Origin of the sequence: Paenibacillus sp. 37 (genome assembly GCF_008386395.1) — a bacterium.
GTDB classification, from domain to species: Bacteria; Bacillota; Bacilli; order Paenibacillales; family Paenibacillaceae; genus Paenibacillus; species Paenibacillus amylolyticus_B.
The window spans coordinates 5,590,494-5,705,836 of sequence record NZ_CP043761.1; the positions used below are offsets into that span (position 1 = coordinate 5,590,494).

97 protein-coding genes, 2 tRNA genes, 1 pseudogene and 1 other annotated feature (2 of these 101 cut by a window edge) are annotated in these 115,343 nt (G+C 47.5%); of the genes and pseudogenes, 16 read left to right on the forward strand and 84 right to left on the reverse strand.

What is annotated here, in order from left to right:
* The 23 genes from F0220_RS23960 to F0220_RS24075 form a co-directional block, all read right to left on the reverse strand.
* Window positions 1–1,078: the 5' portion of an SPOR domain-containing protein gene (locus F0220_RS23960; RefSeq protein WP_181155546.1), read on the reverse strand. Its footprint begins 152 nt before the window's first position; the window shows 1,078 of its 1,230 coding nt (coding positions 1–1,078); its start codon is at window positions 1,076–1,078; its stop codon lies beyond the left edge, outside the window.
* A 117-nt stretch (window positions 1,079–1,195) separates the two neighbouring features.
* On the reverse strand, window positions 1,196–2,515 hold the full coding sequence (murC, locus tag F0220_RS23965) for a UDP-N-acetylmuramate--L-alanine ligase (RefSeq protein ID WP_244661167.1): 1,320 nt from the start codon (window positions 2,513–2,515) through the stop codon (window positions 1,196–1,198).
* A gap of 56 nt (window positions 2,516–2,571) precedes the next feature.
* Window positions 2,572–3,948, reverse strand: coding sequence for a bifunctional folylpolyglutamate synthase/dihydrofolate synthase (locus F0220_RS23970; protein ID WP_091011917.1), 1,377 nt, complete (start codon window positions 3,946–3,948; stop codon window positions 2,572–2,574).
* Window positions 3,949–4,026: 78 nt separating this feature from the next.
* On the reverse strand, window positions 4,027–6,693 hold the full coding sequence (locus F0220_RS23975) for a valine--tRNA ligase (RefSeq protein WP_105601129.1): 2,667 nt from the start codon (window positions 6,691–6,693) through the stop codon (window positions 4,027–4,029).
* A 67-nt stretch (window positions 6,694–6,760) separates the two neighbouring features.
* Window positions 6,761–7,042: a binding site (T-box leader), on the reverse strand.
* Between the two features lie 155 nt (window positions 7,043–7,197).
* Window positions 7,198–8,730 (reverse strand): LysM peptidoglycan-binding domain-containing protein, encoded by a 1,533-nt coding sequence (locus tag F0220_RS33020; protein WP_223199766.1) that lies wholly within the window; start codon window positions 8,728–8,730, stop codon window positions 7,198–7,200.
* A gap of 305 nt (window positions 8,731–9,035) precedes the next feature.
* A complete protein-coding gene (locus F0220_RS23990; RefSeq protein WP_091011890.1) occupies window positions 9,036–9,944 on the reverse strand; it encodes an RluA family pseudouridine synthase in 909 nt (302 codons plus the stop codon).
* Window positions 9,941–11,245, reverse strand: a complete 1,305-nt coding sequence (hemL, locus tag F0220_RS23995) for a glutamate-1-semialdehyde 2,1-aminomutase (RefSeq protein ID WP_091011888.1) — start codon at window positions 11,243–11,245, stop codon at window positions 9,941–9,943. Before hemL ends, F0220_RS23990 begins: the two co-directional genes overlap by 4 nt.
* Before the next feature lie 26 nt (window positions 11,246–11,271).
* The gene (gene hemB / locus F0220_RS24000; RefSeq protein WP_105601130.1) at window positions 11,272–12,273 is read right to left on the reverse strand and encodes a porphobilinogen synthase; all 1,002 of its coding nucleotides are present in this window, start codon (window positions 12,271–12,273) and stop codon (window positions 11,272–11,274) included.
* Between the two features lie 102 nt (window positions 12,274–12,375).
* Window positions 12,376–13,938 carry a uroporphyrinogen-III C-methyltransferase gene (gene cobA / locus F0220_RS24005; RefSeq protein ID WP_091011884.1) on the reverse strand — a complete coding sequence of 521 codons (1,563 nt, stop codon included), beginning with the start codon at window positions 13,936–13,938 and terminating at the stop codon, window positions 12,376–12,378.
* A 4-nt stretch (window positions 13,939–13,942) separates the two neighbouring features.
* Window positions 13,943–14,899, reverse strand: a complete 957-nt coding sequence (gene hemC / locus F0220_RS24010) for a hydroxymethylbilane synthase (RefSeq protein ID WP_036605896.1) — start codon at window positions 14,897–14,899, stop codon at window positions 13,943–13,945.
* A 2-nt stretch (window positions 14,900–14,901) separates the two neighbouring features.
* Window positions 14,902–15,552, reverse strand: coding sequence for a precorrin-2 dehydrogenase/sirohydrochlorin ferrochelatase family protein (locus F0220_RS24015; RefSeq protein WP_105601132.1), 651 nt, complete (start codon window positions 15,550–15,552; stop codon window positions 14,902–14,904).
* Between the two features lie 5 nt (window positions 15,553–15,557).
* Window positions 15,558–16,385, reverse strand: coding sequence for a cytochrome c biogenesis protein CcsA (ccsA, locus tag F0220_RS24020; protein WP_373419789.1), 828 nt, complete (start codon window positions 16,383–16,385; stop codon window positions 15,558–15,560).
* Between the two features lie 14 nt (window positions 16,386–16,399).
* Entirely contained in the window at window positions 16,400–17,785 is a 1,386-nt protein-coding gene (gene hemA / locus F0220_RS24025; protein WP_091011879.1) for a glutamyl-tRNA reductase, read from the reverse strand.
* Between the two features lie 343 nt (window positions 17,786–18,128).
* Window positions 18,129–18,530 (reverse strand): adenosylmethionine decarboxylase, encoded by a 402-nt coding sequence (gene speD, locus F0220_RS24030; RefSeq protein WP_091011877.1) that lies wholly within the window; start codon window positions 18,528–18,530, stop codon window positions 18,129–18,131.
* Between the two features lie 336 nt (window positions 18,531–18,866).
* Window positions 18,867–19,454 (reverse strand): non-ribosomal peptide synthetase module, encoded by a 588-nt coding sequence (locus F0220_RS24035; RefSeq protein ID WP_091011875.1) that lies wholly within the window; start codon window positions 19,452–19,454, stop codon window positions 18,867–18,869.
* Between the two features lie 267 nt (window positions 19,455–19,721).
* Entirely contained in the window at window positions 19,722–20,378 is a 657-nt protein-coding gene (gene yihA, locus F0220_RS24040) for a ribosome biogenesis GTP-binding protein YihA/YsxC (protein ID WP_219845154.1), read from the reverse strand.
* Window positions 20,379–20,535: 157 nt separating this feature from the next.
* Window positions 20,536–22,875 (reverse strand): endopeptidase La, encoded by a 2,340-nt coding sequence (lon, locus tag F0220_RS24045; RefSeq protein WP_091011872.1) that lies wholly within the window; start codon window positions 22,873–22,875, stop codon window positions 20,536–20,538.
* Window positions 22,876–22,961: 86 nt separating this feature from the next.
* Window positions 22,962–24,716: an ATP-dependent protease LonB gene (lonB, locus tag F0220_RS24050; protein ID WP_105601135.1), complete on the reverse strand. Its 1,755-nt coding sequence runs from the start codon at window positions 24,714–24,716 to the stop codon at window positions 22,962–22,964.
* A 166-nt stretch (window positions 24,717–24,882) separates the two neighbouring features.
* Window positions 24,883–25,980, reverse strand: coding sequence for a flavodoxin-dependent (E)-4-hydroxy-3-methylbut-2-enyl-diphosphate synthase (gene ispG / locus F0220_RS24055; protein WP_091011869.1), 1,098 nt, complete (start codon window positions 25,978–25,980; stop codon window positions 24,883–24,885).
* Between the two features lie 120 nt (window positions 25,981–26,100).
* Window positions 26,101–27,354: an ATP-dependent protease ATP-binding subunit ClpX gene (clpX, locus tag F0220_RS24060; protein ID WP_036605887.1), complete on the reverse strand. Its 1,254-nt coding sequence runs from the start codon at window positions 27,352–27,354 to the stop codon at window positions 26,101–26,103.
* Between the two features lie 12 nt (window positions 27,355–27,366).
* Entirely contained in the window at window positions 27,367–27,957 is a 591-nt protein-coding gene (gene clpP, locus F0220_RS24065) for an ATP-dependent Clp endopeptidase proteolytic subunit ClpP (RefSeq protein WP_036605886.1), read from the reverse strand.
* Window positions 27,958–28,335: 378 nt separating this feature from the next.
* The gene (gene tig / locus F0220_RS24070; RefSeq protein WP_091011867.1) at window positions 28,336–29,676 is read right to left on the reverse strand and encodes a trigger factor; all 1,341 of its coding nucleotides are present in this window, start codon (window positions 29,674–29,676) and stop codon (window positions 28,336–28,338) included.
* Window positions 29,677–29,814: 138 nt separating this feature from the next.
* Entirely contained in the window at window positions 29,815–30,795 is a 981-nt protein-coding gene (locus tag F0220_RS24075; RefSeq protein ID WP_374954425.1) for a hypothetical protein, read from the reverse strand.
* A gap of 189 nt (window positions 30,796–30,984) precedes the next feature.
* On the opposite strand from F0220_RS24075, the gene F0220_RS24080 reads away from it, so the two are divergent.
* A tRNA-Arg gene (locus F0220_RS24080) sits at window positions 30,985–31,058 on the forward strand.
* A gap of 765 nt (window positions 31,059–31,823) precedes the next feature.
* Window positions 31,824–33,053, forward strand: a complete 1,230-nt coding sequence (locus F0220_RS24085) for a CynX/NimT family MFS transporter (protein ID WP_149846776.1) — start codon at window positions 31,824–31,826, stop codon at window positions 33,051–33,053.
* Window positions 33,054–33,180: 127 nt separating this feature from the next.
* On the opposite strand, the gene F0220_RS33265 is transcribed toward F0220_RS24085, so the two are convergent.
* The 3 genes from F0220_RS33265 to F0220_RS24100 form a co-directional block, all read right to left on the reverse strand.
* Window positions 33,181–37,140 carry a S8 family serine peptidase gene (locus tag F0220_RS33265; RefSeq protein ID WP_308737366.1) on the reverse strand — a complete coding sequence of 1,320 codons (3,960 nt, stop codon included), beginning with the start codon at window positions 37,138–37,140 and terminating at the stop codon, window positions 33,181–33,183.
* 396 nt (window positions 37,141–37,536) lie between these two features.
* Window positions 37,537–38,307: a class I SAM-dependent methyltransferase gene (locus F0220_RS24095; RefSeq protein ID WP_105601140.1), complete on the reverse strand. Its 771-nt coding sequence runs from the start codon at window positions 38,305–38,307 to the stop codon at window positions 37,537–37,539.
* 422 nt (window positions 38,308–38,729) lie between these two features.
* Window positions 38,730–38,803: transfer RNA gene (locus F0220_RS24100), tRNA-Arg, on the reverse strand.
* Between the two features lie 292 nt (window positions 38,804–39,095).
* Between F0220_RS24100 and F0220_RS24105 the strand changes: the two genes are divergently transcribed.
* On the forward strand, window positions 39,096–39,389 hold the full coding sequence (locus F0220_RS24105) for a magnetosome magnetite crystal formation protein family (RefSeq protein ID WP_017692583.1): 294 nt from the start codon (window positions 39,096–39,098) through the stop codon (window positions 39,387–39,389).
* Window positions 39,390–39,566: 177 nt separating this feature from the next.
* Here F0220_RS24105 and F0220_RS24110 read toward each other — a convergent pair whose 3' ends face one another.
* Both F0220_RS24110 and F0220_RS24115 read right to left on the reverse strand, forming a co-directional pair.
* On the reverse strand, window positions 39,567–39,923 hold the full coding sequence (locus F0220_RS24110) for a hypothetical protein (protein WP_105601142.1): 357 nt from the start codon (window positions 39,921–39,923) through the stop codon (window positions 39,567–39,569).
* A 31-nt stretch (window positions 39,924–39,954) separates the two neighbouring features.
* On the reverse strand, window positions 39,955–40,254 hold the full coding sequence (locus tag F0220_RS24115; protein ID WP_017692581.1) for a hypothetical protein: 300 nt from the start codon (window positions 40,252–40,254) through the stop codon (window positions 39,955–39,957).
* Window positions 40,255–40,446: 192 nt separating this feature from the next.
* Between F0220_RS24115 and asnB the strand changes: the two genes are divergently transcribed.
* Window positions 40,447–42,291: an asparagine synthase (glutamine-hydrolyzing) gene (gene asnB, locus F0220_RS24120; RefSeq protein WP_105601144.1), complete on the forward strand. Its 1,845-nt coding sequence runs from the start codon at window positions 40,447–40,449 to the stop codon at window positions 42,289–42,291.
* A gap of 147 nt (window positions 42,292–42,438) precedes the next feature.
* Here the strand turns inward: asnB and F0220_RS24125 are convergent, their stop codons facing one another.
* The 9 genes and pseudogenes from F0220_RS24125 to F0220_RS24165 form a co-directional block, all read right to left on the reverse strand.
* The gene (locus F0220_RS24125; RefSeq protein WP_105601146.1) at window positions 42,439–44,136 is read right to left on the reverse strand and encodes a methyl-accepting chemotaxis protein; all 1,698 of its coding nucleotides are present in this window, start codon (window positions 44,134–44,136) and stop codon (window positions 42,439–42,441) included.
* A gap of 410 nt (window positions 44,137–44,546) precedes the next feature.
* Window positions 44,547–45,406 (reverse strand): annotated as a pseudogene (locus F0220_RS24130) (STM4011 family radical SAM protein).
* Window positions 45,403–46,794 carry an STM4012 family radical SAM protein gene (locus tag F0220_RS24135; protein WP_105601148.1) on the reverse strand — a complete coding sequence of 464 codons (1,392 nt, stop codon included), beginning with the start codon at window positions 46,792–46,794 and terminating at the stop codon, window positions 45,403–45,405. Before F0220_RS24135 ends, F0220_RS24130 begins: the two are co-directional and overlap by 4 nt.
* A gap of 65 nt (window positions 46,795–46,859) precedes the next feature.
* A complete protein-coding gene (locus F0220_RS24140; protein WP_105601149.1) occupies window positions 46,860–47,645 on the reverse strand; it encodes an STM4013/SEN3800 family hydrolase in 786 nt (261 codons plus the stop codon).
* Complete coding sequence (locus F0220_RS24145; protein ID WP_223199767.1) at window positions 47,638–48,909, reverse strand: STM4014 family protein; 1,272 nt, start codon at window positions 48,907–48,909, stop codon at window positions 47,638–47,640. Before F0220_RS24145 ends, F0220_RS24140 begins: the two co-directional genes overlap by 8 nt.
* Window positions 48,910–48,912: 3 nt before the next feature.
* On the reverse strand, window positions 48,913–49,755 hold the full coding sequence (locus F0220_RS24150; RefSeq protein WP_091011848.1) for an STM4015 family protein: 843 nt from the start codon (window positions 49,753–49,755) through the stop codon (window positions 48,913–48,915).
* 358 nt (window positions 49,756–50,113) lie between these two features.
* Entirely contained in the window at window positions 50,114–50,737 is a 624-nt protein-coding gene (locus F0220_RS24155; RefSeq protein ID WP_091011846.1) for an XTP/dITP diphosphatase, read from the reverse strand.
* 1 nt (window position 50,738) lies between these two features.
* A complete protein-coding gene (gene rph / locus F0220_RS24160; protein WP_017692572.1) occupies window positions 50,739–51,494 on the reverse strand; it encodes a ribonuclease PH in 756 nt (251 codons plus the stop codon).
* Between the two features lie 118 nt (window positions 51,495–51,612).
* Window positions 51,613–52,668 carry a GerMN domain-containing protein gene (locus F0220_RS24165; protein WP_105601151.1) on the reverse strand — a complete coding sequence of 352 codons (1,056 nt, stop codon included), beginning with the start codon at window positions 52,666–52,668 and terminating at the stop codon, window positions 51,613–51,615.
* Between the two features lie 188 nt (window positions 52,669–52,856).
* Here F0220_RS24165 and F0220_RS24170 point away from each other — a divergent pair, with 188 nt between their 5' ends.
* Window positions 52,857–53,423 carry a phosphatidylglycerophosphatase A family protein gene (locus F0220_RS24170; RefSeq protein ID WP_105601152.1) on the forward strand — a complete coding sequence of 189 codons (567 nt, stop codon included), beginning with the start codon at window positions 52,857–52,859 and terminating at the stop codon, window positions 53,421–53,423.
* A 159-nt stretch (window positions 53,424–53,582) separates the two neighbouring features.
* Here the strand turns inward: F0220_RS24170 and F0220_RS24175 are convergent, their stop codons facing one another.
* From F0220_RS24175 to F0220_RS24195, 5 genes are all read right to left on the reverse strand, one after another.
* A complete protein-coding gene (locus F0220_RS24175; RefSeq protein WP_181155547.1) occupies window positions 53,583–54,236 on the reverse strand; it encodes a ferric reductase-like transmembrane domain-containing protein in 654 nt (217 codons plus the stop codon).
* 31 nt (window positions 54,237–54,267) lie between these two features.
* Entirely contained in the window at window positions 54,268–55,311 is a 1,044-nt protein-coding gene (locus F0220_RS24180; RefSeq protein ID WP_105601155.1) for an FAD:protein FMN transferase, read from the reverse strand.
* A complete protein-coding gene (locus F0220_RS24185) occupies window positions 55,308–55,724 on the reverse strand; it encodes a hypothetical protein (protein ID WP_105601157.1) in 417 nt (138 codons plus the stop codon). Before F0220_RS24185 ends, F0220_RS24180 begins: the two co-directional genes overlap by 4 nt.
* Before the next feature lie 234 nt (window positions 55,725–55,958).
* The gene (locus F0220_RS24190; RefSeq protein WP_105601158.1) at window positions 55,959–56,942 is read right to left on the reverse strand and encodes an MBL fold metallo-hydrolase; all 984 of its coding nucleotides are present in this window, start codon (window positions 56,940–56,942) and stop codon (window positions 55,959–55,961) included.
* Window positions 56,943–56,969: 27 nt separating this feature from the next.
* Window positions 56,970–57,713 carry a class I SAM-dependent methyltransferase gene (locus F0220_RS24195; RefSeq protein ID WP_105601159.1) on the reverse strand — a complete coding sequence of 248 codons (744 nt, stop codon included), beginning with the start codon at window positions 57,711–57,713 and terminating at the stop codon, window positions 56,970–56,972.
* A gap of 217 nt (window positions 57,714–57,930) precedes the next feature.
* Between F0220_RS24195 and F0220_RS24200 the strand changes: the two genes are divergently transcribed.
* A complete protein-coding gene (locus F0220_RS24200; RefSeq protein ID WP_105601161.1) occupies window positions 57,931–58,806 on the forward strand; it encodes a DUF72 domain-containing protein in 876 nt (291 codons plus the stop codon).
* Between the two features lie 191 nt (window positions 58,807–58,997).
* Here the strand turns inward: F0220_RS24200 and F0220_RS24205 are convergent, their stop codons facing one another.
* From F0220_RS24205 to F0220_RS24235, 7 genes are all read right to left on the reverse strand, one after another.
* Window positions 58,998–61,142 carry a glycoside hydrolase family 88/105 protein gene (locus tag F0220_RS24205; RefSeq protein WP_223200013.1) on the reverse strand — a complete coding sequence of 715 codons (2,145 nt, stop codon included), beginning with the start codon at window positions 61,140–61,142 and terminating at the stop codon, window positions 58,998–59,000.
* Between the two features lie 90 nt (window positions 61,143–61,232).
* On the reverse strand, window positions 61,233–62,054 hold the full coding sequence (locus F0220_RS24210; protein WP_105601165.1) for a polysaccharide deacetylase family protein: 822 nt from the start codon (window positions 62,052–62,054) through the stop codon (window positions 61,233–61,235).
* Window positions 62,055–62,071: 17 nt separating this feature from the next.
* On the reverse strand, window positions 62,072–65,425 hold the full coding sequence (locus F0220_RS24215) for a glycosyl hydrolase (RefSeq protein WP_149846777.1): 3,354 nt from the start codon (window positions 65,423–65,425) through the stop codon (window positions 62,072–62,074).
* A 237-nt stretch (window positions 65,426–65,662) separates the two neighbouring features.
* Window positions 65,663–67,168, reverse strand: a complete 1,506-nt coding sequence (locus F0220_RS24220) for an extracellular solute-binding protein (RefSeq protein WP_105601168.1) — start codon at window positions 67,166–67,168, stop codon at window positions 65,663–65,665.
* An 18-nt stretch (window positions 67,169–67,186) separates the two neighbouring features.
* Window positions 67,187–68,074 carry a carbohydrate ABC transporter permease gene (locus tag F0220_RS24225; protein WP_105601169.1) on the reverse strand — a complete coding sequence of 296 codons (888 nt, stop codon included), beginning with the start codon at window positions 68,072–68,074 and terminating at the stop codon, window positions 67,187–67,189.
* Between the two features lie 12 nt (window positions 68,075–68,086).
* On the reverse strand, window positions 68,087–69,016 hold the full coding sequence (locus tag F0220_RS24230) for an ABC transporter permease (RefSeq protein ID WP_026081491.1): 930 nt from the start codon (window positions 69,014–69,016) through the stop codon (window positions 68,087–68,089).
* Window positions 69,017–69,347: 331 nt separating this feature from the next.
* Window positions 69,348–71,654: an AraC family transcriptional regulator gene (locus F0220_RS24235; RefSeq protein WP_181155548.1), complete on the reverse strand. Its 2,307-nt coding sequence runs from the start codon at window positions 71,652–71,654 to the stop codon at window positions 69,348–69,350.
* 314 nt (window positions 71,655–71,968) lie between these two features.
* On the opposite strand from F0220_RS24235, the gene F0220_RS24240 reads away from it, so the two are divergent.
* From F0220_RS24240 to F0220_RS24250, 4 genes are all read left to right on the forward strand, one after another.
* On the forward strand, window positions 71,969–73,324 hold the full coding sequence (locus F0220_RS24240) for a dipeptidase (protein ID WP_105601174.1): 1,356 nt from the start codon (window positions 71,969–71,971) through the stop codon (window positions 73,322–73,324).
* Window positions 73,325–73,509: 185 nt separating this feature from the next.
* Window positions 73,510–73,800, forward strand: coding sequence for a hypothetical protein (locus F0220_RS32615; protein WP_188310495.1), 291 nt, complete (start codon window positions 73,510–73,512; stop codon window positions 73,798–73,800).
* A 490-nt stretch (window positions 73,801–74,290) separates the two neighbouring features.
* Complete coding sequence (locus tag F0220_RS24245) at window positions 74,291–75,025, forward strand: TetR/AcrR family transcriptional regulator (RefSeq protein ID WP_223199768.1); 735 nt, start codon at window positions 74,291–74,293, stop codon at window positions 75,023–75,025.
* A 156-nt stretch (window positions 75,026–75,181) separates the two neighbouring features.
* The gene (locus tag F0220_RS24250; protein ID WP_105601176.1) at window positions 75,182–76,768 is read left to right on the forward strand and encodes an oleate hydratase; all 1,587 of its coding nucleotides are present in this window, start codon (window positions 75,182–75,184) and stop codon (window positions 76,766–76,768) included.
* Between the two features lie 800 nt (window positions 76,769–77,568).
* On the opposite strand, the gene F0220_RS24255 is transcribed toward F0220_RS24250, so the two are convergent.
* From F0220_RS24255 to F0220_RS24270, 4 genes are all read right to left on the reverse strand, one after another.
* Complete coding sequence (locus F0220_RS24255; RefSeq protein ID WP_091020917.1) at window positions 77,569–77,940, reverse strand: hypothetical protein; 372 nt, start codon at window positions 77,938–77,940, stop codon at window positions 77,569–77,571.
* A 163-nt stretch (window positions 77,941–78,103) separates the two neighbouring features.
* The gene (gene nagA, locus F0220_RS24260; protein WP_149846778.1) at window positions 78,104–79,324 is read right to left on the reverse strand and encodes an N-acetylglucosamine-6-phosphate deacetylase; all 1,221 of its coding nucleotides are present in this window, start codon (window positions 79,322–79,324) and stop codon (window positions 78,104–78,106) included.
* Entirely contained in the window at window positions 79,321–80,049 is a 729-nt protein-coding gene (gene nagB, locus F0220_RS24265; protein ID WP_091020929.1) for a glucosamine-6-phosphate deaminase, read from the reverse strand. Before nagB ends, nagA begins: the two co-directional genes overlap by 4 nt.
* A 9-nt stretch (window positions 80,050–80,058) precedes the next feature.
* The gene (locus F0220_RS24270; RefSeq protein WP_091020915.1) at window positions 80,059–80,922 is read right to left on the reverse strand and encodes a MurR/RpiR family transcriptional regulator; all 864 of its coding nucleotides are present in this window, start codon (window positions 80,920–80,922) and stop codon (window positions 80,059–80,061) included.
* 226 nt (window positions 80,923–81,148) lie between these two features.
* On the opposite strand from F0220_RS24270, the gene F0220_RS24275 reads away from it, so the two are divergent.
* Window positions 81,149–81,493, forward strand: a complete 345-nt coding sequence (locus tag F0220_RS24275) for a hypothetical protein (RefSeq protein ID WP_091020914.1) — start codon at window positions 81,149–81,151, stop codon at window positions 81,491–81,493.
* Window positions 81,494–81,667: 174 nt separating this feature from the next.
* Here F0220_RS24275 and F0220_RS24280 read toward each other — a convergent pair whose 3' ends face one another.
* The 7 genes from F0220_RS24280 to F0220_RS24310 all read right to left on the reverse strand — a co-directional run bounded on the left by F0220_RS24280 (window position 81,668) and on the right by F0220_RS24310 (window position 88,458).
* Window positions 81,668–82,207, reverse strand: coding sequence for a DUF4303 domain-containing protein (locus F0220_RS24280; RefSeq protein WP_105601180.1), 540 nt, complete (start codon window positions 82,205–82,207; stop codon window positions 81,668–81,670).
* A gap of 319 nt (window positions 82,208–82,526) precedes the next feature.
* On the reverse strand, window positions 82,527–82,751 hold the full coding sequence (locus tag F0220_RS24285) for a helix-turn-helix domain-containing protein (protein ID WP_017692532.1): 225 nt from the start codon (window positions 82,749–82,751) through the stop codon (window positions 82,527–82,529).
* 243 nt (window positions 82,752–82,994) lie between these two features.
* The gene (locus F0220_RS24290) at window positions 82,995–84,134 is read right to left on the reverse strand and encodes a YhcN/YlaJ family sporulation lipoprotein (RefSeq protein WP_181156161.1); all 1,140 of its coding nucleotides are present in this window, start codon (window positions 84,132–84,134) and stop codon (window positions 82,995–82,997) included.
* Window positions 84,135–84,196: 62 nt separating this feature from the next.
* The gene (locus tag F0220_RS24295) at window positions 84,197–85,213 is read right to left on the reverse strand and encodes a DUF4340 domain-containing protein (protein ID WP_181155549.1); all 1,017 of its coding nucleotides are present in this window, start codon (window positions 85,211–85,213) and stop codon (window positions 84,197–84,199) included.
* A complete protein-coding gene (locus F0220_RS24300; RefSeq protein WP_105601184.1) occupies window positions 85,210–86,604 on the reverse strand; it encodes a GldG family protein in 1,395 nt (464 codons plus the stop codon). The genes F0220_RS24295 and F0220_RS24300 overlap by 4 nt, the downstream gene beginning before the upstream one ends.
* Before the next feature lie 4 nt (window positions 86,605–86,608).
* The gene (locus F0220_RS24305) at window positions 86,609–87,325 is read right to left on the reverse strand and encodes an ABC transporter permease subunit (protein WP_047841224.1); all 717 of its coding nucleotides are present in this window, start codon (window positions 87,323–87,325) and stop codon (window positions 86,609–86,611) included.
* Window positions 87,322–88,458 (reverse strand): ABC transporter ATP-binding protein, encoded by a 1,137-nt coding sequence (locus tag F0220_RS24310; protein WP_105601186.1) that lies wholly within the window; start codon window positions 88,456–88,458, stop codon window positions 87,322–87,324. Before F0220_RS24310 ends, F0220_RS24305 begins: the two co-directional genes overlap by 4 nt.
* 428 nt (window positions 88,459–88,886) lie before the next feature.
* Here F0220_RS24310 and F0220_RS24315 point away from each other — a divergent pair, with 428 nt between their 5' ends.
* Entirely contained in the window at window positions 88,887–89,969 is a 1,083-nt protein-coding gene (locus tag F0220_RS24315) for a glycosyltransferase family 4 protein (RefSeq protein WP_308737367.1), read from the forward strand.
* A 64-nt stretch (window positions 89,970–90,033) separates the two neighbouring features.
* Here the strand turns inward: F0220_RS24315 and F0220_RS24320 are convergent, their stop codons facing one another.
* Both F0220_RS24320 and F0220_RS24325 read right to left on the reverse strand, forming a co-directional pair.
* Window positions 90,034–91,563, reverse strand: coding sequence for a DHA2 family efflux MFS transporter permease subunit (locus F0220_RS24320; protein ID WP_223199769.1), 1,530 nt, complete (start codon window positions 91,561–91,563; stop codon window positions 90,034–90,036).
* A gap of 218 nt (window positions 91,564–91,781) precedes the next feature.
* Window positions 91,782–92,141, reverse strand: a complete 360-nt coding sequence (locus F0220_RS24325) for a hypothetical protein (RefSeq protein ID WP_105601188.1) — start codon at window positions 92,139–92,141, stop codon at window positions 91,782–91,784.
* Window positions 92,142–92,327: 186 nt separating this feature from the next.
* Between F0220_RS24325 and F0220_RS24330 the strand changes: the two genes are divergently transcribed.
* Complete coding sequence (locus F0220_RS24330) at window positions 92,328–93,566, forward strand: glycosyltransferase family 4 protein (RefSeq protein ID WP_105601189.1); 1,239 nt, start codon at window positions 92,328–92,330, stop codon at window positions 93,564–93,566.
* Window positions 93,563–93,733 (forward strand): hypothetical protein, encoded by a 171-nt coding sequence (locus F0220_RS32620; RefSeq protein WP_167483784.1) that lies wholly within the window; start codon window positions 93,563–93,565, stop codon window positions 93,731–93,733. The genes F0220_RS24330 and F0220_RS32620 overlap by 4 nt, the downstream gene beginning before the upstream one ends.
* A gap of 144 nt (window positions 93,734–93,877) precedes the next feature.
* Here F0220_RS32620 and F0220_RS24335 read toward each other — a convergent pair whose 3' ends face one another.
* The 21 genes from F0220_RS24335 to modA all read right to left on the reverse strand — a co-directional run bounded on the left by F0220_RS24335 (window position 93,878) and on the right by modA (window position 111,478).
* Complete coding sequence (locus F0220_RS24335) at window positions 93,878–94,408, reverse strand: GNAT family N-acetyltransferase (protein ID WP_105601191.1); 531 nt, start codon at window positions 94,406–94,408, stop codon at window positions 93,878–93,880.
* Between the two features lie 250 nt (window positions 94,409–94,658).
* Window positions 94,659–95,375: a glycosyltransferase gene (locus F0220_RS24340; RefSeq protein ID WP_091020904.1), complete on the reverse strand. Its 717-nt coding sequence runs from the start codon at window positions 95,373–95,375 to the stop codon at window positions 94,659–94,661.
* A 96-nt stretch (window positions 95,376–95,471) separates the two neighbouring features.
* Window positions 95,472–96,188, reverse strand: coding sequence for a glycosyltransferase (locus F0220_RS24345; RefSeq protein WP_091020903.1), 717 nt, complete (start codon window positions 96,186–96,188; stop codon window positions 95,472–95,474).
* Window positions 96,185–97,126: an NAD-dependent epimerase/dehydratase family protein gene (locus F0220_RS24350; RefSeq protein WP_105601192.1), complete on the reverse strand. Its 942-nt coding sequence runs from the start codon at window positions 97,124–97,126 to the stop codon at window positions 96,185–96,187. Before F0220_RS24350 ends, F0220_RS24345 begins: the two co-directional genes overlap by 4 nt.
* On the reverse strand, window positions 97,108–97,935 hold the full coding sequence (locus F0220_RS24355; RefSeq protein WP_036605842.1) for a dTDP-4-dehydrorhamnose reductase family protein: 828 nt from the start codon (window positions 97,933–97,935) through the stop codon (window positions 97,108–97,110). The genes F0220_RS24350 and F0220_RS24355 overlap by 19 nt, the downstream gene beginning before the upstream one ends.
* The gene (locus F0220_RS24360) at window positions 97,932–98,918 is read right to left on the reverse strand and encodes a polysaccharide biosynthesis protein (protein WP_017692517.1); all 987 of its coding nucleotides are present in this window, start codon (window positions 98,916–98,918) and stop codon (window positions 97,932–97,934) included. The genes F0220_RS24355 and F0220_RS24360 overlap by 4 nt, the downstream gene beginning before the upstream one ends.
* Complete coding sequence (wecB, locus tag F0220_RS24365; RefSeq protein WP_105601373.1) at window positions 98,911–100,002, reverse strand: non-hydrolyzing UDP-N-acetylglucosamine 2-epimerase; 1,092 nt, start codon at window positions 100,000–100,002, stop codon at window positions 98,911–98,913. The genes F0220_RS24360 and wecB overlap by 8 nt, the downstream gene beginning before the upstream one ends.
* A 14-nt stretch (window positions 100,003–100,016) precedes the next feature.
* Complete coding sequence (locus F0220_RS24370; protein ID WP_146117105.1) at window positions 100,017–101,642, reverse strand: glycosyltransferase family 4 protein; 1,626 nt, start codon at window positions 101,640–101,642, stop codon at window positions 100,017–100,019.
* Between the two features lie 66 nt (window positions 101,643–101,708).
* Window positions 101,709–102,848 carry a CgeB family protein gene (locus tag F0220_RS24375; protein WP_091020900.1) on the reverse strand — a complete coding sequence of 380 codons (1,140 nt, stop codon included), beginning with the start codon at window positions 102,846–102,848 and terminating at the stop codon, window positions 101,709–101,711.
* 60 nt (window positions 102,849–102,908) lie between these two features.
* Window positions 102,909–104,003: a CgeB family protein gene (locus F0220_RS24380; protein WP_091020899.1), complete on the reverse strand. Its 1,095-nt coding sequence runs from the start codon at window positions 104,001–104,003 to the stop codon at window positions 102,909–102,911.
* Between the two features lie 434 nt (window positions 104,004–104,437).
* Window positions 104,438–104,779, reverse strand: coding sequence for a FliH/SctL family protein (locus F0220_RS24385; protein ID WP_091020898.1), 342 nt, complete (start codon window positions 104,777–104,779; stop codon window positions 104,438–104,440).
* 1 nt (window position 104,780) lies between these two features.
* On the reverse strand, window positions 104,781–105,080 hold the full coding sequence (locus tag F0220_RS24390; RefSeq protein WP_017692511.1) for a hypothetical protein: 300 nt from the start codon (window positions 105,078–105,080) through the stop codon (window positions 104,781–104,783).
* A complete protein-coding gene (locus F0220_RS24395) occupies window positions 105,077–105,418 on the reverse strand; it encodes an alpha-helical endospore appendage domain-containing protein (RefSeq protein WP_017692510.1) in 342 nt (113 codons plus the stop codon). Before F0220_RS24395 ends, F0220_RS24390 begins: the two co-directional genes overlap by 4 nt.
* Window positions 105,419–105,441: 23 nt before the next feature.
* Window positions 105,442–105,729, reverse strand: a complete 288-nt coding sequence (locus tag F0220_RS24400; protein ID WP_017692509.1) for a hypothetical protein — start codon at window positions 105,727–105,729, stop codon at window positions 105,442–105,444.
* A gap of 121 nt (window positions 105,730–105,850) precedes the next feature.
* Complete coding sequence (locus F0220_RS24405; protein ID WP_017692508.1) at window positions 105,851–106,603, reverse strand: amino acid ABC transporter ATP-binding protein; 753 nt, start codon at window positions 106,601–106,603, stop codon at window positions 105,851–105,853.
* A complete protein-coding gene (locus F0220_RS24410; RefSeq protein WP_036673453.1) occupies window positions 106,600–107,310 on the reverse strand; it encodes an amino acid ABC transporter permease in 711 nt (236 codons plus the stop codon). Before F0220_RS24410 ends, F0220_RS24405 begins: the two co-directional genes overlap by 4 nt.
* Before the next feature lie 89 nt (window positions 107,311–107,399).
* Window positions 107,400–108,155 (reverse strand): amino acid ABC transporter permease, encoded by a 756-nt coding sequence (locus F0220_RS24415; RefSeq protein ID WP_036605839.1) that lies wholly within the window; start codon window positions 108,153–108,155, stop codon window positions 107,400–107,402.
* Between the two features lie 23 nt (window positions 108,156–108,178).
* Complete coding sequence (locus tag F0220_RS24420) at window positions 108,179–109,018, reverse strand: transporter substrate-binding domain-containing protein (RefSeq protein ID WP_105601195.1); 840 nt, start codon at window positions 109,016–109,018, stop codon at window positions 108,179–108,181.
* 297 nt (window positions 109,019–109,315) lie between these two features.
* Entirely contained in the window at window positions 109,316–109,648 is a 333-nt protein-coding gene (locus F0220_RS24425; protein ID WP_091020893.1) for a hypothetical protein, read from the reverse strand.
* A gap of 274 nt (window positions 109,649–109,922) precedes the next feature.
* On the reverse strand, window positions 109,923–110,609 hold the full coding sequence (modB, locus tag F0220_RS24430; RefSeq protein ID WP_105601197.1) for a molybdate ABC transporter permease subunit: 687 nt from the start codon (window positions 110,607–110,609) through the stop codon (window positions 109,923–109,925).
* Window positions 110,606–111,478, reverse strand: coding sequence for a molybdate ABC transporter substrate-binding protein (gene modA, locus F0220_RS24435; RefSeq protein ID WP_105601199.1), 873 nt, complete (start codon window positions 111,476–111,478; stop codon window positions 110,606–110,608). Before modA ends, modB begins: the two co-directional genes overlap by 4 nt.
* A gap of 238 nt (window positions 111,479–111,716) precedes the next feature.
* On the opposite strand from modA, the gene F0220_RS24440 reads away from it, so the two are divergent.
* A complete protein-coding gene (locus F0220_RS24440) occupies window positions 111,717–112,748 on the forward strand; it encodes a helix-turn-helix transcriptional regulator (RefSeq protein ID WP_105601200.1) in 1,032 nt (343 codons plus the stop codon).
* A gap of 144 nt (window positions 112,749–112,892) precedes the next feature.
* On the opposite strand, the gene F0220_RS24445 is transcribed toward F0220_RS24440, so the two are convergent.
* Window positions 112,893–114,965, reverse strand: coding sequence for a beta-galactosidase (locus tag F0220_RS24445; RefSeq protein WP_105601202.1), 2,073 nt, complete (start codon window positions 114,963–114,965; stop codon window positions 112,893–112,895).
* Window positions 114,966–115,140: 175 nt separating this feature from the next.
* Here F0220_RS24445 and F0220_RS24450 point away from each other — a divergent pair, with 175 nt between their 5' ends.
* On the forward strand, window positions 115,141–115,343 hold the beginning of the coding sequence (locus F0220_RS24450; protein ID WP_197997963.1) for a helix-turn-helix transcriptional regulator. The gene runs 655 nt beyond the window's last position; the window shows 203 of its 858 coding nt (coding positions 1–203); the start codon lies at window positions 115,141–115,143; its stop codon lies beyond the right edge, outside the window.

The following is a 115,343-nucleotide window of genomic DNA, read 5'->3' on the forward strand; positions in this document are numbered from 1 at the left end:
CAATAGGTTGTACCTCCGCAGTCAGGCCGGGTGAGAGGCTATTCAAACCGGTTAACCACGACTGGTGCTTATTCTGAATCGCGGTCATCGTTTCTGCAGAGACTGCTGTCGGTGCGGATTGTCCCAACTGCTGAATGGACAAGGTAGACAATTGTTCGACCAGTGCAGAACTGTTTGTGAAGAAAAGCTGCACATCCTCTTGCTTGCCACCGAATATAGCCGGATTGATCTCAGGGTTCACGATCTCCTTGACATACAGTTCGACTCCCTGAGCTTTTAGCCTGGAGCTAAGTAGCTTGGCCTCTTCACGATCAGCCGAAATGCCTGCATATACTCGATTGCCATCTTCAGGATCAGACCCTGCGGCTATACCAGCCTGAGCCAGCTCAAGCTTGGCCTGCTCAGCTCGTTCAGGAGAACTGAACACGCCGTATTGAAGTGCATAATACGTGCTGCCAGTAGCCGCTGTCTGTACCTGCTGTTCTGTACCTGCTGCCCCCTCCTGACCCGTCACAGTGGAAACTGCCTGATTGACGGGAAGAAGATTGCCTGGCTTTAGGGCTCCTTCTTTATTAAAAAATGAAAGAATAACCATGCCAAAAAGCGCTCCGGTAACAAGTGCCCCAGTGACAGAACCAATCATTTTCCAGCCCCTTGGAGGGCGATTGCGCTTATAGGAATAGTTCTCCGAATCTACAAGCCAGTCGTGGCCTTGATCATCATGGGTATTGGACAGATCATGACGCTCTTCCTCCGGATTATCGGTGTGACTAACATAACCGTAACCGGAACGCTTTCCAAAATAATGAGCCTCATCCAAGTTCAAGTTCGAATCAGGGCTCACCCGCTCGTCAGGTTCAGGTACAGTAGAGCTTGTCAGCACCGTCTCTCCCCAGTCTCCGGGGATATCCTCAGGCGTCCATGATGGGGTTGTATCCATCTGCTTAGGCGTTAGCGGTTGATTATGCGGTAACTCTTCACTTAACGTCACCAATGGACTGGACGCGGAACTCCTCTTATTTTCAGGCTTGTCCGACTCATGATCCCCGAAGCGAAACGTCATTCTAGCATTGCTCACCCGTACCCTCTCCTTTGTCCCATTTATATCAGCTATATGCAGAGACTGGAGAATACATTCCATATAACGCAAAAAAACGCCTGCTTCGTATCGAAGACAGGCGTTTTCTCAATTGATTTATTTCAAACTTTTGGCAAGTGTATCGCCGACTTTCCAAATATCACCTGCACCCATCGTAATCACAAGATCTCCTGGCTGCAAACGATGCTGCAGATCAGCTACAACTTCTTCTTTTGTAGGGAGGTAACGTGCAGAAGCATTACTGTTTTGAACAATCAGTTCAACCAGTTTGGCTGAGGTTACCCCTTCGATCTGTTTTTCGCCCGCAGGAGAATAGATATCCGTAATAAGCACTTCATCCGCTTCCGCAAAAGCACGACTGAACGCATCCAGCAGGAAGAACGTACGCGTATAACGCTGTGGCTGGAATACCGCGATAATACGTTTGCCCGTTGCTTTGGCTGCACTAATGGTAGCTTCAATCTCAGTTGGGTGATGAGCATAATCATCGATGATCAGCATATCGCGCGCCTCGCCCAATACCTGGAATCTGCGTTTGGCTCCGTGGAACTGGATGATAGCTGCCACAATCTTCTCAAATGGAATGCCTGCTTCCAGACAGGTAATTACAGTAGCCATCGCATTATAAACGTTATGCTTACCCGGCACCGATAATTCCACCGTGCCCATAGCAGCACCCTGATGATTCATCGTAAAGGAGATACGGCGATCGCCCAATACAATATCCGTTGCCGTATAATCTGCAGCACGATCAATACCATAGGTTGTAATCCGTGACTTGAGTTCTGGCAAAATCGCTTGAACATTCTCATCGTCAGAACACACAATCGCTGTTCCTTCCGGACGAATCTGGCTCAGGAACTGCACATAAGCCCTTTTGAGCTCCTCAAAATCACTGTTGTAATTCTCTAAATGATCTGCCTCAATATTGGTTACAATACCGAGCCATGGATGATACTGCAAAAACGAACCATCGCTCTCGTCCGCTTCAGCGACTACCCAGTCGCCTTGACCGGCCTTCGCGTTGGTACCCACATTCATGATTTCTCCGCCAATGATATATGTCGGGTCCGTATCACATTTATCCATAACAAGTGCAATCATGGATGAGGTGGTTGTTTTACCGTGAGCTCCGGCTACAGCCACACCTTTACGTTCGTTCAACAAACGTGCAAGCATCTGGGAACGATGCAGAATCGGAATGTTCAGCTCTGCAGCTGCTACCCGTTCCACATTATCAGCAGGCGCTGCCGTAGAGTAGACAACCAGATCTGCTCCAGTGACGTGCTCTGCCGTATGTCCGATATATATTTTCGCTCCCTTGGCTGCCAACTTCTCGGTCAACTCCTGTGAAGCGACATCCGATCCGGTAACGGTGTATCCCATTTCCAACATAACTCTTGCGATGGCACTCATGCCATATCCGCCAATCCCTATAAAATGAACGTGTTCCGATGTATTTAACAAAACTTTCACCAACCTTTTTCAGAATCGGTTTGATGCAAAAGGGCTGCCCGCACATCCGCAATCAGGTACAGTGTGCCGGAGACCACCCCCAGATCTTCCGCTTCCGTCCGTGACTTCAATAGATCAAGTGCCTTTGCCCATTCGGGCTCGACGATGATTTCCAGTTCCTGCTTCGCAATGGCGGGACGTACCCGTTCGACAATCTGCAGCAATTCGGCTGCATCCATTTTGCGTCGGAAATCTGGCTCGGTCAGGATCAGCGTATCCACTAGTGGCAGTATATGCTGCAAATACGCTTCGTGATGCTTATTTGCCAACATACCCATCATCAAAATTAACTTGTTGTGCGGATAGACATCCACAATGCTCTTGGCCAGTGACTCTGCCCCTTCCGGATTATGTGCTCCATCAAGCACAATTCGGGGTTCATCGACGACTTTTTCGAATCTTCCTGCCCAGAAAGCATTCTCCAGTCCAAGTGCAATATCGTTGTCATCCAGCATAAATGCCATGTATTGTCTAAGCAATTCAAGCACCATCAGTGCGGCCGCAGCATTGTCACATTGATGTGAGCCTTGCATGCGTATGCGAACGTCCAGATCACGAAACGGGCCGGTAAAATGAAAAGATTGTCCGTTCTCATTACTCTCCAGTCGATGATAAGAGAATTGATCTCCAGCCAAATACAGGCTTGATTGAAGCTGCTGTGCTTTCTCCTGAATCACTTTCACAGCTTCAGGTTGCGTCGCGCAGGTCACAACGGGTACTCCCGGCTTGATAATGCCTGCCTTTTCTCCAGCAATCTGCTCAATCGTATCTCCAAGCACATCCGTGTGATCCATACCAATGTTGGTGATGACGGACACAACAGGCGAAACAATATTCGTTACGTCCATCCTTCCCCCCAGCCCCGTCTCCCATACCACAACATCAGGGTAGCACTCTTCTGCATAATACAGAAGCGCGAGAGCCGTGGACACCTCAAACATCGTTGGGGAACCAAGCGGAGTAGATGCCATTTCCATAACCAACGGGCGCAGACGGTTAGAGATCTTCAACAAAGTCTCTTCCGGAATATCCTCGCCGTTGTATTGAAAACGGTTCGTAAACTTGGTGATATAAGGCGACGTAAAGGTACCCACATCATATCCAGCCTGAAGAAGCACTGACGTCAAAAAAGCGCAAGTCGAACCTTTGCCGTTCGTTCCCGCGACGTGAATAAATTTGAGACGTTGGTGAGGATTGCCTAACATAGACATCAGACTCTCGATTCGTTCCAATCCAGGTCGAATGCCAAAAGGAATAAGGCCATTGATCCAGTCCACGGCCTCGTTATACGTAAGTAAAGGAGCTGCTGCATCTGTCCCGTCTAATTCCGTCATCTGATTCACCTTCGGTCCCGAGTTTGAGTGAAAAAAGCGGCCGGATGGCATAATGGCTCTCCATCCGACCCAAATATATTAGCCTTTCAGTTCCTTGATTCGTGCAATCACTTTATCCCGTTTATCGGAATAGTCTGCTTGCTTGGCGCGCTCTTCCTCAATAACCTTGGCAGGCGCTTTGGCAACAAAGCCTTGATTCGACAGCTTTTTCTCCACACGGAGTACTTCGCCCTCAAGGTTCTGTAACTCTTTCTCCAGGCGAGCCACTTCCTGTTCGATATCAATAAGACCAGCCAGCGGCAAGTATAGTTCTGCCCCTGTGATGATTGCAGTCATCGCCTTATCCGGGGAGCTTAGATCCAGCCCACTATCGAACTCGGACGTGTTACAGAAACGTTTGATGTAATGACTGTTACGTTCGATGATGCTGGACGCTTCAGGGCTATTTGCTTTTACCATCAATTCGATCTTTTTGCTCATAGGCACGTTCACTTCTGCACGAATGTTCCGAACTGCACGAATGGTATCCATGAGCAGGTTCATCTCGGCAACAGCCTCCGGGTTCTCCAGAGCAGGATCATATACCGGCCATGCTGCCAACGTAATCGTCTCACCTTCATGTGGCAGATGCTGCCAGATCTCTTCGGAGATGTATGGCATAAACGGATGAATCAGGCGCATGGTCTGATCCAGCACATAAGCCAGCACAGATTGTGTTTTCTTCTTGGCAACCGGATCTTCCCCATAGAAGGACAGCTTAGCAAACTCAATGTACCAGTCACACAGGTCATCCCAGATAAAGTTATACAACACACGACCCGTTTCCCCAAACTCATACGCTTCGATTAGACGCGTAATATCGCGGGAAGTTTCGTTCAGACGGTGCAAAATCCAATAATCCGCTGTACCAAGCTCTCCGCTAATGTCACGTTCCTCATAGGTGAATCCTTCCAGATTCATCAATGCAAAGCGCGAAGCGTTCCAGATCTTGTTGGCAAAATTACGAGCCTGCTCCACCCGTTCCCAACGGAAACGGAGATCCTGGCCTGGCGTGCTGCTGGTTGAGATCATGTAACGCATTGCGTCTGCGCCATATTTCTCGATCACATCCAGCGGATCTACACCGTTGCCCAATGATTTGGACATTTTGCGTCCATCTGCATCACGAACAAGACCATGCATCAGCACATCCTTGAACGGAATCTCATCCGTGAATTCCAGTGCAGTGAAAATCATACGTGCAACCCAGAAATATATGATGTCATACCCTGTCACAAGTACACTTGTCGGATAATAACGTTTCAGATCTTCCGTATCTTCCGGCCAGCCTAGCGTGGAGAACGGCCATAAGCCGGAGCTAAACCAAGTATCGAGTACATCTTCGTCCTGTCTGAGCTTGCGTCCAGCATACTCTGGCAGCGTTGTCGGATCTTCAGCAGATACAATGATTTCACCCGTTTCCTCATCATACCAGGCCGGAATACGATGTCCCCACCACAGTTGACGGGAAATACACCAGTCACGAACGTTCTCGATCCAGTTCAGATAGGTTTTCTCAAAACGATCTGGAACAAAATTAACCCCTTCGCCGCTCTGTTGCTTCTTAATCGCTCTCTCTGCAAGTGGCTTCATCTCAACGAACCACTGTGTAGACAGATACGGCTCAACAACAGCTCCCGTACGTTCACTGTGTCCAACCTGATGCGTGTGATCCTCAATGTTGATCAATACGCCCTGCTCTTTCAAGTCAGCAACAATCTGCTTGCGGCAGTCACTGCGATCCAGTCCCTGATACTTGCCTGCCTCAGCATTCATTGTGCCGCTCTCATCCATTACCGTAATCTGAGGCAGGTCATGACGAAGACCTACTTCAAAGTCATTTGGATCATGCGCAGGCGTGATTTTAACAGCACCACTTCCAAATTCTTTATCCACGTAATCATCAGCGATAATTGGAATTTCTCGTCCAATGATAGGCAGTACAAGCACTTTACCAATCATATCTGCATAGCGCTCATCCTTCGGATGAACAGCAACTGCTGTATCACCCAGCATCGTTTCTGGACGCGTTGTTGCCACGGTAACGTAGCCACTTCCATCTTTGAGCGGGTACCGCAGATGGTACAAATGACCCTGAACCTCTTTATATTCAACCTCAATGTCGGACAGAGCTGTCCGGTTCACCGGGTCCCAGTTAATGATGCGTTTGCCTCGGTAAATAAGGCCTTTTTCATACAGTTGAACAAATACTTTACGAACCGCTTGGGACAGACCTTCATCCAGCGTAAAACGTTCACGTGAGTAATCAAGCGACAATCCCATTTTGCCCCATTGCTGACGGATGGTAGTTGCATATTGATCTTTCCAGTCCCATACTTTCTCCAGAAACTTCTCACGTCCCAGATCATAACGGGTCAGACCTTCTTCACGCAGCTTCTGCTCCACTTTGGTTTGGGTAGCAATACCTGCATGGTCGGAACCCGGAAGCCACAGTGCATCATAACCCTGCATCCGTTTGGTGCGGATCAGAATATCCTGTAGTGTAAAGTCGAGCGCATGCCCGATGTGCAGCATCCCGGTCACATTTGGGGGTGGAATTACAATCGTATACGGTTCGGCATCTTTACGTTGACCGGCTTTGAAATATCCGCGCTCCATCCAGGTGGAGTACCATTTGTCCTCTGCCGCTTTAGGATCGTAAGTGGTCGGCATTTCTGTTGCAGCTGATTTTTTTTCCTCAGACATGTGTCATTCCTCCGTTACTTCATCTTCATCATCTTCGCCAAAAAAAACAAAAAAAACCTTTCATCCATCAAAGGACGAAAGGTTAGCTTTCGCGGTACCACCTTTGTTTCACGCCAACAGCAAGATAGACTTCACCCTCTGTACATGACGTGACACTTCAAGCAGATAACGGCTGCTACCGGCCCATCCTACCTCAGAAATAAATGACGATAAATCTCATTTATCCCTTGTATTCAAACAGGCAACTCCCGGGCGACTTCGATCAGTTGGTTCCTGCGGAATCTCACAGCGTTGCAATTCCACTCTCTGAAAGGTCATACTGTCTACTACTCCCGTTCCACGTTGTTCTTCAAAAAACCTACACACATCATACCTTGCTCGTGCGCGATAGTCAACCTGACAACAGCGGATAAAGAGCGCTGGAATGCAGGTTTAGGACGAAACATGCAAAAACCCGCAATCCTCAAGGGGATCACGGGTCGTAACGAAGGCTTTAACTACGGATTAAGGGATGTACAATATCTGACCTTCTTCCACAACTTGTTCAGATAATCGGTTATACAACTGAAGTTCCCTCGTGCTCAATTGGTATCGATCTGCAATGGCATCCAGTGTATCTTCCCGCTGGACGATACACAGTTTCACCTTACGGAATGGCGTCTGGTCCACGATCGTTCCCAGGAACAGATTCTTCCATTCCACATCCTCAGGTGCATACGTTTCTTCCTGTATCACACCGGCTGGAAGCTCTTCGCCTCTCTCCACTTCAGCATCGCGTGCTGATCTGCCAGAGGATAACAAGGAAGAGATACCTACACCCTCCTCTTGTCGTGGTGCGGATTCCTTTTTGCTGCCAAAAGCAACCTTCAACTCCGGCTTGTCTTCCGTCTCAGCAACAGGTTCAGGAACAAATGCTTCGTTCTGCACAAACTCATCTACCCCAGTCGCTTCAAAAGACGGACGTTCTTCCTCTGCATTGCCTGCTTCGGACGAACCGAATACACCTTGCCAGTTCTCCGCCTGTGGTTCAACCGGAACATCAACTGCCTGATTCTCCTGCTGAGGTACAGATCTCGCTGATTCGAAATGCCATACATCTGGTGCGTCCGGTACATCTGGTGCTGCAAACTCATTAGATGATTGAGCAGTAGGCTCTGGGACTACTTGATCTGAATTTCTAGGCTCCTCAGGCAATGCATCCCCAGAAGGCTCGGACCACGCTAAAGACTCTTCTTCCAGAGGCAGCACTGGTTCCGACTCAGGGTAAGAAGCTAACCGATCAGCGGTCTCAGCCATAAATGACGAGATCGGAGAAGGTTCGCTGTATTGCTCATGGGATGCCAATTCATCTCCATTCTCTGTCAGAGATGCGGGATCTTCGTCTGCATCAGGTTGTCTGTTTTCGTTAGCATACTCCGCACTTTGCTCCTCAGATTGAAGTGACTCGGCCGATGATAAGTTCGCATATTCCTGATGATATTCCGGGGCACCATATGCAAGTTCTGCTGCATTCGCAAGTCTCTCTTCCTCACTCCGCTGGAGCAGATACTCTTGTGCAAATGTGTTGGGGTCGCTACCTGTCTGTTCTGCTTCATCGGAACGGTTGGATTGCTGAGCATCCGGTGAGTGGACTACCGTAAATTCATCTGCTGACCAAACTTGTGGCTCTTCAACAGGAAAGCCCTCGATGCCTCGCAGCGACAACACGCCAGTAATATTCAGACTACGATTGGATAACAGATCCACGTCAAAATTTTCGATCTCGATGGAAATATCCTCAATCGATCTGACCCGGTTCAGAGGCACTGTGATCTCCACGGGAATGAAATGTTTGAGCTCCTCTGAAGCCTCATTTTCTCCTCTGTACGCACCTGTAAGCAAAAGATGCCCTCTTAACGTGGCATGATCATCCTGCCCTATGACTTGAATGCGCGGGTATAGTTCAATTTCCTCCAATTCCTCAATCGCAGGGACTCCCTCAGACAAATGAACGCGCTCATAAATATCGAACCGCAAACCATAAGGTTGATTCAACAAAGGTGGCGTCCTCCTTTCGGCATATGTTCACCATGATCCTTCTCATGGGACTGATCCATGGTCCAAATCCTTCGTTACCCCATCTATATGCCTTGAATGAGATGAGCATGCCACCTTTTGAAAAACCTTGTATCCCCAGATTTTTTTTGATTCCCTTCTTCAAAGAGCAGATCCGGGGATAACGGCGAAGCATATGCTTCCGATGCAGCTTTCTTTCAGAAAGCTTTTAGGCGAACGCTCCGCTTCTTCACGTTATTTCTGTCCTCTCCGTTCTCGTGTAACTATTAAAGTTCGCTCTATATCATTTATGAATACACCTTTTCACGTTCTGCCAATTGTGTGAAATCGGATGGCCAAGGATCATTCACTTCAATCATCGCTCCGGTTAACGGATGACCAAACTTAAGCATCTCTCCGTGAAGTGCTTGTCGTCCAATGGCATCCGCTCTACCTCCATACAACGCATCACCAATAAGCGGATGTCCCGCGTAACTCAGGTGTACACGAATTTGGTGTGTTCGTCCTGTATCCAGCTTTAATCGCACAAGGGTTGCTCGTTCCCACACTTCAACGATCTCCACACGAGTAACAGCTTCCTGTCCACCTTCCGAGACTCGTCTGCGCTGCTTGTGATGTCTATCCTTACCAATCGGAGCATCAATTTTGTGGAGTTCAAGGGGGATTTGTCCACCTGCAATGGCTATATAATGGCGACCAATCTCTTTGCGACGCATCGCTTCATCCAGTTTGGCTAGAGCAAAAGCATTTTTGGCATACAGAACAGGTCCGGTTGTATCCTCATCCAGTCGATGAACATGGCGAACGCTCGCCTGTATTCCGTTCATTTCATAATAGGAGGCAACCACATGATCCAGCGTGATGGCCTGATCGGTACGGCTTCCATCTGGATGCAGTTTCATACCTGCCGGTTTGTGCATAACCAGACAGAAATCATCCTCATACAATACATCCACATCAGCCCAGCGTGGCTCAACATCGATTGGCTGGGACGCAAAAAGGGCCAGCCGAAGCCGGTCCCCTGCAAGTTGTATTCCTTGGTTTGCTTTCAGCTGACGAAGCAGTTTCTCCGGAAACTGAAGTTCAGACAATAACCATTGCTCTGCGGCTATCGGTTTGTCCAAACTGCCTGTTACGGCTTTCCCTGGCATCAGCTCAAGCCATTCCCCGCGGCGTTTCCAACTTTTGATGGTCATAGTGATTGAAGAGCTTTACGATTCGCCTCAATCGTATCGTCAATATCCTGCTCTGTGTGCACACCAGAGACAAACATGCCTTCGTATTGCGAAGGTGCAACACTCACACCATGATCAATCATGGCCGCAAAATAACGACGGAATTGATCCAGATTGCTTTCTTTGGCAATATCATAATTGGTTACTGGAACGGCACTGAAGAATGGACAAACCATGGAACCCACACGGTTAATGGTTATCGCAATACCCGTCTCAGCTGCATTTTTCTCGAATCCGGCTTGCAGACGTGCAGACAATGTCTCCAGACGATCATAGACCTCTGGTGTTAACAATTTGAGCGTGGTATATCCTGCTGCCATAGCCAGCGGGTTCCCACTAAGTGTACCCGCCTGATAGATCGGTCCTGTTGGAGCAATCTGTTCCATCAGATCTCGACGGCCACCATAAGCACCAACCGGGAGTCCGCCACCGATAACTTTACCCAGACAAGTCAGGTCAGGTGTAACCCCATACCGTCCCTGAGCACAGTTCAACCCTACGCGGAAACCGGTCATGACTTCGTCAAAAATAAGCAGGCTGCCATATTGGGTAGTTAAACTGCGCAGGCCTTCAAGGAAACCGGAAGCCGGAGGAACAACCCCCATGTTACCTGCTACAGGCTCCACAATAACAGCGGCCAGTTCTTCACCATAACGTTCAAAAGCAAGCTTCACGGACTCCAGATCGTTATAAGGTACCGTAATTGTATTCACAGCTACACCTTCAGGTACACCTGGACTATCCGGTAGACCCAGTGTTGCAACACCTGACCCCGCCTTGATCAGCAAGCTGTCCGCATGTCCATGATATGATCCTTCAAACTTCAGAATTTTACTGCGTCCGGTTACCCCGCGTGCCAGTCGAATGGCACTCATCGTTGCTTCCGTACCGGAATTAACCATCCGCACGATATCAATAGAAGGCACACGCTCACAGACCAGTTTTGCCATCTCGGTCTCCAGCAAGGTAGGCGCACCAAAGCTTGTTCCTTTGAGGGCTGTCTCACGCAAAGCTTCTACAACATCAGGGTGAGCATGTCCCATAATGAGTGGGCCCCACGATCCCACATAGTCAATAAAAACATTGCCATCAATATCGTAGATTTTGGACCCTTCGCCGCGTTCTGCATAGATCGGAGTAAGTCCCACCGATTTGAATGCGCGTACAGGGCTGTTCACACCCCCGGGTATGTACTGCTTAGCTTCCTCAAAGGCGCTGCGTGAGCGCTCATCATTGCGTCGATTACCTTGTTGTGCAGTCATGAATATCCTCCTTAATATAATTTATTTTATTTCTCAGCCAACCAGCGTGAAGCGTCTTTTCCGTAGTAGGTAATGATCATATCTGCACCCGCGCGTTTCATGCTGAGCAGGATTTCCATGGCAACTTTTTTCTCATCGATCCAGCCTTGAATCGCCGCCGCCTTCACCATGGCATACTCGCCACTTACATTATAGGCAACAAGCGGAAGATCAAATTGATCCTTAATCGTGCGCATAACATCCAGATAGGAAAGGGATGGTTTTACCATCAACATGTCCGCTCCTTCGAGCACATCCGTCTCTGCTTCACGCAAGGCTTCACGCGCGTTCGCCGGGTCCATCTGATAGGACTTACGGTCTCCAAATTGTGGTGTGGAATCTGCTGCTTCACGAAATGGACCATAAAATGCGGATGCATATTTAACAGAGTAGGACATGATCGGAATATGACTGAATCCATTCTCATCCAGCCCGGCGCGGATCGCTTGTACAAATCCATCCATCATGTTGGATGGTGCAATAATGTCCGCTCCTGCTTTGGCTTGAGATACTGCCGTTTGCACGAGTAGCTCCAGTGATTCATCATTTAATACATCTCCGCAGATGTGGCCGTCAATCTCCACGGTGTGTACCATACCGCAGTGACCGTGATCCGTGAATTCACACAGACAAGTATCCGCAACAACCAGCAATTCCGGGTACCAGGATTTGATCAATCTCGTCGCTTCCTGCACAATGCCATTTTCAGCGAAGCCAGATGAACCCACACTGTCCTTCGTCTCCGGAATACCGAACAATAACACGGCTGGAATTCCCAGCTCGGCAATTTCCGTTACTTCCTCCTGAAGACGATCCAACGAGAAGCGGAATACGCCAGGCATGGATTTAATTTCGGATTTTACATTTTCTCCATACGTCACATAGATCGGTTGAATAAAGTCATCCACGGTTAGATGGGTCTCTCTGACCATATTGCGAATACCTGTGGATTGGCGTAAACGGCGATGCCGTATAATTGGAAAACTCATACGTGTAAAACCTCCCTGAAAGTTAAATAGAGCAAAAAGGGAAGCGCGCTGGTATCCTATCGAATTCAGCACGCTTCATATGTTGACATGATTACATGTGTATTAATTTCGAAGAGCGCCTTCTTTGGTGCCTGTCCGTTTCCAGTCGCATAGCACTGTGATCAAGCTATCCATCGTTGCTTCCTCTGCCATCAGTGTAACCTTTAGTCCAGCGGCTTCTGCCGTCTTCGCTGTAACAGGTCCGATACACGCAACCTCCACATCTTTCAATAAAGGCAGTGGATCTTGCAATCCCATACGTTTCAATATACTCATGAAATTGGTAACCGTCGATGAACTTGTAAAGGTCACCGCATGAATACCACCTTCTTCAAGCAGCTTAAGCAGTTCGTCATCATCCTCACCAGCGAGGATCGTATCGTAGGTGATGGCTTCGGTGACTTGAAGTCCCCGTTCTCTCAACTGATCACGTAACCATGTACGTGCAAGATCACCGTGCGGGAGCAATACTCTCTGACCTTCCTTCAATTCACTTTCAAAAGCCTCAAGCATGCCTTCGGCCTGGAAAGGACCTTTGACAACCTCTGCAATGATGCCATGTTTGCGCAAAGCATCTGCTGTGGAAGGTCCTACGGCAGCAATTCTCGCTTGATGAATCGAGCGAATATCCTTGCCTTCCTGTTCCAGATGGCGGAAGAAAAACTCCACGCCGTTCACACTTGTGAAAAACACCCAGTCATAGGTATTTAAAGCACTGAAGGCGTCTTTGACACTTTGCTGCGCAGATTCACTGGACGGCATGACCGTCTCAATGACCGGAAACTCATACGGTTCGCCGCCAAGTTCCTCAATGCGATTCACCAGTTCACTCGCCTGACTGCGAGCACGGGTTACCAGAATTCGTTTGCCAAACAGCGGCAGCGCTTCTGCCCATTTCAACTGTTCCCGCTGATTGACGACATCTCCCACCACAATAACAGCTGGTGGTTGGAAATTGGCTGCGATTACTTTCGCTTCTATATCTTCAAGGGTACCTGTAAGGGTATCCTGTTCCGCTCGTGTTCCCCAACGAATCAGAGCTACCGGTGTTTGCGCTGGACGACCATGACGAATCAATTGTTCGCTGATATATCCAATTTTGGCAACCCCCATCATAAATACAAGTGTGCCCGTTGCATTCGTCACTTTATCCCAATGGATACTGCGATCAAGCTTGTCCGGACTCTCGTGCCCCGTAATAATAGAGATGGAAGATGCATAGTCACGATGAGTCACAGGAATTCCGGCATACGCAGGTACACTTATTGCAGCGGTAACCCCAGGTACAATCTCAAACGGAATTCCGTTTTTGTGCAGCAAACCCGCCTCTTCGCCTACACGTCCAAAGATCGTCGGGTCGCCACCTTTAAGTCGAACTACAACCTTGCCTTCAAGCGCCAGATCAACTAACAGTTGATTGATCTCTTCCTGTTTCATCGTATGCCGATCCGGGCGTTTGCCCACGTAAATCTTGACTGCGCCGGGTTTCATTTGTTTCAACAATCTCGGACTTGCCAAACGATCATAGACTACAGCATCAGCTTTACCGATGGATTCCCACCCTTTTACCGTAATCAGCTTTGCATCCCCAGGACCTGCCCCTACCAAAAAGACCTTTCCCACCATGTCTTCATCCCCTAACTTCTGCCAGTATCTGCTCTGCTCCCCGTTCGATCAATCTCCAAGCCACTTCTTCACCCAGACGAACCGGGTCCTTGCCGATCATAGCTTCCTTAAGAATCAGTCCACCATCCGGCGTGCCGACCATACCTGTTAATTGTAACGTGTTTTCACCATTCAGGGAATCTGCATCTTGCTGAGGCACCCACACCGCATGAGCACCGATCGGAACCTGGCAGCCCCCATTCAATACACTGAGAAAACGGCGTTCCGCCTGTACAGGAAATGCTGTCTCGGGATCGTTATACAGCTGCAGCAAGTGCAATAGTTCCTCATCGTCTTCACGACATTCGATACCAAGCGCGCCTTGACCTACGGCCGGAAGGCAAGCTGTTTCCGTCAGGTACTCTGTGATTCGGTCTTCCCAGCCCATACGGTACAATCCTGCAGCTGCCAGAATAATCGCATCGAATCCTTCGGTCTCCAGCTTCCGCAGACGGGAATCAATATTGCCGCGAATCGATTCCAATTGCAAATCTGGACGATAGGCCTTTAATTGACTCGACCGGCGCAGACTGCTTGTTCCGACTCTAGCTCCTTCTGGCAGTTGATCCAGAGTAAGTCCACCATTGGAGATCAGCGCATCCCGTGGATCTGCACGACGGGGAATAGCACCATTGATTAATCCTTCGGGTAACTCGGAGGGCATATCTTTCATGCTATGCACAGCCATATCAATGGTACGATCAAGCATCGCCTGTTCAATCTCTTTGACAAACAGACCTTTGCCTCCCACTTTTGACAACGTTACATCCAGAATGAGATCTCCCTTGGTAACAATCTTATGTACTTCAAAGTCAAAAGCTAATCCTTCCCGCTCACAAATATCGCGTAAATCCTGAATGACATGACCTGTCTGGGTTAGCGCAAGCGCGCTCTGTCTACTTCCAACTTTAATTGTACGCATATCTACACTTCCTCCTGATTACGGGATATCCAGTCCCCGATTTCTTCTTCGGTCCACCATCGAAAATGGCCTGTACGAATATCTTCTAATATGTGCATTTCAGTTAATTGCCGAAGCAACGTACTTCTGAGACTTGAAGAAGATACGCGTGACTTCACCTCAGTCCTCATCTGGTGCAAAAACTCAAGGTACGTCTCATACTCATCCCCGAACTGTCGTTCGAGTGTGGCACGTATCTCCGCAGCTGCTGCCGGTCCCGCTCCTGCTGTGGATATCGCTATGCTTAATCTCCCACGCCTTACCACGCTTGGCGTAATAAAGCTGCTGTGCTCCGAAGACATTGCGTCATTCACCAATATGCCCGCAGCCTCCGCATCCCGAACCACAGTTGAATTGACCTCTGATTGGTCAGTCGCTGCATATACGAGAAAGGCCCCCCGCAAATCTCCATTGCGGTAGGACCGGTCTATCCATTGAATTCGGGATTCATGATGCAGTTGTTTTAATACGCGAGTAAGCTCCGGACTAATGACCGTAATCTGTGCCTCAGCATGCAGTAATCCCTTAATTTTACGTTCGGCAACACGTCCACCACCAACCACGCAGCACTTCTTGCCTGAAGTATTCACAAATATTGGCGTGTAACGGTCCATCCCCTTCACTCTCCCGTCCAACGATGAAACGCTGAATACGCATTGGATAAAAAACTTATAATGACAAATCCGTACCCGATCAGTGTCCATCTTGCCATGATAATTGTAGAGAACTGTTTCCTTCTTTTGGATACGAAGTAACCCACATAGATGGCTATAGCAAGACCTGTCGCAATAACTTTGAGATCCAAGAGTAGAATCCAGCGTCTTTCCGCCACAATGGATAATACGGCAAGCATCACAGAAACGCCAAGGAGCGGTGTACCTATCAATGTAGCACCATCCATATACTTACCGATCACTTCCAGGCTTGGCAGCCGTCGCATCGTATCATTCCACTTTTTTTTCTTCAACTTACGGTGCAGGAACAGATATAACATGGCAAATACCGTAGCAACGGTTAACGCCGCAAAACCAAGATTCGCCAAGGTAATATGCATAATAAGTAATCCATGTACCGTTTGCCAGTTATGCAGTGATATCTCTCCTGCCGTAAACCACAGTCGGTTTAATACCGTAACGGAAAAACCTACAACATTCAGCAACAAAATCACAAATTCGGAACGCTGGATGCGAGTCATGACGAGAGACATCAGCACAATACTGAATGAAAATATAAACAAAAAATCAAAGGTGGTATAGATGGGGAAATGGCCTTCAGTCCACATGCGCAGTATGACATGCGTTACCTGCAATCCCCAAACAACGACAAGAAACCCTGTGCCTGTCCGCTTCGCCCCCGCATTGCGTCGAATGCAGTCCGAGAAATAGAACAGTAGGCTCAGGGCATACATATAGATTAGAGCTTCATAAACTTGTTCAGCAAGGGTCAAGCTGCCCACCCGCCTTATACGCCTGCCGGAGCATAAGCCGGCACGGGGTCTTGCCGGTTTTCGTTAAGGTGAGCGGCTGGTTTCGCCAGAGCTGTAGCATCACTCTGACTCACTTTTTCAGCGGCCATCTCTACTGAATCTTCCAGAGCGAAAATCTGAGTAAACATGCGCAGAGCTTCATCACCTTGCTTCGTGCCTGCCATTTCCTTAATTCGATTAATCGGATCTGTCGTCATTTGGTTCACAATACTCTTGGTCAAACGACGAATGACTTTACGTTGATGTTCATCCAGCTCAGGCAGTTTATTAAACAGGCTATCCATCGTTTCTTCATGAATGGAGACCCCTTTTTCCTGCAAAGCGCGAATAACGGGACGAACACCCAACGTTTTGAGCCAATGGTAATAATCCTCCATCTCAAGCTCAATCATTCTCTCAATCTTGGCAGCTTCCACCTTACGCATCTCCAGGTTGCTCTCCACGATTCCTTCCAGATCATCAATGTCATAGAGAAATACGTTGGATAATTCACCTATCGCCGGATCAATATCGCGTGGAACCGCAATATCAATCAGGAACAATGGACGAGATTGACGACGCTTCATGCTCTCCCGTACCACTGCTGCATCCATGACATAACGTTCAGCTCCAGTGGAACTAATTACAATATCAACTTCATTAAGTCGATCTAATGCCTGTTCCATCGTACAAGGTGTACCCCGGAATTTGGCTGCCAATTCTTCAGCTCTTGCGAGCGTGCGGTTCGCCACGATGACCTCGGATGCCCCGTTGGCATAGAGATGTTTCACGGTTAGTTCACTCATCTTGCCAGCACCCAAAATGAGCACCTTCTTGTCTGTGAACATGCCAAAGATCCTCTTACCGAGTTCAACAGCAGCATAACTGACAGATACGGCGCTCTCCCCGATGGAAGTCTCCGAATGTGCCCGTTTGCCCAGCGTAACTGCCTGTTTGAACAGCATATTAAACCAGGTACCTGTTGATTTTTCTTCCTGTGCTTTAAGAAAAGCCTGTTTCACCTGTCCAAGTATCTGAGTCTCACCGATGACCATGGAATCCAGTCCGCAGATCACGCGGAACAAATGGCGCATGGCTTGATCATCTTCATATATATATAAGTGTTGCGTAAATTCTTCCCGTGGTACATTAAACCATTGTTCCATGAATGTTCGAATAAAATAACCACACATGTGAAGACGGTCCACCACAACATACAACTCGGTACGGTTACATGTGGCTACGATTACACCTTCCAATACACTCTTGGTCAGCTTGAGCTGCTGCAGCGCTTCAGACAAATCCTTTTCTGCAAATGTGAATCGTTCCCTAACCTCTACAGGCGCCGTGCGATAATTCAAACCAACGACAACGATGTGCATTGCAAGTTCACCTGCCTAATAAATTTCCAATCAAAGTGCTTACTGCATATGTCTATCCATTTATGATTGACATGGTTAATTATATCACACATCATAGCCGTGACCGGGTCATTTTTATGAAATGTTTATGAAATCACCATGTTCATCATCATATGCACTGTCATTTATTGTAGTGTCTCACCAAAGTTCACCGTTATGCGTTAAAAAGTGTCGATTATGAATATTCATAACGATACGCATATTAAAACAAATAGCCATGGAATTATTCCATGACTATTTAGAGTTTGGGAGGTTATGTGTCCATCCCGATATGTGAACATTGTATATGCAATATACTTTTTATTTAAACCCGTTCAGTCTGGTTGTTCATCTCTGGTGTTTCAACTTGCAATTCGCCCAATCCACGTACCAACTTTTTTGCATACGTTTTTTCAGGCTTTAATACGGATACCAGGTAGTCAATAGCAAGCTGTGGATCTACGGTCTCCCCACAAGTGTAACAATCTATTGCTGCAAAACCTCTCTCAGGATACGTATGAATGGAGAGATGGCTCTCAGACAATAGTACAAGTACGGTCGCTCCCTGTGGATCAAACTGCTTGGATTGTACGGACATCACTGTCGCGCCACATGCCTCCGCTGCTTCAACCATTTGGGCTTCCAGATACTCTGCATTGTTCAGTAGATTAAAGTCGACACCCCAAGTATCAACAGCAACGTGTCTTCCGAAAGTTGAATATTCCATCCTTCGGTTCCCCCTTCCTAGGAATAAAATGTTTGAAGAATTTCATCCGCTAGGACCTACGTCATTCACTTCCCGAGGGAAAAATCTCTCGCAACATATAATGTCCTGAGTGAATCCTGGTTCCTATATTGTTTTCAACGAGATTAAAAATAACATTGAATCAGAGTGAAATCAACCCTTTTCCAGAAGATTGTAAAATAAATATTTTCAATTCGGCATATTCGATCTCACATCAAAAAATCCCCCTGAAAACCTCCACATTGGCGAGTGCCACTGCCCGGAAGATACAAGGGAATTCATTATATACATATACGTTTATAAACATAAAATTTTAAGCTAATAAGCTTCAAGCTCAAACAACCGTTTTTGATGGCGAGCAAGGGTCTCATCAATCTGATGGAGCTGATCAGCAGTCGCATCTTTTCTAGTGTCCAGCAGTGAATCGATCTCGGCATACACACGGTTGATTTCGCGTTCTACATCTCTGGCCTGGAACAGATGTTGCAATTCAAGCAACGTATTTTTGTATTCATAGATCACTCGGGTGTTCTCCCCGGTCTTCTCCACAATTTTGCGGACAGTGCCTTGCGCATAAACATACGTCATGGTGAACCCTTTATAGATCCGATGAACGACCCCGTCACCTTTAAAAGTCACAAAGAGCTTCCGGACAACGTTGGTCAGATGCAGATTCACCAGCCGGCAAGATAACTCACAGATATAAAACCCTTCTATGCGGTCAAAAGGGAAATGCACTTCTTCTCCACTTACATCTCCCAGCACAACCTCCTGACAACCATTGTCCAACACCTTAACCCGGTGATGAAGCCTGCCGTCTTCTGTCATGCGCAAAAACTGATGCATCTGGGGTTCTGACAATTTTATAGTGGCCTTCACATACTCTGTGGCTAACCGCTGAGCCATACAAATCCCTCAATTCTTTCCCGATTGTTTTGCCTTCCTGCACATGTAGCAGTTATCTCAAAATTCTTCAGGCCGGCATGGCCGGTAATTTTGGTACTGTTGGCAATATGCACCTATGCTCATTATACACTACCCTAACGTTATTTTTCTCCAGACCCAGATGATGAATTCTCACGAAATTCCATAAAAAACCGGATTAATCTGGATCTCATCAAAGATTCACTTAGCATGCTCACTTTCCTGCACTAAAACGATATACTATCTCGGTTATCCGTTAATTTCGTTGGTTTCTTCCTCATCAGAAGCACCCTCTGCATCCAGCACTGGTGCATACTTATCTATCTGAGCATGCCGGGTTATGATGTCCCATAACTCTTCTTTCCCCAATCCCTCTTCGGATGAAAACGGTACAAACAAATCCCCTGAACGAAGACCCAGTGATTCCTTAATGACTTTGATATGTTTGGCTCTGCGTGTTTTTGGAATCTTGTCCATCTTGGTCGCTACGACAACCAAAGGCAATCCGTTATGACGAAGCCACTCATTCATCATCTTGTCATCCTTGGATGGCTCATGTCTCATATCCACCATCTGCATGACCAGTTTCAATTCCTCGCGTCCGAGCAGGTATTTCTCCATCATTTTACCCCAGGCAAAACGCTGCTCTTTAGAAACTTTGGCGTAGCCATATCCCGGGAAATCGACGAAGTAGAGATCTTGATTAATTTTATAATAGTTGAGTTGCTGTGTCTTACCCGGAGTTGAGCTCGTCCGAGCCAAATTTTTACGATTGATCAAACGGTTGATCAGGGAAGATTTCCCCACATTGGAGCGTCCAGCCAAAGCAATCTCTGGCAGACCGTCCTCAGGGTATTGTTCAGGCCGAACGGCACTGATAATAAATTCAGATTGATTTACTTTCATATTGTATCTTTCCTCTCTTGAACGCCTGTGCTTATGCATCACCTGTTGAAGGTATTATGCCATGGATTGTTCTATCATACCAAAAAAACCGTTCCAGCGGACGCCGAAGCCTCCGCAGAACGGTCTAATCTTCATACGAACCTTTCGGATAAGTGGATTACAGGTGAATTCCTGTCTGCTCAACAAGTGCATGCTGCAATACCTGATCCATATGGGCTACAGGGACAAACTCCACATCTTCCTTGATGCTGTCTGGAATGTCACGCAGGTCCCGTTCGTTATCCTTGGGCAATAATATTTTTTTATAGCCGGCACGATGGGCTGCCAGTGATTTCTCTTTCAGACCACCGATCGGCAGCACACGTCCACGCAGTGTTATTTCACCAGTCATCGCGATATCCTTGGACACATGTTTGTTCGTCAAGGCTGAGATTAACGCTGTTGCCATCGTAATCCCGGCAGATGGACCATCCTTCGGAATCGCTCCTTCCGGAACGTGGATATGGATATCGTTCTTCTCATGGAAGTCAGGCGAAATTCCAAGCTGTGTAGCTTTGGAACGGGTGTAACTGAATGCGGCTTGTGCCGATTCCTTCATGACATCCCCCAGTTTACCTGTGAGAGTCAATTTACCTGTTCCAGGCACAACAGTCACTTCAATGATAAGGGTATCCCCACCCACTTCAGTCCACGCCAGACCCGTTACGGTACCAATCTGATCTTCCAGTTCGGCCATACCATAACGGAACTTGCCAGGTCCAAGGTAGTCTTTGATCTCATCGGATGAGATGTTAATCTGACCTTCCACACCCGATACGATGTTCTTGGCAGCTTTCCGGCACAACGAAGCCATTTGCTGTTCCAGATTACGCACACCTGACTCCCGTGTATATTCACGAATTACACGCAACAACGCGTCATCCGGGATTTCCAACTGCTCTTCTTCCAGACCATGGTCCTGCTTCTGTTTGGGCAACAAATAGTTTTTCGCAATTTGCAGCTTCTCCAGTTCCGTATAACCAGGGATGTTGAGCATTTCCATCCGATCCAGCAATGGACGCGGAATATTGTGTACCGTGTTGGCAGTTGTTATAAACATAACGTTGGATAAGTCAAACGGCAATTCGACAAAATGATCACTAAACGTATTATTTTGTTCCGGATCAAGTACCTCAAGTAATGCTGCAGAAGGATCTCCGCGGAAATCTGAAGCCATCTTATCAATCTCGTCCAGCAGGAATACCGGGTTAAGTGAACCTGCCGTTTTCATCCCCTGAATGATACGCCCAGGCATAGCCCCTACATAGGTGCGTCGGTGACCACGAATCTCGGCTTCATCCCGCACGCCGCCAAGAGATATTCTTACAAACTCCCGACCCAGCGATCTGGCGATCGAACGAGCAAGTGATGTTTTACCGACCCCTGGAGGTCCAACCAGACAGAGAATTGGCCCTTTGAGTTTCTTGACGAGCTTCTGGACAGCCAGATATTCAAGCACACGTTCTTTCGGCTTTTCCAGTCCGTAATGATCTGCATTGAGCACATCTTCGGCTTTTTGGATATCCAGATCATCCGCTGTCATCTGACTCCAAGGAAGGCCAAGCAGCCAATCCACGTAGTTGCGAATGACTCCGCCCTCGGCTGAACTTGCAGGCATTTTCTCCAGTCGATCAATTTCTTTCTCGACCTTTTCTTTCACCTTGTCCGGCAAGCCGAGTTCTTCCATCTGAGTGCGAAGTTCCTCGACCTCACCCGCACGGCCTTCTTTTTCACCCAGTTCTTTCTGGATCGCTTTCATCTGCTCGCGCAAATAATATTCCTTCTGCGTTTTCTCCATCTGTTTCTTCACACGTTGGCTGATCTTGCGTTCAAGCTCCAGCACTTCGCGCTCATTGTTCAGGATATCCAGCAATTTCTCCAGACGTTCCCGAACGTCGATGGTCTCCAGAATTTCCTGTTTATCCTTGATCTTCAAGGACAGGTGACTTGTGATGACATCGGCCAGACGCCCTGGTTCTTCGATGTCAGACACCGCTGCGAGTGTCTCTGGTGTCACTTTTTTGGACAGATTAATATAATTCTCGAACTGGTTCAGAACGGTACGCATCAAGGCATCCGTCTCCGGATGGGTATTCTCCTCTTCAGGCAGCTCTTTAGCCAGTACTTCATAATATTCCTCGTTGTCCGTATATTCAATAATTTCAGCCCGTTCCAAGCCTTCAACGAGTACACGAATCGTACCGTTCGGAAGCTTCAGCATCTGTCTGACCTTGGCCACGGTTCCGATTCTGAAAATGTCCTCTTGTGTTGGTTCTTCAATATTTACTTCGGCTTGGGAACATAGGAGAATCAGATGTTCTTCTACCATCGCTTTTTCTAAAGCCTTGACCGATTTCTCCCGGCCCACATCGAGATGCAGTACCATACTCGGGTAGACGAGAAGTCCTCTTAAAGGCAGTAAAGGAAAACGACGACCTTTCGCTTTGCTCGGTCCCATCGCTTTCGCACCTCCAATGGCTCTCAGGTTGTAGTCATTCATTATTCTATCAAATGTTCACATAAAAAACCAATGAAGGGAAGCGCTTAGCAGCTTCCCGAATCTGTAACCTGTCCTGGACGAGGCACGTCCGCACGCAAATAGGAAGCGGATGCCGGTGGAAAAATCTCCGGTGAAGGTGCAACTGTCTCCTCTGCAAGCTTCGTTTGTTCCATCTGTTGTGATTCCGGGACCCAGGCGAACACTTCACGGAATACGTCCTGCACCGTATCTACCGGGATAACGCGCAAGCCATCCAGATTCTCAAAAATGGACTGCCAGTTCTCCGCGGGAATAATAACGGTCTTCGCTCCTGCCTGAAAGGCAGCCTCGACCTTGGCCAGCACGCCACCTATTGGCTTAACCCGACCATGAATACTGATCTCGCCAGTCATCGCTGTCTCATGATCCACAGGACGCCTCTGAATGGCTGATGTAATGGCAGTCGCCATGGCAATCCCGGCGGATGGACCATCAATAGGCGTCCCACCTGGGAAATTCACGTGTAAATCGTAATCATTCGGACGAATACCCATGGCTTTTAATACGGTTAACACATTTTCAACCGAGCCTTTGGCCATACTTTTTCGCCGGAGTGTACGCGAACCGCCTCCAATCTCTTCTTCATCCACAACGCCTGTAATATTGATTCGGCCTTGATCTTTAAGAGCCGGAACAGCAGACACTTCAATCTCCAAAATGGTTCCCATATTCGGTCCGTATACCGCCAAGCCGTTAACAAAACCCACCTGCGGCTGTGTAGGGACCTTCCGATCAGGCCGTGGCTGAATCTGACTGCTACCCGCCACCCACTCTACATCGGACGCCTGAAGCGTCTCACGCTTCTCTGTCAGCGCAAGTCCAGCGGCAAGCTGGATGATATTGACCGCTTCACGTCCATTGGTTGCATATCGCTTGACCACATCAACGGCATCCGGACATGGACTGAACCCTATTTTCTGAACAGCATCCTCTGCAATTCGCCCAATCTCCTCAGGCAACAAAGGACGGAAATAAACTTCCATGCAGCGGGAACGCAAAGCTGGTGGCAGTTCATGAGGCGAACGTGTCGTCGCTCCAACAAGGCGGAAATCGGCTGGTAGGCCATTTTGAAAAATATCGTGGATATAAGCAGGAGTATGCGTGTCTTCCGAGTTATAGTACGCACTCTCCAAAAACACCTTGCGATCCTCCAACACTTTCAACAGCTTATTCATCTGAATCGAATGTAATTCACCAATTTCATCAATAAAAAGCATTCCCCCATGCGCTTTCGTCACAGCGCCCGGTTTTGGTTGGGGAATACCAGCAACGCCCATGGCTCCTGCTCCCTGATATATCGGATCATGAACCGAACCAATTAAGGGGTCCGCAATACCACGTTCATCAAAACGGGCTGTTGTTGCATCCAGCTCCGTGAATTTGGCGTCCGGTTTGAAAGGAGAAGATGGATTCTTCTTAGCCTCTTCCAATACAACCCTTGCGGCAGCTGTCTTCCCGACTCCGGGAGGGCCATAAATGATAACATGTTGCGGATTCGCACTGCATAATGCAGCTTTAAGGGCACGCAACCCATCTTTTTGCCCAACAATATCGTTAATGGTAGCTGGACGCGTCTTCTCCGACAGCGGCTTGGTGAGTGAGATTGAACGCAGCTTGCGCAGCTTCTCCAGTTCCTTGCGAGATTCACGCTCCACGGCACTGCGGTTCGTTTTCTGGCCACGCAGCAGGTTCCAGAAATACAAACCAATCACCACTCCAAAAAATAACTGAATCAACATGATGACCATACCAAATTCCATGTCTTCACATCCTCCTATTTGTCGCTATTCTCATATGAGATCATGCTAATACTTGGTAGTATAGCCTTTTCAACGCGACGTAAACGGGCGATGCGGAATTTGTATGCGAGAAAATAAAAAGCCCGCCATCGCTGGCGAGCTTTTGTTGTAACAAGATATGAATCAATCAGTGCGAACGACCAGGAATAACACCTGTCTCTTCGTAGGCTTCGACGATTTTGTCGATCTCTTTTTTTAATTCCTCAACCATGATTTCTTCAGGCACTTTACGGATCATCTTGCCGTGACGGAACAAGAGACCTTCTCCACGAGCACCGGCAATCCCGATATCCGCTTCTTTGGCCTCACCCGGACCATTAACCGCACAACCCAACACCGATACTTTAATCGGCACCTTCAGTTTGGAGATATACTCTTCCACTTCGTTGGCAATGGAGAACAGGTCGATATCCAAACGTCCACACGTCGGGCAGGAGATCAATGTGGCTGCATTTGTAATGAGTCCAAATGTTTTGAGCAGATCACGAGCGACTTTGATTTCTTCTACCGGGTCCGCACTCAGTGAGATCCGCATCGTTGAACCAATACCCATGGAGAGCAAGGCTCCCATACCTGCGGAGCTTTTGATCGTACCGGAGAACAATGTACCCGCTTCGGTAATCCCGAGATGCAACGGATACGGAATGATTTGAGCTGCTTTGGTATATGCCTCAATTGCCATCGGCACATCCGATGCTTTGAGAGACACGATGATATCATGGAAATCAAGCTCTTCCAAAATACCAATGTGATACAATGCACTTTCTACCATAGCATCTGCCGTAGGATACCCATACTTCTCAAGAAGATGGTTTTCCAGAGAGCCTGCATTTACTCCGATCCGGATCGGAATACCGCGGTCTTTACAAGCCTTAACCACTTCTTCCACTTTAGCACGTTTACCGATGTTCCCTGGGTTAATCCGTACTTTATCAATGCCGTTCTCAATCGCAAGTAAAGCCAGCTTATAGTTGAAATGAATGTCCGCTACGAGCGGTATATTAATGCGTTTCTTGATTTCCTTGATGGCTGCGGCAGCTTCCTCATTATTCACCGTAACACGTACAATTTGACAACCCGCTTCTTCCAGTCGCAGAATCTCTGCAACTGTTGCTTCAACGTCTGCCGTTTTGGTTGTACACATACTTTGGATAATGACTTCGTTACTGCCACCGATCGTTACGTTTCCCACTTTCACGGGACGTGTATCCTGTCTTAAATACATGAGTGATTTCTCTCCCCACAACGTCAAAGCTCCACCCTGACAGAGACATGAATTCGCCTTCTGCCAAAGTGGAGAACTGACAAGTCTATATTTCAGAGTTCAACGGGATTCAGGCCTTTATTAGGCGCTCTCTTCCTGCTTATCGTCCTTCGATTGGCTTAGTTCAGGCACGACTCTTTTCTCAACAACTTCTTCGGTAATGACACAGTTCGTAACATCTTCACGTGAAGGCACTTCATACATGATTTCCAGCATGATACCTTCAATGATGGCACGCAATCCACGTGCACCTGTGTTACGTTTAATTGCTTCTTTTGCAATCGCAAGCAATGCAGCTGGTTCAAAGACCAGATTCACATTATCCAGCTCAAGCAGTTTTTGGTACTGTTTGGTAAGCGCGTTTTTTGGTTCGGAAAGGATCCGTACCAGCGTATCTTCATCCAGCGGCTCCAAAGTGGAGATGACTGGCAGACGGCCTACAAATTCCGGAATCAGACCAAATTTCAGCAAATCTTCCGGCAATACCATACCCAGGTATTCACCTGGTTTCAGATCTTTTTGTTCAGAAACGGTATTAAAGCCAATGACTTTTTTACCAATCCGGCGTTTGATCATTTGCTCCAGACCATCAAAGGCACCGCCGCAAATGAACAGGATGTTCGTTGTATCGATCTGAATGAATTCTTGATGAGGGTGTTTACGACCACCTTGTGGTGGTACAGAAGCCACAGTTCCTTCAAGAATTTTCAAGAGAGCCTGTTGCACACCTTCGCCCGATACATCACGAGTAATGGATGGGTTTTCGGATTTACGCGCTACTTTATCAATCTCATCGATATAAATAATGCCACGCTCTGCTTTTTCCACATCATAATCAGCAGCTTGAATCAGTTTGAGCAGGATGTTCTCTACATCCTCACCCACATAACCAGCTTCAGTTAATGACGTAGCATCAGCAATAGCAAAAGGAACATTCAAAATTTTTGCCATCGTTTGCGCAAGCAACGTTTTACCAGAACCTGTTGGTCCTAACAGCAAAATGTTACTCTTTGACAATTCAACGTCTTCAATTTTGCTCTGTGTGTTGATCCGTTTGTAGTGATTATACACCGCAACAGACAATGATTTTTTCGCTTGTTCCTGTCCAATAACATATTGATCCAGAATATTACGAATTTCTTTTGGTTTCGGAATATCTTTCAGGTCTACTTCTTCATCATGACCAAGTTCTTCCTCAACGATTTCGGTGCAAAGTTCAATACATTCATCACAAATGTACACGCCTGGTCCAGCGACCAACTTGCGTACCTGCTCCTGAGATTTACCGCAAAAAGAGCATTTCAGTTGCCCTTTCTCATCGTTAAATTTAAACATGAAACCACCCCTTTAGGAATTGATCGGTCTACTGAGCACCTGGTCAATAATGCCGTACGTCTTGGCTTCTTCAGCGCTCATGAAGAAGTCACGGTCTGTATCCCGCTCAATTTTCTCAAGAGGCTGACCCGTACGATCGACGTATATTTGATTCAGTTTCTGACGTGTTTTAATAATCCATTCTGCGTGTATCTTAATATCCGCAGCCTGTCCTTGAATGCCGCCAAGCGGCTGATGAATCATTACTTCGCTGTTTGTCAGCGCATATCTCTTGCCAGGTGCACCGGCTGTCAGCAATAACGAGCCCATGCTTGCTGCCATCCCTACGCAAATGGTAGATACATCCGGCTTGATAAATTGCATCGTATCGTATATACCCATCCCTGCGGTGACAGAACCACCAGGTGAGTTAATGTACAAGCTGATATCCTTCTCAGGATCGTCGGCTGCCAAAAACAAAAGCTGTGCTATGACAAGATTGGCTACATCGTCATCAATCGCACTGGTTAGAAAGATAATGCGATCTTTCAGCAAACGTGAATATATATCGTAAGACCGCTCGCCTCGATTGGTTTGTTCTATAACCATTGGCACCAGACTCATGAGACCAACCTCTTTTCTACATGTAATTAGACATAGGCCACCTGTAAAGCAAACCCAAATTCATTCTAACACTTTCCTGTGACAATGTCATTTTTCACAAGAGGGGTCAGACATCGTTTGTTTACTTTTTTAGCCTGATCATATTTAACCATGTTTTCTATGTATGTGCAAATTGAAGCCATCCTATGCCGTCTTGCCGTTTTTTATTTGCATGAAGTACATAGGTATGTAAAAAGTGTACGTGGATAAATAAAATTAGTGTTCATCCATATACTTACTTCATTTTCTATAAAATGGATGTAACAATTTAAAAATAAGGCACGCAATAATTCACGTGCCTTATCGTTTATTCAACTGACAAGTTGATAACAGCTTGTCTTATTTTTCGTCAGCTTCTGCAACAACTTCTTCAGCTGGAGCTTCAACAGGTTCAACAACTGTGCTGTTCTCAACAAGAACGTCAATCGTTTTACGCAGTTTCACTTCATCGCGAAGGCTGTCCAGGGAACCATTACCCTCGAGGATGCCACGGATCTCATCAGCAGGACGCTTGTATGATTCAGCCATTTTTTCGAGTTCTTGATTCACTTCTTCGTCAGACACTTCAATGTTTTCCGCTTTACCTACAGCTTCAAGCACCAGGTTGTTGCGAACACGTTTGGAAGCATCTTCTTGCATTTGTCCTCTCAGGTCAGCTTGAGTCTGGCCAGAGAAGCTCAGGAACATTTCAAGGTTCATTCCTTGATTTTTCAGACGGTTGTCGAAATCACGCATCATGTTCTGTACTTCGCTGTCAACCATTGCAGCAGGAATGTCCACTTCAGCGTTCTCAGCCACTTTTTCTACAACTGCATTTTCAGTAGCAGCTTTGGCTTCGTCAGCTTTACGGGATTCCAATTGTGTTTTCAGGTCAGCTTTGTACTCTTCAAGTGTGTCGAATTCGCTAACATCTTTAGCAAACTCATCATCCAATGCAGGAAGTTGTTTGCGTTTGATTTCGTGAATTTTCACTTTGAATACCGCTTGTTTGCCAGCAAGTTCTGCTGCATGGTAGCTCTCTGGGAAAGTCACTTCTACGTCTTTGAAGTCACCTGTGGACAGACCCACAACTTGTTCTTCAAATCCAGGAATGAATGTGTTGGAACCCAGTTCCAGGGAATAACGCTCAGCTTGTCCACCTTCGAAAGGTACACCATCAACGGAACCGTCGAAGTCGATTACTGCAACGTCACCGTTAGCAGCGGAACCTTCGTCAATTACAACGAGTTCAGCGTGACGTTGTTGAAGACGCTCAAGTTCTTCAGTCACTTCTGCGTCAGTTACTTCACCTTTTGCTACAGCAACTTCGATTCCTTTGTACTCACCAAGAGTAACTTCAGGTTTCACAGTTACTTTTGCTTTGAATTTGAACGTTTCGCCTTTAGCGAATTGTTCAACATCTACGTCAGGACGATCAACCGGGAAGATATCCGTTTGGTCGATTGCTTCTGTATAGGCTTCAGGAAGCAAAATGTCGATTGCTTCTTGATAAAGGCTCTCTACACCAAAACGCGCTTCGAAGATGGAACGTGGTACTTTACCTTTACGGAATCCAGGTACGTTTGCTTGTTTAACCACTTTATTAAAAGCTTTGTCGAGTGCTGCAGTTACACGATCTGCATCCACTTCAACCTCAAGAACCCCAAGGTTCTTCTCTATCTTTTCCCAAGTTGCTTTCATTGTATACTTTCCCCTCCAAAATTCACATGTTCACGTAGGCAATCACGTACAAAATAACCATTTTAGTATAAACAAGATTAGATTCTTTTTCAAGGGGAATCCCTTGATACAGTTTAAGGAAAACGTTTCCGGCCTCGATTAACCATCCAAACCGGCAGATACAAATTGTTTCATGGAACGATAAGCCTGCTCCAGTCGAAAGCGCATCGCGCCTGTCACAGCATACATTGAGCGGGTATTTTCCTCATCATGAGAACCACCCAGACTGTCTGCAACGGTCATATGTAGAGCTGCTGCCCATATATCTGTCATGGAATCATTTTCTTCCAGCATCGATACATAATCACGGGTTCCATACACCGCCATGACATATTGTATCCACAGTTCCTGGGCAAAATAAAAGAGCGTAGGTTCATGAACCTCCGTCTGATCTGCCACTCGTTCCAGAATCTGAACGATTTGGATTGGGAATTCCTCTGGTCTAAGAGGCACGGTGTCGATCTCGACTTCAACCTGCTCTTCACCTCTCGTAAACAGGATCATACCTTGAACACCTCGGCGACGCAAGGTTTGCAGCACCCGGAATTGAAGCAGAGGGTGAAGCGACTTATCTTTTAACCAACTCGTAAGTGCCTCGTCAATCTTCGGCAGATCAAGATAGGCCAGCTGCTCCAAAGCCAGCATCGTCTGTTCAGACAGTGGCTCCTCCATCACTGTGCGAAGCATCTTATCTGCATAGCCATCATCCTGTTCAAGCTTCATTCGGGCATGATGCCGTGCCATGTCTTCCTCACTAATCTCTTCTTCCTCTTCTCGTTCTTCAAGAACGGCAGTCAAAGTTTCTTCATATTGAGGAAACGCAGCCTGAAGCCATTCGAGCAGGGCCCGCCATTCATCATAGTGGCGCTCTTCCTGTCCCTGACATTGCAGCAAAAAGTGAAGCAATTTCATCGCTTCACCATACCGTTCATTTTCAAGCATAACTGTCAATTGAATCTGGTAATAGTCCAGCGTCTTAGGAAACAGCACAATATTGTTGTTATGCTCGGTTTCCGGGGTCGTGGATTCCTTAATGGGAGCACCTCCTCTATATCCTGAATCTCCAGTCGGAATCAACATAAATAGATGTATATATTAAAACGATTGTTGATCTATTTTCTGAGTTCTCCTGATATTCTAACATAACCTTAAATATAATGAAAAAAACGTTACTGCCGCCAAATATCATATACGAAAAATAGTTTAAAATAAAATGCTTGATATTCCTTTATGCATATGATAAAATCAATTTTGCTTGAAAAAATTCATGTCTCAGTAGCTCAGCTGGATAGAGCAACGCCCTTCTAAGGCGTCGGTCGGGGGTTCGAATCCCTCCTGGGACGTATTAAAAGAAGCTTCCTTCGGGAAGCTTTTTTTGCGTTCTGGGGATGAGAACCCCTATGGTTCGTCGAAGCATCCGCTTCGTTAGCACCACTTCGCAGTCTCGACTGCAAGGAGAGTATCCCTCCTGGGACGTAAAGAAAGAGAAACTTCCCTCTGAAGCTTCTTTTGTGTTCTGGGGGTGAGAACCCCTATGGTTCGTCGGAGCACTCGCTTCGTTAGCACCACTTCGCAGTCTCGACTGCAAGGAGAGTATCCCTCCTGGGACGTATTAAAGAAAACTTCCTTTGGGAAGTTTTTTTTGCGTTCTGGGGATGAGAACCCCTATGGTTCGTCAAAGCATCCGCTTCGTTACATATCTATGTCGCTTCATCAAAATGTTTGCATTAGCTCATTTCATGGGTGACCACGTCTCAGTATCGATGTTCTCACGAACATCGGACACTTTATTTGACCCAAAATCAGCATCATGGAACTCTAACGAATCATAGAGAGCTTATTTCACCATGCCGGGGGATTAACTCACCTATTTGCAATTTATAGGCTGATTAAGGTCGCTGAGGTTCGTTAGAATCTGAAAATAGCGATTTTACCCATTATAAGACCTCGTGGATTCGTTAGAGTTCATAGGCTAGTCAAGGCACCCACGGTCCATTGGGTGTTTTTTCATTTCATTGCTCAATATTGACATAGAATGTTATGCTTACGGAGTGGATTATGTACCAATCCATACATATTAACTTCTTAGGAAACAGGAGATTTTATCAATGTCATCTTCAATACAGCAGCACTCACCTATCCATACCGAGGAAGAACATTCTTCGACATCCAAAAGATTCGGTCTGTTGTTAGCAGGCATTATCGTCATCGCCGCTACCATGAGATCACCGATTACAGCAACCGGACCTGTAGTGGAGATGATCCGCTCAGATACAGGTATCGGCCATACAATGGTCGGGCTTCTGACCTCACTTCCTTTGCTTGCCTTTGCAGCTGTCTCTCCTTTTGCACCACGCCTAGCCAAGCGTTTAGGACTCGAATCTGCTCTGCTATTGGCTGTTATGATTGTAACCATTGGGGTGGCCTTACGCTTGTTGCCTTCCGTTCTCTCCTTATATGCAGGAACTGCAATTTTGGGGTGCGGCATTGCATTTAGCAACGTGATTTTGCCAAGTTTGATCAAACGTGATTTTCCATTGCGGATAGGTATCGTCACCGGATTATACTCTGTATCCATGAATATATTTGGCGCCATCGCCTCAGGTGTGAGTGTACCCGTAGCAGGAGCCACTTCTATGGGTTGGCGTGCTTCGTTAGGCATGTGGGCCTTGTTGTCCATATTGGCGCTTCTCTTGTGGCTCCCCCAGATCGCCGCAGGACGTCAGCGAATGTTATTCATAGCCACCCAGAGTGCAGGGACGCCTGTACGTCTACGGACCTCTTCCCTGGCCTGGTTCATTACTTTATTTATGGGTCTGCAATCTCTAATATTCTATACAACGATTACCTGGCTTCCCGAGATTCTCGCTGAGCAAGGATTCAGCCCCACCTCAGCAGGGTGGATGCTCTCACTAATGCAGTTGGTTAGTGTCCCGGCTACCTTTATCGTTCCGATCCTCGCCGGCCGAATACGAGATCAGCGTGTTCTAACCGCGATAACGTGCTCTTCTTTGATAGTCGGGTATGCATTATTGTTAAGTGGCGTCGCTTCGCTCGTTACCATTGGTGTCACGTTGGCAGGAATAGGTGCTGGAGCTTCATTTGGCATGGTAACGATGTTCTTCGTCCTTCGCACAAAAGATGCCAGACAAGCTGCAAGCCTGTCCGGTATGGCCCAGTCCTTCGGATATATGCTGGCCGCAGTGGGACCTCTATTGTTTGGCATGCTTCATGACTGGACAAAAGGATGGACACTTCCATTGCTAATCCAGGTCATTCTGGCCATCGCTTTGCTAATCGCAGGGATTCAGGCCAGCAAAAATAGAATGATCGGTTAGTCACACAACTCATTTATAAAAAAACAAAACGGCCTCCATCCTGAAAATCAGGATGGAGGCCGTTTATGCATAGAACAATTCCTTCATTAATTTATTCAATTTTAATCAATTTCAATGAGGAATGAACTCACTTCACTTTTACCTTAATCGTGTCTGTGCTGGTAACTCCGGCAGAGTTAATTAACTCTGCCCGATACGTATACGTGCCCGATGCTTTCCCGGACAGTGTAGTCACAGCACTTTGCGCATAAGGTGTAGCCGAACGGAGTTCTTGCGTATCGATCAACTTATCATTTTCATAGAGACGATACTCTGTAGCGTTGGTCCCCCACCACAGGTTCATGGTCACCTTATAATAGCCGTCGCCATCCCAGTTATCGTGAGAGAGAACCGCTTTGCCTGGCGTTGCGTTGGTAACCCGAACAGTCAACGTTTGACTACGCGTTGTTCCCTTGTCGTTAGTCAGCTCAGCCACGTACGTATACGTGCCATTGGCTTTGCCCGTGATCTTCGTCTGAGCAAACTGCGCCCAAGGTGCGTTGTAAGTCAACTTTTGCGTATCAACCAAAACCCCGTCCTCATATAACTTGTAGCTAGTTGCGTTCTCGCCCCACCACAGGTTCATTGTAACGATATACGCGCCCTCTGGTAAGCCGTTGCCTACCCAGTTATTGTGAGACAATACAGGCGTACCTGGGGCCTTAGTTGCCGGAGTTTCTGGTTCGGTCTCCACGGCTTCCAATTTCAGTGCCGTATTGGCTGTACCCGAAAGCCCCTGTTGGTCTTTTACCGTAAGTTCAACAGCATACTCGCCTGCTTCAATTCCCTCCAAAGGAAGGCTGAAGGTACCATCAGCTTGTACTTCAAAGACTCCTTCTTTATAAACCGAACCATCCTCTTTTTTCACAACATACGTTGCTTCCAGGGAAGCGGCCGGATCAAACGTGATGTCCCACCCGCTGGCAAGCGCAGGTGCTACACGGAAGTACAAGTCTTCCACGCTACCATTAAGAACAGCAGACTCATCCTCTTTGAACTCCAACGCTTCTGGTGCAGTTACAGCCGGAGCTGTCTTTTTCACCAAAAATGGCGAAGTGTCTTCCTTATAGGTTTTGCCGTCCGTACCAATAGTAGTGATATCAACGGTGTATAAACCATCCGGAATCTCTGTCACTTCATTAGTTGTGTAATCCGCATATGTGCCGTCCCAGGCAAGATTATATCTTGCGTTAGCATTGAAATTATAATAGTTACCGAAAATGGAACCGATATAACCATCTTGATAATATCCACCTTCCGGATTAAGACCATCAAAAATCTCAATCAGGGCGAATGTCATCGGATTGTAGAATTCCATCGCTACATTAAGTGTATCCAACGTACCATCAGCCTTCAATGGATAGTGAAAAGGATTTTTTTCAGTGCCTTTTACGGTTTCAATATATTTAACTCCACTCAACGTAACGTTGAAATGAGCAACATATGGCACAGTAAATGTATTGGTTCCGTTCGAGAACTCAATGTATCCTTGTGCTTCTGTAGTCGCAGTAACCCCTCGTGGAACGGTAATTGTCACTGCAAGCTCTTCCTCACCATTCAGTGTGAAGGAACTCTTGTCTACCTCAACGGATACACCAGCAACATTACGAGTTGGATTCACATTTACGGTGTAATCCCCTCCACTGCCATTCCGCGCTTCAACTTTAATCGTTTTGGTAATCGTCTTTTCATCTGTGCTCAGGAAATTACCGTAGTTGATGCTTCCGGTGATATTTTCCTTTTCAACAACAGCGCCACTTTCGGTGTACTGAGTTACATCAAGCACCTTGACAAAAGCAACAGGGTCAATAGTATTCACAGCCTGAATACGGCCAGCACCTTGATCAAATACATCAAATTGGGTTGTATCCAACACTTTACTATTGTTCATCAGCGCAACTTTGATATCAAATGGCGTCCATTCCGGATGCTTCTCGATCAGCAGCGCAATCAAACCTGCTACATGAGGTGTAGCCATACTTGTACCTGATTTACGATCATAAGCCTGTGCGTAATCTGCGTCTGGCTCATCCTTGCCGTAGGCAGGAATCGTAGACAGAATGCTTGTACCTGGTGCAACAATATCCGGTTTGATGTCAAGTGTTACCTTGGCAGGTCCGCGGGAACTGGATGAATTCATTTCATCACCCGGCGTTTGGCTGCGTTCAAAATCACTAAAGCTTACTTCAACGGCTTGGCCTGCGTCCAACTCAGCCTTGATCACATCACCATCTTCCTTGGACATGCTCAGTGTTGGAATGAGTTCAAAGTTATCGCCCAGACTCACACCGATTGGACCCGGAATGTTGTTATATACAATAACAGCCAAGGCTCCGGCTGCTTTAGCATTGGCGATTTTCTCTACAAATGCGATTTCACCACGCTGTATTAATGCCACTTTACCTGTAAAATCCTGACCTTCAAAATCAGTTGGCTTACCCAGTGCTGCATATTCAAGCTCATATTTCCCTGTCAAAACAGTTTCAGGGTCTGCCGACAGGCTCCATCCCATCAGATCCAGACGGTAAACCGACTCAGTAATAGCCAGTGGAGCTTCAGTCGGAGCAACTACAGACTCTTCTTCCACAGGGGCAGCTTCAGGAGAAGCTTCAACGGGTGCAGAAGGTGATACAGATGGCGTATTTTCTTCCGTTGTAGCTTCTTCTACATTCGGAACTTCAGCTTCGTTAGAAACTGTGTCCTCCACAGCTGCTGCACTTTCCTCATCAACCGTTGCGGGTACACCTTGCTCTGAACCTTCAGGCTCTTCTGTTCCAGGTGCCGTACCCAGTTCAGGAGATTGTTCAACCTCTGGCACCGGTTGTTGTTCAGGTTGTGCCTCTTCGCCTTCCTCACCAATCCAGAAGTGAGTATCCGCTGTAATGAGCTGACTAGGACCTGTTGAGTTACCTACCGTAATCGCCATCGCAGACGCCCCTGGAGAACCAAGTGTATAACGGTTAGGTCCGTCATTGCCACTGGCAACTACTGCTGTCACACCAGACAGCATCGCATTATTCAGGGCTACCGAGGTAATATAACTTGGATCGTTAGCGGTATTCCCCAAAGAGAGATTAATTATATCCATGCCATCTTCAACGGAACGATCAATTCCGCCGAGCACCCATGAGGTTTGACCACTACCATACGGCCCAAGTACACGGTATGCATAGATATCTGCTTCAGGAGCAACGCCAACAATCCCGTAATCACCTGCTTCACGAGCAGCAATGGTACCGGCTACGTGCGTACCGTGGGATGTATAAAAGGCACTTCCCCTTTCGTTAAACTCAGGTTCCCCTGAACTTTTCCATTCTTGATACGTTGCTTCATACGGGTCATTGTCGTTACCAACAAAGTCCCATCCGCCTTTGTAAGCTTCCTGCAAATTAGGATGCTCATAGTCAATCCCTGTATCGATGACACCCACTTTGATGCCATTTCCTTTGTAACCCAGATCCCATACTTCAGGTGCACCAATAAAAGGTGCTGTGTCTTTCATGTACGGGTTCACTTCATCTGTCTCAGGCGCTATTGTAAATTCAAGGTCAGGATATACGCTGACCACGCCAGGTATTTGAAGCAATTGTCCCACTTGGTTTCCTTTAAGCTCAATCGCTACACCATTTAGGGCATATGCATATTCTTCCAATACTTCATGTTTGATTTTCTTCTGAGTGAGGCTATGTACAAATGACTGTTGTTGTTGCTCAACTTGAGTCACAGCCTTTGTTTCCATAGAGGAGGTAAAAGATTTTCCGGAGAGGGTTGATTCACCTTGCGCTACTGCAACAGGTTTATTGGAAAGCTCAACGATCACGCGGGTGTTCTCTCCACCCAGGCCTTCCAAGCTTTTATCCAAAAATGGATCTGCGGCAAGTTTGGCTTCCCGCCCTGCAAGAATTTCTCTCCATTGTTTGGCTTCGGCTGTACTCGGTAAGTTTTCAAGCTGAATAACTGAATCTGCGGGAGCGGCTCCAGCCGCGGGGAGAATAATGGAAAAGACCATCAGAACACTTAATAAAGTGGATATCAATCGTTTACTCAAGGCTTTGCCCCTCCTTTTAAATGTGAATACGTCACCAAATGATGGGTTCCTGCTGTTTGTGTGTACTGCAATACACACTCCAATTTCACCACCTATCTGCAAGAAGTTTGACCCTTGGTAAATTATTCTATCAAAATACCACATTTTCCTTCTAAATACTTACAAATATGATATAGAAATTACTTATATGGGTCTTGAGTACGATAAAAATATCCATTTGTAATTATTTGTCGTTTGAATATTTCATTTTTAAAATAATGCATCAAAAAAAAAAGACCAAGAGCCTCTTTATCCGAAAGAGATTCCTGGTGTATAGGGGAAGCGTCGTTAGCATACAAAGGATCTTGATAATTCGTTTAACATCGATAAAAATTGCTACACGTCATAAATTTTTACTTATTCTGGCTTCACGGCTTCAATACGCAGACGCTTGTAATCGGCATACAGAGCATCATCTTTCCAAAGGTGAGGCTTCACGATCTGACTGGTTTCCTTGCATATTTGTTGTATCTCTTCATGACTGAGACTTGCAAAATAGTCGCCTCCAAAATGAGCCAACCAGCCTACTATACCCTGCTCACCATCTGCCAGTCTGGTAGGACGCTCGTAGTGATAGGCCTGTCGCACCACAAATCCACGTTGTTCTAAAATATGGCTATATTCTCCGATCGACGGAAAATACCAAGGATTACGTTCCGATGCACGAATGTCCGTGCTCCGCTCCATAACCTGCTCTAATGCATTCACAATGGTCTGAACATTCCCTTTACCACCGAATTCTGCTATAAAACGCCCTCCGGGCTTCAAAGATTTCCATATACTATCCACCACTAATCGCGGGCTTCGCATCCAGTGCAGGGCTGCATTGGAGAAAACGGCATTATACAGTCTTTTCGTCTCAAACTGATGACCGTCTCCTTCCACGAACTCAAGTTCAGGGAATTTCTCCCCCGCACGGCGAATCATGTCTGGCGATGCGTCCATGCCAATAACTTCAGCTCCGGTCAGAGAAATTTCATGCGTCAAATCCCCTGTCCCGCAACCCAGATCAAGAATGTATTCCCCTTTTTGTGGTTGAAGCCAAGAGATCAGATTTTTGCCATATCCCGACACAAAAGCCAGTTTGTTATCATATTCGTCTGCTTGCCATTGATTTAATGATTTCATGGATACCACCGTCGCTTTCGTTATTGATATCCTCATTGTGGCATAGAATTGTTTATTCTTTAAATATATAGATTCTATATTGTTTATAGGTATAACCAATAGGACACTTCCTTTGAACGCAAAAAACTTCCCGAAGGAAGCTTCTTTTTAATACGTCCCAGGAGGGATACTCTCCTTCCAGTCGAGACTGCGATGTAGTGCTAACGAAGCAGATGCTCCGACGAACCATTGGGGTTCTCTTCCCCTGAACGCAAAAAAAAACTTCCCGAAGGAAGTTTTCTTTTTTTACGTCCCAGGAGGGATACTCTCCTTCCAGTCGAGACTGCGATGTAGTGCTAACGAAGCAGATGCTCCGACGAACCATTGGGGTTCTCTTCCCTTGAACGCAAAAAAAACTTCCTGAAGGAAGTTTTCTTTTTTTACGTCCCAGGAGGGATTCGAACCCCCGACCGACGCCTTAGAAGGGCGTTGCTCTATCCAGCTGAGCTACTGAGACAAATATGTATAATAAATTTTCGGCGCGGTTCTTATTATACTCTGATTTCTATATTTTTCAATAGTTTTATAAAAAAATTAATAATTATACTTAAACACCGGTTCAAACATGTACTTTACCGTATTATTCTCATACTCCAGCCCCTTTGAGAATATGATAGCTTGAACCAGGTTATATTGAGGAGATTGGGACATTTAGAGTAAGATTAACATCAGACATTTTCAATGTCAGAATTGCTGGGTAATCTTTTGCATACATACATTTCAATGATCCATTGAAGGAGAGAATCGTCATGAGACAGCTTTTATCAGCCCTATCCTATTTCAGTATTTTCTTTGCCCCGTTCCTGTTTCCGATCATTATATGGATTGTTGCCAAGGATGATTACATTGAGGGACATGCAAAACGCGCCTTATTCTCACATGTATTCCCCTTTCTCGCTGCCATTCCGTTATTTTATTTCTTCGTAACTGCGCATAGTCTGGGTTCCGCCGTCGGGTTTGTCATTCTATTCTTTGTGATCTACGGATTAAGCTTTGTGTACAATGTGGTTAAAGGGATTCAAGTACTGCGCGAGTATGCTTGATCACATCTCCACCTGATCTGACCATCGCATAACAAAACCCGCCGTTCAACAACGGCGGGTTTTTCCAGTTACAGATACAGTCAGAGCAACCGGCAACAGCAACAGGTCACATCTACATATAGCTCAACATTGAACTCTATCCCGCTAACACCACATGTATTGCTGGAGCGTTACCTGTTAAGCCTGCCCGATCAGATAACGTTGAAGTGTTGGACCAAGCAAACCAAAGGAAAACAACTCACTTTGAAACCGAGCTTTATCTTCTTCTACTGTCATACCTTCGCTGTTCTCAAATGCGACTTCTGTCGCCTCTTCAAACGCAGTATGCATATTATTGTTATACCAGTCGATCGCCGAATCGGAGTGATTGCGTACAATCCGAACAACTTCCAGCGAATTTCCGGGCTGGGTTGAAGCCACGTATACAAGTAACGATGGATCTCCGGCATTTCCAGGCTGCACTTCAACCTCTGCACAAGACAATCCATCCACCTCGGTTAATCTGCGTATTTTGGCATCTTGAATGGCATACATTCGTCATCGCGCTCCTTTTCCTTTGTGCTTATCATGTACTTTGTTCAATCTGGTATCGTGTCTCTGGTGTGCCCAATCGGTAAATCTCTCGATACACCTGTTGTAATACCGTTTCATACGCTCGGTTTACGGACTCCTCCGGTGTATCTGGCCATGGGAATACCATGCCAGGAAAGGCCTCTTCCTCCTTTTCCTGCATGAGGCTCAGCAGTCCCAGTAATTGCTCCGCTTCCTGCGGCGTTGCCTGAATGATCCATTCATACGATGTTACCGACGGATCCGGAATAACGGAGCGGCCCATGACAGACACATAATACTTCATACTGTCCATTGCATGTTCTCTCCTTCACAGGCATGTTGAGGCCGTTGTCCCTAGAACTAGTTTCCGAAGAGGACAGACATTTTATGCCTGCTTTCGGCATATATTTGTTACGACCTCTGACGAAAAGACAACATTTGCTGGTTGCCAGTAACTAAGCAGCCATACGGATGAATGACTCGACCAAGAAAGGATGAACAAACCATGTGCGGTATTACCGGCTTCATACAGTGGAATCGGGATTTGACCCAGGAATCAGAGCTGCTGGTCCGTATGACGGATAGCTTGTCGAACCGGGGGCCCGACGCTTCAGGTACATGGATCTCCAATCCTTGTGCCTTTGGACATCGGCGTCTTAGTGTAATGGACCCCGAGAACGGCGCACAGCCCATGCATGCGTTACAGGGAGATACCTCCTATACCGTCGTGTATAACGGAGAACTATACAATGCACCCGAGTTGAAAAAGGAATTGCTCCAGCGGGGGCATCAGTTCCGCACGCAATGTGATACGGAAGTGTTGCTCGCCTCTTATATTGAGTGGGGACCGGCATGTGTTGACCGGTTTAACGGTATTTTTGCTTTTGCCATATGGGATGGGGGACGCGAACAGGTTTTTATCGCACGAGATCGCCTTGGCGTTAAACCTCTTTTCTACAGTAATAACAAAGACACACTCGTATTTGGTTCAGAGCCCAAAGCTCTGCTCATTCACCCGGATGTGGAAGCCGCTGTTGGCCCGGAAGGATTGGCCGAAGTGTTTATCGTAGGGCCTGCACGGACACCAGGACACGGCGTATACTCTTCACTGAGCGAACTCAAGCCTGCTCACGCGCTGATCTATAACCGAAACGGGATCCGAACCTATGCCTATTGGAAACTGGAAAGCCAGAACCACGAACATAACCTGGAAGAGACGGCAGCCGAGGTACGCTCTCTCTTGCAAGATACACTGGAGCGCCAGTTGGCTTCGGATGTTCCGGTATGCTCTCTTTTATCAGGAGGACTGGACTCCAGCGCCTTGTCTGCATTAGCCGTGGATTATTACAATCGGACCGGGCAAGGCCAAATCAGTACGTATTCTGTCGATTATGTGGATAACGCCAAGCATTTCCAGGCGCATTCCTTTCAGCCGGGTGCAGATGGACCCTGGATTAAGCGAATGGTGGATGAACTCAAGACCGATCATCACTGGATTGAGATTGAGAACGGAGAACTGGTTCATGCACTAACACAGGCCATGTTAGTAAGGGATCTGCCAGGTATGGCGGATGTAGATTCCTCGCTCTATTTGTTCTGTAAAGAAATCAAAAAAGGGGCCACCGTTGCCGTCTCAGGCGAAGCAGCGGATGAAGTATTTGGCGGCTACCCCTGGTTCCATCGAGAAGATATGCTGAACTCCGGTACGTTTCCGTGGTCTGTAGCGCCTGATATGCGAGCAGCCTTGTTATCCCCGGATATTCGGGAATGGATTCGGCCACTCGATTATTTGGCAGACCGCTATTCGGATGCAGTGGCTGAAGTGCCTCTGTTGGATGGGGAAACAGGTAAAGCCGCACAAATGCGGGTGATGTCCTACCTAAACATTACCCGTTTCATGCCTACACTTCTGGATCGCAAAGACCGGATGAGCATGGGGGCAGGACTGGAAGTGCGGGTACCTTACTGTGACCATCGTCTGATCCAGTATGTGTTTAACATCCCTTGGGAAATGAAAATAACCGGCGGGCGGGAAAAAGGTATTCTGCGTAAAGCACTCGAAGGTGTCCTGCCTGACGATGTGTTATATCGCAAAAAGAGTCCGTACCCGAAAACACATAATCCGCAATATCTGGCCGCGGTCAAACAACAGGTACTTGATATCCTGGATGATCCCACATCACCTATTTTGCCTTTGATTGACAAAGCTCAGATCCGGAATCTTGCGTCTTCACCAGATGCAGCTTCCAATCTCCCCTGGTTCGGACAGTTAATGTCGGGTCCCCAGTTATTTGCTTATCTGACTCAGATCAATACCTGGTTGCGGACATATAAAGTCGCTATTCGTTAAGATCATGTTATGCATTGATTCAGCATGATGAATTATTTAAGGGTGCCCAAACAGTAACTACTGTGTTTGGACACCCTTTTATTACTTTTTTTATAAGAATCTCTGTACGTATGCGCTCATTCTTATCCACATTCCACTCATCTCATTTTATTGCACTTTGAAACGACTGACGGTCTGTTGCAACTGTTCTGCCATCAAGGAGAGATCATTGGCTGCGGAAGCGATCTCCTGCATCGCAGACAACTGCTCCTCTGAAGATGCACTCACTTCTTCTGTTCCGGCGGCCCCCGTTTCGGTCACTTCCATGATTGTTTTCATAGACCTATTAATCTGTTCTACACCTGTTGACATTTGCTCAATTGAAGCAGAGACTTCCTGTGTTTGCCCCGCTACGCTTCCAACCGCCTCACGAATTTCATCAAATGTGGCTCCCGCTTGGTGAACAAGTGCAATCCCCTCTTGAACCTCTGCGGATACAGCCACCATAGATTCAGCAGCATTTCGCATTCCCTTCTCAATCGATGCCACCAACGGAACAATTTGATTAGCAGAAAGCGCAGACTGCTCAGACAGCTTCCGAACCTCTGTAGCAACAACCTGAAACCCTCTTCCTTGTTCGCCAGCTCGTGCAGCCTCAATAGCGGCATTAAGGGATAGGAGATTCGTCTGTGCTGATATTTCCGAGATGCTGTCCACCATTTTCACAATATCCTGAGAGTGCCTGCTCAGTTCCTGGATCACGACCGACAGATTCGACACCGTCCCTTGTATAGAATTCATTTGACCTATCGCAGACTGAACTGACTCGCTACCCGATATTGTTTTTACGGAGACTTTGGTAGCTTCTTCAGACATATGGAGTGTGTTCTCCGTAACTTGTTGAAAGCCTGTCGTCAACTCATTCATCGTCTGGAATCCATCACTCGCCATTCGAACCTGTGTATCCATACCTGTTGCAATCTCACCCATTGTGATGGCCACTTGCTCTGTGGCGGTTGCTGTCTGTTCGGTGCTTGCCGTCAACTCCTCTGAAGAGGCAGCTACCCGTTCTGCACTGTCTCCTACCTGATGAATGAGTGTACGCAAATTGGCAGACATGATATTAAAGGCTTGGGCGAGATCACCAATCTCATCCTTGTTACGGACCACAATAGGCTCACCAGTCAGATCTCCGGCTGCAATCCGGCTCGCGGATTGGGCAACAGCAGCAACAGGCAAGGATATCATTCTGCCAATGACATACGCCACAAGTGCCCCGATGAGAAGAGAAGCCACTCCAATAATTGCAATCCACCTAAGGACTTGCACAATCTGAAGATTAGCCTCCACAACGCCTGAGTTCATGGCATCTTGTTGATGCGTTTCCATGCCTTCCACAATGCCTTCAAATTCAGAGATCAAACTTGGGGCTGTGTCCTTCAGTAATCTTGAGATTTCACTGTTATTCCCCTGTCTTGTCAATGTCATAATCTGCTGTGCAAGTTCATAATATCGGCTCATCGCTTCATCTGAGCGTGAAAGGTAATCTTTCATCTTTGAACTTGAAACTGTTGATTTTAATTCTTCATTTATCGCTATGTAATCTTCATAAGCTTTATTAAATGCCTGTTCGTTCTCTGCATTGTCTTCCAAAATATAATTTCTCAAAGCAATCTGCTGTGATTTAAGATCAATCGACATATTTTTAATGAGCAATAGTTTGCTTGTTCTATCATTGATTAATTCTGTATACGTTTTCTCAACAGCTATAAACTGCGTATATGTTATAACCGTTATAGCCACCAATAATAACAGCACAGATGAGAAACCCATAAGTAATTTACGGCTAATTGAGATTTTTTTCATGTGTACTCCCCCGAAAGTTCAGATAACGTGCATGATGCTTCCTACATCCACCCTCCTTTTAATTTAATTAAGACTTTAGACCCAATTAAAAATATAATTCGTGATTATATGTACAAATACTATTCATAACAGGGTCTTTTTTCCTATTCATACTAACCCAAAAAATATGAAATTTGAATCATAAACTTAAAATATTATTTTTCGAAATTGTCAAGTCCCTTTTAAAAAAGTACACAAACACTAACTCTAGTCCGGTAAAACAAAAAAACACCTTCCAGTAGGCAAGTCCAAACCAAAGGTCTGATCTTGCCTATACTAAAAGATGCGTTTGAAGTTACGCTGATATGTGGTTTAGAAACAAATAAACATAATCCAGCTCCCCAGTGGAATAGCTAAATATGAAATGCCGGTCAACGAATCAATACCGGATTGCGTTCAAGCAGCCCGCTGCCAAACGTTTCTCTGAACGGGGAATCCTCCATATGGATATAACCGATGTAACAGCCACATTTTTTCATACGACAAGGCCGATCCGCGGCCAAAGCCTGCAGACCATCGCGATACAGATGTCCAATGATTCGACGATCCTTGTAACACCGCTTCACATGCCCTGACCCTTGTACATAAAATACTTCGGAACCGGCAGCACAACGTTTGCCCAAGCTCTCATAATCCTGCAGATTTCCTTCAAAAAGCGGATCAAGCCCACGTAAAAATTGAACCTCTTCCGGCGTGTAATACTTGGGCCGATCTTTGAAGGCATTTACCCACATATACACATCATCCGGCAAAGCCTGTCTCATGGACTCGATTGCGGGGAAAGCACTACGGAGTCCGACAGTACCGACACTAAAAGCAAGTCCCATCTGACGCAAGGTCAGACATTGTTTTACAAAAGAAGCCTCTTTTGTCTCACGAGGATGATACGTCGCCCAAAAGGCTGCTTTATTCGCATCCAGCTCTCTCGCCCAATCCAGTTTGACGGACAGGTTGGTTTGAATTGCAACTTTATCCACATGTGGCATATGTGACAGCTCAACCATCGCTTCCCGGTACCAACGACGCACCAAAGCTTCACCGTAGGGATTGAAGAATATCGAAAATTGATGCCCGGCACGCTCTTGCTCCTGACCCAATTCACAAATTGACGCAATTGTTGTTCATCCACTTCCAACGTCTCTTTGGAATCCACGGTTTTGCTAAAAGGGCAGTATGGACAGTCGTAATTACAGGAAGACAACTTCCCCCGATAATACAAAGTCGCTCTCATGATAAAACAAACCCTTCCATCTGTTCACGAATTTCGGCAGATATAAGCCAATCTCCAATCGCATCGGAGTAACCTAGTCCTTCTTCTGTCAGACGCAGCACCTGCTTGTCCTCATCGCTCTCCAACTCCGCCATGCCCTCTGTCAACAGTTCAGCCAACCAGACATAGTCGGACATCACATCGGTACCAAAGCGCTGTTGGTAGTCAGACAACATCAATCCCTCCCGATGCAGCAAGGCTTTCAGAATAAAGCGGCGTCTCTGTTCCTCACGGCTTAACACGATACCATAATCCGCCACATCGTAGCGCTCAGTCGCCACATAATCGGCAATGATGCTCTGTGTGGCCTTGTAACTCACGCCGTATTTGGATGCATAGTGTACTTCACTCGTATAAGAGCGTGCACCACATCCCAGACCAACCATGCCCTCCTCCTGACAGCTATAAGGCAAGAGCACTTTGGAGGACGACTGTTCCTTGGCAAATCTGCGCATCGAATATTGCACATAACCTTTGCTTTTCAATGTCTCACGTGCAGCTATATACAGCTCCATCCGAATGTCAGGTCCCTGACGGCGAATATCTTCAGGCTTCACGATTGTATTTTCCCGTGTGTACAAGGGATAGATAAAGATCTCGCCCGGTTCATAGGCCAGAACTCTTTCCAATGAATAGATCCACGATTCCACCGTTTGACCCGGCAAACCATAGATCAGATCCAGATTTAACAATGGGAAATCATACCTAGTAAGCTTCTCAAGCGCTAGTTCAACTTCCTGCGGTTTTTGTGGACGATAGATGGCAGATGCTTCAGTTTCAATGAAACTCTGGATACCCATACTAATACGATCCACACTTCGCTCCTTCATAATGGCCAGCTTGGCGTCCGTAACGGTATCCGGCGACGTTTCCACCGAAATCGATGCTTGCGAAGGGTCTAGTCCCATCACATGTTCGGCAATATCAAACAGACGATTCAACTGAACCTCATTTAATAATGTAGGCGTTCCTCCACCAATCGCAAACCGGGAATACGGTCTTCGAGATGTAATGGGTGCCCACTGCTTCGCCTGACGTTCCAGCGCATCCACATAACGTTCATGCGTATCATCCCGTCGATCCGGCAGGGTGAACAGATTACAGAATCCGCAACGTGCAGCACAAAAGGGAATGTGCATATATAAAAAATATGTATCGGTATTTTCTCGTTCCCACATTGGCCCCAGCGGCATTGGTGGGTCAAGCTCCCGATATGCGGTCTTGTGCGGGTATGAGTACAGATACGAACGATAAGGGAATTCGAGTACTTCACGAAGACCTGTAATCGTTGTATTGGATCCGGACTGATCGGAATGGCCTGTTGTCATGGGTTGAGAATGATTGTCCATCGGTCTCCTCCTGTCTCCGGTTGTTATCATCATCATAAGATTAACACGTTTAAGAGTAATACGTTCTATACTAAAAATTCACGGTATGGCACCGTCCAGACGACATCATGCGCAAGCCGGTGTCCTTGATACCCGTCTTCACCGTAAGCTGTACCATGATCGGAAAAAGCCAAACAAAAGGTAGGCCGAGCGCGTTTCCTCATCGCCTCGAACAATGGTCCAAGAGCCTCATCTACATATCGAAGGGCAGCTCGCTGAGTCTCCACCGAGTCCTCCTTGGCTCCTTCTACAAAGTAACGATTGGGGCCATGAATGGCAGACACGTTCAAAAACATAAATATCTTTTCATCCTCCGCTGTCTGTTCAAGCAACTTTAATGCATGCTGTACCTGATGCTCTGTTGATTTGGGGTTGGTTACCCCAAAGTTCATTCGCCAGTAACTCTGTTGGAAATAACCGGGCAATACTTTCGCAAGCGGGTTTTTTTTCGTAAAAAAGATGACGCCGCCAATACAGATGGTACGGTAACCTTCAGCTGCGAACCCGGATACGATATCCGGTGTATCAAACAGCCAAGTGTGCGGATGTGTCTTGAGTCCGGTATTCCGGGAATGAAATAGCCTTACATGAGATGCCTTATCTGTATTGGCAGGGGTCGGCATAAAACCACCAAAAAAAGCATGGTGCGCCGCATATGTAAAACTGCCTGGGGTATGACGTTTCTCCCACGAACCCGAACCACATAGATTAGGACAATTCTCCTCTTCCAGCTTGGCTACGTCATATCGTAACGTATCCAGCGTAATCATTAACAAATCATGGGAGCCCACGATGGTGTTCATATCAGGCATGTTGAATAGGCTCCTTTCGTAAAAGTTCCATTTCCCACTCGTAGGTTCCGAGGCCATGATGCTCAACCCTGTATAACAGATCTCCAAACGGATTCACATCCAGCACATAGGCACGCGGATTCGACCCACTAGTAAGCATCACATCAATCCCGGCTGACCACGAGTTGGGAAATGCAGACATGGCTGCTTGCGCTACCGACCGAATCAGCGACATCCGCTGTTCATCCAACCCTGCTTCAGCAGGCAGCATACGCTCATTGCGCAGATGTAGATTAGTAATTGGCGTACGGCTCAGCCGCATAATCGCATGACCTGCCTGTCCACCCGCAACCAGTTGGCGAATATCGTAGGCCCGTTGATCAAGCGTAGCTTTGGGCATCCACCGTTCAATCTGTGCACCTTCTGCACATAACCAGTTCATCAGCGTAGCAATCTCTTCACCGCGGGTATACTTGCGTAGACGTCCTTCATTGAAGAAAATCGTCTTGCCCTGTATCTGTTCCATCCCCATCGTTGTTACAGCGATCTCATCACCCGTTCGGGGATTGACTTGATAGGCTACAACTCCTGAAGCCCCGGAGCCACTTGCGAGCTTTACAAATACACGGTTCATACCGGCATATTGCATAGCTGTACGCAAGTCGGTGTAACTTCGAATCGGCTGTGAAGACTGGAGCGTAGGAGGTACCTGAACCCCATGAGAAGATAGATGCTGCTGACATGTTCTCTTGTCAAACATCAATTGGATATCGGCGGGATCATTCAAGAATCGGACTTCAGGCCATATTTTCCGAGACTCACGGCCGATTCGATCCAGACATGCTTTCCAGCCACGGAACCACTGGGCAGGAGCGTATATTCTTCCCCACTGCTGTTCCAGCGCGAGTGCCTGTTCTGCGGAAAATGCTTCTGCTCCCATTTCACCCGTTAATGTTGACGGTGACGTATCGTTCATAGCTCCAAGGAACAGTAGCTCACATTCCACTTTCCAATCCTCTCCAGGAGCATCTATTCGAATCAGGGGTACGGGCAGATTGGAATCTACTGTATCAGCGATGGTTCGTCCGTGCCTCCAATTCTGGAGCAATTGAGCATAGGGCAGTACAACCGCAGGTTTCAAACCCAATCTATGCCTAGCCTCTTGCAGCCCCTGTGTTCGTCGGTTATCAGGGTTTCCGATCAATAAAAAGGGCTGATCTTGCGTTAAATCAGGTACATCTATTGGTTGATGCAGATTCTCATTCATTTCCTTTACGCCTGACATCGACTATTCTGTTAACGATGGATAGCGCCAGTCATCCTCATCACTCTGTTGCTGGTCGCTAACATCTACAGATATACCGGATTGGTTCCAGCGACTGATCATTTCATTGGTCATGTAATGGTAACTTAGATCAAGATGTTTCAGTTTCTTGATCTTGTCACTGGCAAGCAACACCTCGGCCCCTTCATCGGACAACGTCCCTTGCGATAGATCCAGTACTTCAAGTTGATCCAGAATAGGTGCTTCAGCTGCTGCTTTTGCAATCTCATCCTGAATTTCACTGTCTTTCAGACCCAAGTAAACCAGCTTTGGAAATAATCCTTTTTCTAGCAAAGGGAGTACATCTTCAAGTGATCCATTGAAACCATAATTATCCACACCCAGGTACAGTTCCAGTTTACGCAATTCAGGCAACTTGGCATGGGTGATTGAAGATAACACTTCTTTCGGCAGACCACCACAAATAATAATCAATTCTTCAAGCTTGGCATGCTGGAGTGGTTCCAGACTGAGGCCGCTACTGCCCATTACAGAGAATGATTTTAATTCTGGAAAGGCACCTAACAGCGGTGTGAGATTGGTCTGGATAATCCACGATACTTCACATTCTTCGAATCCCATATCTCCAATAAACAGTTTCTTCAATGACGGAAAACTTGGAGCCGACTCGACGAGCGTACTCATGAACTCATCAGGCGAATTTTCATAAGCCTGTCCCCAATCTCCGATGACCAGACTTTCCAATGAGCTGGCCTCCGGTTTAGCTGCCAGTTCCTTAATTAACTTTTCCATACGAATGCCGTCCTCATAATCATCGTAAGATACAACAAGCTTCACTTCTTGCATGAGTAGATCCCTCCGTTTAAGGTTCATATGTGATTCGTTAGTTTGAATGTTAACCCATACCACACAAGGCTTGCAACTTCTTCCAACTCCAGTCCCAATGAGATTCCCAATCGTGCAACGTAAACTAATTTTTATGTAGGCATAAGAACATGTGTTCTGATGTGTAGTCGCAGAAATAGCTAACTTCAATTAGGTATATGGATGGACTATCACCAAACCCGATCAAATACTTTATTTCATACAAAAAGCGTTAATGGCGGATGAACCATCCCATCGGAATGCTTCTCTCCTTCCATTAACGCTTTGATGTTCACGTATCATGAAGTTAAATCAAGAAATCAAGATGTTTTGTTTATTCTTAGCCTTCAAGTCTGGATACAAGCGCTCTCAGCGCATGACCACGGTGGCTAATCGCCTGCTTTTGCTCCAGCGTCAGCTCTGCCATTGTCATTTCGTATTCAGGTACATAGAACAGTGGGTCATATCCAAAACCGCCAGCACCCGCAGCTTCAGCTGTAATCCAGCCTTCCGCAGTGCCTTCCGATTCATATTTATCACCTGTTGTCGGGTCGTACAGTACCAATGCGCAGACGAATCGAGCCGGACTTAAGAGCGGCTGCTCGGTGTCCTCACCGGATTTCAACGATTCCAGCGTCTCCAGCAACTTCGCATTGTTCTGTGCATCCGTTGCTCCTTCGCCTGCATATCTCGCTGAATAAACTCCGGGCTCCCCGTCCAACAGATCTACGCAGAGTCCAGAATCGTCTGCCAGTACGGGCAAACCAAGCGCGTCGCCTACTGCCTTGGCTTTCTTCCAGGCATTTTCCGCAAACGTTACGCCATCTTCCACCACATCCGGCAGCTCCGGATAGTCAAACATGCTCTTGACCTCTTTGCCAAGCGGTGCGAAAGCATGAGCGAATTCACGGACTTTACCCGCATTGCGGGTAGCAACAATGAGGATTGGGCTGTCCAAACTCATCTTACGCTTCCCCTAATCCACGCGCGCCAATCTTGAGCGCAATCGGGCCGAGCACTTCTTTTTGACGCTCGATCATCTCCAGAATTCCCTGCTCACCAAGTTCCAACATCGCGTTTAGCTCCCGGCGATCAAATGGAGCTTCCTCACCTGTTCCCTGAAGCTCGACGTATTTACCGCCGCCTGTCATCACCAGGTTCATGTCTACCTTGGCTTTGGAATCTTCATCATAGTTCAAATCCAGTACAGGCTGTTCACCCACAACGCCCACACTTACTGCGGCAATGAAATCCGTAATCGGGAACACTTGCAGTTTGTGCTGTTGAGAGATCTTGTTCACGGCAAGCGCCAGCGCTACAAACGCACCGGTAATGGACGTTGTGCGTGTGCCTCCGTCAGCTTGAATAACATCACAGTCCAGCGTAATCGTACGCTCACCAAGAGCCTGCAGATTAACTACCGAGCGCAGTGCCCGACCAATCAGACGCTGGATTTCCATGGTGCGTCCAGTTAATTTCCCGCGATTGGCTTCACGTTGGTTCCGAGTATGTGTTGCACGTGGCAACATGGAATATTCAGCTGTTACCCAGCCTTTTCCTTGCCCTTTCATAAAGGGAGGAACACGTTCCTCCACTGTAGCTGTACAGATCACCTTTGTATCTCCAACTTCAATCAGTACAGAGCCCTCGGCGTATTTATTCGTGTTCACTGTTAAATTCAGCGGGCGCAGCTGTTCGCTGGTTCGTCCGTTTGATCTCATATTTTCTGCCTCCTACGACTTAAGCATCCTGTAATGTTGAGCTTGTTAACATTTTTACGAATCCCTTATATTTTACCAAAGAGTTCGATTAAAAGCATCCTTAAGCATTCCTTGCTCATTAAATCGGAATTTCGTTGATATATTCAGGCTTGGAAACCGGCGCACTGTAATCCCGGTTGTCGTCACCCATGACCGTTTTTTGGCCATTCCATTCGATCTGCACTTTGGCATCCTTGCTGGCTGTGTTCTCCGCAGTAGTTAATACGACAGACTGTAACAGCTCGCTTGGCACAATATCCCCTTCGGCAAACATATCATCTTTCAAGGCAACCGTTACCGTGCCATCCTCTGCCGTTTTGACCGATTGCAGCTCTGTTCCGCCTGTCATGACCTCTTCCAATTCGCCACCTTTGTCAGGTCCCTTGATCAGTTCATTCAATGCTGCCTGCACCCGATCTTCACCAGGTGTAACCAGACGTGTCACCGGAACATAATATTGGATGCCTGCCGGCGAAGCAGCGGAGAAATAAACCGTTACCGGGCTGCTGTTCGTCACAAACGTTTCACCCAGATCCAGATTGATTCCCACAGCCCGATTCAGCGGTTCAGGCAGCGGCGTGCTGTTCACCGGCATTTGTGTTAACTTTTTGCCATCCACCCAGATCTGCACATTCTCCACATCAGGCGTTCCCGTCAATGTCCACGTGACAGCTTCTAGCATTTTCCGTTCTTCCTTCGCATCATACTTGGCAAAATTACCCGAGAACTCAACGACCGCCAGCTTATCATCCGCGTGAATCGTTACATTCTGCACAACCGTTCCCTGCGGGAGAACGCCCTGGAATCCTTCAGGCAGCATACCTGCATAGGCCCCGCCTGTGACAAGTGTATCCAGTGCTGTCTTTGGACTGCTGGCGTCTGTTCCAGAAGGAAGTGTCAGGGATACCGGAGCGAGCAGCCCCTGCTGGTCTTGCAGATATACCGTCGTTAATGGGAGCGTTGCGAGCGCACCATTCCCTTCGGCTGCTTGAATCATGGCTGCTTCCTGAATAGGCGGTGGTGGATCAACAGCTTCGGAAGACTGTGCTCCAAACATGCCGCAGCCTGACAATACCATAGGAATACTCAGCAGCGCTGCTGCCGATACCGTACGCAAAGATTGGATCTTTCTCATGATCACGTTCCCCCTCATCATTTTTACAGTTTGTACTACCATGTATACGAGCCTTTGTCCAAAAAATAACTAAAAGATAATCGCTTCGCTAAAAACTTATATATTATCTTAAAGAAACGTAAAACAGGTTAATAACGTATTAGGAAGCAAGAGTAGGGACATTGCTAACTTCAGAGGAGGAATCGCCCATGGAACATCCTGAGCAAGAAAAAATCCCTTACAGCCTGAATAGCCGCAAAGTGGCGGAGGCAACAAGGGAATGGCTGCATAAGCGGGGCGTCACGATCCCTGAGATCGCAGAGCTGGTCATGTTATTGCAGAAAAAATATTATCCAGGTCTTACGATGGAAGAATGTATCGAAAATGTGGAGATGGTTCTCCGTAAACGTGAGGTACAGAACGCTGTTCTGACCGGGATTCAGCTTGATATTCTGGCAGAACAGGGGCAGCTCATATCTCCTTTGCAGGAGATGATTGAGAACGATGAAGGACTGTATGGCGTGGATGAGATTTTGGCATTCTCCATCGTCAATGTATATGGCAGCATTGGATTTACGAATTATGGTTATGTGGACAAGCTGAAACCAGGGGTGCTTGAACGACTTAATGACAAGAGCCTGGGCCCTGTCCACACGTTCTTCGATGATATTGTCGGTGCGATTGCATCGGCAGCGAGCAGTCGGATCGCCCATCGCAAACAATCCGAGCTTGAAGAAGCACTGGGAGAAAAACCTGTCAGTGATGACACGGTATAATGCGTAACTCGTTTCATGTCTGATGCCATGTGGAACATTGAACATGTGTAAGGACGCTTTTTGAAATAACTGTTTAATAAAATAACTATTCATGGAAAAAGCGGCCTGATGGCCGCTTTTTTTGCATGTGTAAGATACTTTTTGATGATCCACATATTATTATTTCAGATGTTTAGGTCGTACTGTTCCCATCAAACCAAAACCTTCAACCAAATTCTGCTCGGTAGGTGAACCAGATGTAGTCCGTTTCGGTCCAATCGTGATTTCCGGGCCTTTGCGCTCTCGCAACATGCCACGCAGCACAGTGATGCCAACGATGCTGAGTCCGGTAAATACATACATCATCCGCATGATAATATTACCAGAATCTGTGCCCGTCACCATGCCGTGAACCAGCAGACCAATGAACACCGGATAGGACAACATGTGGAACATGAACCACCATTTACGGCCCAGCTTGTTCCGCAGATCACTGGATAACAGGACAATCACTAATCCGTAGAAAGCTAACGTTCCCAGACCACTGCCGATCGGATGCACGGAGGCGGTAAAAGGAATCAGAAGTTCGCCCCAGGTAAACGGGCTATAGTGATCAATATATAACGTTAATGCGTGCACGAGTCCAAGTCCGAAGGCGAGCCAGGTCGTTCGAGTATGCCATTTGAACATGTCTGCTTTTGGTTTGCCTTTGGCCATAGGCATCCCTTGCGCAATTCCCAGAAACACACCGGCAAAGAGCATCACATAAGCAGCAATTCCACTAATTCGAATGATATTCCACGTCGGCAGGTAATCTACAATCCATTGTGCCATAACCGACTCCCCCATATCTGTTAGACTTTTCCTAGATCAGACTGAAGCGATGATCCGGATCAAAACCCGGCCAATGCTCAACGAGCGTATCCGTATTCCCTCTAAAATAAATGCTCCCATCCCGTGTCATCCACAGGACGTCATGCCGATCGTAATGTCGGTTTAACCAGCCCACGGCTTCGGCACTTCCCAGAATGCATACCGTCTTGGCAATGATCTCGCATTGCGAAGCATGCTGTCCCATAACGGTACACTGCAATACGTCCGTATCTGCCGACTCCATCGTCCGGGGGTCAATGAGGTGGTGTGCAAAGCTTCCATCCGTATTCTGCCATTGTCTGCGGGAAATACCCGAAGTGGCAACAGCTCCTCGCTGTAAGCGAACCGTACCTGACGCATCACCCTGGCCTTGCAAAGGATCTGCTACTTTAAAGGTCCACTGGGGATAGTCCGGTGTACCCCATACCTGAATATCTCCACCCGCGTTAATTAAACCCGCCGGGATATGCAATGTTCGCTGCAACCAGTCCGCAATGCGCTCCACCGCCCATCCCTTAACGATCCCTCCCAGATCCAACTCAGCTCCAGGGTCCAGATGAACCATCCGGCTACCTTCCCGCTGAATCCATCCCGGACGACTGTGGTCATGCCGATCCTCCATCATTCCTGAACTGTCAGTTGTTCTTGTTCGCAAAATGCGTTGAAGCAGCGGACGTTGCAGTTGTCGTTGTTGCACCTTCTCGAAGCTTAAATCATATCCCGAAGCCTGAAGAGCCTGCGAGATACCCGGTTGGAAAATTCCTTCAGTCAGACCAATATATCCATAGGCCAGACTCAGCACTTCATCCATCGCAGCGGAGATGGGTATCCATCCGGTTGCATGATTCAGACGATTCAGTTCACTGTCTGCCACAAATCGGCTGAAGCGCTGCTCCTGCGTCTCAAACCAATTCTTGACCACGGTGGTTGCATGTTCAGCTTCTTCCCGCCCAGCGGACAGTTGCACTTCAACATCTGTGTTCATCGCACGGAATTGAAATCGGAGCGGACGAGCGACTTGCTCCGTGCGGCTCATGATGCACCTGTACGTGACTGATAGTTGCCACTGCTGTATCTGAGGTCTGTACCCTGGTTATTTTGCCCGATACGCTGAGAATCTGAATAATTATCCTTGTTACTCACGCTCTGATCTGGTCGAGCTGCTTGTGTGCTATCGGTTGTTCCATTATATTGACTATCATTATTGTCATTGTCCTGCGTGTTCCAGTTGTTGCTGTCCGTTGTACTGTTGATCCATTCGTCCATCACATCATCATGCGTATCCACCTGGCTTGAAGCAGTAACAATTTTATCTTTGCCATTTGCTGCTGCATAGGCCACATCAAAGGCATCCGAAGTTCTTACATATTGAAAGAGTGCAGCCACAGTCAACGTTGCTGCCGCTGAAGCTTGCCATTTTCTCCATTGATTCCGTTTTCTTCTGGTCATCGCTCTTCCCTGCTTTCTTTAGGGTGTGTCTCAAGACACGCCCTAGCGAAGTTCATAGATGTATGATAAGCGCGCTGGCTTAAAAATAGATGAATGAACCGTTAAGAGAGGCTAAAGCTTTATTTTAACGGTGCCCGTATCAAACTAAAAAAAGACTCGGGACAGGTGAGTTTCCTGTCCCGAGTCCCTATATAAGATCGCATTATCATTTCATATCGATATCAATTATTCCATTTAGATTTGAAAATAGAACTTGCCATCCGGTTGCTGCTCTTGCTTCACTACTTCGCGCCGAATTAACTCCTGCAAATGAGACAACGTCTCACTCATGGCAAACCTTAGTTGATGGGTACCAAGCCGATTGCCAAACATGTGTACACAGATGTCATACGCATTCGCTGATGACTCCTGAATTCGCTCTGCCAGCTTCTGAAGTCGTTCTTCATGGTGTACGAGCAGTTGGACGGTCCGTTCGTTAAATGTGGAAAAAGGATTCCGATGTCCCGGATACGCATGCTTGACGTTCAGCTCCCCAAGACGTTCCAATCCTTCCATATAAGACAATAATGGCTGAGGGTCACTGCCGGGTTGCAGACTGATATTCGGTGAAATCTGTGGCAAAACGGCATCTCCGCACAGAATCTCCATCGACTCCGGCGCATAAAAGGATAAATGGCCTGGGGCATGCCCACCCGTCTCCACAGCAACCCAACGTTTCCCGCCCATATCGATCCACTCACCGTCTTCAATGGGAGTCACCTTCGGAAGTGGTGTGATCTGCGAAGCAAATGCCTTCATATGTTCATGTATCTGCTCAGTCTTGTCTTCCGGCATACCGTGACGACCATAATAATCAGGTAAGATTGTATTAATGCGCGAATCAGATCCCCACATATAATCAGCCTCTTGGCGAGAACGTGTGGACATGCGAACGGGTGCACCCGTCATCTGTTGTATCCATCCCGACAACCCAAGGTGGTCCGGGTGATGGTGGGTCAGCACAATTTGATGAATATCGCTAAAGGTCAGGCCGAGATCTGCCAGCGCTTCTTCCCACTCCTGTTCCGTCTGCGAATTACGCGGTCCCGGATCTATGATAGTGATCGTTCCATCCGGTTCAGACAACACATAACTGTTCACCCATCTTAAGGGAAACGACATGCTGATCTTGACCCGGTGTATGCCCTCTGTCATGGGCATCTCTTCTGTGCGCTTCATGTTATCCCCCTTCCAGACTGTCCCTGTTCACTCCACAGGACGACGACCCACAAAAATCATGCGTGGAGAAGTCTGCTCGTCATATTTCTCTTCATCATAGCCGCCATGTACCTGGTCTACCCGGAGTCCGGCGGCACTTAACATCTGACTCAGTTGATCCCGTGTGTACAACTTCACACGCTCCTGATATACCCGCGGTTCATGTCCGGATGCGGTATCCGTAATACGAATTTCCTTTTGCACAAACCCATCCTCAATCTTGCGGAACTCCTCAATCCGCTGTCCTTCATCCTCTCGGACGGAGTGCGGCACCAGATGACGAGTCACATAAGCCGTATTCATAAAATCAATAATATAGCTGCCACCCGGGCGAAGCATGCGATGAATGGCACGTAATACTTTCAGTTGTTCTCCGTCCTCCAGGAAATAACCAAACGATGTAAACAGATTGACTACGGCATCAAAGCCACCTTTCAGTGGGAGTTCACGCATGTCCGCAAGACACCACGATACTCGGTGTTCAGTGTCCATTAGACGCGCTTCGCGTAAAAGCACATCGGACAGATCAACTCCGGTCACTCGCAATCCTGCATCAGCAAGTGCCATGGAGTGCCGTCCCATACCGCAGCATAGATCTAATACTTCAGCATTAGGCTCAAGCTTCAACCAATTGATCATTTTATGTACTTCCTGATGGGCACCCTGCACATCCCGGTGCTTGTATACGAGAAGGTAATCTTCTCCAAAACTCTTTTCATACCATTCCGTCATCCAATCTCGCCCTCCACTTGGTCACTGGCTCTCTATCTGTAGTACGCTATGTACAAGCCTGATCATTTCCCCTAGCTTTAATGTATTGTAACGTCTTTATTCTGCAAACTCAAAAAATTCCAGTGATTTTCCAACATTGAACAGCCAAAATGCACACGATATAATGTTAGACATATGCCTGCAAATCGGTTAATTATAAGCAACAGGAGGTGTTCTTATGATTCACATCGGACTTACCGGATGGGGCGATCAGGAAGATCTCTATCCAAACCGTACCAAAGCCAAAGACAAGCTCAGTCTATACGGACAATACTTCTCCACCGTGGAGGTGGATAGTTCCTTCTACGCCGTTCAACCCCGGGATCGAATGGCACGGTGGGCTGCAGAGACGCCCGAAGCCTTTGCTTTTATCATCAAAGCCTATCAGGGAATGACCGGACATCTGCGAGGCAAACCCTACTTCACCAGCACGTCGGAGATGTATAAGGCTTTTCGGGAATCACTGGAACCCGTCATTGAAGCTGGCAAGATGCGGGCAGCCTTGTTTCAATATCCACCTTGGTTTGAGTGCAATAAGGACAACGTCAAAGAGCTTCGTGAAGTGAAACTCAGAATGGAAGGTATTCCATGTGCACTCGAATTCCGTCATCGCAGCTGGTATGAAGATGGCATGCGCGAGCGGACGCTTTCGTTCATGAAGGAGCAAGGCTGGATTCATAGTGTCTGTGACGAACCTCAGGCGGGTTTAGGTTCCATTCCTATCGTGCCAGAGGCCACGGATTCGGAGATGACGCTGGTTCGCATGCACGGACGCAACGTGTCAGGGTGGCATCAGAATGGTGCGCCCAATTGGCGCGAGACCCGTTACCTGTACCGTTACAACAAGGAAGAATTGTTGGAATGGAAAGGGTATCTGGAGCAATTGCAGGATCAGAGCAAGGATGTCTATGTTATTTTCAACAACAACTCCGGTGGCGATGCAGCGGCGAATGCACAGATGATGATGGACCTGCTGGACCTGCCAGTGAAGCCTTTCCCTGACCGTACTGAACCAGAACAGGAAGAAGGACCGGAGCAGCTGGAGTTATTTTAATGTATGCTAAAAACAGAGTTATTCATATTATTAGGTGAAGGTAAGTGTATTTATCATTGTTATCATGCTGATCAAATTCGGGATTGGAATAACACTAAAAAGCGGCAAGCCTGAGGGCATTGCCGCTTTCTTTAGCTGGTAATCTACCTATAGAAGGCTATCCACATACATTCGTTTCGTTGCGTCAAACATCAGCGCTGCGCGGCTGTAAACGAAGAATCGATATGCGCCTCACGGAGCTGCTGATTCATTTTATGCGCTTCAATGCCAGCCAAGAGCACAATGCCAATCCCGTGGGTATCGTTCAGATTCCATCCCAGATTATCGCGATAATACAAGGCTGTAAACGAGTACCCGGAACCGCGGCATACCCCGTATATATTACCTTTATAGTCAATCGACAAACGTGTCATGCCTTCCCATCCTTTGCGCACTGCCTCCAGATAAGGCTCTGGCTGTTCCAGCCAGCCTTCCCGAATACCACGGGCATAAGCGTAGATGAACATGGACGTGCAGGAGGTTTCTTCATACGAATCCGGGCGGTTCAGCACCTGATGCCAAAGTCCATTTTCCCCTTGCAGCGCCAGATAACCTTGACTTAGATCACGATAGAAACGTAACAGTTCCGGCCGCTTCGCATGATCATGTGGCAGGATGGATAACAATTCGGTTAATGAAAAGAGCACCCAGCCGTTCCCTCGTCCCCATGGAATACCTGTCGCCCGACCACGCACAAAATCATACACATGGGACATGATCTGTTGATCGGGAAGGTAGAGGTATTTACGGAACATCAGAAACTGATTGATCGCATCATCCCAATACGCCCTATCTCCTGTCAACTGACCATAACGCATCAGAAAAGGTGTACTCATGTACAAGTCATCACACCACATCGTCTCTTGACGCATCTCCCCACTGCCGCGAACCCGGTAAAAGGCGCCATCCTCCAGACGTTCCTGCTCATCCGTAATGTAGCCCGCAATCCGATCCGCGGTATCTCTTCCCCCACGAATATCGCCCAACTCCATCGCAGCAAGCAGTGTAGAGCCAAACGAACCGCAATCATCCAGACTGTCTATCGCAGACAGTTGATTATTGATTCCTGCCGCACCATACCCTTCCCGATCCCATAAGCCGTAGTGATCAAATGAAGTGCTCAGTTCAATATGTTGCCGCACATACTGAATGTAATCATCCCGCCCCAATTCCTGTCCCATCTGGAGAAGTCCAAGCAGGGTAACGCCAAGCGGATAATTCCACTTTCCGTAATGTGTATTCTCCAGATAGGGACGAACATGCGTATCGGGAAGATCTACACGCCAATACACACCTTGTGCGCCATCATCAAATACGGTATCTGTTCGCACGATGTCGGCGTGCGATGGTTCAGCACCGGGAGCAAACACACCTGTGTACAGCCAGGGATCAGAGCACCCCGCAACCGGATGAGGAGGTTTCAATCTCCAGCCTGTGGAACCCGAACGCTCGGCATCTTCCAACTGGAATCCCCATGAACCGCCAACTGCCTGAATTTCACCTTTCGCGACCAAATCAGATGAACCGTAACGGCGCGGGAGTTCAACGTGAAAATTACCACTACCTCCAGCAGAGTATACTTCCGTGCCATCCACATACAGAGTCAAAGCTCCATCATGACGGCCTTGTAAAATAACTGACGTTGATCCTGGCAAGGTTACATTCAGTTTGGACCACGCATAGGCAACAGCCCGTTGTTCGGTACCAAAGATGCGGGCAAAAGAACCCATGCTCTGCTCCTCAACTGTCCAGTCCCTTCGCGGATACCAGGAAAGGCCAGTTTCTTCTTCTGTCATGCCGTCACGAGGAAGAGATAATACAGGTTCATCGACGGGTTCCGAATATAACCAGCCCTCCTGTCCTTGACGATCTGCCCCAGGAGTGAGGAAGTGCAGCGGGAAATTTTTGAAAGAGGCTGTTCCGTAGATACCGCCGAATCCCACTTCTGTTTTGACAAAACATAGCAACACATCATTCCAGCCATAGTTAACGGAAATTGGAATCTGGGTTCTTCGCTCAGGAAATAACTCCTGCAACAACTCAGACTTGAATACCTCTTCGCCGTTCACATAGATCGTCACCGGACTATAACAGTTCAGGCCTGTATTTAACGTTGTATTCTGCTCGCTCCATAACTTGCCCCATACATACACGTACTGCCCTGCATGCGCCTCTGCACATTTCTCATTCAGATTCAGGTCGTAGCGATAGTCCCCAAGTCTACGAAAACCACCCTGATGATAAGCTCTGAACAAAAATGAATGTTGCGGGTGATCGCCAATATAACGCTGAGCCACCGTAGTCAATATATCCGGAATTGAATCGTACACCTTGCCTGCAATCGCCTCGTTCTCATGGAAATAACGAATGATCGTCAGCTCCCTTCCTTATACCTTGATTCGTTCGCTTAGCCGCAATGTCTCTCCGCCCTGCACTTCAACAACCTGTTGATCTGCCGTGAACCAAACCGGGATGGCAGACGGATTATGGATGATGGATCGATCGGCTGAACACTCCAATCGTTGCACCGCTTTCCAATAGGCAATCACTTCGATGTTCGTCGCGTACCAGATGTCGTTCCTGCCGCCAATCTGCTCACCAAACTGTTCGATGATCTCCCAGTTGTCGTTGTCATTGAACTCGTAACTATGACCCCAGACGTAGAGTAATAGTGGCGTACCTGTTTTGGAATGTTGGATAAAACGTTTGGCATGTCCCGCCAGATCATGGTTATGATGACAGGTCGGGTGCCATTCAAGGGGACGGTCTGGCAACGTGTATCTGCCATGTGATTCAACGGTACGAGCATAATCGATGCCAAGCCACTCCAGCTTTGTACTTAACGCACGGTCGTACCCTCCGTTGGGATAAGCCATGCCTCGTACCGGATAACCGACGAGCTGCTCCAAGGCTTTTCGGTCTTCCATAATCTCTTCGGTCAATAGTTCATTCGGAACATAAGGTAGCGTAGGGTGAGTAACGGTGTGAACGGCTACTTCATGCCCCGTATAAAGTTCAGCGACTTCCCCAGCCTCAATGCGGCCTGGATTACCCAAGGTACCGGAGTTCAGATTAAAGGTTCCCCGTAGACCATACCGATTACAGATCTCCACCAGTCTGCGATCATGCACCACTCCGTCGTCATAACTGAGCGTTAACGCTTTCATCACACCACCTGGATAGCGGTCAAACTGAATACGATGTCCCATCCCTTACTTCCACTCCTTTATCCTAATTCTTCAACAGGTAAATGACCTGCATCCTGTAATCGATGATGTTCCGAATCAAAATACGTACCTTCCAGCAGACCGATCAATGTGTTGGTAATCCGCACTTCAATGTCGTTGTCTCCCGGACGCAACGAGGAGGCCTCTCCCTTCCAGCGATACGGAGACCAGCATCTCACACCCAGACTATGTCCGTTCACCCGCACTTCTACCACATCCTGCACACGCCAATCGCTAAATTCCAGTTCAAACGAGGTAATATCTTCCCCTGGCTCATCCAGCCAGAACGTGCGTTTATAACTCATTTCCCCGGCAAAATAGGGATACAGCGGCTGCGGTTCAGGTCCGATACGAAGGGCCGTGTCCGACTCCCGTACAAGCGAAGCCATGCCTTCATGATGGAACTCCACGCCGAATCTTCCCTGTAGATACAGGGGATCCACGATGCCATCCTCATCTTTCGTTACCTGCACAATCACCGTCATTTCGTTAAGACCGCTGTGCAGCAGCTCTGTAATATCACAAGCGATATTATTGTGGTCGGTTATTTCAATTGGATCGAATTGTTCCTTTTCAAGCAGATGCCCATTAATCTCCATCGACCAAGTGCCCGAGACCGCCGCTCTGTCCATGAATAAAAGGCATGCAGGCAATGCCGTTCTCAGCTCAAATGTGGTCGTATAACGGCACTCGATCGGGTAAGCGACGGATGCCTTTTTCGGTGTGCCAAACACCTGATTAAACTGGACTGGCAGATGCTGCTGCTCCGATAATTCTGCCGTCTGATCAATAAACGGTTTTACAGCTACATGCTGGCTTTCCAGAATCACACCATTAGCATTGGAAGCCTGAAGATGGAATTGTCCCATTCGCAAAATGTTAGGCTGCACCGTTTCCAGTCGCCATGGCCCTTCCGAAGGGACCATGATCTTACGGGCCTGATTAGCTCCTGCCGATACAGCCGTTACGAACCCCGAACCGGTTTTGTCTGTTACATCCACCTTCGTTGTTAATGCCTCTTCCTTCGCAGGTTGTAAAGTAAGACGAACAGCATGTGCTTCATAAGGCGCCAGCGTAAGTGAAATACAACATTCCCCGCCACTGCTCGTATACGGTAATGTCTGAAGCTGTCCTGTCTCCAGATCAAGTCGTTCTGCCACCAGACAAGCACCCTCTGTCTGCTCCGTTCCATCCCACAGCTGTCTGGCGACCAGCTTCAATTGACCCTTCAGGTCCTGACCCTCCTGATTGGTCAAAAAAACCATGTGCTCTCCAGGCGACAATTGACGGGTGTGCATCAACAGGGAGGCGCTCTCCTCCTCCATAATCCAGCAGATGGGTTCGGGCAACACCTGATCGAGCAGGAGAGAGATCAGCTCCAGCGAAAAGTCATCTCCCTGCCCCGTTCCTGCGGGTAGAAAATAAGCATTCCCCTCACCTTGATGCCACATGGTTTCACGGTTATCGTGACCCGTGTCCCCTCCACGGCCCCAGTACACCTCTTGCGGCTGCTCGCCCGCACCAAAGAACTGGGTAGCTTCATCTCCCTCCGGACTTCCCGGCTGAATCGCAATATGTGGAGGCATCCCAACAGAAATGACGGTCCCTCCCTGATGAACGAATCGCTTCACCTGTTCCCAGGCCGCGGCCTCCAGATTCAGCATCGGTGGCAGAATCAGTACGTCATAACGGGCAACGCCGAGCTGAATGATGCCATCCGTTAAGTCAGCTTCCGCCAACAACTCGGGATCAAGGTGATCATAGTCACGTCTGTTTTCGAGCAGATGGGTAGTAATCCGCATCCAGTCCTTCGTCAGGCGCTCCAGTTGCGCGCGTTCTAATTCGTCCTCGCCGCTATACTCAAATCCATGCAGCGGATTACCCATCAGACTCCAGAATGTCGTCGTTGGGTCAAGGACGGCAATACGAATATCTGCTGCTCCGGTGCTCATGAGATAGCTCAAACGTCCGGTATAATCCCCCAACTGCCGGAAATGCTTCCAGTAGGGATTCTGTAAAAATTGAGATGGCGGTGCGTCATGCTTCGCAAGCCCACCAATCGTATAGAAAAAGGCGTGAAAGTTATAAAAATTGGTGCCCATGGCGGCCATGCGATCAATCATCCACTTGGCATCCTGTAGCGTCATGGACCAGCCTACACTGTGAAAACATTCAATCAGATTGCGGCTTCGGCCCAATTGCCGGGAAAGCGAACTGACCATCTTGGGATTGTCACGCATCTTTTGGCCATATCGTTCCAGAATCCACGATAAGGATCGTCCAATTTTCTCATGGGCCGAATCACCACCTGGCATATGGCTGAACAACTGGGTGGTCATCCGTACTCCAGGCACCTCAGCCGCATAATGGATTCCTGCTTCCTCACACCAGTCATGCACCTGTTTGTGATAGGACTCCCTGAGAAGCAGGTGCAGTGACTGGTAATAGTCATACCGAATCCGATGCGCGTCCGGAACATCACCATATAACAGCGCCGGTAGCGAATCGATCAGACTATAACCACAACGCTCGCTGAAATAACGGGGAAGCTGTGGTGACCAGGGGATACGACCCAGCGGTGCAATCTCATCCGAGAACATGCCTTTGATTACGCTTTCAAATTGATTTCCAACCGCTGACTTATAACGCTCATGTGTCAGTTCAATAAAACGGCTCATCGCTTCCTTGTGACAAGGATCAACAAAGTTGCCGTAATATTTGAAATCGTCGATCTCCATTTCTTGAAATATAATCAACTCCCAATCACCCGGGGGAACATCCCACAACAAGCGGAACGCTGTTTGGTAGGTGAAGAACCGCTTGCGGTTATACGATGTGAGTCCTGTCTCCTGATACACCTGGTCCGTCTGGATATTGCCGATTTTGCTGCGCAAATCAATGGATTCATGCCACAACCGTTTGCCCTGTGCATCCTTGGGAATCGCCTTGGCAACCAAGACTCGTCCCCATGGCAACTCCAGTTCCACAGCTTCTCCGCCCTGAACCACCAGCTGGTGATGTATGAGCTGTCGCTGCTTCGCTTCAGGGAAATCAAGGGTCACTTCCCCGCCAGCCATCCCGCTTGGATATGGATATTCGTCATATAACCATACCTGCATGCCATGGTCGGCAGCTGCCTGCACTGCAACCCGCACCTTATCGAACCATGCTTCAGAGAGATAGGGAATCTGTAGTCCCTGACGCGGACAGATGAAGAATCCGCCTACACCTTGCGCGGCCATCTCAGCCACCTGCCGCTTAATCTGCTCTTCTTCCATATCCCCGTTCCAGAACCAAAAGGGATGAACCCGGTACTGCGCCTCGGGATTTTCAAATGCATCCCCGTTCCACATGTTGCCTTCCTCCCTGCATGTTCAAGAGTGGTCGTTAAACTTTACTAATAACGTTCATTTAAGTTCAAATAGGTTTGTTTCGCTTTGATTATACATCAAAAACCATATTCAGGAAGTCATAATTTCCAGAAGGTTGGATGATTTTTTTGTTCACGGATCGAGCCATTACAGCGATAAAAAAAGCCCGACTGTCCCCGTTACCCTGAAAGCACGGCTGCCGGGCTTTTTCTTATAAGACTACTTCAGTGCAGCGTACAGTTCATTGACTTCTTTCACATAATCGTCTCCGCCGTTGTTCTTCCACAGGGTAACAGCATCTTCGAATCCTTTCTCATCAATCTGACCTACGATATATTTGATCCGTGCATCGTTAATGATATTGTCCAGCTGCGGTCCTTTCTGAGCATAAACATCAGAGATCAGCGGTTCACCAGGATTGGCGATGACAATCTCTTCGTTGGCCTTCTGCACCTGTGCAACCTTTTCACGGACAGGTGTCTGTTGTACGCGAAGCGTTTTGTCCTCGGGAACAAACATCAAAATCTGATTCAAGCCCTGCAGATCGCGGAGAGCAAGCTTGTCAGTGGATGGAATGATATAGTTTTCTTTTTTCTCATACTGCTTGCCTTCCAGTCCATTCCCAAGCAGCGCCTGCAATTCTGGCTCATTGAGTTGATCCAGAAAGCTTAGCACCTTCTTCAGTTCCTCTTCGGTTTTGACACTGCCTTTGGAGATGGCAATCATTCCGGAATATCCGGACGTTGGCATATCCCGCAGCCCCTTCGGACCTTCCATGGCTTGCAGCACATCCACCCGTCCTGTCGCATTCGGATCTTTATCAAGTATTTTCTGGTCCATGCGCTGGGCATTATCTGCCACATCGACCATGACACCCGCTTGCCCATTCACAAATGGGTCAGGCAGTTTCGTTGCATCCATCACGGCAAAGTCCTTGTTCACCAGACCCTCGCTGTAGATCTGACGGAAAAATTTCAGTGCTTCCATGTATTCTGGTGTCTCATGCGCCGGAATCAGACCTCCGCTGCCATCATCTCCCCATTTGTTAGGAGCACCGAACCATACCTGCATGTTATCCCACGGGCCCGTGAATTTGCTGGCTACCAGACCGTACGTATCATCCTTTCCGTTACCGTCCGGGTCATCCTTCGTGAACGCTTTCAATACATTGTAAAATTCATCAATCGTCTTTGGATCTTCCAGCCCCAGATTCGCCAGCCAGTCCTTACGGATAGTCACCCCATTACGTCCCAGAGGGCGAGCCCGATAAATCCCATACGTTTTGCCATCGATAGAGGCATTATTGGTGATGATTTCATTCATTTGGCTCAGGTTCGGATAGTCCTTCAGATAAGGACCCAGTTCCCAGAACGCTCCGGTTCGTGCCGCATTAATGAAACTTGGAGACTTCCCTAACACCACCATAATCTGAGGCAGCTTTCCCGAGGCCAGTGTAATGTTGAATTTGTCTTCATACGAGCTGCTTGGCACCCACTGCAAGTTCACGTCCACCTTGGTCAGTTCTTCAAGCTTCTGTATGACCGGGCTGTTGTCCGGCGGATTCTCCGCTTCAAAGTTCGGTAGCATAATCGTGAGCTGATCGGTGCCACTCGTAGCGGTTCCTGAATCTGCTTTGTCCGTGGAGCATGCGCCCAGAATTGTACTAAGTACCAGTGACGCAGAGAGTAGCAGTGCCCCTTTTTTGAATCCGTTTTTTTGTCCCATACGTTCTCCCCCTTGGCTTTAGCCTTTGATTGAACCTAACATGACACCTTTGGCAAAATGCTTCTGCAAAAACGGATACACCAGCAAAATCGGAATGGTACCTACAACGATCACCGCCATTTTGATCGACTGCTCTGGTGGCTGAACAAAATTGGGGTCCATGTTTGCCATATCTCCGACACTGGCTTGCGAGAGTAACACGATCTGTCTCAGCATGACTTGCAGTGGCCATTTGTCACTGTCGGAGATGTACAGCAGTGCCGAGAAAAAGTTGTTCCAATGTCCCACGGCGTAAAACAAGGCAAACGTGGCAATGACTGGCTTCGATAAAGGCAGTACGATTCGCCACAGCACCCCGAGATCCGAACAGCCATCGATGCGGGCCGCTTCCTCCAGCCCGGGCGGCATTTGCTGAAAAAAGTTTTTGACAACTATTAAGTTAAAAGCGCTGATCGCGCCAGGAAGCATAAGGGCCCAGTAGGAATCAAGCAGTCCCAGTCCACGAATGACGAGATACGTTGGAATCATGCCACCGCCAAATAACATCGAGAAGATCACCATGTTCATCATGACGTTGCGACCCCAAAAGTCACTTCTGGATAGTGGATAAGCCATCGTTAGTGTGAAAAACAGATTGACCAGTGTACCTGCCACCGTGATGAAAATGGAAACACCAATGCTGCGAAAGATCGTGGACGATGAAAAGATATACTCATACGCGCTGAGGGAAAACACCTTCGGAATGAGGAAAAAACTGCGTTCGGTAATCTCGGCTTCCGTTGCGAAAGAATTCCCTATAATATACAGGAACGGAAGGACAGTTAATATGCCCAGAATCCCCAGCATGACGTAATTGAAGATATCAAATACCTTGCCGGCAGGGCTGTTGTATAGACGGCTGTTCATGGGCGCTCCTCCTTAATAAATTCCGGGATGGCCGAATTTTTTCGCAAGTTTATTACTGCCAAGCACCAGGATAATCCCCACCACAGACTTGAATAGTCCAACAGCAGTACTGTAACTGAATGCACCTTGCGTAATCCCTACCGTGTACACATACGTATCAAATACGTCCGCTACATCCCGGTTGAGGGAGTTGGTCATCAGATAGATCTGCTCAAATCCGGTATCGAGGAAGTTCCCCAGTCTGAGAATAAGCAAAATGACTATGGTCGTACGAATGGCTGGAAGCGTGATATGCCACATCCGTCGTAATCGTCCGGCGCCATCCACAATGGAGGCTTCATATTGTTCCGTATCGACACCTGCGAGGGCTGCCAAGAAAATGATTGTGCCCCAACCCATCTCCTTCCACATCATCTGAACAATAATCAGCGGACGGAACGAACCCGGACTGGAGAGTACATCAATAGGCTTGCCTGTAATCCAGGCGATCAGGTCGTATAACACCCCGCCCTGCGGGGTCAGAAACACATACGTGATACTGGCGATAATCACCATGGATACAAAATGGGGTACATAGACCAGCGTTTGAATCGTTCTTTTGAAGAAAGCGACCCGAATTTCATTTAATAATAAAGCTATAATGATCGGTGCCGGGAAAAAGAAGATAAGATCATACAGCGCAAGAACCAGCGTATTGCGTAATAGTCGGAAGAAGTCCGGGTTGGAGAAAAAGTTCGTAAAGTTCTCCAGCCCCACCCAGTTGCTCTCCCGAATGCCAAGGAAAGGCTGGTAGTCCTGAAAGGCAATGATGATCCCCCACATGGGCAAGTATTTAAAGATGACAAAGTACAAAAAGCCGGGAAGCACAAGTACATATAACCATTTGTTTCGTTTAATCTGCCTTTTCCAATTGGACTCCTGTTTTAATGGCCTTGTGGCCATATCCGCTTGAGCAGTTGCAGCGCCGTTGGTATTCCAGTCCGTCTTCCCGTTCATCATGTCTCCCCTCCCTCAACGATGTAAGCGTTATCAATTAACCTGATACTCAGACTATACAGCCGATCTTTTTCCAGCAACCTTCATTTTTTGCATGGCTACGGCATGATGGTCGGAAAGCCCGCTATAACGCCATTTTCATAAGAAACTGAACATAACGTAGCAGGTAGAATTGCACATTTTTGCGGGTTTATCCTTCTTTGTATCAGGGTGAAAAAACAAAAAAACGACATCCGCTAAAGCCGGATGCCGGTCAGAAATGACAGACGATAAACGGTTATTGTCCAAACCATTGATCGCGATATTGACTCGGCGTAACTCCCTCCTGTTTCTTGAAAATCCGATTAAAATAACTGTGCTGATATCCCACAGCCGCCGCAACATCATTGATTTTCATCGTTGTCTCCCGTAACAATTGCTTCGCCGCCTCCATTCTCACACGTGTCAGATAATCAATAAAATTGATGCCCGATACCTGTTTGAATGCCTTGCTCAGTGCATAGGGTGTCATCTGCTCCGCGTCAGCACAGTTTTCCAGCGAAATGTCGCTGCGGTAATGTGTATCGATGTACAACATCGTTCGTTCCACCACCAGTTTCAGCGGTTCCTGCGATCGTACCTCAACCTCTTGTATATAAGGTATGAATACCTCATTTATCATCCACTGTCTCATTTGTACAGGTTCACGAATACCTGATAAACGTTCATACATGTTGCAACCACCAAACAGCTTATAAGGTGTGACCCCCGTTTGCAACATCATGTGCTGAATACTGCCGAGTAATTGCAGCATCATCTGCTGCACCTGAAATTCGGTACTCCCCGTCCGCGTAATCTCACTCATGAATTGTTCCAGCACACGTTCAGCTTCGTCCTGCTTGCCCAGCCTAATCGCCTGTAGCAACTCACGTTCCAGTCCAAGCGGATAGGAAGCTGCTTCGTTTCTGCGGAAACACGCCTCATCCTCCAGATCGAGGATCTGACTTCCTTCCTCCACACTGCGATATGCCACGGCCTGTTCCATCTCCACGAATCGTCCAGGCAATTCCTGAAGTGAAGCTGCCGGGCGGCTGACCATCAAGGTCACCTTCATTTTGAGTGTTCGTCCAATGACCTCCACTAGCTCCTGTCCCCATAACATCGCTTGTGACTTCACAGGTTCGTCCTGAGGAGCAATCACAAGCATGGCGGAAGACAGGTCATGAAAGTTCATGACACTGATCTGCCTGAAATAATTTTTCGCCACTTCTTGAGTAATATTCACTGCTGCAAAGGTAACTAATCCCGTGTCCTGGCTTCCAAATCTGCCTTGCAGCTGCTCGTACCCCGTAAAATACATCTGCACCAGCAAATACTGCTGGCCCTCCAGCTCAAATCCGAGATGACGCATGCGCTGCTGGAGATCCTGCTCGTTATAGGCATATAGATGTCCCTGCACAAGTTGTAAGACAAAGCTGTCGCGCAGATGAGGAAGTTGCTCCTGCAACTGGCGATGTGCCGTTACACTGCGGGAGGTCAGTTCGTTCCACTGTTGCTCCAGCAGCTCAAACTCGTCCAGCTTCTCATCCGTTGGTGTAGTTTCGTTTCTACCAGGCGTAAGCAGGTGCAGCATCCGTGCTACAGGCGAATAGATGCGGCGGGAAGCAAACCAGGATAACAACAATCCCAGGATGAGACTGCCTGCACTCGCAATGACGATGATCTTGGATACCAGCTTGACGGGCGAAGTGACTGAGGTCAAAGGTGCTGCGGAGACGTACGTCCAGTCCGAATCAATCCGACTCAACGAGCCATACGAGACAGAATAGGTCTGATCCTCATATCGGAACAGGAATGAACGGCTATCGGCATGCAGGGCCACTTCTTTTTTTAGCTGCTGTTCAAAAGCAGAAGTCTCCCCCGCCGTTCCCGGATTCCCGGTAACCAGTGTGTTGCCTTCCTGATCCATAAGGAACGTTAAACCTTCATCATATGGAGTAAGCGTTTTCAATAAACTGGCGACTTTCTCGTTATCCAACGTAATAATCAGTGCACCAAACGGATTCATGCTCTCCCCCGGAATCTTATGTACAAGAACCAGTGCATTACCTGCATCCATATGCAGTAGACTGTCGTTGGTCGAAGGTTCGGTATCTCTGTTGAGGCTGGAAACCCAGTCTGTCCAGTACACGTGGTTCCCCATGGAAAGGTATCGATCATATGCTTGTACTTTGGCTTCATCGTTCAATTCGGTATAATCCCGATTAAACAAGATTGGCTTCGGCTCCTGCAAATACAGCTGAGCTGACTTGATCAGCGGATGGGAACCTTGTAATACGTATAAGGTAGTCACAATCTCCTGCGTTTCATTGAAATAATACACAAAATCCAGTGTACGTAGTGCATTGCCAAACCTCGGTTCAAAAGCCCAATGGGATAAGTTCATCTCCAGATAAGCCAGCTGGTCGTCCACATTGCGTGCCCGGTTCTCGATCTGGTTCTGATGCATCTGATTGAACTCGGTTTCCATCCGGCCAACAACCTGTTGATACATGACGATACCTGTGATTAGTCCGGGAATGCTGGCAATGAGTAAAATAAGCATCAGGCTGTTTCGATAAAATCGTCCTTTATGCCTTCCTGCCTTCAAATCGGATAAACACTTGAATCTGCCAAATATTCGATCGCTCCTAGTCGGTTCCATCGCTGCTCACCTGCCTGCTTGCATCGGGTCTGACTGTCATGGAAATTTCCTCAACTCCCCTGAGAATATATGGATGAAATCCTTTTCTTGTATTATACGCACAATCTTCAGGTGAATGAAACGATCTGTAACCGATCATTTTTTTAACCAATGTTTTATTAACATGACAAAATGGATTACAATGAGATAAAGCAAACATGAAGGAGGCCTTTTTAATGAAAGAACAGACTTATTTTGAACAAAATAGAGAAAAACACCTGGCAGAACTGAATGAATGGTTGTCCATTCCGAGTATTTCCGCCATTTCAGCGCATAAAGAGGATGTTAATCGTGCAGCACAATGGGCAGCAGATGCGCTCACACGTGCAGGTATGGAGAACGTAGAGGTCATTCAAACGGCTGGACATCCGATTGTCTATGCAGATCACCTGCATGCACCCGGCAAACCGACGGCTCTGATCTATGGACACTATGATGTACAACCTGTTGATCCGCTTAACCTGTGGGAGACACCTCCTTTCGAACCTACCGTTCGTGATGGCAAGCTGTATGCTCGTGGTGCAACGGATGACAAAGGACAGATTTTCCTACATATCAAGGCAGTAGAAGCCATTCTCGCCGAAAACAAAGAACTGCCGGTTAACGTTAAGTTCTGCATCGAAGGCGAAGAGGAAATCTCCAGCCCGAACCTGCCCATCTATCTGAATGACAATACGGACAAGCTGCGTGCAGACATGGTACTGATCTCGGATACATCCCTGCTTGAAAAAGGAAAACCTGCGATCTCCACTGGCCTGCGTGGCCTATGCTCGCTTCACGTGGATCTGAACACAGCCAATACCGACTTGCACTCCGGTTCATTTGGTGGTGGTGTACCGAACGCACTGCACGCACTCGTATCCCTGCTCGCTTCGTTGCATGATGAGCAAGGCCGTGTAAGTGTAGATGGTTTCTACGATGGAGTTCTGCCACTGTCTCCTGAGATGAGAGAAGAATTTGTGAAACAGGGCTTCAATGAAGAACAGCTTCGTCAAGACCTCGGACTGGAACAATTGTACGGCGAAGAAGGTTACTCGTTCGTGGAACGTGTTGGCGCTCGTCCAACATTGGAACTGAACGGTGTATGGGGCGGTTTCCAAGGTGAAGGCAGCAAAACGGTTATTCCGAAGGAAGCTCATGCCAAAATCACCTGCCGCCTCGTGGCGGACCAAGATCCACAACATGTATTGGATCGTATCGAAGCACATCTGCGCGCTCACGTTCAACCGGGTGCAACGCTGCATGTGAAACAGATCGAAAAAGCTTTTGCTTTCAACACTGATCCTTCCAATCCAATTCTGCAAAAAGCAGCAGATGCGTATGAGCACGTGTATGGCGTTCGTGCCCTCTTTACCAAAGATGGCGGCTCCATTCCGATTGTTGAGAAGCTCTCACGTGTACTCGAAATCCCTGCTGTCATGATGGGCTTTGGCTTGCCGGATGAGAATCTGCATGCTCCGAACGAGCACTTCAACCTGGAGAACTTTGATAAAGGGTTGTTGACGATTGTTCAGTTTTTGAAGAGTTTATAATAGTTGGGGCTCATCGTTCTAAAATAAGTGCTGGGGCAAGGTGCTGAGTGGACGTTCCGGTGCCGAATCGTTCTTTAGATCGCTGTTATCCCTGGATTTCCTTGATTCCCTTTCTAAAGGGAGAAATCCGGGGATAAAGGCGAACGCTCCGCTTCTTCAGAATCGATTTCGTCCCCTCCACTACGTTGCAGCTCTCGCAGATTGATTTTAGGATTGATCCTAACTTTTTATATGGGTTAGGTAATAGGGAGAAAAAAAGAACGGCCTTCGGGTCGTTCTTTTTTGATTTGATTTCGTTTTTTTATTTGTTTTCTTGTGTTTTTGTTGCTTTGCTACTTTCGGGCTTTGGGGCTTTGGGGCTTTGGGGCTTTGGGGCTTTGGGGCTTTGGGGCTTTGGGGCTTTGGGGCTTTGGCGAAGATGTAGTTTTTTTCAATGGCTACTTTTTATGAATGGAGACGATGGAGACTTAATTTAAATGGTTCAGTGTATTGGTGATAACAATATGGTGACTTATAGGCCGTTTCTTTGAATTTATTTTGTATCGATCATTGCGTACAACTTGCTTTATTATGGCTTCTTTAAAGGTATGGGTTTAACTTTGAAGGTTAGTGATTCACAAAATGATGGGCTACTGAACAGTTTTTCTTTTTTCTCGATAACTTCGTTATCGTTCTTCCTATGATTGATTTTATAGACGGGGGCCAGGTTTTAATGGTTCAGTGTATTAGAGAGAACATACGCGCCGGTTTATCAGCTTTTTTAGATGGATTCGGTATCCCCTCACTAGTTTTCAGCTTTTACTTTTACTTTTACTTTTGATTCTTTATGGTGAATGATTTTGATGAGGCCTAACTTCTGAAGGTTGTAATAGAGAAAGCACAAGCGGCCTTTAGGGATGTTGGTTTGTAACGGTTGATATCTAGAATATCCCCTGCTGAAGTCATGTTGCGGATGGTTTAACGAAGATGTTGATAGCTCAGGGGGATATCTGGTGGGAGGATCTTTTGGGGTTCTTACGTTTTGGCCTGGTTATGTTAATTGACTTCGCTACAGGAATTCTGCCAACAGGTGTTTACCTCCTGTTATGCCCCGGCAAGCTAATCCAAAATGATGAGGTGAATGTTGTGTCTGCTTCTCACCTAACCAAACATGCGCTGGCTCACTCGCTTAAATCACTGATGGAGCATACTCCACTGAACAAGATTACGGTCAAACATCTGGTGGATCATTGCGGCGTGAACCGGCAAACCTTTTATTATCATTTTCAGGATATTTATGCGCTGCTTGGGTGGATCTATCAGACTGAAGCGGTGGAGAGTCTTATGGAGTACCGAAGCTACAGCACATGGACGGACGGATTCTATAAAATCTTTTGCTACATCGAGAACAACAAAACGTTCTGCTGCAACACACTCAACTCGCTCGGGCGTACCCACTTGGATTCATACCTCTATGAAGTAACCCATGATCTGATCATGGGTGTTATTGATGAACTGGCCTGCGGGATTAAAGTCCGTGGTGAAGACAAAGAGTTTGTCGCCAACTTCTATACCTTGGCTTTCACTGGGCTGATCATTCAATGGATGAGGGGCAACATGCAAGAACCGCCAAAACAGATTATTGAAAAGCTCAGTGAGCTGATCGAAGGCAATGTCCTGAGGGCACTGCACAGGTATGAGAATAAGCTGCCATCCACTTAAGGATACGCGGCTTTTTTCGCATGTGGTCTAAGCCTAGGTTTTAAGACACTTTTCCAAAAGTGACCAAAAATTAGACACTCCCGTTCTTTTGATCATACCTTACGGAACCTGCAAGGTTTACATTAGGGATGTGATTACAGTAACTTTTGGAGGCGAATGATCGTGAAGAAAGAACATGGTAATAAACAGGTCTATTTTGTAGGCGGCGGCATTGCATCTTTGGCGGGTGCAGCTTATCTGGTCAGGGATTGTAGCTTTCCTGGAGAACACATTCACATTATCGAAGAAATGCCGATTCTCGGTGGTAGCAATGACGGCGCTGGTAATCCCGATCAAGGGTATATCATCCGTGGTGGACGGATGCTCAATGACGAGGCCTATGAGAATCTCTGGGAGTTGCTGGCTTCCATCCCTTCCATCGACCGTCCGGGCATATCTGTGCGACAGGAGATTACTGAATTTGACGATGCCAATCCCACACATTCCAATGCGCGGCTCATCAACCGTGACGGCAAGGTCGAAGATGTGCTCTCCATGGGGTTTGATATGGCCGATCGTCTGGCAATGGGCAAGCTGATTATTACTCCTGAAGACACGCTGGGGAAATTGCGAATCAACGACTGGTTTGGCCCTCACTTTTTCAAAACAAACTTCTGGTATATGTGGGCGACCACCTTCGCTTTCCAGCCTTGGCATAGCGCCGTGGAATTCAAAAGATACATGCTTCGCTTTTTTCACGAATTCCCAAGAATTCAAACGCTGGAAGGTGTCACCCGCACACCGTTCAACCAATATGACTCGATAATCCTGCCATTGCATAACTACCTGGAGCCGTTTGGCGTAGATTTCACGCTGAAATGTACGGTTACCGATCTGGATTTCAAAGACGGTGACGGCATTACGGTAAGTCGGATGCATGTGCGACGCGACGGTGTCGAGGAGGTCATTGACATTAACGAAGGCGATCTGGTCATTGTTACAAACGGTTCGATGACCGAAGGAGCCGACCTCGGCTCCATGACTTCTGCACCGAAACTGAACGGCAAGGGCAGCTCATGGAAGCTGTGGGAGAACATTGCCGCCAAGAAACCGACGCTGGGTAATCCTTCTTCATTTAATGATCATGTGCATGAGTCCAAATGGGAATCGTTTACGGTTACCTTCCAGGATTCGGTTTTCTTTGACTTGATGGAGAAATTCACACGCAACCGGGCAGGTACCGGTGCTCTGGTTACGTTCAAGGATTCTAGCTGGTTCATGTCTGTCGTTCTAGCCTTTCAACCGCACTTCCGCGGTCAGCCGGAGCATGTCAACGTATTCTGGGGATACGGATTATCCCCGGATAACGTGGGCGACTACGTGAAAAAAAGAATGTGTGATTGTACCGGGGAAGAGATCATGCAGGAGCTGATCGGCCATCTTCATTTCCAGGAACATCAAGAGGCGATCATGGCTACCGCCAACTGTATTCCTTGCATGATGCCCTACATCACTGCCCAATTCATGCCTAGACTGAACAGTGACAGACCGAAAGTTGTGCCTGAAGGCTCCACCAACCTGGCCTTTATTAGCCAATTCTGCGAGATTCCCGATGACGTGGTATTCACGGAAGAATATTCGGTCCGGGCAGCACGGATCGCCGTCTACACTCTTCTCGGAGAGAACCGTCCGATTGAGCCGATCAACCAGTATCAGTATGATGTTCGGACGCTGTTCAGCAGTTTTGTGACTTCGTTTAGATAATTGCTTATATAGTGGATTCGGATATAGTATGAAGGAATGGTTGGATTGATCGGTGGATGGGAATAGATCTTTGGAGATATCTGTAGGATTCGGTGAGTAACTTTGTGCTCTTTAGGAAGCTTAGTTATCTTAATTGTATTGATGTGCCAAGTTAGTATGTTATGAGTTACTACATGCGTTAGTTTCAGAAGCTTGCATCCCCGTTGAACGAGTCAATGAGTGAGTATGGTTGTTGCTGAACTGAGGAGTCGTTGTATAAAAAATAGAGAGAGTTCCGTCAGCGATGACAGGACTCTCTTTCGTTTAATCGTTTACTATCTAAGCCCGACACATAGCCTTCATCGGATTGCCAACTGTCGTCTAAAGAACCTCACAAGCCTTATTACTCGAAATTTCGCAGGTTTGAAAATCTAACGAATCGTAGACATCTTATTTGCGCTGTAGACATGTTTAAGTACCGAAATATCGCTAAATTGCATTAAATAGCGTGTCTGAGATTCGTTACATTTTCTATGACTGCAAAATCATTGGAATAAGGCTTCACAGATTCGTTAGCGCTACGCGACCTACATAGAAAAATACTTATGAGAATGGAATCGCAGTGATATGTTATTGTCGATATCCTAGTCCATTCTTTCTTGAAACTTAACTTATAACTCTCCCTAGTTACTCATGTATACTCTTGTGGTTGTTCTTGGTGTTTATTTTCATTTTTTCGTCGTCACTCATCGCTTATGAGAGCCACATATTATACTCTTCCTACTCACGCCGCTTATTACAGCCTACATATCACACTTCGCTTATGTCCGGAATGTTGTGAACTTCAGCATGTGCACAAGCTTGGATAAATGTGAAATCTCCTGCTGGACGCCAGACGTATCAGTCCCCGCCATGGCCTGATTCGCCCGCAGTGTTCTACGTGTGTTCAGCATACCCTCGATCAGTTTCATGACTGTGTTTCGTCCACGATGATCGACAATCATATACTTTTTGCGTGCATCCAGCTCTACCCATACGATGTTGCTGAATGATGTGAACAGATGCCTGCGGTACAGCTCCATATCGGTCTCATTGTAATGCTCGCCATAAAAGGCATAATATCCGTGTATGTGCAACTTCTCCGCCAACACTGTGATGAACGGATCATGTTCGAGCATAGCGTTACGTTCCATGTTTCACGCCTCCGTTATGCGTGATCCGCAGATCCCGTCTTTTTGAGATCTATTTTAACATATTGTGCAAGGTGTTGCCTCTACACAGATAAAAGCCAAGTTTTAACTCCGAAGACCGATGATCACAAATAAAAGTTATTAACATGATACTATTTTTCTAAATTTAATATGACTCGCCGACCCGTCTGCCCTTCACCCACACACCCTCAATATCCAGCTCCGCATTTAGCAAAACGATATCTGCCTGTTTTCCTTGAACCAGGGAACCTGTACGGTGATCAATGCCGAGCAGGCGTGCCGGGGTCAGACTTGCTGCACGTGATGCAGCGTTCAGACTCAAGCCCACTTCCTGTACCAGGTAACGGAAACCGCGAATCATTGTCAGTGTGCTTCCGGCCAGTGCGCCGCCGTCCTTCAGTCTGGCCTCACCATGCTTCACGATGACGGGCAGGTCGCCGATCTTGTATTCCCCGTCATCCAATCCCGCAGCAGACATGGCATCTGTGATCAACACGAGTTGATCACTATGTTGCTTCAATTGAGCGAGGATGGAAATCGCCGCAGGGTGCACGTGAATACCATCGGCAATCAACTCAGCACTGATGCGCGGATCACTTAGCACGGCTCCGGCAGCACCGGGTAGCCGATGATGCAGTGGTGTCATGGCATTGAACGTATGCACCGCATGATGAAGTCCGGCTTCCACTGCCCGTTCGACCTCTTCATAGGTCGCATCCGTGTGGCCGAGTGCCGCTGTAATCCGCTGTTCTCGCAGCCACGAGATGACTTCCAGTGCGCCTTGACGTTCCGGTGCCAACGTAACTTGACGGATCAGGCCAGGATATTGCTTCTCCCATGCTTCGAGCCAAGTTACATCAGGCAGAATGATGTGTTCCGGATTTTGCGCACCAGGCCATTTCGGACTAAAAAACGGACCTTCTAGGTGTACACCCTCTAGCTGTGCATATGGCATTTCGCCTGAACGGTAGCGGTCCACTTCAGCAAGTACGCTGTCCAGTCGCTCTTTCGGAGCGCTCATGGAAGTCGCAAGCATCGCTGTTGTACCCTGCGTACTATGGAAAGAAGTGATCTTGTCCAACACCTCCGGGCTTGAATCCATAAAGTCTTCTCCGTTCCCACCATGCACATGGATATCAATGAATCCAGGCACAATGAGACCACGTTCTGGTACTGACAGTGGCAGAGCCTCGCTCCGAATCCGTTCAGGAAGACCTTCTGGTACCCCAGCATAAAGGATTTTTCCATTCCTCCAAGCTAATACACCGTCTTCCAATATCTCATCTGCAAGGAGCAGCCTGCCCCGAAGAAGAGAAATACTTTCATCACGCCGACTCCCAGGCTCATGGCTATTCTCTCCGCTCATCTCACCAGCCTCCCTGCTGCACGGTCCAGCAATACCACCACATTTGGATGACATTGCAATAGCGATGCAGGACAGGCCGTTGTGATTGGGCCCATAAAAGCTTCGCGAATAATCTCGGCTTTTTCCTCGCCACGGGCTATGAGCAGAATCTGTTTGGCTTTCAAAATGGTACCAACACCCATCGTAATCGCCTGAGCCGGAACCTCATCGATGCTGTCAAAGAAGCGTGCGTTTGCCTTTCGCGTCTCGTCTTTCAGATCCACGACATGTGTCCGCCCAGTCAGCTCCGTTCCCGGTTCATTGAAGCCAATATGACCATTATGTCCGATGCCCAGCAGTTGAAGGTCTACCGGTCCACGATCGTCCAACCGTTGTTCATAGGAATTACATTCCTGTTCCAGATCTGCAGCCTGACCATCAGGCACTTGCGTTCTGGCGAGATCCATATCAATATGATGGAATAATTGTTCATTCATAAAACTGCGGTAACTTTCACGATGTTCTGTTGGAAGTCCTACATACTCATCCAGATTGAATGAAGAAGCCTGCGAGAAACTGACCAGTCCCTTCTGGTACAACGTGATAAGCTGTTTATATATGCCTACAGGCGAACTTCCTGTTGCGAGCCCCAATACAGCCCGTGGTTTGGTCTGCAACAAACTGGCAATGACGCCAGCACCCGTGGCGTTTAAATCTTCTTCATTTTCAAAAATGCGGATATTCATCTTCATCTGTCAGGCACCTCCGTTGTGTTGGACTCGATAAGATTGTACATTGTGATAGGATTGTTCCAGTCTGGGGATAAAACGGTCGAAGTCGGCACTTACCATGCCTGTGAACAAAATATCGACCACATGCAGCAGTGCAATACGGGAAGCCATATCTCCACGCCTCATGCCTTCTTCCAGAGAAGAGGTGAACAGGGGGATATCCGATACCGTTGCGAGTGTATTACTTCCATAGGAAGTCAGTGAAATCGTGGAAGCTCCGGCTTGTTTGGCACAATGCAGCGCATCAATGGTCTCGGGTGTTTCGCCTGAATAGGATACGGCCATTGCCACATCTCCCTCAGCGAGCGAAGATGCGGATGTAATCTGCATGTGGGAATCTGAGAAAGCAGTACAGCTTTTGCCGATTCGCACCAGTTTCTGATAGAAATCCTGTGTAACAATTGATGAGGTAGCCACACCGTACAGATCGATGCGGCGAGCCTGGCACAATAATTGCACTGCATGCTCCAATCTGCCCAAATCCAGTAAGCGGGTGGTGTCTGCAATCGATGCGAGGTGGTTAGCTTCGATAGCTTCAACAATTTTGGATAGTGAATTGCCCGCGACAATATCCTGATACGCCGTTTCCTCTGACGCGTGGGACAATTCTGCGGCAAGCTTCATTTTGAAATCGGGAAACCCTTTGAAATGAAACGACTTGCAAAAGCGGGTCACCGTCGCCGCACTTGTTCCACTCTGCTCAGCCAGATGACTAATCGTCCAGCCGGGAATATCCGATGGAGATTGCATAATGACTTCCGCAATACGTCGCTCCTGAGACGGAAGATTATTCAGTTCTTGTTGCAACGCACGTAATATGGCTGCCATAAGGCCCCCACTTTCATGAAAATTATTTTTATATATTTTAAAATAAATAAGAAAATCATTTTTATAACTTCATTTTAATCAAGACGATCCTGCAAATCAAGAGCAATTTCTCACGACTTTCGCAATGATACTGAACGTGTATAGAAACTCACCTGCTTGATACACATAGTAAGTATCCTTTATATTGAGAATCGAGATATGATCGTATTAAAAAAGGAGCCATTCAATGAATCGAAGACAACGAAAAAAACTTATTCCTTCCATCTGGATTATTGCTACCAAACCAACAGAAGGACACGCCTATTATGCCCTCTATGCCATCGACTGGAAACGCGGAGGTCGATTGAGTTGGGAAGGTTGGAATCACCTTGAAGATCTGCTGCAATTTCATATTCCGATCAAACGAAAAGCCGGAGGAAGGAAATCCGCTTCCCAGCCTGCCGCAAAAATTGCGAAAAGAGCACTCCATCTTCATCTGAACGAAGTACAGTTTGAGGAACTGGAGCAGCTCTTTTATCAGCCATTTTCGAAGAAAAAATGGAGGACGTTCATTCAAATGAATAATGAATAGGAATCAATACGTGATAAATTGATATGAATTCGCTTGTTTCATTTTTTCACGCTAAAACAAAAAAGCCTCTTCTCTTCTTTGGATGAAAGAATAGAAACGACTTTCGCGGTACAACAATTCAATTCATTTTGATTCAGTTCAATTCGAAGAAATTTCAACTCAAGTTAACTCGTTCTAATTCATGTCATCATATCGTTTTAAGAACGTGCTGACTAAGCCGGGTACAGTCATTTGATGAACCGATTGATTCTCAATCTCCTCCGCCAGATCGTCATCTGTGAGAGAAACAAAGAACGTAATGTCTGCTTTCGTTTGTCCATATCGAGTAAAAACGTCATCCGTTGTCTCATTGACAACTTTGGCGATGATTCGAATGATCTCATCCTTATACTTCTGGACCTCCTCTGTTGCATACAACAATCGGCTGATATGGTTAAAGTGCGTATCCTCGCCATACTGATATTCGGAGCAGCCCCATCTGTAATAGATCTCGTCCTCCTCACTATCACACAACCCTTGCTCTTTCATACTCGAAATGTGCCTAGCCAGGGATTCCTCGGTATTCACTGCCATAAACAGCGTTACCCAATCACTGTCCGTTCCAAATGCACAAGCATATACTTTCTCGTGCTCTATCTTAGCCAGCGTTTGTTCCAGATCGGGTAGAAAACCCGCTCGAAATTGATTTTCAAATGCACTTAAAAAGTGGTCCACTCAGCTCATCCTTTCATGTTTTATATAAGTTGAATACCGAGTAGTTACACTTGCCACTTCGCTGACAGAATAACCTTCTGATCATTGTTATCGTTCAAACCATTGTTTCAATTCTACTGCCTTATCTTCATATATGTAATCATTATGATCTACTAAAATAATGAAAACAAGCGATGCTACGTTTCGGATCTTCCCTCAATTTAGTATCGACTCCTTCATTTCATGGTCCTTAGCAGCAGAAAAGCCTTGCCCCATTCTTCATGACAAAGAATAGAGAAAGGCTTTCATGCTGCTACTTAATCCTAACTGTAATTCGCAACTAGATCTTCAGTTCTCCAAGCTTAATCAGCTCGACAACTGCCTGCGAACGACCCTTAACATTGAGTTTCTGCATCACATTCGAAATATGGTTACGCACCGTTTTCTCGCTGATGAATAACTGCCCTGCGATGTCACGCGTTGTTTTGTCTTGAACCAGTAATTCGAATACTTCGCGTTCACGGTGGGTCAACAAAAATTTGCTTTTATGATCGATACCCTTCAATGTTCACCCCTCCTTGCTCGGGTTGTGTTGGTGTAACAAGGTTAAGGGGATACAGTCAACTCATCTTATGTCAGGTCAAGGGCGTTGGTTCAGTTTTATAAGAAAAATGGGCAGTAAACATGTGATTCATTGTCCAAAGAGAACGTATGCAATTGTCTATGTATTCGATCATGTAAAACAAACATGCCTCTGCAGCGGATGTTACCATCTGCGCAAAGGCACACTTGTTCATGTCTTAAAAAACTACCGATTCATTCGGTTCATCATGCCGCCATCATTGTGATTACGGTTCATCAGGCCATCGTCAAGGATACCATCGCGGTGATTCATACCTGTACCGTTCGTTGGGAAAATGCGCTCCACCATCGATTGGAACGTATCGATCATGCCACTGACTGGCTTACCATTACGAATATCTGTGGCATAGTTCTCGACATGCTCCACAAATTCCGGATTGGCTGATACATATACATTCTCGATGTTTGGTGCAAACTGCTTGATTTTGGCTGAAATCTTACCCTTAATCTCAGCTGATGTGTTATCGTCCGTGCTATCTACACGTTGTCCCTCACTTTTCATACCATAATGCCCATCGTCCGTCCCACGTGCTTTGCCGCTGTTTGTCAGACCACGCATCATACCAACGGCGCCTGTGCCCATGGTTCCATAGATGCTGCGGTCATTCCCCATATGGCTGCGATCCGTTGCTGAATTCGTGTTCAGTCCTGGAGCAATTCCGCTAGTGCTGTACGGAGACATTGTGCCCGTACCACCATTCACACGCATACCACCCATATCGTGATTCATGTTGCCCCCACGCATGGTATCACTGGCATGATTACGCATTGTTCCAGACAGCATGCTCGTACGACCATTGGACTTGCTTTCCAACTTGCCTGCATGACCATCTGCCAAACGAACAGCGACATATGCATTACGATCCGTTAACATGACACGGGCGGATTTAACTTCCTTCATCTCCGTGATGCGTTTAGCCAGCTCTTCACTGGATTTCAGGTCAGTAACATTATGCATGCGATAACTTTTTGCACGGATGCCATCCATTCCATTCGTTTCCACACCATAACGGTTAATGCCATTGGCTTGCTGACGAACACTTTGCGTATGCATATTGTTGGTGTCCCGATTCGTGCCACAACCTGTCAAACCGGCCATTACAAAGATTGCAGTAGATAATGATAACGTAATAGCTGTTGCCTTTTTGACTGCTGGCATGTACTCATCCTCCAATGTATGTTGGTTTTGGTCACAAAGATAGGATGCGCTTCTGTACGTACCGATATGCTGAAAGGATATGGTACCTTTCCCTGTAGATTCAGGTGTTTCTTCGCTATATAAAATAAAAAACAGTGCTGCGTTCACAGCACTGCCTCCAAATAATACTTGCATCTCAACACAATAATATCACTTATCTTCCGCCCCGCTCATTTCCCGTCTGTTGATGAGGAAGTTGTTGCGTCATGTGCAGAACTCGACGACTCTTCCGAAGAAGTTGTGGATGCTTTAATTGTATCCGGGAATTTCTCTGCTTCCGTTAGACTTGTCGCATCCATGCCATATGCCCATCGACCATCCGGCGTAATGACCCAAATCTGATCCGGTTTGGATGGTACCGTAAGCCCCCGATACACATCTCGAACTTGTTGGCCATTTACCGTCTGTTCAACAGACAGGGTGAATCGTGGAACAGTACCTTTCAGCTCGGAAGCTTTGCGCACATCATCTGCTGTTGACAGGTTTTTGATTTTACCGATAAGGGATATGGCGTCTGTGGAATCAATCGTTTTTCCATTCAGTGTCCAGGCCTGCTCTGCCGCATCGTTCTCCGATGTTGATGTTAACATCCAGGTAGCTGCTTCACCTTCCCACTCCAGAGATCCAACATTTGTCTCATCCATGTTGAACGGTGTAGTATCCAACAAATCACGACGAGACAAAGCTATGTTGGTAATCGCCTCTGTCTGTACGGCAACCACGGGACCCTCATCTACGCGCACATATCGTGCGTCATCTGCTGGAAGCTGGCCACCAATAGCCAATTTGATCTCCCGATTATCTTTGAGTTTGATATCCATACGTGTAGCATCTGTTCCTAATCCATACTTATTCAGATCCGTTGGCGCTTCTTCCACCACCAGTTCCTGATTCGCACCACTCAGAGCATCTAACCAATTGCTAACACTGTAACCGTTCAGAGGATAGGCTTTTGGCTCAACCATCTGCCATACACCATTTTCAAGCGTCAGGGTCGAAGTTGCTGCTGTACCGGCTGTCTCCTCCGTTGTGTCATGTATTGTGATGGATTGAATATCCCTGGATTGAATACCGAGCAACTTGGCTTGCGCCGCTTCTTCTTCTCGAAAATAATTTTGACTGGCCGCGTACACCCATCCCACAATCAGTACGATGACCACCAGAATTGTTGGAACCCATTTTCTCATACTCGTCTGCGCCTCCACCATAAGAGTACACCAATGATAACAAAGATGAGTGGGAATGCTACAATAGCCACGAAGAAAATCGTTCTGGCCTGTTCGCCATTCAGGTATGCCATCTCATACCCGGCTTGTACCCTTGGGCGAATCGTCAATCCATTTTCTTTCTCACTCAAATAGTTTACCGTATTCAAAATAAAGTCCCGATTGCCACCATTCGCAATTTCCGAATCCTGCATGAAAATGGACGAACCCAGAATAACCGCCTTCGGTTTGCCATCCGTCGTATCGGCTGCATATCCTAATTCAACGGGTCCCTGAATGTCCTCTTCGGCATCATTGGTTGTTTCATTCTGCAATAAGCCGCCGATATTTGTCTCCCCATAACTGTCACTGGAAGATTGAATTAATGGAGAAAGGGTATATTTATCCTGTTCTTTGCTGGTCAGCGCAATCGACAACGACAACATCGGATACAATTGGCTTGCAGCAAGTTTGTCCGTAATTGCATGTGTACCATACTCCGGCACCACCCAGAGTGGGCCCATCGTACTGGCTTGCTGATTATCCACCATGACTGCATGCTCATCAACGACGCCATAGTCAGCCATGAGGGCATCGATGTTTTTCCAACTGGATTTCATATCTTCCACAAATCCGAGGGATAATAACAGCTTGCCTCCATTACTCAGATAGGTGCGAATGGCTTTCATTTCGGTATCACTGAGATCACGTTGTGGACCAATAATAGCGAGCACATCTGCATCCTCGGGAACCTTGCCAGCCTGATTCAGCTGCAATTCTTCCGTTTGCACATTATTTTGTTCCAAGGAGGATTGCAGCGTAGTCATCTGAGCTAGACTCAACTCTTCATGTCCAGTCAAAAAGACCATTTTGTGCATCTCCGTGGATGACATATTCATGAGCGCCTGCGTAAGTTTTTCCTCACCTGTGAACTGGTATGATCCGTCACTTCCGTCACCTGTCGCGGTGAACAAACTGGCGATATCAATCACTTTGTGTTGATCTCCCTGCTCCAGTACAATGGAGCTGCCTGTTATGCCGTATTTGGATGCAAGCGCAGGTTCCTGCGTCAGATTATATTGTTTTATTTTCAACTTGCTATTGCGTTTCGTGTATTCCTCGACCATATCCGTGACCTCACGGTTCAGGACGGTGTTGTTGGCATTTTCGACGGTTAACACCAGAATGTTGACGTCATCCTTCACGTCCTTGATCGCAGTAAGGGACTGGTCAGATAACGTGTATTGTTTGTTCGAGGTCAGATCCAGCTGGAAGCCGCCAAGTGAATTCAGGAACAGTGTTAGCAAAATAAAGATGCCAATCACCGCTACGGACAACACGGTACTGTTGGTATGACTTAACCATTTTTTCATCTTCTCACCTCCACCGCTTCCGTTCCACAATTTGAATGCTTAACAGCAGAAACACACCCGAAAGGGTGACATAATACAAGATATCCGGCCCACTAAGCACACCTTTCATGAAGCTGTCGAACCGGTTAGTCAGGGCAAACGGGTCCAGCCACTGCTGTAAAACAGAACCTGTATTACCTGCGAATGAATCAAGCATCCACAAAACGAGCAAAATAATAAAACCCGCCACCGCAGACACCATCTGATGTTGGGATAATGTAGATGCGAACAGTCCAATCGCCATCATGCTTCCGCCCAGGAAAAATAACCCCAGCGCAGACATCCATACCGTCGTCATATCCAATGTCCCATAGAACGACATGATGAATGGGTATACCAGACTACACAGGATGAGCACAACCAGAATGGCCAGAGAAGCAAGATATTTGCCAAAAATAATTTCTGTTACACGTGCAGGAGAAGTCAGCAACAATTCATCTGTTCCCTGTCTGAATTCCTCTGCAACCAGTCGCATCGTTAACAATGGCACAACAAACAGCAGCATGGACAACGTATCGCCCAACACGAGACGGTAATCGACAATACTCGGCTGGTAATATACAAAGCTTGAATAGAACAGCAGACTGGTCATCAGTACATATACGGCAAAAGCAAAATAGGACGTTGGTGACAGAAAATAAGCTTGCAGCTCTTTGTTGCATACCGCCATCATTCGTCTCATTTGGAGTCCTCCCTTTTGCTGGAATGGGACGAAGCATCCGTTGATGTACTCGTTGATGTTCCCGATATACTCGACAGGTCGTTGTCCGAAGATACGTCCTCCTGATCCATCTCTGCGTCAGCAACCTTATCCACATCTGCCGAATTTGCGTCTGTGTCTGTTGCCTCGGTTGTGGTCAGCTTCAGGAAGATTTGTTCCAGACTCAGGTTCTCCTTCTTCATCTCCAGTATCGGTAATCCTGCACCTGACAAAAGGTAGAACAGCTCCTCCCGGAAATCTTCCGAGTTTTCTCCAGTAAGCAGCATTTTAACCGTTTCTGCTGAATCTGAATTAAGTGCAGTATCTTTGGCGGTATTCGCATCCGACGCTTGAATGACTTCACTCCGCACCTTCTCCCATGGTGTCAGCACATTATGTAATTGCTCCGCAGTGGCCTTCACTTCAATCGACACTTTGAATTGATCCCCCATTGCTGATCCGAAATGCTGAGGTGAACCATCCAGCACGAGCTGTCCCTGATTGATGATCAACATTCGATTACAGAGTGTGCTCACTTCAGGCAAAATATGCGTACTGAGCAGCACTGTATGGTTCTCCCCCAGTTCTCGTATTAAATCCCGGATCTCGATAATCTGATTTGGATCAAGCCCCGATGTTGGCTCATCCAGAACCAGCAGATCTGGCTTGTGAATAATGGCTCCTGCCAGCCCAAGGCGTTGTTTGTATCCTTTGGATAACCCACGTACCATTTGTCTTTCCCGACCCAGAAGTCCCAGTCTGCTAACCATCTCACTGACCCGCAGCTTAACCTCACGTGCCGGGACATCTCGCAAATTGGCTACGAATTTAAGATAGGACTGCACCGTCATATCCGGATACAGTGGCGGCGTTTCAGGCAGATACCCAATCTTGGAACGAACACGCTGGCCCTGTTCATGCACCGATACCCCATCCACCATAATGGAACCCGCGGTTGGATGCACATAGCCTGTAATCATACGCATCGTTGTTGTTTTTCCGGCACCATTGGGTCCGAGAAAGCCAACAATCTCACCACGTTCCATGGTGAAATCCAGTTGATGTACGCCGCGTTGCCCTTCGTAAACTTTGCTGACCTGTTTCACTTCGAGCACATCATTCATCCTTTCCCGTTAAAATACCCGTGCACCATCGTTCGTTATATAAATTCAACTGAAAATATTTACACTGGCACTCCGATGGCAGAATAACCTTCCGATCACTGTTATCCCCAGATTTTTTTGATTCCTTCATTTCAGAAGGAAAAATCCGCTGATAAAGGTGAACGCTTCGCTTCTTCAAGTTATTTCTGCCCTCTCCGTTATCGTGTAAATGTTACGTTGAACTTATGTAATAGATGATAGACACGGGAAGTTCCTTGTATCTTACGTGAGGTATCCTAGCCTCAGCTTAATGACACTTAAAAGACAGCTTAAAAATATTTGTCCAAAATGTGAACATTCTGGTCAACACCCACACCCTGCGCTTAAAGCCAACGTAACATAGAGTACAGGAGAATGTGCTCCTGACCAAAAGTCAGAGGGTGAATCGTGTGAAAGTATTATTCACGTTTTATGTTCCGAGCGGTGGCGTGGATACGTTAAATCGACTGCGCACCGCTGTTCTGAAACGCCATGGCATTGAAGCGCACCTATTGTATCTCAACACAGGCTCGGGATTGCAGAACAACAGTGATACGCCCATTTTCACCGCGTCCAGTGACGAGGATATCCATCATATCATTCATACTCATCATTATGATGCCATCATTGCCACTTCAGACATCGCTATGCCCGGCCGCTTGAGAGGACTTGGTTTTACCGGACGAATTATTTTTGAAGCGCAGGGACTTGGAACACGCGATCAGGCTCTGGAAACGATACAGATGGGTGTCCCTTACCTTCAAGCCCATTGTGATGCTGCCGTTATACCTCCCACAGATCACCTGCTAGATATGTTCATTCATATCTGTCCTTGGCTTCATCGGTTTGTTATTCCCAATATGCTGGATACCGACACCTTCGCACCAATCTTGGTGGATACCCCACCCTATCCGGTGCTGGCTTGGGTAGGACGACTTGAACACAATAAAAACTGGCGTGAATATTTAATCATATCGAGTGAAATCGTCAAAAAAAATCCGGAAGCCAGACTATGGTTATTCCACGATCCAACTTTGGCTAATCCAGAAGATGAGGTCATGTTCCGGCACATGCTGGCAGAATACGGGCTTGAGGATCGGATTGGGATCTTCATCAATGTTCCTCATTCTCAGATGCCTGCATATTATTCCATGATTGCCGCTTCAGGGGGCATCATGTTATCCACTTCCCTGCTTGAAGGATTCGGTTATGCCGTCGCTGAAGCCATTAGCTGTGGCTGCCCTGTGCTCAGCACAGATTCAGATGGAGTGCGCTCATTTATCACACATAATAAGACTGGAAAGTTTTATCCAATTGGAGATGTAAAGGCGGCCGTAGCCGAAGCAAGAGACCTCATGAAGAACAAGAAACTGCGGGAATATATTCGCATTCAGGGCAGACAGCATATGAGCTTGTCTTTCTCACCCGATCGATATGCCATTTCTTTCCGTGAAATGATGACAGCACTGCGAATTTTCCATTGAGCATAACAAAAAGGCAGTTCAGCAAGATTCTCTGAACTGCCTTACTCTGTTTTTATTAAAAGTCTTAGTGTCCCATCATCATCGCGGGATCAGGCTTGTCGCCATTTTGAAGTTCTTCTTCCGGCATCGGCTTAGGTTTGCGCAGAATCAGACTGAGCAAACATCCGAACAATGCAATACAAGCGGCCAGGAAGAACGTATCATTGAAACCAGCCACCAAACCATGAACGATAGCGGTCGGCTCTGTACTCGTTGTGTTGTCTGCGATTCTTGAAGTAAGGAAGCCTGTAAGCCCTGCAACCGCAAAGGACACGACCACTTGCTGTGCAGCAGCCGTGAGCGGTGTCACCCGTCCAACCAACTTACGCGGTGCAGCATTTAATACATGCGTATTGAGTGGCATCATGGACAGGCCCATACCCAGACCCATCATGACCAGAGCTGTTATAATCAGGCCAAGACCTGTCTCTGCCGTAATGGAGGACAGAATAAACAATGCTCCCGAGATAATACCGAGACCCACAAAAGCCAGAGGTCGAGCACCGATTTTATCAAACAACCGACCACCGAGCGGCATACCCACTCCGGAAGCCAACGCCTGTGGCAGTAAAATCAATCCTGTTTCCAGTGCAGTGTACCCTTTGATCTGCTGCAAATAAAGCGGGATCAGGATCATGGCACCGAATAGCGCCACTTGTGACACCCATGCGAGAATAATTCCCCGTGAGAAATCAGATGATTTGAATACCCGGAGTTCGAGCAATGGATTTTGATGACGAAGCTCCACAATAATGAACAAAATGAGCGCTACACCACCCACAATGACACCCGTCAAAGTTGTTGCAGACGTCCAGCTCGTTCCGCCCTCACTCACACCGTAAGCGAGCATCGAGAACGCAATTGGCGCCAGAATCATGCCGAGCAGATCCAGTGCAGGTGTGCGTCCACGATCTGTATCGGGCAAAAATTTGATACATAGAATGAAAGCTGCAATACCTATTGGCAAGTTAATCAGGAAGATCCAGTGCCAGCTCAGTGATTCAATAAACCACCCGGACAACACCGGACCCAATGCAGGGGCAAGCAACATCGGAATTCCCAGCATCCCCATGATGGAACCTCTTCGCTCAGGCGGAGCCAGACGAAAGACCATGGCCATACCAATAGGAGCAACCATGCCTCCACCAAGGCCTTGAATGATACGGTAAATGATCAATTGCTCAGGTGATTGAGCGATCGAGCATAACACTGAACCCAAGGTAAACATGGCAATGGTGAATAGGAACACTCTTTTGGCACCAAAGCGGTCCGTTAACCAGCCTGCCAGTGGAATAACTGCAGACAAAGCCAAGGTATAACCCGTAACCGTCCATTGAATGGTCTTCAGGTCGGTCTCGAAATATTGAACCAGATTCGGAATGGCCACGTTCACCACCGTGCTGTCCAGTATAACCATGATCATACCGACGATAATAGCCAGGAGTGGCAGTATAATCGTTTTGATTGAAAACTCTGCGGGCTCCTGGGATACTGCTGTTTGTTCTTTCACGTTCTCCACACTCTTTTCCAGCCAGGAGATCGCAGGTTTAGCCATGCGTCTCACTCGGCCTATATTGACGACCAATTTCAAACTATCGTTTTAAATCGTCGTTTTAAACTTTCGTTTAATACTGATCTAATTCTAATGAAAATACCTTTGCTGTCAAGCTATTTTTTCAGACATTTCTCTATGGATGCACCACAAAAAAAATGGAACAGGCACCTTCCCTGCTCCACACGTTGGTTAATCATGATTATGCAATGATGTCCATATCAATCTGCAAGCTTCATCATCTGATATTCTGACAGTATACCCAATGTCTGACCGTGAATACTTCTGCAATATATTCGAATAACCAGATGATTCGGTGAAGAACTGTTGCTGATGATCCTCAGTTCATAAGGCTCGGATGACACATCCAGATTATGAATGACCTGATTACCGCCCGCTCCCCCCGAATTTGACGTTAGGTGAAAAAGGTGTCGGTACAGTTCTCCGTGCATGCTGGCTCCACCAACAAATACATCCGTCCCTTCCTCGCCGCCCACATAGGCCAACTCCACATCCATGTACTTGACGGGAACAAATGTCTGTAACAGATTCTCATGAATCTCAAGTAAATATACCGCCACTGTAGATCCCTCCTTCGGAGCACATGAACCTTCCTGTACATAGGATATGCTTCCTCTCGTCCATTGCCATTTGCATTCACCCATTTTCGACCAATTGCACGGAAATGCCCGACCTTCCGGTCCTCTTTTTTCATAGAATAAAAGGATAGAAGCTCGGCCGGTGCAGGCCGTGACAAGGAGGTAGCTATGAAAGTTCTGCTCGTTACGTATTGGGAGCTTACACATATGGGAGGCATATGGACATATGTTAAACAACTGGCCGACAGGCTGATCGCACTTGGTGTAGAGGTTGATATCATGGGCACAAATGGCGCCAATAACGAAGTATATGTTCGTAATCTGAACCGCGCTTTCTCCAAGGATAAGGTGTGGCCCATGCTGCAAGCCAAACTCAATCCGACTGATCTACCACAATTCACTGCCGATCCTCTTCTCGCTTATTATGAACTGAATAGATATGCCTTCGAGATGGCAGCCGCTTATCTGGGTGTGGACCACTACGACGTTATTCATGCGCAAGATCCAGTAGCTGCCGTAGCCATAAAACGCATCTTGAACCGCAATATCCCACTGGTTACAAGCTATCATGGCGCTCTTGCACGCGAAGCCTTTTACGATGCACAAAATTCCAACCCACAGCTTACTCTCCCTTCATATTTGCAATCCAAGCGTGGACGTTATTTTCTCTCATTGGAAGAGCGAAGTGCAACACAGTCCGAGCTCATTCTCGTGTCAAGCCACTGGATCAAGAGTACGCTTACAGAACTTGCCGTTCCTGAATCAAAGTTCAGACAGATTCCCTATGCTGTAGATCTCCCAGCCTACCGTGCCTCAGCAGCTGTGAAGTTCCGCCAGCGACCACCTGCGGGCAAGAAAGTCATTGCCTTTACCGGACGACTTGAATACATCAAGGGCGTTCATGTGTTAATCAAGGCCTTAGCCAGTCTGAAAAATAAACGTTCCGATTGGGTCTGCTGGATCGCAGGAGAAGGCAATCTAACCGATGAATTGCGGTCACAGGCCTCTTCAACGGGGATTGGAACCGATGTTGTGTTCTGGGGCAAGCTGGACAATATTCCTTCCTTCCTGCGCCATGCAGATATCTATGTCCAGCCCAGTCTACAGGACACCCAGCCGTTCTCCGTTACCGAAGCGCAACTGGCGGGTGTACCTGTTATCGTCAGTGGTACAGCCGGCATGCCTGAAATGGTTGAACCTGGACGTACGGGATGGGTTGTTCCTCCGCAGGATGTCGACTCACTCCGTGAACTGTTGGATGCACTACTTGAGGATAATCTTACCCGGAGAACAGTGGGTGCGGCGGCGAAAGCCTGGGCTGAACAACATCGTTCACTGGAAGTGATGGGATTGCGTACATTTCAAGTCTACCAAGAAGCCATCTACAGAGGAGGACATACGATATGACGTTACTTGTACCGAGTGATCTGTACAATCGCTGGTTTTCGACTCCAGTTTCCACACCTCACATCGACGTGGATTACGCTGTAATGAACGAATTGATGAAGAAGCTGCCTAAAGGATATGTATTTCCCGATCCTGCATCCATGGCGATCATGAATTCAAAAGATTGAGTTGTCCAATGATATGCCGTCTTTATATAACATGCCGAAATATCAAACAAGGGGTGTCCCATCTGTCATATGAATGACTGAGGACACCCCTTGTTCGCTTCAAATGTGTTCTAACGGACCGAGAACACGCTATTACAGATCTCTCTAATCTGTCGCCAACTTGGAATACATATTCAGATCACTGAACGTTTCGCCTACCCTCTCGTATGCTCTGAGGGTGCCTTCGCATGTGAAATTGAGCTTTTGTAATAGCTTGATCGAATTCACATTACCGGGATCAACCTTTGCTTCGATTCGATTCAGCTTCATAGTCGAGAATGCATGAGCTAATAAAGAAGAGATCGCTTCCGCAGCATATCCTTTCCCCCAGTGTGATCTGGCAATGTCATACCCGATTTCTGCTTTAAGATTGTCAAAATCCAGTGAATTATAACCACATGAACCTATGATTTCGTTGGACTCTTGCGCAAGGATAGAGAACCGAATGGCCTTATTTTCCTGAGAAAGATCATCCAGAAGATTAATCATGGCTATAGCTTGATTTTCATCCGTAAAATGAGTGATATTCATAAATCTAGTTACATCTGGATCAGACCAAATCTTAAACAAACTGGCCGAATCCGCTACGTCCATTTTTCGCAAATATAACCGTTCTGTGTGTAACTCTGTAATCAATACTCTTACCTCCATTAGTTTATTAATAGTTGGGTTTAAGATATTGATATCTGCGCATAGTCCAGTCCCTTCCGTGTATGAATCATTTCATTATACAGAGACTTCAGCAATCGTTCACCCTTTCTGTACACGAATCTGTCCATAGAGCAAAAAAGGAGCTTACCACTTATAACACTTAAAAAGTGTTTCATAAGGGTGCTCTCCTGTCCATTTAACATCTATTCCAATCAGCCATTTTTACCAAAAACATTTACTTCCAGTACCCGCCAACCTGAAGCAAATTGAGCAAAATAGGTCTATGCTTCTCTTGAACTTTTTCCATCTCGGCAACCAGTGCCTTGAAATGGCGTTTGGTCCCCATTGACTCATGCAATCGGTAACACATCAGAGGTTCATTGTAGTAGAACAGCTCATACATCGGAAACAGCCTCATCCACATTTCATAGTCATGGGTGTAGCGAAAATCAGTGTCGAACAGTCCAAACCGCTCAAATGCTTCCATCTCTAACATGACAGTACAGCCGTTGATCGGACAACCTTCCAGCAGTACCTGCAACATCTCCAGACGACTTCCCACTTCCGGCTGCACCGTATCCAACCATTCACTCTTCTCATTCACATAATGGTAGGCACCATGGCAGAATGAAGCCTTGACCTCACGCATAAACTTCAGTTGTTTCTCCACCCGATCCAGCAGCATCACATCATCTGAGCTGAGCCAGACAAAGTAATCCCCTGTTGCATGTTTGATGCCCTCATTTAATGCGGTCGCGGTTCCACCGTTTTCTTTGTGAATATAGCGGATAGAATCCATGAATGGCTCTAGCCGCTCCACATGCTCGGTTGACCCATCATCCACTACGATGACCTCGATATGCGGATACGTCTGGTGAATGGCACTGTGAACAGCCTGCTCGATATAAGCACAATTATAAAAAGGAATGACGATCGATACTTTTGGCTCCATTCGGGCCTTCCCCTCCTCTTACTGTCTTAGGTAAAATGCTGCGCAAAGAGGGCGTTAATCAGCCATCTTTTGGCTTTCATAACTGCCCTCCCTACGCTACCCGCCAAGCGTCGCTATTCGCTGCAACAGCGGTTCCCGATATCTGGACCATACCATGGATGCCTCTTTGCCAATGACATCCGCATGACGTACCGATCCCATTCCCCCATGCCACCGATAGGCAGTAAGCGGTTCGTTCAGGTATGGGAACCGATGACCGTTCAGTACAATACGCATCCAGAGATCCAGATCATGCGTGTAGGGCAGAAGTTCATCGAACAGCCCTACTCCGCTAAAGAGATCCTTACGAATCATGACCGTGCAGCCATTCACCGGATTGCCGTTAACAAACCGTCGTAGTATATCCATATCCGACATCGGTTCAGGCCCACCATGCATTCTGGTAACGGCCGAATGCTCGTTGATATAGTGAAAATTTGTATGTGAGACCAGCACATTCTCACGCTGCATAAACTCCAGCTGATAACGAATTTTATCCGGATACAGATAATCATCCGAACTGAGCCAAGCTACATAATCACCTGAGGCATGGCGGATGCCGTGATTAAGTGCCGAAGCCGTCCCGCCATTGCTTTTGCCAAGCACATGAATATAAGGAAGATAGGGTTGAAGCAACTCTGCATGCCGGGTGGAACCGTCATTCACAACAACGATTTCCACATCGGGATACGTCTGGTTCAGCGCACTCTGAATTGCCTGAGGCACATAAGGACAGTTATAGAATGGAATGACAATGGATACTCTCGGATTCAACTTGTCGTCCTCCCTTGCTGGGCACGAACATCACTCAGGATATCCTGAAGTGATGTGGCGAATGGAATCATCGGCTGCCAGTCAAGCTTGCGCAGCAGTGATAATTCCTCCTGTTTCCCCGAACCGTCCGGACCAGATGATGCCCCATCCCAGCGAACAGGGACTTCCGCTTCTGTCATGGACAAGAGCAGATCTGCAATTTCACCTAGACTGCGCTCGACGCCAGACACCACCGGGTATACTGTACCGCTGGACCCCTGTATCAGGAGGGTTGCATACGCTCTGACTGCATCCCGCACATCGAGAAAGTCACGGGTATTGTCCCGTCCGGACAGACGGAATGCCTCCGTTTTGCCCGCCTGCTCACAGGCAACAACATGGCGCGCAAGCAGGGAACAGATGCCTGTAGAAGGACCCGCACCAATCAGATTGCCCGGCTCCGCCAGCATGATCTGTTGTCCGAAGAGCGACATCCACGACAAGGACACCATCTCTTCCAGCGCTTTACTGAGACTGTATGGATGCGGAGGCTGGGGAATCCGGCCAGGTTCCGGCGTATATTTTAACCTTGATCCTACAATAACGGTTCGTGCTGTCGGACAACTGCGAAGCGCATCCAGCAGATACAGCACGGCCATCACATTGGTCTCCAGGACCAGTAGCGGATCAGACCACGAATTAGGCACTGAATTTTTGCCAGCGAGATGCAGCACATAGTCGGGCTGCACCTCGCCGATCAGATGACGCACTTGCTGTTTATCGTTCAGATCACAGACATGGACTTGTGCACCTTTACCAAATGAATACACATCCGGCCTCCGGACTACCGCCGTAACCACTGCACCAACTTCCCGAAAATAAGATACGGCATGTCGCCCGGTAAAACCGGAGGCGCCTGTAATTAGCACTTTCTTGCCTCTCAGCTCTGCTCCATCCATAATGCCAACTCCTTCAGCATTGTAGAATAATCCGGCAGGTCTGTCTTCACATCCTCGCGAGTGGACACCAGCGTACGGTCTTGCACTACACTGTCATCACGCACAATCGTCACATCCTGCTTATCCCAGGTCTGCTTGAACAATACAAGCAGATCATGTTTGCTGACAGGTGCCGGATGAGCTAAGTGGATCAGACCACTAACCGATGAGGCCAGGTAATGGTCTACCCATTTGGCCAGCTCAAGTGTGGTCACACCGTTCCAGAATACGCGGGTATACCCCCCGACTTCACCTGTGCTGGACATAAACCATTGCATCAGACCAATGCCGCCCTGCCGAATCTCGGGTCCAATGATGGATGTACGGATCGTCAGATGACCTTCATCCTGAACTTCGCCAAGTGCTTTGGTGATGGCGTAAGCTGAAGTCCCATCCGTAACATCATCTTCCCGGTATGCTCCCCGTTCCCCGCTGAACACACAGTCCGTGCTGATATGAATCAGGCGTGCACCAATCGTATCAGCAACCCGCCGCAGACGATGTGGCAGGAAACCGTTAATATGATATGCAGTAATTTTGTCCTCATCTGCGAAGTTGTTCAACACACCTACAGCATTAATAATCACATCCGGGTGCACAGCTTCTACCAATCGATCAACCATGAAGCTGTCGTTCACATCCAGGAGCAGACCATTGGGGTCCGTTACATCCCGAGATGTGTAGAAGACGCTGTGTACACCTTGACGGCGGAAATAGTCGACCAAAATATGGCCGGCCATTCCGTTTCCACCAAGTATCAGCAGTTTCATGACAAGAATCCTCCGCGTTTCAGAATTTCACGAATCTCCTCTTTGGTCATGAGTTGGTGTTCAGAACTGAAACTGTTAAAGGAGACCGGGGGACAATTGGTATAATGTTCACGCAGACCCGGTATACCCAGGGTAGGCAGAATAACCAGGTACTGCTCATCGTAGACAACGGTGGTCATGCTCTCGAATTCACTCATCAATATTTCATGGATTTTCTCCCCTGGACGAATGCCTCGTTCCACAATGCTCACATTCTCCACACCGGAATCCTCAATCAGCACTTCCGCGAGATCAACGATTTTGCAGGTAGGCATCGTCATGACAAAGATCTCTCCGCCGACACTTTCCACCGAGGCTTTGAACAGCAGGGTAATTGCATCCTTTAGCGTGAGAAAGAACCGAGTCATGCTCATATCCGTGATGGAGACCTGGCCTTTCTGACGAATCTGATTCTTGAACAGATGTACCACACTGCCGTTTGTTCCCAGTACATTCCCACCCCGTACCGTAACAAACTTGGTATCGCTGTGTAACAAGTTTGCATATACAATTAATTTCTCGCCGATCGCTTTTGTCATGCCATAGAAGTTGGACGGATTGGCAGCCTTGTCAGTCGAGATATAGATTACTTTTTCCACCTTGTTCTCAATAGCGGCCTCAATTACGTTCTGTGTACCAATCACATTGGTTTTGAGTGCTTCGTATGGTTGGTCTTCACACACCGGAACATGCTTGAGCGCAGCCAGATGAAATACATAGTCCACATGCTGGCAAGCCGCCGTCAAAGCGTCCTTGTCACGAATATCTCCAATCCGGAAATGAAGACGTGGGTCTTCAAATTCACGACTCATAGCCACTTGGCTTGACTCGTTCCGGGAATATACAATAATTTCTTTGGGCTGCTGGGGCAGTAGTTGAGCCACAAGTTCATAACCCCATGATCCCGTACCGCCAGTCACGAGTATACGCTTATTTTCAAACATGCATTTTCCCTCCAAGCAGAAATTTAACCACTTTACTGGATACATCTGTGGCTTTGTAACCTTGCGGGCAATCCCAGTCGCTAGACATCTTTGTCATGACTCTCACGCAATCAGCGATGCGCGCGGCATCCAGACCGGAGACTACATTGCTGCCGCAATCGACCGTTTCCGGCCGCTCGGTAGTTCGACGCATCGTTACGGTCGGCACGCCCATAATGCAACACTCCTCCTGCACGGTACCGCTATCCGTAAGTGCACAGCGTGCATGACGTTCAAGCATTACAAAGTCGAAGAATCCAAACGGCTCGTGAAACTCCACCAGCGGGTTCATCTCCAGTTGCAGATGCTCCGCAATCCGGATCGCGGTACGCGGATGAATACTGCAGATCACACGCAACCCGTGTTCCTCTGCGACCTGGTTCAGTCCTTTCATAATCTCCAGCAAATGAGGGGCATGATCCACATTCTCGGCTCGATGCGCAGTAACCAGGAAGTATTGCCCGGACTTCAGCTTGAGCTTTTTGAGTATTTTGCTGGAACTTACTTGCGCGTCGTAGTGCTGCATTACTTCATAGATGGGATTGCCCGTGAGCACGATGCGCCTGCTTGGTACCCCTTCACTGACCAAATGTTTCTTGCTCTGTTCCGTGTAAGGCATATTAACGGTGGAAATGGCATCAATAACCTTACGATTTTTCTCCTCAGGCACATCCAGGTCGAAGCAACGATTACCTGCTTCCATATGAATAACAGGAACACCCATGCGCTCAGCCAATATTGCACATAATGCGCTATTGGTATCACCAAGCAACAGCAATTTATCGGGTTTCTCCTGCAATATCAGATCTTCCATCTGCGTAAACATCGAGGATAACTGTCGTCCCAGAGTGGCCGCTTCATCCTGAAGAACGTAATCCGGTGCGCGCAGGCCCATTTCCTTGAAAAAGAGACCGCTGAGACTTTCCGTGAAGTTCTGTCCCGTATGCACCAGAATATGTTTGGACGCGTACTGGTCCAGCTTGGAGATGATCAGGCTGAGCCGTATGATCTCAGGTCTCGTACCCAGCACCGTCATGATCTTCATCGTAATCCCTGCCTTCATCTTGTATTGGAACCCTTGCGCCCTGCTCGGCTACGTCCCGCTTTGGCAGATTTACGTCTGCGACTAGCCGATTTCCCCATATGCGGACGTGGTCCCTTCGTTGTACGAGTTTTCCTCTTACGTCTGCCAGTTCCGGAAGCACGCTTCAGCCCCTCACGGTCTCGGCGAGAATGAGGTGCAAGTGGCTTGCGACGACGTTTCCGCGTTTTGCCCCTCTGTTGAACCGGCTTTGCAGCCGGGCCAGTACCTGAGGCAACAGGAGCATCGTGCCCCAATGCGATTGGAGGTAATGAGGAATGTGGTAACGCCTGTATGACGGTCAGTGGGAATAATAGTGCTCGAACCGTAGTCGGCTCCAGGACCAGTACAGTGCGTAGTCCTCCCTCCCCATGGGTATACACAGGTCCATTCGGAGGTTGGATATAAGCAAACCATCCGGGAAAACGCAATAACCACTGTGTCACCATCGTATGCAGTTTCGTTCGGTAGGTTTCAACGCCGTAGAGCCTTTCCGCTTCTGTCCGATTACGCCACCCCGTATTTGAGGCCAGCTCTGCATCATTCAGCAAGGTTGTTGCCAAAGTGACAAGCGCTTCGGTATCACCCGGCGGGGCCAAAAATGCATCACTGCCTACGGATTCCATTAATTCCTTCAGTCCACCCTGAGCGAAAGCGATGACCGGTTTGGCAAAATAGAGCCCCTCCAGTGCGGTCATGCCAAATCCTTCTTTGACCATGCTTGGGATGACCAGGATATCCATCGCGGTATATGCCAGAGATACGTTCTCTTCAAATGTGGTGAAGGTAAACCGGCGTGAATACCCGGATTTTTTCACCCGTGATACACACTCGTCGTAATACTTTTTATCCGATGCTGCCCCGATGATCCAGAAGCGACAGCGCGAATGTGTTTCACAGATTCTCAAAGCCATATCCACAAAAGGTTTCAACCCTTTGGCATCATATATAAATGAAGAAATATAACCGATACAGGTCTGCGATGATTTGAAACCGAGCTCTTTACGCTTGCGTTCGCGCAGATGAACCCAGCGGTCCGGTGCTGGTAGCGCGGGTTCCCAAGTAGGGGATATGATGGTCACTTTGTCACCCATGCCGGCTTCTTGGAATGGGGCTACCGCTGTCTCGGATATACCGATAATCCAATCCGCGTAACGGCCAATCATCTGGATCGCCTCGATTGTATGTTCATTCGTATGAATGATCTCGGTAATCTTCCAGATAATCGGAATCTGAAGCGACTTCGCCGCTACCGCCGGCATCACATTGACACAGGTATTCGTTAACACGAGATCGGGAGCAGTCTCTCGTATTAGAGAGACCACTTCCTGATATGCTGGTGTATGGCGAAGCTGCTCGGCATCATCTGCAATGCTCAGGTAAGGTGTGTACACACCGTGAAGCATCGGCAGAGTGCATATTTTGACCTGAATGCCGAATCTCCGCGCAAGCCCCTCAAGCTTCCCCTCCTGAGGGACTACGAGCACACATTCAAAGATCGCACCGATCTCTCTCATAAAATGAAGCAGCAGCTTCTCGGCGCCTGTAATGCTGCGAGTATTGCACACATGTGAAAATAACATCATCTTTGGTTTCGTTGCCATGGCCGCACGGACCCTGTAAACGGGTATCGGATACAGGGTACTGTGCACACCTCCTCCCGGCCAGAATTAAGGGAATATGATGGTTAACATTTCATTAATTCTTTTGCCATACGTGTGGTCTTTCAGTGTACGTTCAAGTCCACGAAGTGCAATCTCACGGCGTTCCTTTTCATGAGTAAGATAATATTCCACTTTGTCGAGTAACTCCTGCGGCGAGGAATATGTCTCAATCTCCACACCCGGTTTGTAGAAACGCGCAATGTCATCCCGGGCGTCGGTCAGCTGTAGCGTCGTGGACGCGGCAATTTCAAACGTTCTCGGGTTCGGTGAAGCTGGCGGGATTTTGAGGTGATTATTATTGACGGAATCATCTTCGTGGGATCGATGCAGGTTGATGACAATTTTGGTGCCATTGTACACATCATTGGTCTCCGGCGGACTCATCCAGCGCCCGAGCTCAATCTTCTCTCCATAGGCAGTATAGTCAGGCAGACGGTCCCACCAGATTCCGTTAAATACCGTATTGTGTGACATCAACTGAGGCATGATTGGATTGAAGAAGTATACCCGGTTCCAATAGGCCGAGCCGATAAAGCTGACATCCCGTTTTAACGGGGAAGGTGTTGTAATCGGAAAGTAATGATTAGTGAATGCGGCAAAAGGGAGGTAGTGAACTGACGCGCAGCCGATTTGTCGATATAGATCAATACAGTTCAGTTCTAACGTGAAGACATGGTCAAAATGTGTCACAATATCCAGCGTCATATCTGTATAATACGGGTCATCCGTGAGCCAGATCGCCGTCTGAATGCCCGCTTGGCGAATCGCATCGATATGCTCGATGGGGATATCCATTCCATCCAGCACAAGCACAAGATCAGGACGCGTCTGCAGCGCAATTTCAGAAACCGGTTGACGCGGATCAGAGAGGGTTACTTGAGCTACCATACCCTGTAGCGTGGCCATAATGGCCTCATCCAACGGGGAGTAAGGGAAGCCTTTACCCGAGGATACATACAGCACGTGAAGCTGTCGGAAAGGCAACGGTTCCTGTGCACAATTCACAATATAGTTGGCGCGACCGCGCAGATATCCTTCTTCCTTACCTGCGTCATATCCGGCATGTTGCCCATTTTTGCGTGCTTGATCAGCCAGGCTCAGTACGGGTGCATGAACCTTTTTGGTTTTACGGTGTTTGAGAGACATACCGCCACTCCTTTATTTTTTGGGATAGGGTTCTTGTTAATGCTGCACTTCAGACTGGGATTACAAATGTTCCAGCAACTGACCGATCCGGCGAGTGAATGTATGCTGGTTCATCGTGGTGAGAAGTCCACGCCACGCCATCGCCTGTCGTTCTTCTTCATGCTTCAGATAATAGTGGATCTTGCGCTGAAGTTCTGCTGCGTTGGTGAACGTCTCGATGTCATATCCCGGCTTATAATAACGGGGTAAATCTGCACGTGCATCCGTAATCTGCATTGTGCCACATGCGCTAATCTCATACGTGCGTGGATTAATCGAGTGACCTTCAAGATGATGTGTGTTGCGATTGTCTTCCCCATTCTCGCAAGTCCGGTGAATGTTAATGACAATCTTGGCGCCATTGTAATAATCCACTGTCTCTCCAGGAGCAATCCATCCTTCGTGGATGAAACGGCCTAGTACATCAAAGCGTGCCAACCGATTCCACTGGCTACCCGCAATGAATACCTTTTTGTCCGCAAGAAAAGGGGCCAGCTCATCAAACAAGGCAATCCGGTTCCAGAATCCGGTACCGATAAAACAAATGTCGTGCTGATGCTGCGGTGCCGCGCGCCGCGGTTGAAACATGCCTGGATTCACCGCGAGTGGCATATAGATGACCTGGTTCGCTCCATGTGCCAGATAGAAGGGCACCGCGGCCTCTTCATGCGTGAACACGACATCATAGTGCTGGCAAAGGGACGTTGTATCTTCGGTGAAATACGGATCATCCACAAACCACACGGCAGTTCGGATACCGAGTGCACGTATGCCATTCACCTGCTCCACATGATCTGCGGGAAATACATGCAGACCATTCATGACGAGCACAACATCGGGCCGATGCTGACTGGCTTCCTGCAACATCGCTGCTGGCGATCCAACAACGCATTCACGTACAGATTGCTGCAGAGCCAAGGTGACACCTTCATCGATGGCATCGAATCCTTGCGGGATATATAACACTTTCATGTCCCGCAGGGTCGGTTCAAACATCTGCACCCGCTCCATCATGGCCTGACAGCCGCCGAATCTGCGGCCTTCTGCATATCCGCCGCGGTAAGCCGTTTCCGCTTCGGTCAGCGGACGGTGCTTTCGTTTTGCCACATTCTTCACCCTGTCTTCCTTCAGGAGATCTCACTTCCAGACTCTCCCCGAGATTGGTCTTCCCTCTAAAGGATATGCCTCGGGGTCAGATGCATCATGGACGGGTGTCCTGCAAGGCGCAAAATTGGCGCTTGCCCTCCACATCCGCCTGTACGGGCATGTCCGCTTTTGCGGCGATGCAAATAGCCCGGAGGGATCTGCCCCCCTGGCTATTTGTTAGAGGATGTTCAAAAAGTCCGCTTTTGATTACGAAGGATGCCTATCGGCATCACCAGCATCGAATATGAAATTCAGCCGAAATGTCCGTTGCTCACGTAGTCTTCTCTACGCTCCGCTACTCCATTTCAGCTTCATCCCATCTTCTCGGTACTGAAAACCGGTCTTTTTGAACCGGCACTATAAGACAGGTATCATTCCATGCAGAAATAATCCTGTCTACTCGGTTACTGTGCTTTGTACGCCAGCTGATGTCCGTCCTCGAATCCCTTGGCGAAACCCGCGTTGAATCCCTCGTTGTACGCCTCGTTGTATCCCTGGCTGTAAGCACCGTCCGGGTTCGGATCGGTAGGGGTAGCCGGGACGACTGGTTGTACGGCCTTTGGACTCCGGTGCCGCCGTACCGCACGTTTCTTTTTTTTGAGCCACGCACTGCGTCCTTTAAGTGGGCGTTTGTGAAGAACACGTTTGGCTCTGAGCGCACGCAGCTTGCGAATTTTGCGCAGACGGGCTCCACGGATTAACAAAGCTCTTTTGGTTCTCAGTCTTATTTTCTTCTTCTTTAACATGTCAACATTCCTCCTGTATGTCCCGAACGATACGAATTGCACACCCGGGGTCTTTGAGCCACGGCAAGCCAGGCTCCCCATGCTGGATTCGGGCCAGCCTGATTCCCGTAACCATACGAGACATTTCTGCCTGATAGCGACTCAGCAAACGAATGTTCTCGGCCAGACTGCGGGCGGATACTTCCGAATGAGCGGTTACACTGGCTACACTGTCCAGAATGCGTGCCAGCGCCTGCTGACTGTGTGCAATGGATTCAATGAGCGCCAGTTTGGCTTCCTGCTCACGCCGCATCAGACTCATTTTCCCATGTCTCCCAGATCCATGCCGCCAAACATGCCACCGTCCATACCGCCGCCATCTTCGCTATCGTTCTGCACCATCACCGCTTTGAGATTGTTGCACAGTCCGGTCTCCATCCGGGTTAATCCTTCCAGCAATTCCACCAGCTGATCATGCATTTTGAGCGGCTCCCCTACCTGATCCCCATGCGTCAGAAAGGTATCCCCATTCAAATGATTCAGCGTCCAGTTCCGTACCTTCTCGGCCTCAATCGCTTTTGCCTCCAGGATCAGGGCAATATTCCACTGCATTTTGGCTGCTGCGTCCAGCATCAGAATGAGACTCTGTTCTCTACTCATGTTCCTTCACCCGCCTTCCGGGCTTATTCTTCTTCTTGAACCGCGATCTCCCGCATGACTTGGGTCAGCGTTTCGGCTACAGCCTCTTCCAGATCTGCAAGGCCCCCCAAGTAAGAGATAATGCTTTTGTTGATTTGCCCAGAGCTATCCAGCAGACCGTCAACGCCATCCAACTCCGGTTCGATATCTGGCAAATGATTGATGATTTCAGACATGCGTACAGCGACTTGGCGTTTGGCATCCAGCACACGTGCGATCTGCTGGTGAGAGTGTGCAATATGTGTGATAATTTCATCGATTTTGCTCTGCATGGTCCTCCTCCTTACCGTCACGGCCTGCTTCACCCATAGAAAAACCCGGCCTATCAGCATTTGCCTGTTACAGCATATGCCGGGCCGGGATCGTCAGTTACTACAGCTTGCGCCTATATCGTCAGATGACATAACTCCAGTCGGAAGAATATCGACTGAGGAATTGGCGAGTACGTTCCTGCTTTGGACGTACAAACACCTCTTCCGGGGTTCCTTCCTCCACAACGGAACCTCCATCCATGAAAACAACCCGATTGGCCACCTCACGGGCAAACCCCATTTCATGGGTGACTACAATCATGGTGATCCCCTCCTGAGCAATGGAGCGGATGACAGACAACACCTCACCCACAAGCTCGGGGTCCAGCGCTGATGTCGGTTCATCAAACAAAATCACTTCGGGATTCAGTGCCAGTGCTCTGGCGATGCCCACTCGTTGCTGTTGCCCACCAGACAACATACTTGGATACTCATTGATTTTGGCAGACAGTCCGACTTGTTCAAGCACACGCAAGGCACGAGTACGGGCATCAGCTTTGGACATTTTCTGGGCAATAATTAAACCTTCCGTGACGTTATCCAGCACAGTCTTGTGTTTGAACAGATTATAATGCTGGAACACCATCGCCGTTTTTCGTCTCAACTGCACAATGTCATGTTTACGTGCATGCTTGCAATCGACGGTTAATCCACTGATCTGAACCTCGCCCTCATCGGCACGTTCCAGAAAATTGACGCAGCGCAGCAGCGTTGTTTTACCTGATCCGCTCGGTCCAAGGATCGCAACGACATCGCCCTGTTCAACGGTCAGATCAATTCCCTTCAATACTTCCTGCTTGCCAAATGTTTTGTGTATGTTCGTTAATGTAATCATGACACGCCTCCTTTGCTGTACACGGCAACCCGACGCTCAAGCAAAGCGGTGATCCGCTCGGCAATGATGGTCAGCCCCCAGTAGATAAACGCGGCGGCGATAAAGGCCTCCAGAAATTTCAGACTGACGGATGCCACCACATCCGCTTTACCGAGGATGTCCATCTGAGATACGGTAAAAGCGAGTGTTGATCCATGCAGGAACCCGACAAACATGCTGCACAGATTAGGCAAGACCGCCCCGATCGCTTGAGGGATGATGATGCGCCTCAAAGCCTGGAATGTGCTCATACCCACAGCGTGAGCGGCTTCCATCTGGCCGATATCCACAGCTAGAATGCCAGAACGGATAATCTCGGACATATAGGCACCCGCGGTGAGCGAGAAGGCAATCAGTACAAATACGAGAATTGGGATCGATGAGGATTGGAAAGCCCAACCGTAACGTTCCGCCAGCTTATCGATGATCATCGGAATGCCGTAATAGATGAGGAATAGATGCATCAGCATCGGTGTTCCACGCAGGAATGAAACGTAGAAGTCAGCAATGCGGTGAATCCACCGCACACGATAGATACGGATCAGAGCCGTAGCCAGACCGATTCCGAAGCCTGCAATCAACGGCACAATCGTAATGACGAGTGTCAGTGGCAATGCCTTCAGGATTTGAAAAAAAGAGGTATAGATAAACTGGAGATCAATCGACATATGCTCACCCCGCTATTCGTTTCAGTGAGAGTTCAAAAAGTCTGGTTTTCATCTTCGATGCTGATGATGCCGCCAGGCATGATTCGTAATCAAAAGCGGACTTTTTGAACAACCTCTTTCAGGCGTTTGGCTCGAATTGCCGGTTTGTGTACAACCCTCTTGCGTTCATGACGCTGGAGTCTGCGTTCTGCAAAGGCAAATCCTTTTTCAAGCACAATAACAATGACATAATAGACCACAGACAGACTGATATACACTTCAAGTGCATGCGATGTAGCCGAAATTAACGTCTGCCCTCTGCCCACCATATCCATGACACCAATGGAGAAGGCCAAGGAAGTATCCTTTAATGAACCGATTAACGTATTGGCCATGTTCGGAAAAGCAACAATCAGTGCCTGCGGAACAACAATCCGCCGAAAAGACTGGAATGTGGTCATACCCGCAGCATAGGCAGCTTCCGTCTGACCTTTATCCACACTGCGCACCGCTCCGCGAAAGATCTCGGCAAAGGATGCCGCGTCACTAAGTGCATAGGTCACAATGACAAATAACAACGGGTCAGTTCTCGACAGGTCGATGCCAATGGGTTTGAGCAGCTCGGGAAGTCCGTAATATACCAGGAACAATTTGATCAGGATCGGTGTGCCCCGCATGAATGAGACGTACAGGGTAGCCAACTGGCTTAGTACCGGAATCCGATACAGCCGGGGAACGGCCAGAAGCACGCCGCCCACCAGTCCGAGCACGATGGAACCACCCAGTACAATCAGTGTTATATGCAAATATCGTAGCAGTTCCGGGATGAAATCCAGAACCAATGACAGATCAAATGATTTTCCCATTACCGCTGCACACCTTTCTCAGACTACTCTTCAACCGTATAGTCAGCTCCAAGCCACTCTGTGCTCAGTTTGCCTAATGTTCCATCTTCTTTGACCGCTTTGAGGGCTTCGTCCACTTTGGTTTTGAGCTCCTGCTCATCTTTGTTCAGAATGAAGTACACTCTGGAATTGGAGAGGGCATCTCCTACCGTTTTCAGCTGAGCATCAATCGCCTTATTCTGATAATCAATGGCAAACTGCGTGCTGATGGTGGCATCCACCCGGCCTGTTTTGATCTGGGTAATGGTATCCTCACCTGCTCCGGAATAAACGATATCAATCCCGTTGCCGTTCGCTGCATTCCATTTCTCAGCAAGTACAGCCGCATTACTTGTAGCACCAACAATCAGTTTTTTCCCTTTGAGATCCTCAATCGATTTTACTTCCTCATTTTTCTGACTTACGACAATTTTATTTGGAAAAATATTATAGGCTTCATCATTAAACAGGAACTTGGCCTGTCTCTCATCATTCACTTCCATCTGGTGAGCGATCAGGTCAATTTTTTTCGTTTCCAGACTCAGCAGCAGGTTTTTGAAATCCATGGTGCTGAATTCGAATTCGTACTCAGGCAAACGTTTGTCGATCTCCCGGATCAGTTCCACATCATAACCTGTTAACTTGCCATTCTCATCAATGAAGCAGACATTCGGGAACTGTGTACCTGTTCCTACAATGATCTTTTTCACTTTGGTGTCGCCTGCTGCCGAAGCAGATTCTGAATCATTGCTTGCAGTTCCTGTGCTGCATCCAGCCAGTACCGCCAGCATTGTAATGAACAGCAGTGCTGTCCGGAATTTTTGAATCCCCCGTTTTTTAACCATTCCCAATCTCCTCCACAGGCTGTTATCACAGCGAATATGATGTGCACTCCCATTCCTCTTCCCATTACCAAACCATTCTTACTTGTATAGTCGGAATTAGGTTGAACAAAGAATATCATTACAAGTCATCTTGGGGCAATAACTAAACTAATAGGACATCCTGATATGGTTATAGGACTTCTCTATAGTACAAGAAAAAGCCATCCCCCATATCCATTGGCGGATGGCTTCTTCCTGTATGTCTCTCACTGATTATACCATTTTGGCGGTGCATCACTTGGTGTGTACACTACTCATCTATCTGCGACTCGCCCATTTAATTTTACGTGCAACTTCCACTCGCTGTAATTGTAAGAGACCGATCCGTTCCTCGAACTTCTTGCGTTCGTCCATGGAATGAGCGGCATGAATCTGGTGGCACAGACCTGTCAGTTTGCTGTTGATGTAATCAAACCGTGTCCATAGTTCCTCTTCAGGTGTGCGTTGCTGCTCCGTCGCCGTCTGAAATATTTTGAGTTGGCGGATAAGGGATTGTTGCCATTCCTGATCCTGAATTTGGATGGCAAAATGCAAAAGATCCAGATAGTCATCAATTTGCAACGAAACGCCGTAATCAGATTTAGTGTTCATCGTCGTCTCTCCTTATTTCAGTACTTGGCTGGAATCCATTACTTCTATCTTACAGGAACAAGCCCACTGAAAGCGAGTACTGAACGATTAAATTTCGGGAAAATTTTTATTTTTTTATGTTAAAACAGCTTTACATTTCCATTAAGACCAATTTGGCAGGATATTGATATTGGTACATATGAAATTGGTAATAAAAAACCCGCGTTAAGAAATAAAGTTGTTTCCTCAAAACGGGTTTTTCATCATTTTATATATAATATAAACACATATCAAATTAGTCATTTTTTCCATCTCGCTGCTGTCTGGTCATCAGTAACATGAGAAATGAGATGATGATAATGGAAACAGTCCACGCCCAGGCCATGGTCTGATTGCCCGAATCCACAGCGACATAGATTGCCGTAGGTACCGTTTGTGTTTTGCCCGGAATATTGCCTGCAATCATCAGTGTGGCTCCGAATTCCCCGAGTGCCCGGGCAAAGCCCAGGATGAAGGCGGTCATCAAGGCTCTGCCTGCGAGCGGCAAGGAAATGTAACGAAAAACCTGCCACTCATTCGCCCCAATCGAACGTCCCGCATCTTCCAGATCCCGATCCACACCGCTGAATCCTGATTTCATGGTCTGATACACGAGTGGAAAAGCAACCACCACCGAAGCAATCACCGCAGCCCACCAAGTGAAAATAACCGGTGCGGAGAATATGGCTTCAATCCATTGTCCAAACAGACTTTTACGTCCCAGTATGACAAGCAACAGAAATCCAACCACCGTCGGAGGCAGTACTAGCGGTAGCATAAATGCCGTTTCCAGCAACGTCTTCCCCCGAAATGAAGTACGCGACATCTTCCAGGCTATCGCGATTCCCAGCACAGTGGCCACCACGCTGGATAACAGCGCAACCTGAAGCGACAGGCGCACCGGTGACCAGAATACGGACCAGTCTATGGCGTTCACATTCATTCGGGAATCGTGAAGCCGTATTTCGCGAAGATATCCAGTACTTCAGGAGTTTGCAAATACGCATAGAATTGTTCGGCCTCTGTACGGTGTTTTGTTCCTTCAATAATGCCTATCGGATAATTGGCGGGTGTGTAGCTGTTCTTGTCCACCTCAAACGCAATGTTCACCTGATCCGAAGTAAGAGCATCCGTTTTATATACAAATCCTGCATCTGCATTGCCTGTCTCTACATATTGGAGAACCTGTCTAACATCTTTCCCCTGCACAAGTTTGCTCTCCAGTTGATCCCACAGTTTGGCATTCGTCAAAGCTTCCTTCGCATAGGTTCCCGCAGGCACACTTTCCGGAATGCCAATAGCTACCGTCTTAATGGAGTCATTTGTGAGATCCTTTTCGCTGGTTACGGTATGGGTCCCATCTGCTGGCACAATTGCCACCAGTGAATTCTGTAGCAAATTCTTTTGGTCGTCCGAGGCAATCAGGTTTTCATCTACTAACGCATTCATATTTCTTGTTGCCGCCGATACAAAGACATCAGCCGGGGCACCCTGTTCAATCTGCTGTTGCAAGGCACCCGAGGCGCCAAAGTTAAAGTTAAGTTCTATATAAGGATTAGCTAGCTCATAATTGGTTTCAATCTCTTTCATCGCATCGGTCAGACTGGCCGCCGCAGAGATCGTCAGATCTACCGTTTCCTGCGGATCGGTATTTCCTGCTGATGAACTTTCACCTGATGCCGCTGGCGTTGAGGTCGTTTGTTCTGCACCTGTGGATGTATCCGTAGTGCCCGTGCTTGTGCCGCAACCAGCCAATACAAGAGACAGTCCCAGTGACATACTTCCCAACACATATCCGATTCTCTTTCTCATTCATTTCTCCCCCAACGTTATATTTAGATATAACTAGTTATAATTGATTATATCTAATTATACACAAGACAAAAAAAATGGGAAGGTGATTAAGATCACATTTGATTTTTGTTATCTGTCCTATGCGTTTATTACGTGTTCTCAAGTTTATGGCATCCCTCAATTAATGGTATAGTACAAGAAACATTCCATTACGATGAATGATCGGATCATTACCTTTGAAGGAGGATCTTCACTTATGACGGAGGAGCAATCCTACACAACCGAAGAAATATCCAAGCTGCTTAAAATATCGAAACTAACGGTCTATGACCTGATCAAAAAAGGAGACCTCGTCGCATACCGTGTGGGTAAACAAATGCGAATTGATGCAACCGATCTGGAGGCATATAAACGTCGCTCCAAGCAACTTCAGTCCTCAGGTCAACGTATCCCGACCTCTGCATCAGGGACTCAGCCAGGTCATGGTGATTCTCAGGGAACTTCCTTACAAGTTACTTCACCCGTTGGGTCTGCGCATGCGATTACTCCAGCGAGTTCTACCCATACAATGACTTCTGCACCACGGCATCTAGTCATAACAGGTCAGGATGTCAGTCTGGATATCCTAATGCGGCATATGGAAAAAAAAACTCGGGACATCCGTCCGCTACGCTCGTTCATGGGCAGTTTGGACGGACTTATCTCGATGTATCGTGGTGAGTCCGATCTGGTCAGCACTCATCTGCTCGACGGGGATACCGGTGAGTATAATCTGCCGTATATTCGCAAAATTCTGACGGGACGGTCCTATGTTGTGGTAAACCTACTGTCACGTCCTGCCGGACTGTATGTACAGCGTGGCAACCCGCAGAACATACAGAATTGGACCGATCTGAGCAAGCCTGAACTTCGACTCGCTAACCGGGAGATAGGTTCTGGCGCGCGAGTATTGCTGGATGAGCAACTTCGGTTGCATGGAATTCCTGCCGCAGGTCTGATCGGATACGAAATGGAGGAAACCAGTCACATGGGCGTGGCTGCCAAAGTCAGTTCAGGTGAAGCTGATGTCGGAGTTGGCATTGAGAAAGCTGCGCGACTTGTGGGTCAGGTTGATTTTGTCCCGCTCACTCAGGAGCGCTATGATCTGGTCATGCTGAGGAAGCAAGGTAATGAAGCCTGGACAGAATCTGTACTGCGAATTCTCCAATCGCCGGAGTTCAGGCAGGAACTGCAATCATTCGAGGGATATGATGTATCCCGGACAGGTGAGATTTTGTACGAAGCATAGTTATACGAAATGTAGACAATAACAGCCCATACTCAACGTGTATTCAACATCACATCATGCATATATAAAACGCCTTGCATTCGCTGCAAGGCGTTTTTGGTGTTTCTTTCTATATATAACGCATGATATGGATGAATGAATTTCTTAATGTGGCAAATCGATCTCAAAAATGAACACACCATACGCGGGCATGTTGATCTCATTCTGAAGTGTTGTACCTGACAGTAACTCTGTGGCCTCCTTCTTAAGCTGGATGGCCACTTGGTGATCCGAGTAGTTGAGTAAAAATACATAAGCTTTATCCTTACCGGAACGGATACCAAGCTCAACTTCGGACGGTACCTCCACCAGGTCACCCACAGGTGAAGATAGCCCTATTTCATCTAGTAGAGCATCAACGACCGGTTCATTGTAAGCCGCTCCATAATACCATACTTGCCCCTGACCTACCGTACGTTTGGTCAAAGCAGGACTACCTGCATAATATTCGGATGTATACTCAGCCATGACCTGCACGTCAGCATGCTCCACATGAAGAACTTCGTTAAATCCGGCCGTTGACGTTCCCTCCTGAAGCCGCTCACTCGCCCCATTCCATTGCAGTTTGGCTGCTGGTATGGTTCCTTTGATTAAGGTAAAGTCCTCTACGGTTACACCACACAACTCAGCGACAGCCCCAGGGAACGGTCTCATATAACAATGCCCCTTGAGATCCTTATATCCGGTACGCGCACCGAAAAACAGAGTGCCTCCTTGACTGACGTAGGCTTGGAGAAGTTCTGCTGTCTCGTCTGTCATGATGGCCGGGTGAGCATAGATGATCACCTTATAATCGGATAAATCCTCCAGTGTTGTCGTTGGTTGCAGTGTAACCATGTCCGTCGGAATATGACGATACTGGAGCTGCTTATACCAGGAGCGTACACTCTGTTGCTGAAGCGGACCGTGCCACTCGTCCAACTCCCCGTCCCAGATGTTATCGTAATCCTGTAGGATCGCAACATCGGCTTGATATGTAGTGCCTGCAATAACACGCCCGATCTTGACAAACTCTTCCCCTACTTGTGCAACCTCGCGTACCCTTCTGTTGGGCTGATTATGGTAATCATTGATGCCATGCCAGTACATCTCGGTGCCAAATGTTGCCGTCCGCCAGCGGAAGTAGACGAGCAGATCTGTTCCGTGAAGAACAGATTGATATGACCATAATCGGATCTGTCCCGGTCTTGGCGTACCCATGCCTATACTGTCAACCCAGCCTCCTGGCCCAGACTGTTGTTCCATGACGCAGAAGTTCGGTGACATGTTGCGTACGTTCGACAGTTTCATGCTCCAGGCCCGATCTTGTAATGAGTTATCGTCTGTCCCTGGGAAGATCGTGGAAAACTGCGGATACGAATCATAAGAGAAGAAATCCAATAAATCCTCTGTCATTTCATGATTATCCAAGTGTCCAAACGTACCGTTTGTTGTGATCCAATGTTTCGGATCCAGTTCCCGAATGATGTCCACCTGAAGCTTGGCAAATGAAATGGTATTAGCTGAGATGAATCTCTTTTCATCTAGTGCCAAATGAGGATTTGGCGATTGGCTGACCATATTTCGGGTAAGGTGAACTTGCTCCCAGTCGGTATAGGTCTGACTCCAGAAAACGGTTCCCCAAGCCTGGTTCAGATTCTCCAACGATTCATAACGATTCTTAAGCCATTCACGGAAGGCGACATGGTCCGCCTCAGCATAGAAAACATCCATATGACAATTGAATTCGTTATCGATCTGCCATCCAATAAGAGCCGGATGATCTTTATAGGCAATCACCATATTGCGCACGATTTTTTCACATTGCTGTCTGTAGATTGGGCTACTGTAATTGGTATGACGCCGCATACCGTGTTGATACAATACCCCGTCCTTATTTGCGTTTAATACTTCAGGATATTTTGATGTTAACCATGCTGGTGGAGTTGCAGTAGGTGTTCCCAAAATAACGCTCAAACCATATTGATGCGCCAGATCCAGTGCCTTCTGAAAAAAACTAAAATCGAACTGGTCTTCTTCCGGTTCAAAGATGGACCATGCAAATTCAGCCATCCGAATAACTGTGATATTCATCTCTTTCATTCTACGGAAATCGTCCTCCCACAACGCTTCCGACCAGTGCTCAGGGTAATAACAGACCCCCAGTTTCAATTCATCCATTTGGATTGATTTTGCCACCTTTAATTGCCCCCTTAACCTGCCATATTGCCTCCATTCTATTGGAACCTTCACATATAATAAATGACAAGATTATGCGACTTATAATAAAATATTGTCATTGTCCAAGATTCAAATAACAGTAGGCTGAATTGATTTCAGTTCACTACATAAAAATATTGCGTTCAAATGGAGGATGCACGTGAAAGAACACATCTTTCTCCCCAAGCCGGTTTTCCCCAGACATGTATGTTTTCCCGATTTTATTGGAGGGTACAGTGACTTTCCGAAACATTATGTGAATCGGGAATATCGAACCAAAGAAATTAATTTGGATCAATGCTACAATTTGCACATTGTCCTGGACGGTAAAGGATTCCTGGATACGGGAACCACTCG

Excerpts from the sequence above, each read along its gene's own strand:
- F0220_RS24220 (WP_105601168.1), bottom strand. The coding sequence starts at position 67,168 with ATGGGACAAAAAAACGGATTCAAAAAAGGGGCACTGCTACTCTCTGCG.
- F0220_RS24155 (WP_091011846.1), bottom strand. The coding sequence starts at position 50,737 with ATGAGTTTGGACAGCCCAATCCTCATTGTTGCTACCCGCAATGCGGGT.
- tig (WP_091011867.1), bottom strand. The coding sequence starts at position 29,676 with ATGAAAGCAACTTGGGAAAAGATAGAGAAGAACCTTGGGGTTCTTGAG.
- modB (WP_105601197.1), bottom strand. The coding sequence starts at position 110,609 with ATGAATGTGAACGCCATAGACTGGTCCGTATTCTGGTCACCGGTGCGC.
- F0220_RS24115 (WP_017692581.1), bottom strand. The coding sequence starts at position 40,254 with ATGGACAGTATGAAGTATTATGTGTCTGTCATGGGCCGCTCCGTTATT.
- F0220_RS24405 (WP_017692508.1), bottom strand. The coding sequence starts at position 106,603 with ATGATTACATTAACGAACATACACAAAACATTTGGCAAGCAGGAAGTA.
- F0220_RS24410 (WP_036673453.1), bottom strand. The coding sequence starts at position 107,310 with ATGTCGATTGATCTCCAGTTTATCTATACCTCTTTTTTTCAAATCCTG.
- speD (WP_091011877.1), bottom strand. The coding sequence starts at position 18,530 with ATGGAATATTCAACTTTCGGAAGACACGTTGCTGTTGATACTTGGGGT.
- F0220_RS24190 (WP_105601158.1), bottom strand. The coding sequence starts at position 56,942 with ATGAAGCGCACAGAAGAGATGCCCATGACAGAGGGCATACACCGGGTC.
- F0220_RS24415 (WP_036605839.1), bottom strand. The coding sequence starts at position 108,155 with ATGGGAAAATCATTTGATCTGTCATTGGTTCTGGATTTCATCCCGGAA.
- F0220_RS24250 (WP_105601176.1), top strand. The coding sequence starts at position 75,182 with ATGATCGTGAAGAAAGAACATGGTAATAAACAGGTCTATTTTGTAGGC.
- lonB (WP_105601135.1), bottom strand. The coding sequence starts at position 24,716 with ATGGAATTTGGTATGGTCATCATGTTGATTCAGTTATTTTTTGGAGTG.
- modA (WP_105601199.1), bottom strand. The coding sequence starts at position 111,478 with ATGAGAAAGAGAATCGGATATGTGTTGGGAAGTATGTCACTGGGACTG.
- F0220_RS24395 (WP_017692510.1), bottom strand. The coding sequence starts at position 105,418 with ATGAGTAGAGAACAGAGTCTCATTCTGATGCTGGACGCAGCAGCCAAA.
- F0220_RS24210 (WP_105601165.1), bottom strand. The coding sequence starts at position 62,054 with ATGGGACATCGTATTCAGTTTGACCGCTATCCAGGTGGTGTGATGAAA.
- F0220_RS32620 (WP_167483784.1), top strand. The coding sequence starts at position 93,563 with ATGACGTTACTTGTACCGAGTGATCTGTACAATCGCTGGTTTTCGACT.
- F0220_RS24175 (WP_181155547.1), bottom strand. The coding sequence starts at position 54,236 with ATGGCACAATGGATTGTAGATTACCTGCCGACGTGGAATATCATTCGA.
- yihA (WP_219845154.1), bottom strand. The coding sequence starts at position 20,378 with ATGAAAGTAAATCAATCTGAATTTATTATCAGTGCCGTTCGGCCTGAA.
- F0220_RS24390 (WP_017692511.1), bottom strand. The coding sequence starts at position 105,080 with ATGAGTCTGATGCGGCGTGAGCAGGAAGCCAAACTGGCGCTCATTGAA.
- F0220_RS24180 (WP_105601155.1), bottom strand. The coding sequence starts at position 55,311 with ATGAGCCGCACGGAGCAAGTCGCTCGTCCGCTCCGATTTCAATTCCGT.
- F0220_RS24300 (WP_105601184.1), bottom strand. The coding sequence starts at position 86,604 with ATGAAAAAATGGTTAAGTCATACCAACAGTACCGTGTTGTCCGTAGCG.
- murC (WP_244661167.1), bottom strand. The coding sequence starts at position 2,515 with ATGAGTGCCATCGCAAGAGTTATGTTGGAAATGGGATACACCGTTACC.
- clpP (WP_036605886.1), bottom strand. The coding sequence starts at position 27,957 with ATGAGTCTGGTGCCAATGGTTATAGAACAAACCAATCGAGGCGAGCGG.
- hemL (WP_091011888.1), bottom strand. The coding sequence starts at position 11,245 with ATGACTGCACAACAAGGTAATCGACGCAATGATGAGCGCTCACGCAGC.
- nagB (WP_091020929.1), bottom strand. The coding sequence starts at position 80,049 with ATGAATATCCGCATTTTTGAAAATGAAGAAGATTTAAACGCCACGGGT.
- F0220_RS24375 (WP_091020900.1), bottom strand. The coding sequence starts at position 102,848 with ATGTCTCTCAAACACCGTAAAACCAAAAAGGTTCATGCACCCGTACTG.
- F0220_RS24360 (WP_017692517.1), bottom strand. The coding sequence starts at position 98,918 with ATGTTTGAAAATAAGCGTATACTCGTGACTGGCGGTACGGGATCATGG.
- hemC (WP_036605896.1), bottom strand. The coding sequence starts at position 14,899 with ATGCGTACAATTAAAGTTGGAAGTAGACAGAGCGCGCTTGCGCTAACC.
- wecB (WP_105601373.1), bottom strand. The coding sequence starts at position 100,002 with ATGAAGATCATGACGGTGCTGGGTACGAGACCTGAGATCATACGGCTC.
- F0220_RS24385 (WP_091020898.1), bottom strand. The coding sequence starts at position 104,779 with ATGTTAAAGAAGAAGAAAATAAGACTGAGAACCAAAAGAGCTTTGTTA.
- F0220_RS24400 (WP_017692509.1), bottom strand. The coding sequence starts at position 105,729 with ATGCAGAGCAAAATCGATGAAATTATCACACATATTGCACACTCTCAC.
- F0220_RS24075 (WP_374954425.1), bottom strand. The coding sequence starts at position 30,795 with ATGTTGATTCCGACTGGAGATTCAGGATATAGAGGAGGTGCTCCCATT.
- F0220_RS24230 (WP_026081491.1), bottom strand. The coding sequence starts at position 69,016 with ATGGCCACAAGGCCATTAAAACAGGAGTCCAATTGGAAAAGGCAGATT.
- F0220_RS24245 (WP_223199768.1), top strand. The coding sequence starts at position 74,291 with ATGTTGATAGCTCAGGGGGATATCTGGTGGGAGGATCTTTTGGGGTTC.
- lon (WP_091011872.1), bottom strand. The coding sequence starts at position 22,875 with ATGGGACCGAGCAAAGCGAAAGGTCGTCGTTTTCCTTTACTGCCTTTA.
- hemA (WP_091011879.1), bottom strand. The coding sequence starts at position 17,785 with ATGCACATCGTTGTCGTTGGTTTGAATTATCGCACGGCGCCTGTAGAG.
- F0220_RS24170 (WP_105601152.1), top strand. The coding sequence starts at position 52,857 with ATGGAACATCCTGAGCAAGAAAAAATCCCTTACAGCCTGAATAGCCGC.
- F0220_RS24200 (WP_105601161.1), top strand. The coding sequence starts at position 57,931 with ATGATTCACATCGGACTTACCGGATGGGGCGATCAGGAAGATCTCTAT.
- F0220_RS23990 (WP_091011890.1), bottom strand. The coding sequence starts at position 9,944 with ATGACCATCAAAAGTTGGAAACGCCGCGGGGAATGGCTTGAGCTGATG.
- F0220_RS24225 (WP_105601169.1), bottom strand. The coding sequence starts at position 68,074 with ATGAACAGCCGTCTATACAACAGCCCTGCCGGCAAGGTATTTGATATC.
- F0220_RS24370 (WP_146117105.1), bottom strand. The coding sequence starts at position 101,642 with ATGGCAACGAAACCAAAGATGATGTTATTTTCACATGTGTGCAATACT.
- clpX (WP_036605887.1), bottom strand. The coding sequence starts at position 27,354 with ATGTTTAAATTTAACGATGAGAAAGGGCAACTGAAATGCTCTTTTTGC.
- F0220_RS24425 (WP_091020893.1), bottom strand. The coding sequence starts at position 109,648 with ATGAACACTAAATCTGATTACGGCGTTTCGTTGCAAATTGATGACTAT.
- F0220_RS24240 (WP_105601174.1), top strand. The coding sequence starts at position 71,969 with ATGAAAGAACAGACTTATTTTGAACAAAATAGAGAAAAACACCTGGCA.
- F0220_RS24330 (WP_105601189.1), top strand. The coding sequence starts at position 92,328 with ATGAAAGTTCTGCTCGTTACGTATTGGGAGCTTACACATATGGGAGGC.
- hemB (WP_105601130.1), bottom strand. The coding sequence starts at position 12,273 with ATGAGTTTTCCAATTATACGGCATCGCCGTTTACGCCAATCCACAGGT.
- F0220_RS24125 (WP_105601146.1), bottom strand. The coding sequence starts at position 44,136 with ATGAAAAAAATCTCAATTAGCCGTAAATTACTTATGGGTTTCTCATCT.
- rph (WP_017692572.1), bottom strand. The coding sequence starts at position 51,494 with ATGAGATCAAACGGACGAACCAGCGAACAGCTGCGCCCGCTGAATTTA.
- F0220_RS24110 (WP_105601142.1), bottom strand. The coding sequence starts at position 39,923 with ATGTATGCCATTCAAGATGCCAAAATACGCAGATTAACCGAGGTGGAT.
- F0220_RS24095 (WP_105601140.1), bottom strand. The coding sequence starts at position 38,307 with ATGAAATCATTAAATCAATGGCAAGCAGACGAATATGATAACAAACTG.
- F0220_RS24275 (WP_091020914.1), top strand. The coding sequence starts at position 81,149 with ATGAATCGAAGACAACGAAAAAAACTTATTCCTTCCATCTGGATTATT.
- F0220_RS24150 (WP_091011848.1), bottom strand. The coding sequence starts at position 49,755 with ATGCAAGAAGTGAAGCTTGTTGTATCTTACGATGATTATGAGGACGGC.
- F0220_RS24140 (WP_105601149.1), bottom strand. The coding sequence starts at position 47,645 with ATGCCTGATATGAACACCATCGTGGGCTCCCATGATTTGTTAATGATT.
- asnB (WP_105601144.1), top strand. The coding sequence starts at position 40,447 with ATGTGCGGTATTACCGGCTTCATACAGTGGAATCGGGATTTGACCCAG.
- F0220_RS24215 (WP_149846777.1), bottom strand. The coding sequence starts at position 65,425 with ATGTGGAACGGGGATGCATTTGAAAATCCCGAGGCGCAGTACCGGGTT.
- F0220_RS24355 (WP_036605842.1), bottom strand. The coding sequence starts at position 97,935 with ATGAAACTGCTGATACTTGGTGGAAACGGAATGGCCGGCCATATTTTG.
- F0220_RS24420 (WP_105601195.1), bottom strand. The coding sequence starts at position 109,018 with ATGGTTAAAAAACGGGGGATTCAAAAATTCCGGACAGCACTGCTGTTC.
- ispG (WP_091011869.1), bottom strand. The coding sequence starts at position 25,980 with ATGTATTTAAGACAGGATACACGTCCCGTGAAAGTGGGAAACGTAACG.
- nagA (WP_149846778.1), bottom strand. The coding sequence starts at position 79,324 with ATGAGCGGAGAGAATAGCCATGAGCCTGGGAGTCGGCGTGATGAAAGT.
- F0220_RS24165 (WP_105601151.1), bottom strand. The coding sequence starts at position 52,668 with ATGAGAAAGATCCAATCTTTGCGTACGGTATCGGCAGCAGCGCTGCTG.
- F0220_RS23970 (WP_091011917.1), bottom strand. The coding sequence starts at position 3,948 with ATGACGGAATTAGACGGGACAGATGCAGCAGCTCCTTTACTTACGTAT.
- F0220_RS24305 (WP_047841224.1), bottom strand. The coding sequence starts at position 87,325 with ATGAGACGAATGATGGCGGTATGCAACAAAGAGCTGCAAGCTTATTTT.
- F0220_RS24440 (WP_105601200.1), top strand. The coding sequence starts at position 111,717 with ATGACGGAGGAGCAATCCTACACAACCGAAGAAATATCCAAGCTGCTT.
- F0220_RS24185 (WP_105601157.1), bottom strand. The coding sequence starts at position 55,724 with ATGACCAGAAGAAAACGGAATCAATGGAGAAAATGGCAAGCTTCAGCG.
- F0220_RS24295 (WP_181155549.1), bottom strand. The coding sequence starts at position 85,213 with ATGAGAAAATGGGTTCCAACAATTCTGGTGGTCATCGTACTGATTGTG.
- F0220_RS24135 (WP_105601148.1), bottom strand. The coding sequence starts at position 46,794 with ATGGACAATCATTCTCAACCCATGACAACAGGCCATTCCGATCAGTCC.
- cobA (WP_091011884.1), bottom strand. The coding sequence starts at position 13,938 with ATGGTGGGAAAGGTCTTTTTGGTAGGGGCAGGTCCTGGGGATGCAAAG.
- F0220_RS24255 (WP_091020917.1), bottom strand. The coding sequence starts at position 77,940 with ATGGAACGTAACGCTATGCTCGAACATGATCCGTTCATCACAGTGTTG.
- F0220_RS24105 (WP_017692583.1), top strand. The coding sequence starts at position 39,096 with ATGAGACAGCTTTTATCAGCCCTATCCTATTTCAGTATTTTCTTTGCC.
- F0220_RS24035 (WP_091011875.1), bottom strand. The coding sequence starts at position 19,454 with ATGGCTCAGCGGTTAGCCACAGAGTATGTGAAGGCCACTATAAAATTG.
- F0220_RS24340 (WP_091020904.1), bottom strand. The coding sequence starts at position 95,375 with ATGGAGCCAAAAGTATCGATCGTCATTCCTTTTTATAATTGTGCTTAT.
- F0220_RS24145 (WP_223199767.1), bottom strand. The coding sequence starts at position 48,909 with ATGTCAGGCGTAAAGGAAATGAATGAGAATCTGCATCAACCAATAGAT.
- F0220_RS24195 (WP_105601159.1), bottom strand. The coding sequence starts at position 57,713 with ATGACGGAATGGTATGAAAAGAGTTTTGGAGAAGATTACCTTCTCGTA.
- F0220_RS24320 (WP_223199769.1), bottom strand. The coding sequence starts at position 91,563 with ATGGCTAAACCTGCGATCTCCTGGCTGGAAAAGAGTGTGGAGAACGTG.
- F0220_RS24015 (WP_105601132.1), bottom strand. The coding sequence starts at position 15,552 with ATGGACCGTTACACGCCAATATTTGTGAATACTTCAGGCAAGAAGTGC.
- F0220_RS24270 (WP_091020915.1), bottom strand. The coding sequence starts at position 80,922 with ATGGCAGCCATATTACGTGCGTTGCAACAAGAACTGAATAATCTTCCG.
- F0220_RS24350 (WP_105601192.1), bottom strand. The coding sequence starts at position 97,126 with ATGGATGGAGCAGAGCTGAGAGGCAAGAAAGTGCTAATTACAGGCGCC.
- F0220_RS24235 (WP_181155548.1), bottom strand. The coding sequence starts at position 71,654 with ATGCTTATTTTACTCATTGCCAGCATTCCCGGACTAATCACAGGTATC.
- F0220_RS23975 (WP_105601129.1), bottom strand. The coding sequence starts at position 6,693 with ATGTCTGAGGAAAAAAAATCAGCTGCAACAGAAATGCCGACCACTTAC.
- F0220_RS24085 (WP_149846776.1), top strand. The coding sequence starts at position 31,824 with ATGTCATCTTCAATACAGCAGCACTCACCTATCCATACCGAGGAAGAA.